General features: G+C 72.4%; 101 protein-coding genes, 1 tRNA gene, 1 pseudogene and 1 riboswitch (2 of these 104 running past the window's edge). Of the genes and pseudogenes, 86 read left to right on the top strand and 17 right to left on the bottom strand.

Annotated features, from left to right (window positions below):
- The 7 genes from ACFIF2_RS25480 to ACFIF2_RS25450 all read left to right on the top strand — a co-directional run.
- A protein-coding gene (locus ACFIF2_RS25480) for an ABC transporter substrate-binding protein (protein WP_395575565.1) crosses the window boundary here: on the top strand, positions 1–15 show its end. The gene continues 1,275 nt to the left of window position 1, outside the view; 15 of the gene's 1,290 nt are visible here — the last part of the coding sequence; its start codon lies beyond the left edge, outside the window; it ends in the stop codon at positions 13–15.
- Complete coding sequence (locus tag ACFIF2_RS25475) at positions 15–1,016, top strand: carbohydrate ABC transporter permease (protein ID WP_395575564.1); 1,002 nt, start codon at positions 15–17, stop codon at positions 1,014–1,016. The genes ACFIF2_RS25480 and ACFIF2_RS25475 overlap by 1 nt, the downstream gene beginning before the upstream one ends.
- Positions 1,013–1,903, top strand: a complete 891-nt coding sequence (locus tag ACFIF2_RS25470) for a carbohydrate ABC transporter permease (RefSeq protein WP_395575563.1) — start codon at positions 1,013–1,015, stop codon at positions 1,901–1,903. The genes ACFIF2_RS25475 and ACFIF2_RS25470 overlap by 4 nt, the downstream gene beginning before the upstream one ends.
- Positions 1,904–1,915: 12 nt before the next feature.
- The gene (locus ACFIF2_RS25465) at positions 1,916–2,524 is read left to right on the top strand and encodes a hypothetical protein (protein WP_395575562.1); all 609 of its coding nucleotides are present in this window, start codon (positions 1,916–1,918) and stop codon (positions 2,522–2,524) included.
- Positions 2,525–2,676: 152 nt separating this feature from the next.
- Positions 2,677–5,412 (top strand): Tat pathway signal sequence domain protein, encoded by a 2,736-nt coding sequence (locus ACFIF2_RS25460; RefSeq protein ID WP_395575561.1) that lies wholly within the window; start codon positions 2,677–2,679, stop codon positions 5,410–5,412.
- Positions 5,413–5,451: 39 nt separating this feature from the next.
- Positions 5,452–5,898, top strand: a complete 447-nt coding sequence (locus tag ACFIF2_RS25455) for an SRPBCC family protein (RefSeq protein WP_395575560.1) — start codon at positions 5,452–5,454, stop codon at positions 5,896–5,898.
- A gap of 39 nt (positions 5,899–5,937) precedes the next feature.
- A tRNA-Val gene (locus ACFIF2_RS25450) sits at positions 5,938–6,009 on the top strand.
- Positions 6,010–6,065: 56 nt separating this feature from the next.
- On the opposite strand, the gene ACFIF2_RS25445 is transcribed toward ACFIF2_RS25450, so the two are convergent.
- Positions 6,066–6,791: a 3'-5' exonuclease gene (locus ACFIF2_RS25445; protein WP_395575559.1), complete on the bottom strand. Its 726-nt coding sequence runs from the start codon at positions 6,789–6,791 to the stop codon at positions 6,066–6,068.
- Positions 6,792–6,962: 171 nt separating this feature from the next.
- Between ACFIF2_RS25445 and ACFIF2_RS25440 the strand changes: the two genes are divergently transcribed.
- From ACFIF2_RS25440 to ACFIF2_RS25425, 4 genes are all read left to right on the top strand, one after another.
- The gene (locus tag ACFIF2_RS25440; RefSeq protein ID WP_395575558.1) at positions 6,963–7,529 is read left to right on the top strand and encodes a DUF4365 domain-containing protein; all 567 of its coding nucleotides are present in this window, start codon (positions 6,963–6,965) and stop codon (positions 7,527–7,529) included.
- Positions 7,526–8,794, top strand: a complete 1,269-nt coding sequence (locus ACFIF2_RS25435; protein WP_395575557.1) for a hypothetical protein — start codon at positions 7,526–7,528, stop codon at positions 8,792–8,794. Before ACFIF2_RS25440 ends, ACFIF2_RS25435 begins: the two co-directional genes overlap by 4 nt.
- Positions 8,795–8,911: 117 nt before the next feature.
- Positions 8,912–10,891 carry a threonine--tRNA ligase gene (thrS, locus tag ACFIF2_RS25430; RefSeq protein ID WP_395575556.1) on the top strand — a complete coding sequence of 660 codons (1,980 nt, stop codon included), beginning with the start codon at positions 8,912–8,914 and terminating at the stop codon, positions 10,889–10,891.
- 76 nt (positions 10,892–10,967) lie between these two features.
- Positions 10,968–11,516, top strand: a complete 549-nt coding sequence (locus ACFIF2_RS25425; RefSeq protein WP_395575555.1) for an HIT family protein — start codon at positions 10,968–10,970, stop codon at positions 11,514–11,516.
- Between the two features lie 25 nt (positions 11,517–11,541).
- Here the strand turns inward: ACFIF2_RS25425 and ACFIF2_RS25420 are convergent, their stop codons facing one another.
- Together ACFIF2_RS25420 and ACFIF2_RS25415 are read right to left on the bottom strand one after the other, a co-directional pair.
- Positions 11,542–13,203: a hypothetical protein gene (locus ACFIF2_RS25420; protein WP_395575554.1), complete on the bottom strand. Its 1,662-nt coding sequence runs from the start codon at positions 13,201–13,203 to the stop codon at positions 11,542–11,544.
- A 175-nt stretch (positions 13,204–13,378) separates the two neighbouring features.
- On the bottom strand, positions 13,379–15,577 hold the full coding sequence (locus tag ACFIF2_RS25415; protein ID WP_395575553.1) for an elongation factor G-like protein EF-G2: 2,199 nt from the start codon (positions 15,575–15,577) through the stop codon (positions 13,379–13,381).
- Positions 15,578–15,784: 207 nt separating this feature from the next.
- On the opposite strand from ACFIF2_RS25415, the pseudogene pgsA reads away from it, so the two are divergent.
- The 15 genes and pseudogenes from pgsA to relA all read left to right on the top strand — a co-directional run bounded on the left by pgsA (position 15,785) and on the right by relA (position 31,061).
- A pseudogene (pgsA, locus tag ACFIF2_RS25410) lies at positions 15,785–16,508 on the top strand (phosphatidylinositol phosphate synthase).
- Positions 16,505–17,437 carry a phosphatidylinositol mannoside acyltransferase gene (locus tag ACFIF2_RS25405; protein ID WP_395575552.1) on the top strand — a complete coding sequence of 311 codons (933 nt, stop codon included), beginning with the start codon at positions 16,505–16,507 and terminating at the stop codon, positions 17,435–17,437. Before pgsA ends, ACFIF2_RS25405 begins: the two are co-directional and overlap by 4 nt.
- A complete protein-coding gene (locus ACFIF2_RS25400; RefSeq protein ID WP_395575551.1) occupies positions 17,434–18,597 on the top strand; it encodes a glycosyltransferase family 4 protein in 1,164 nt (387 codons plus the stop codon). Before ACFIF2_RS25405 ends, ACFIF2_RS25400 begins: the two co-directional genes overlap by 4 nt.
- Positions 18,598–18,664: 67 nt before the next feature.
- On the top strand, positions 18,665–19,207 hold the full coding sequence (locus ACFIF2_RS25395; protein ID WP_395575550.1) for a hypothetical protein: 543 nt from the start codon (positions 18,665–18,667) through the stop codon (positions 19,205–19,207).
- Positions 19,208–19,368: 161 nt separating this feature from the next.
- Positions 19,369–20,280 (top strand): pyridoxal 5'-phosphate synthase lyase subunit PdxS, encoded by a 912-nt coding sequence (gene pdxS, locus ACFIF2_RS25390; RefSeq protein ID WP_395575549.1) that lies wholly within the window; start codon positions 19,369–19,371, stop codon positions 20,278–20,280.
- 12 nt (positions 20,281–20,292) lie between these two features.
- Positions 20,293–20,898, top strand: a complete 606-nt coding sequence (gene pdxT, locus ACFIF2_RS25385) for a pyridoxal 5'-phosphate synthase glutaminase subunit PdxT (protein ID WP_395575548.1) — start codon at positions 20,293–20,295, stop codon at positions 20,896–20,898.
- A 50-nt stretch (positions 20,899–20,948) separates the two neighbouring features.
- Positions 20,949–21,701: a YebC/PmpR family DNA-binding transcriptional regulator gene (locus ACFIF2_RS25380; protein WP_395575547.1), complete on the top strand. Its 753-nt coding sequence runs from the start codon at positions 20,949–20,951 to the stop codon at positions 21,699–21,701.
- A gap of 120 nt (positions 21,702–21,821) precedes the next feature.
- The gene (ruvC, locus tag ACFIF2_RS25375) at positions 21,822–22,379 is read left to right on the top strand and encodes a crossover junction endodeoxyribonuclease RuvC (protein WP_395575546.1); all 558 of its coding nucleotides are present in this window, start codon (positions 21,822–21,824) and stop codon (positions 22,377–22,379) included.
- Complete coding sequence (ruvA, locus tag ACFIF2_RS25370) at positions 22,376–22,981, top strand: Holliday junction branch migration protein RuvA (protein ID WP_395575545.1); 606 nt, start codon at positions 22,376–22,378, stop codon at positions 22,979–22,981. The genes ruvC and ruvA overlap by 4 nt, the downstream gene beginning before the upstream one ends.
- A gap of 20 nt (positions 22,982–23,001) precedes the next feature.
- Positions 23,002–24,072 carry a Holliday junction branch migration DNA helicase RuvB gene (ruvB, locus tag ACFIF2_RS25365; protein ID WP_395575544.1) on the top strand — a complete coding sequence of 357 codons (1,071 nt, stop codon included), beginning with the start codon at positions 23,002–23,004 and terminating at the stop codon, positions 24,070–24,072.
- 175 nt (positions 24,073–24,247) lie between these two features.
- The gene (gene yajC / locus ACFIF2_RS25360) at positions 24,248–24,760 is read left to right on the top strand and encodes a preprotein translocase subunit YajC (protein ID WP_395575543.1); all 513 of its coding nucleotides are present in this window, start codon (positions 24,248–24,250) and stop codon (positions 24,758–24,760) included.
- A gap of 129 nt (positions 24,761–24,889) precedes the next feature.
- On the top strand, positions 24,890–26,671 hold the full coding sequence (secD, locus tag ACFIF2_RS25355; RefSeq protein ID WP_395575542.1) for a protein translocase subunit SecD: 1,782 nt from the start codon (positions 24,890–24,892) through the stop codon (positions 26,669–26,671).
- A gap of 1 nt (position 26,672) precedes the next feature.
- Entirely contained in the window at positions 26,673–27,800 is a 1,128-nt protein-coding gene (gene secF, locus ACFIF2_RS25350; RefSeq protein WP_395575541.1) for a protein translocase subunit SecF, read from the top strand.
- Positions 27,797–28,345, top strand: coding sequence for an adenine phosphoribosyltransferase (locus ACFIF2_RS25345; protein ID WP_395575540.1), 549 nt, complete (start codon positions 27,797–27,799; stop codon positions 28,343–28,345). Before secF ends, ACFIF2_RS25345 begins: the two co-directional genes overlap by 4 nt.
- A gap of 172 nt (positions 28,346–28,517) precedes the next feature.
- Positions 28,518–31,061: a GTP pyrophosphokinase gene (gene relA, locus ACFIF2_RS25340; protein WP_395575539.1), complete on the top strand. Its 2,544-nt coding sequence runs from the start codon at positions 28,518–28,520 to the stop codon at positions 31,059–31,061.
- A gap of 73 nt (positions 31,062–31,134) precedes the next feature.
- On the opposite strand, the gene ACFIF2_RS25335 is transcribed toward relA, so the two are convergent.
- The gene (locus ACFIF2_RS25335; RefSeq protein ID WP_395575538.1) at positions 31,135–32,364 is read right to left on the bottom strand and encodes a DUF349 domain-containing protein; all 1,230 of its coding nucleotides are present in this window, start codon (positions 32,362–32,364) and stop codon (positions 31,135–31,137) included.
- A gap of 135 nt (positions 32,365–32,499) precedes the next feature.
- Entirely contained in the window at positions 32,500–33,324 is an 825-nt protein-coding gene (locus tag ACFIF2_RS25330; RefSeq protein WP_395575537.1) for a peptidylprolyl isomerase, read from the bottom strand.
- A gap of 183 nt (positions 33,325–33,507) precedes the next feature.
- Here ACFIF2_RS25330 and ACFIF2_RS25325 point away from each other — a divergent pair, with 183 nt between their 5' ends.
- The 5 genes from ACFIF2_RS25325 (at position 33,508) to rpsD (ending at position 38,668) form a co-directional block, all read left to right on the top strand.
- On the top strand, positions 33,508–34,215 hold the full coding sequence (locus tag ACFIF2_RS25325; protein WP_395575536.1) for an MBL fold metallo-hydrolase: 708 nt from the start codon (positions 33,508–33,510) through the stop codon (positions 34,213–34,215).
- Positions 34,216–34,228: 13 nt separating this feature from the next.
- A complete protein-coding gene (gene hisS, locus ACFIF2_RS25320; protein WP_395575535.1) occupies positions 34,229–35,491 on the top strand; it encodes a histidine--tRNA ligase in 1,263 nt (420 codons plus the stop codon).
- Positions 35,492–35,689: 198 nt separating this feature from the next.
- Positions 35,690–36,352, top strand: a complete 663-nt coding sequence (locus ACFIF2_RS25315; protein ID WP_395575534.1) for a vitamin K epoxide reductase family protein — start codon at positions 35,690–35,692, stop codon at positions 36,350–36,352.
- 56 nt (positions 36,353–36,408) lie between these two features.
- A complete protein-coding gene (locus ACFIF2_RS25310) occupies positions 36,409–37,764 on the top strand; it encodes a replication-associated recombination protein A (RefSeq protein WP_395575533.1) in 1,356 nt (451 codons plus the stop codon).
- Positions 37,765–38,053: 289 nt separating this feature from the next.
- Entirely contained in the window at positions 38,054–38,668 is a 615-nt protein-coding gene (rpsD, locus tag ACFIF2_RS25305; RefSeq protein WP_030185023.1) for a 30S ribosomal protein S4, read from the top strand.
- Between the two features lie 47 nt (positions 38,669–38,715).
- On the opposite strand, the gene ACFIF2_RS25300 is transcribed toward rpsD, so the two are convergent.
- On the bottom strand, positions 38,716–40,902 hold the full coding sequence (locus ACFIF2_RS25300; protein ID WP_395575532.1) for an ATP-binding protein: 2,187 nt from the start codon (positions 40,900–40,902) through the stop codon (positions 38,716–38,718).
- A 172-nt stretch (positions 40,903–41,074) separates the two neighbouring features.
- Here ACFIF2_RS25300 and ACFIF2_RS25295 point away from each other — a divergent pair, with 172 nt between their 5' ends.
- From ACFIF2_RS25295 to nusB, 13 genes are all read left to right on the top strand, one after another.
- Positions 41,075–41,518 carry a DUF948 domain-containing protein gene (locus ACFIF2_RS25295; RefSeq protein ID WP_395575531.1) on the top strand — a complete coding sequence of 148 codons (444 nt, stop codon included), beginning with the start codon at positions 41,075–41,077 and terminating at the stop codon, positions 41,516–41,518.
- Positions 41,519–41,525: 7 nt separating this feature from the next.
- Positions 41,526–41,882, top strand: a complete 357-nt coding sequence (locus tag ACFIF2_RS25290) for a hypothetical protein (protein WP_395575530.1) — start codon at positions 41,526–41,528, stop codon at positions 41,880–41,882.
- Positions 41,882–44,551 carry an alanine--tRNA ligase gene (gene alaS / locus ACFIF2_RS25285; RefSeq protein ID WP_395575529.1) on the top strand — a complete coding sequence of 890 codons (2,670 nt, stop codon included), beginning with the start codon at positions 41,882–41,884 and terminating at the stop codon, positions 44,549–44,551. The genes ACFIF2_RS25290 and alaS overlap by 1 nt, the downstream gene beginning before the upstream one ends.
- 35 nt (positions 44,552–44,586) lie before the next feature.
- Positions 44,587–45,078, top strand: a complete 492-nt coding sequence (ruvX, locus tag ACFIF2_RS25280) for a Holliday junction resolvase RuvX (protein WP_395575578.1) — start codon at positions 44,587–44,589, stop codon at positions 45,076–45,078.
- A gap of 129 nt (positions 45,079–45,207) precedes the next feature.
- A complete protein-coding gene (gene mltG, locus ACFIF2_RS25275; RefSeq protein ID WP_395575528.1) occupies positions 45,208–46,905 on the top strand; it encodes an endolytic transglycosylase MltG in 1,698 nt (565 codons plus the stop codon).
- Positions 46,886–47,722, top strand: coding sequence for a shikimate dehydrogenase (locus ACFIF2_RS25270; RefSeq protein WP_395575527.1), 837 nt, complete (start codon positions 46,886–46,888; stop codon positions 47,720–47,722). The genes mltG and ACFIF2_RS25270 overlap by 20 nt, the downstream gene beginning before the upstream one ends.
- Positions 47,723–47,910: 188 nt before the next feature.
- Complete coding sequence (gene aroC / locus ACFIF2_RS25265) at positions 47,911–49,095, top strand: chorismate synthase (protein ID WP_395575526.1); 1,185 nt, start codon at positions 47,911–47,913, stop codon at positions 49,093–49,095.
- Entirely contained in the window at positions 49,092–49,610 is a 519-nt protein-coding gene (locus tag ACFIF2_RS25260) for a shikimate kinase (protein ID WP_395575525.1), read from the top strand. The genes aroC and ACFIF2_RS25260 overlap by 4 nt, the downstream gene beginning before the upstream one ends.
- On the top strand, positions 49,607–50,698 hold the full coding sequence (gene aroB, locus ACFIF2_RS25255) for a 3-dehydroquinate synthase (protein WP_395575524.1): 1,092 nt from the start codon (positions 49,607–49,609) through the stop codon (positions 50,696–50,698). Before ACFIF2_RS25260 ends, aroB begins: the two co-directional genes overlap by 4 nt.
- A 164-nt stretch (positions 50,699–50,862) precedes the next feature.
- The gene (locus ACFIF2_RS25250) at positions 50,863–51,873 is read left to right on the top strand and encodes a Pro-rich N-terminal domain-containing protein (protein WP_395575523.1); all 1,011 of its coding nucleotides are present in this window, start codon (positions 50,863–50,865) and stop codon (positions 51,871–51,873) included.
- A 179-nt stretch (positions 51,874–52,052) separates the two neighbouring features.
- Positions 52,053–53,159 (top strand): aminopeptidase P family protein, encoded by a 1,107-nt coding sequence (locus ACFIF2_RS25245; protein ID WP_395575522.1) that lies wholly within the window; start codon positions 52,053–52,055, stop codon positions 53,157–53,159.
- 67 nt (positions 53,160–53,226) lie between these two features.
- Positions 53,227–53,793 carry an elongation factor P gene (gene efp, locus ACFIF2_RS25240; protein ID WP_395575521.1) on the top strand — a complete coding sequence of 189 codons (567 nt, stop codon included), beginning with the start codon at positions 53,227–53,229 and terminating at the stop codon, positions 53,791–53,793.
- Between the two features lie 2 nt (positions 53,794–53,795).
- The gene (gene nusB, locus ACFIF2_RS25235; RefSeq protein ID WP_395575520.1) at positions 53,796–54,233 is read left to right on the top strand and encodes a transcription antitermination factor NusB; all 438 of its coding nucleotides are present in this window, start codon (positions 53,796–53,798) and stop codon (positions 54,231–54,233) included.
- 159 nt (positions 54,234–54,392) lie between these two features.
- On the opposite strand, the gene bldD is transcribed toward nusB, so the two are convergent.
- Positions 54,393–54,896, bottom strand: a complete 504-nt coding sequence (bldD, locus tag ACFIF2_RS25230; protein ID WP_395575519.1) for a transcriptional regulator BldD — start codon at positions 54,894–54,896, stop codon at positions 54,393–54,395.
- Between the two features lie 298 nt (positions 54,897–55,194).
- Here bldD and pyrR point away from each other — a divergent pair, with 298 nt between their 5' ends.
- The 14 genes from pyrR (at position 55,195) to ACFIF2_RS25160 (ending at position 72,010) form a co-directional block, all read left to right on the top strand.
- Positions 55,195–55,785, top strand: coding sequence for a bifunctional pyr operon transcriptional regulator/uracil phosphoribosyltransferase PyrR (gene pyrR, locus ACFIF2_RS25225; protein ID WP_395575518.1), 591 nt, complete (start codon positions 55,195–55,197; stop codon positions 55,783–55,785).
- Positions 55,786–55,899: 114 nt separating this feature from the next.
- Positions 55,900–56,880, top strand: coding sequence for an aspartate carbamoyltransferase catalytic subunit (locus tag ACFIF2_RS25220; RefSeq protein WP_395575517.1), 981 nt, complete (start codon positions 55,900–55,902; stop codon positions 56,878–56,880).
- A gap of 4 nt (positions 56,881–56,884) precedes the next feature.
- Complete coding sequence (locus ACFIF2_RS25215) at positions 56,885–58,171, top strand: dihydroorotase (protein WP_395575516.1); 1,287 nt, start codon at positions 56,885–56,887, stop codon at positions 58,169–58,171.
- The gene (locus ACFIF2_RS25210; protein ID WP_395575515.1) at positions 58,168–58,734 is read left to right on the top strand and encodes a hypothetical protein; all 567 of its coding nucleotides are present in this window, start codon (positions 58,168–58,170) and stop codon (positions 58,732–58,734) included. The genes ACFIF2_RS25215 and ACFIF2_RS25210 overlap by 4 nt, the downstream gene beginning before the upstream one ends.
- Positions 58,731–59,888 carry a glutamine-hydrolyzing carbamoyl-phosphate synthase small subunit gene (gene carA, locus ACFIF2_RS25205; protein WP_395575514.1) on the top strand — a complete coding sequence of 386 codons (1,158 nt, stop codon included), beginning with the start codon at positions 58,731–58,733 and terminating at the stop codon, positions 59,886–59,888. The genes ACFIF2_RS25210 and carA overlap by 4 nt, the downstream gene beginning before the upstream one ends.
- A complete protein-coding gene (gene carB / locus ACFIF2_RS25200) occupies positions 59,881–63,189 on the top strand; it encodes a carbamoyl-phosphate synthase large subunit (protein WP_395575513.1) in 3,309 nt (1,102 codons plus the stop codon). Before carA ends, carB begins: the two co-directional genes overlap by 8 nt.
- A gap of 71 nt (positions 63,190–63,260) precedes the next feature.
- On the top strand, positions 63,261–64,367 hold the full coding sequence (locus ACFIF2_RS25195) for a quinone-dependent dihydroorotate dehydrogenase (protein WP_395575512.1): 1,107 nt from the start codon (positions 63,261–63,263) through the stop codon (positions 64,365–64,367).
- Positions 64,364–65,212, top strand: a complete 849-nt coding sequence (gene pyrF / locus ACFIF2_RS25190; protein WP_395575511.1) for an orotidine-5'-phosphate decarboxylase — start codon at positions 64,364–64,366, stop codon at positions 65,210–65,212. The genes ACFIF2_RS25195 and pyrF overlap by 4 nt, the downstream gene beginning before the upstream one ends.
- Positions 65,213–65,435: 223 nt before the next feature.
- Positions 65,436–65,759 (top strand): integration host factor, encoded by a 324-nt coding sequence (locus ACFIF2_RS25185; protein ID WP_003977346.1) that lies wholly within the window; start codon positions 65,436–65,438, stop codon positions 65,757–65,759.
- Between the two features lie 37 nt (positions 65,760–65,796).
- On the top strand, positions 65,797–66,390 hold the full coding sequence (gene gmk, locus ACFIF2_RS25180) for a guanylate kinase (RefSeq protein ID WP_395575510.1): 594 nt from the start codon (positions 65,797–65,799) through the stop codon (positions 66,388–66,390).
- A gap of 62 nt (positions 66,391–66,452) precedes the next feature.
- Positions 66,453–66,725 (top strand): DNA-directed RNA polymerase subunit omega, encoded by a 273-nt coding sequence (gene rpoZ / locus ACFIF2_RS25175; protein ID WP_003977348.1) that lies wholly within the window; start codon positions 66,453–66,455, stop codon positions 66,723–66,725.
- A gap of 147 nt (positions 66,726–66,872) precedes the next feature.
- Positions 66,873–68,075, top strand: a complete 1,203-nt coding sequence (coaBC, locus tag ACFIF2_RS25170; RefSeq protein ID WP_395575509.1) for a bifunctional phosphopantothenoylcysteine decarboxylase/phosphopantothenate--cysteine ligase CoaBC — start codon at positions 66,873–66,875, stop codon at positions 68,073–68,075.
- A 240-nt stretch (positions 68,076–68,315) separates the two neighbouring features.
- Entirely contained in the window at positions 68,316–69,524 is a 1,209-nt protein-coding gene (gene metK / locus ACFIF2_RS25165) for a methionine adenosyltransferase (RefSeq protein ID WP_395575508.1), read from the top strand.
- 335 nt (positions 69,525–69,859) lie between these two features.
- Entirely contained in the window at positions 69,860–72,010 is a 2,151-nt protein-coding gene (locus tag ACFIF2_RS25160) for a primosomal protein N' (RefSeq protein WP_395575507.1), read from the top strand.
- A 185-nt stretch (positions 72,011–72,195) separates the two neighbouring features.
- Here ACFIF2_RS25160 and ACFIF2_RS25155 read toward each other — a convergent pair whose 3' ends face one another.
- A complete protein-coding gene (locus ACFIF2_RS25155; protein ID WP_395575506.1) occupies positions 72,196–72,747 on the bottom strand; it encodes a hypothetical protein in 552 nt (183 codons plus the stop codon).
- A gap of 327 nt (positions 72,748–73,074) precedes the next feature.
- Between ACFIF2_RS25155 and fmt the strand changes: the two genes are divergently transcribed.
- Both fmt and ACFIF2_RS25145 read left to right on the top strand, forming a co-directional pair.
- Complete coding sequence (gene fmt, locus ACFIF2_RS25150; RefSeq protein WP_395575505.1) at positions 73,075–74,007, top strand: methionyl-tRNA formyltransferase; 933 nt, start codon at positions 73,075–73,077, stop codon at positions 74,005–74,007.
- Between the two features lie 80 nt (positions 74,008–74,087).
- Positions 74,088–75,506 carry an RsmB/NOP family class I SAM-dependent RNA methyltransferase gene (locus ACFIF2_RS25145; RefSeq protein ID WP_395575504.1) on the top strand — a complete coding sequence of 473 codons (1,419 nt, stop codon included), beginning with the start codon at positions 74,088–74,090 and terminating at the stop codon, positions 75,504–75,506.
- Between the two features lie 64 nt (positions 75,507–75,570).
- Here the strand turns inward: ACFIF2_RS25145 and ACFIF2_RS25140 are convergent, their stop codons facing one another.
- The gene (locus ACFIF2_RS25140; RefSeq protein WP_395575503.1) at positions 75,571–75,867 is read right to left on the bottom strand and encodes a trypco2 family protein; all 297 of its coding nucleotides are present in this window, start codon (positions 75,865–75,867) and stop codon (positions 75,571–75,573) included.
- Between the two features lie 76 nt (positions 75,868–75,943).
- On the opposite strand from ACFIF2_RS25140, the gene ACFIF2_RS25135 reads away from it, so the two are divergent.
- The 14 genes from ACFIF2_RS25135 (at position 75,944) to ACFIF2_RS25070 (ending at position 94,269) form a co-directional block, all read left to right on the top strand.
- Complete coding sequence (locus ACFIF2_RS25135) at positions 75,944–77,647, top strand: serine protease (protein WP_395575502.1); 1,704 nt, start codon at positions 75,944–75,946, stop codon at positions 77,645–77,647.
- Positions 77,648–77,769: 122 nt separating this feature from the next.
- Positions 77,770–80,238: a tetratricopeptide repeat protein gene (locus ACFIF2_RS25130; protein ID WP_395575501.1), complete on the top strand. Its 2,469-nt coding sequence runs from the start codon at positions 77,770–77,772 to the stop codon at positions 80,236–80,238.
- Positions 80,239–80,312: 74 nt separating this feature from the next.
- Positions 80,313–81,770: a VWA domain-containing protein gene (locus ACFIF2_RS25125; RefSeq protein WP_395575500.1), complete on the top strand. Its 1,458-nt coding sequence runs from the start codon at positions 80,313–80,315 to the stop codon at positions 81,768–81,770.
- Positions 81,767–82,705 (top strand): hypothetical protein, encoded by a 939-nt coding sequence (locus tag ACFIF2_RS25120; protein WP_395575499.1) that lies wholly within the window; start codon positions 81,767–81,769, stop codon positions 82,703–82,705. The genes ACFIF2_RS25125 and ACFIF2_RS25120 overlap by 4 nt, the downstream gene beginning before the upstream one ends.
- Positions 82,702–83,907, top strand: a complete 1,206-nt coding sequence (locus tag ACFIF2_RS25115; RefSeq protein ID WP_395575498.1) for an extracellular solute-binding protein — start codon at positions 82,702–82,704, stop codon at positions 83,905–83,907. The genes ACFIF2_RS25120 and ACFIF2_RS25115 overlap by 4 nt, the downstream gene beginning before the upstream one ends.
- 104 nt (positions 83,908–84,011) lie before the next feature.
- The gene (rpe, locus tag ACFIF2_RS25110; protein ID WP_395575497.1) at positions 84,012–84,698 is read left to right on the top strand and encodes a ribulose-phosphate 3-epimerase; all 687 of its coding nucleotides are present in this window, start codon (positions 84,012–84,014) and stop codon (positions 84,696–84,698) included.
- A 77-nt stretch (positions 84,699–84,775) separates the two neighbouring features.
- Positions 84,776–85,819 (top strand): sugar-binding transcriptional regulator, encoded by a 1,044-nt coding sequence (locus ACFIF2_RS25105; RefSeq protein ID WP_395575496.1) that lies wholly within the window; start codon positions 84,776–84,778, stop codon positions 85,817–85,819.
- A gap of 31 nt (positions 85,820–85,850) precedes the next feature.
- Positions 85,851–86,231 carry a barstar family protein gene (locus tag ACFIF2_RS25100; protein WP_395575495.1) on the top strand — a complete coding sequence of 127 codons (381 nt, stop codon included), beginning with the start codon at positions 85,851–85,853 and terminating at the stop codon, positions 86,229–86,231.
- Between the two features lie 108 nt (positions 86,232–86,339).
- The gene (locus ACFIF2_RS25095) at positions 86,340–87,782 is read left to right on the top strand and encodes a GuaB1 family IMP dehydrogenase-related protein (RefSeq protein ID WP_395575494.1); all 1,443 of its coding nucleotides are present in this window, start codon (positions 86,340–86,342) and stop codon (positions 87,780–87,782) included.
- A gap of 412 nt (positions 87,783–88,194) precedes the next feature.
- Complete coding sequence (locus ACFIF2_RS25090) at positions 88,195–89,682, top strand: amino acid permease (protein WP_395575493.1); 1,488 nt, start codon at positions 88,195–88,197, stop codon at positions 89,680–89,682.
- 27 nt (positions 89,683–89,709) lie between these two features.
- On the top strand, positions 89,710–90,162 hold the full coding sequence (locus tag ACFIF2_RS25085) for an Lrp/AsnC family transcriptional regulator (protein WP_043375183.1): 453 nt from the start codon (positions 89,710–89,712) through the stop codon (positions 90,160–90,162).
- 139 nt (positions 90,163–90,301) lie between these two features.
- Positions 90,302–91,513 (top strand): MFS transporter, encoded by a 1,212-nt coding sequence (locus ACFIF2_RS25080; RefSeq protein ID WP_395575492.1) that lies wholly within the window; start codon positions 90,302–90,304, stop codon positions 91,511–91,513.
- Positions 91,514–91,733: 220 nt separating this feature from the next.
- Positions 91,734–92,522, top strand: a complete 789-nt coding sequence (locus ACFIF2_RS25075) for a carbon-nitrogen hydrolase family protein (protein WP_395575491.1) — start codon at positions 91,734–91,736, stop codon at positions 92,520–92,522.
- Between the two features lie 49 nt (positions 92,523–92,571).
- Positions 92,572–94,269 carry a flavin monoamine oxidase family protein gene (locus ACFIF2_RS25070; RefSeq protein WP_395575490.1) on the top strand — a complete coding sequence of 566 codons (1,698 nt, stop codon included), beginning with the start codon at positions 92,572–92,574 and terminating at the stop codon, positions 94,267–94,269.
- A 111-nt stretch (positions 94,270–94,380) separates the two neighbouring features.
- Here the strand turns inward: ACFIF2_RS25070 and ACFIF2_RS25065 are convergent, their stop codons facing one another.
- Both ACFIF2_RS25065 and ACFIF2_RS25060 read right to left on the bottom strand, forming a co-directional pair.
- On the bottom strand, positions 94,381–95,310 hold the full coding sequence (locus tag ACFIF2_RS25065) for an LLM class F420-dependent oxidoreductase (protein ID WP_395575489.1): 930 nt from the start codon (positions 95,308–95,310) through the stop codon (positions 94,381–94,383).
- A gap of 101 nt (positions 95,311–95,411) precedes the next feature.
- On the bottom strand, positions 95,412–96,107 hold the full coding sequence (locus ACFIF2_RS25060; protein ID WP_395575488.1) for a DUF5995 family protein: 696 nt from the start codon (positions 96,105–96,107) through the stop codon (positions 95,412–95,414).
- A gap of 174 nt (positions 96,108–96,281) precedes the next feature.
- Between ACFIF2_RS25060 and ACFIF2_RS25055 the strand changes: the two genes are divergently transcribed.
- Complete coding sequence (locus tag ACFIF2_RS25055; protein ID WP_395575577.1) at positions 96,282–97,430, top strand: glycoside hydrolase family 6 protein; 1,149 nt, start codon at positions 96,282–96,284, stop codon at positions 97,428–97,430.
- A 36-nt stretch (positions 97,431–97,466) separates the two neighbouring features.
- On the opposite strand, the gene ACFIF2_RS25050 is transcribed toward ACFIF2_RS25055, so the two are convergent.
- Entirely contained in the window at positions 97,467–98,879 is a 1,413-nt protein-coding gene (locus ACFIF2_RS25050; protein ID WP_395575487.1) for a uracil-xanthine permease family protein, read from the bottom strand.
- Between the two features lie 184 nt (positions 98,880–99,063).
- On the opposite strand from ACFIF2_RS25050, the gene ACFIF2_RS25045 reads away from it, so the two are divergent.
- The gene (locus tag ACFIF2_RS25045) at positions 99,064–99,522 is read left to right on the top strand and encodes an acyl-CoA thioesterase (RefSeq protein WP_395575486.1); all 459 of its coding nucleotides are present in this window, start codon (positions 99,064–99,066) and stop codon (positions 99,520–99,522) included.
- On the opposite strand, the gene ACFIF2_RS25040 is transcribed toward ACFIF2_RS25045, so the two are convergent.
- Entirely contained in the window at positions 99,482–100,693 is a 1,212-nt protein-coding gene (locus ACFIF2_RS25040) for an MFS transporter (RefSeq protein ID WP_395575485.1), read from the bottom strand. The two genes, ACFIF2_RS25045 and ACFIF2_RS25040, sit on opposite strands and share 41 nt — an antisense overlap.
- 174 nt (positions 100,694–100,867) lie before the next feature.
- Between ACFIF2_RS25040 and ACFIF2_RS25035 the strand changes: the two genes are divergently transcribed.
- Positions 100,868–102,055: an ROK family transcriptional regulator gene (locus ACFIF2_RS25035; protein WP_395575484.1), complete on the top strand. Its 1,188-nt coding sequence runs from the start codon at positions 100,868–100,870 to the stop codon at positions 102,053–102,055.
- Positions 102,056–102,076: 21 nt separating this feature from the next.
- On the opposite strand, the gene ACFIF2_RS25030 is transcribed toward ACFIF2_RS25035, so the two are convergent.
- From ACFIF2_RS25030 to ACFIF2_RS25020, 3 genes are all read right to left on the bottom strand, one after another.
- Positions 102,077–102,511, bottom strand: a complete 435-nt coding sequence (locus ACFIF2_RS25030; protein WP_395575483.1) for a hypothetical protein — start codon at positions 102,509–102,511, stop codon at positions 102,077–102,079.
- Positions 102,508–103,272 carry an SDR family oxidoreductase gene (locus ACFIF2_RS25025; protein ID WP_395575482.1) on the bottom strand — a complete coding sequence of 255 codons (765 nt, stop codon included), beginning with the start codon at positions 103,270–103,272 and terminating at the stop codon, positions 102,508–102,510. Before ACFIF2_RS25025 ends, ACFIF2_RS25030 begins: the two co-directional genes overlap by 4 nt.
- Before the next feature lie 178 nt (positions 103,273–103,450).
- The gene (locus tag ACFIF2_RS25020) at positions 103,451–105,832 is read right to left on the bottom strand and encodes a chitinase C-terminal domain-containing protein (RefSeq protein WP_395575481.1); all 2,382 of its coding nucleotides are present in this window, start codon (positions 105,830–105,832) and stop codon (positions 103,451–103,453) included.
- A 216-nt stretch (positions 105,833–106,048) separates the two neighbouring features.
- Positions 106,049–106,179: riboswitch (FMN riboswitch) on the top strand.
- Between the two features lie 150 nt (positions 106,180–106,329).
- Between ACFIF2_RS25020 and ACFIF2_RS25015 the strand changes: the two genes are divergently transcribed.
- The 9 genes from ACFIF2_RS25015 (at position 106,330) to ACFIF2_RS24975 (ending at position 113,773) form a co-directional block, all read left to right on the top strand.
- Positions 106,330–106,941: a riboflavin synthase gene (locus ACFIF2_RS25015; protein WP_395575480.1), complete on the top strand. Its 612-nt coding sequence runs from the start codon at positions 106,330–106,332 to the stop codon at positions 106,939–106,941.
- Complete coding sequence (locus ACFIF2_RS25010) at positions 106,938–107,582, top strand: nicotinamide riboside transporter PnuC (protein ID WP_395575479.1); 645 nt, start codon at positions 106,938–106,940, stop codon at positions 107,580–107,582. Before ACFIF2_RS25015 ends, ACFIF2_RS25010 begins: the two co-directional genes overlap by 4 nt.
- Positions 107,579–108,868 (top strand): bifunctional 3,4-dihydroxy-2-butanone-4-phosphate synthase/GTP cyclohydrolase II, encoded by a 1,290-nt coding sequence (locus ACFIF2_RS25005; protein WP_395575478.1) that lies wholly within the window; start codon positions 107,579–107,581, stop codon positions 108,866–108,868. Before ACFIF2_RS25010 ends, ACFIF2_RS25005 begins: the two co-directional genes overlap by 4 nt.
- Positions 108,869–108,960: 92 nt before the next feature.
- On the top strand, positions 108,961–109,446 hold the full coding sequence (gene ribH, locus ACFIF2_RS25000; RefSeq protein ID WP_395575477.1) for a 6,7-dimethyl-8-ribityllumazine synthase: 486 nt from the start codon (positions 108,961–108,963) through the stop codon (positions 109,444–109,446).
- A 34-nt stretch (positions 109,447–109,480) separates the two neighbouring features.
- Positions 109,481–109,753, top strand: coding sequence for a phosphoribosyl-ATP diphosphatase (locus ACFIF2_RS24995; protein WP_011027788.1), 273 nt, complete (start codon positions 109,481–109,483; stop codon positions 109,751–109,753).
- Positions 109,754–109,800: 47 nt separating this feature from the next.
- Positions 109,801–110,676, top strand: a complete 876-nt coding sequence (hisG, locus tag ACFIF2_RS24990; protein ID WP_395575476.1) for an ATP phosphoribosyltransferase — start codon at positions 109,801–109,803, stop codon at positions 110,674–110,676.
- Positions 110,677–110,695: 19 nt separating this feature from the next.
- Positions 110,696–111,163 (top strand): PH domain-containing protein, encoded by a 468-nt coding sequence (locus ACFIF2_RS24985; protein ID WP_395575475.1) that lies wholly within the window; start codon positions 110,696–110,698, stop codon positions 111,161–111,163.
- A gap of 244 nt (positions 111,164–111,407) precedes the next feature.
- Positions 111,408–112,739 (top strand): hemolysin family protein, encoded by a 1,332-nt coding sequence (locus ACFIF2_RS24980; protein ID WP_395575474.1) that lies wholly within the window; start codon positions 111,408–111,410, stop codon positions 112,737–112,739.
- Positions 112,736–113,773, top strand: coding sequence for a hemolysin family protein (locus ACFIF2_RS24975; RefSeq protein WP_395575473.1), 1,038 nt, complete (start codon positions 112,736–112,738; stop codon positions 113,771–113,773). The genes ACFIF2_RS24980 and ACFIF2_RS24975 overlap by 4 nt, the downstream gene beginning before the upstream one ends.
- An 8-nt stretch (positions 113,774–113,781) precedes the next feature.
- On the opposite strand, the gene ACFIF2_RS24970 is transcribed toward ACFIF2_RS24975, so the two are convergent.
- On the bottom strand, positions 113,782–115,343 hold the 3' portion of the coding sequence (locus tag ACFIF2_RS24970; protein WP_395575472.1) for an AAA family ATPase. The gene runs 304 nt beyond the window's last position; only the last 1,562 of its 1,866 coding nucleotides appear in the window; its start codon lies beyond the right edge, outside the window; the stop codon is at positions 113,782–113,784.

Genomic DNA, 115,343 nt, shown 5'->3' with positions numbered 1-115,343 from the left:
GCTCTCGCCGGCTGATGGGAAGCACCGTGACTCACGCCCCCGCGAGGGAGGACCTGACCAAGGACTCCGAGCCGCGGCACGGTCCGGTCGAGTCCCCGCGCCCCGCCGGGCTGAAGCGGCGGGGCCGCCGGGAGAACCTGGCCGGCTACCTCTTCATGTCGCCCTGGATCGCCGGTTTCCTGCTGCTCACGGCGGGCCCGATGGTCGCCTCGCTCTACTTCGCGTTCACCGACTACAACCTGTTCGACGCGCCCCAGTGGATCGGCCTGGACAACTTCTCCGAGATGTTCGGCGACCCGCGCTGGCGCCACTCGGTGGAGATCACCCTGTGGTACGTCGTCGTCGGCACGCCGATCAAGCTGCTCGCCGCGCTCGGCGTCGCGCTGCTGCTGGCGCAGAAGCGACGGGGGCAGGCCTTCTACCGGGCCGCCTTCTACGCCCCGTCGCTGATCGGCGCGAGCGTGTCCATCGCCATCGTGTGGAAGGCGATCTTCCAGGACGACGCGGTCGTCGACCGTACGCAGCAGTTCTTCGGGATCGACGCCGGCGGCTGGACCGGTGACCCGAACCTGATCATCTACAGCCTGGTGGCGCTCACCGTCTGGCAGTTCGGCGCCCCCATGGTCATCTTCCTGGCGGGCCTCAAGCAGGTGCCGCGCGAGCTGTACGAGGCGGCGAACGTCGACGGGGCGAGCAAGGCGCGGCAGTTCTGGAGCATCACCCTGCCGATGATCTCCCCGGTCCTCTTCTTCAACGTCCTGCTGGAGACCATCCACTCCTTCCAGATCTTCAGCTCCGCCTACATCGTCGGCGGCGGCGCGGGGGGCAACGCCTGCGGGCCGGCCGACGGCTCGATGGTCTACACCTGTTATCTGTACGTCCAGGGGTTCGAGAACAGCCGCATGGGCCTGGCCTCCGCCATGGCCTGGATGCTGCTGGTCGCGGTCGCCCTGGTCACCGCGGTGCTGTTCTGGTCCCAGAAGCGCTGGGTGCACTACGAGGAGGGCGGCCGATGAGCGCGCAGGCCACCGACGTCACGCCGGCCCCGTCCGCGAAGGGGGCGCGCCGGCGCGGGCTGCCGGGCTCGCTCGCCTGGCACCTGGGGTCGCTGGTGATCCTCGCGGTGATCCTCTACCCGGTGGTGTGGGTCGTCGGCGGCTCCTTCAAGGAGAGCGGGGACATCGTCGGCAGCCTGGACCTGTTCCCGGCCGACCCGATCCTCGCCAACTACCGGAGCCTCGCCGACGGCATCGCCGACATCTCGATCTCCACGTTCTTCTTCAACTCGATCTTCCTCGCGGTCGGTTCGGTGGTCGGGATCGTGGTGTCCTGCTCGCTGACGGCCTACGCCTTCGCGAAGATCAGGTTCGCGGGCCGCAACCTGCTCTTCACGCTGATGATCGGCACGCTGCTGCTGCCGTACCACGTGCTGCTGATCCCGCAGTACGTGCTGTTCCGCAACATGGACATGATCAACACGTACACCCCGCTGCTGCTGGGGAAGTACCTGGCGACGGAGGCGTTCTTCGTCTTCCTGATGGTGCAGTTCATGCGCAACCTGCCCAAGGAACTGGACGAGGCGGCCCGTCTCGACGGCTGCGGGCACTTCCGCATCTACTGGTCGATCGTGCTCCCGCTGTGCCGGCCGGCCCTGATCACCAGCGCGATCTTCACCTTCATCAACTCCTGGAACGACTTCATGGGCCCGCTGATCTACCTCAACGAGCCCGGCAAGTACACCGTCTCCCTCGGCCTGAAGATGTTCGTGGACCAGGAAGGGCTGGCCAACTACGGCGGCATGATCGCCATGTCGCTCGTCGCGCTGCTGCCCGTCCTCGCCTTCTTCCTGGCCTTCCAGCGCTATCTGATCGACGGCATGGCGACGTCCGGCCTGAAGGGCTGAGGTGAATCGACGATGACCGAGGCGCGTGCGACGGCGCGTACGGAGCCGGGGGAGCGGGGGGAGTCGCGGTTCGCCATGGGGTTCGCCCTGTTCGCGGAGTGCCTGCTCACCGGGGTGTGGATCGCGGTGGCCGCGCTGCCGCTGGTCACCTACCCCGCCGCGTTCGCCGCCGGCGCGCGGCACCTCGGGCGGCGGCTCGCCCACGAGCGGGGCGGCTGGCGGGAGTTCGCGGCCGACTTCCGGGCGGCGGCGCGCCGCGGCTGGCTCGTCGGGCTCGCCGGGTGGGCCGCCCTGGCCGCCGTGTGGGTGGACGTGCAGGCCGTACGCAGCGGTCTGCCGGGCGGGCCGTTCGTGGGCGCCGTCGGGATCCTCGCCCTGATCGGCGCGGCCGTGGCCGGGCTGCGTGCGGCGGCGGTCTGGCGGCCCGGGGACTCCTGGCGCCACCTGCTCGCGCAGGCCGGCCGCAGGACCGTGCTGGACCCCGCCGGCTCCTTCCTGATCGTCGGCGGGCTGGCCGTCGTGGTCTGCTCCGCCTGGTTCAGCGCGCCGCTGGCGGTCGCCGTCCTGGGGGCGGTCGCGGCGGCGGCCGTCGCCGTGGAGGAGCGCCACCGGCGCCGCTGACGGCGGCCTCCCCCCCGGCGGCCCCCGCGGCCCTCGCGGTCACCTGGCGCCCCCCCGGCGGCCCGGCCGGCGCTCCGGCGCCGCGCCTCTGTCTGTCATGCCCTTGACACCTTTACCACCCTCGCATCCGCACGGAACGGAAAGGAAAGGCCATGTCCCCCATCCCCCGCAGGTCCCTCCTCAAGGCGGCCGCCGTCGCCGGCGCCGCCGCCCAGTTCAGCTGGGCCCTGGGCGCGAAGAACGCGCAGGCCGCCCCCGCGGCCCAGGACGCCGACGCCGACCCCGTCACCCTGTCCTGGCTGGAGGACGGCGGCCTCGGCGCCGCCCCCGGCTCCACCGTCGGCGTCCCCTGGCCCAAGGGCACCTACCAGGAGGACCAGACCTTCGCCGTCACCGACGCCGACGGCAAGGCCGTACCCGTGCAGTCCTGGCCCCTGGCCTACTGGCCGGACGGCTCGCTGAAGTGGACCGCGCACGCCGTCGGCTCCGGCGACGGCGCGCTCACCCTGACCGCCGGCACCCCCGCCGCCCCCGCGAAGAAGGTCACCGTCGACCAGCGCGGCGGCACCATCGACATATCGACCGGCGTCATCACCGCGAGAATCGGCAAGTCGGGATCGACGCTGGTCAAATCGGTCACCAGAGGCACCACCGAGATCGCGAAGAACGGCCGCCTCGTCCTGCTGCGCCAGCCCGAGATCGAGGACGGCGACCAGGGCACGGTGAAGTACGAGCGCTTCGACGGCACCGTCGACGAGGTGAAGGTCGAGCAGGACGGCCCGGTCCGCGCGGTCGTCCGGATCGACGGCAAGCACCGCAAGGGAGGTCGCGGCTGGCTGCCCTTCTCCATCCGCCTCTACTTCTACGCGGGCGCCGACTCCTTCCGCATGGTGCACACCGTCACCTTCGACGGGAAGCAGGAGCCCGGGAAGGCGAGCGGCGACTTCGTCCGGGGCCTCGGCGTCCGCTTCACCGTCCCGATGCGCGACGCGTCCTACGACCGGCACATCCGCATCGGCGGCGAGGGCACCGGGCTGCTGCGCGAGGCCGTCAAGGGCATCACCGGACTGCGCCGCGACCCGGGCGCCGCCGTCCAGGCGGCCCAGTACGCGGGGGAGAAGCTGCCCGACCCGTCCACCTGGGACCAGCGGGTCACCACCCGCCTGAAGTACATCCCGGAATGGGGCGACTACACCCTCTCCCAGCTCTCAGCCGACGGCTTCACCCTGCGCAAGCGCACCAAGAAGGGCCACGGCTGGATCGGCGCCGGCGGCGGACGGCGCGCCTCCGGCTTCGGCTACGTCGGCGGCGCGAGCGGCGGCCTCTCCTTCGGCCTGCGCGACTTCTGGGAGAAGTACCCCGCCCAGCTCGACATCCGCGACGCCCAGACCGACGAGGCCGAGGTCACCCTCTGGCTCTGGTCACCCGAGGCCCAGCCCATGGACCTGCGCTTCTACCACGACGGCATGGGCCAGGACACCTTCCCCGAGCAGATCGAGGGCCTCAACATCACCTACGAGGACTACGAGCCCGGCTTCGGCACCCCCTACGGCATCGCCCGCACCTCCGAGCTGCTCTTCTGGGCCAACGCCGCCACCCCGAGCGCCGAGCGGCTCGCCGAACAGGTCGAGGCCGTACGCGTCCTGCCCCAGCTGGCCGCCCCGCCGGGGCAGCTCATCAAGGCCGGCGTGTTCGGAGCCGGCCTCTACGCCGAGCCCGACCGCTCCACCCCCGCCAAGGCGAAGATCGAGGACCACCTCGACTTCCTCTTCACCTACTACAAGGACCAGGTGGAGATGCGCCGTTGGTACGGCTTCTGGGACTACGGCGACATCATGCACACCTACGACACCGCCCGGCACCAGTGGCGCTACGACGTCGGCGGCTACGCCTGGGACAACTCCGAACTGTCGCCCGACCTGTGGCTCTGGTACGCCTACCTGCGCTCCGGCCGCGCCGACATCTTCCGCTTCGCCGAGGCCATGACCCGGCACACCGGCGAGGTCGACGTCTACCACCTGGGCCAGTGGGCCGGCCTCGGCACCCGCCACGGCGTCCAGCACTACGCCGACAGCGCCAAGCAGCAGCGCATCGCCAACACCACCTACCGCCGCTACTACTACTTCCTCACCGCCGACGAACGCGTCGGCGACCTCATGCACGCCAACGTCGACTCCGACGAGACGTTCCTCGTCCTCGACCCGATCCGCAAGATCCGCACCGAGCCGTACACCCCCGACCGGCACGCCCTGTCGATCGGCTTCGGCACCGACTGGAGCGGCCTGGTCTCGGCCTGGCTCACCGAGTGGGAACGCAAGGGCCCCAAGTGGGAGAAGGCCAAGGCCCGCGTCCTGTCCACCATGGAGACCATCGCCGCTCAGCCCAACGGCTTCGTCCAGGGCAGCGGCCTGTACGACCTGGACACCGGGAAGTTCGCCGTCGCCACCACCCCGAAGGTGGAGGTCTCCCACCTGTCGGCCGTCTTCGGCCTGAACGAACTGTGCGCCGAACTGATCGACCTCGTCGACATGCCCGAGTTCGACGAGGCGTACTACGACTACTGCCGCTACTTCAACGCCTCCAAGGCCGAACAGGCGGCCCGGTACGGCAGCAACTTCGGCAGCCTCATCCTCTTCCAGGGCCACTCGCGCCTCGACGCCTTCGCGGCCGTACGGACCGGGGACGACAAGCTCGCGACGCGCGCGTGGCAGAAGTTCTACGACTCCGACGGCTACAAGGAGTCCGCGCCCTGGAAGACGGAGAAGCTGAGCGGCCCCGCCACCCTCGTGCCCGGCAGCGAGGCGACCTGGGTGTCCACCAACGACACCGCGCTCTACGGCCTCGCCGCCATCGAGAACCTCGCACTCCTGGGGGACCGGATGCCGTAGCGGGCACGTGCGCGGGCCGGGTGCGGGCAGACTCCACGGGTGGACTGGAACCATTACCGATTCCGCAGCCTGTGGCCCCTGCCCGCGCCCGTCCCGGTGGTCTACCGGGAGCTGGAACGCATCGAGGACTACCCCCTGTGGTGGCCCCAGGTGCGCGAGGTCACCCGGCTCGACGACACCAGCGGGATCGTCCGGTTCCGCTCACTCCTCCCGTACGACCTGACCGCGACCCTGCGCGAGGGGCGGCGCGATCCGGCAGCGGGGGTGCTGGAGGTCGTGATGAGCGGCGACATGGAGGGCTGGGCGCGCTGGACGCTCACCGCGCGCGGTCCCGGCACCCTCGCCCGCTACGACCAGGAGGTCGACGTACGCAAGCCCCTGCTGCGCCGCCTCGCGGTGCCGGGACGGCCCCTGTTCCGGGCCAACCACCGGCTGATGATGCGGGCGGGGCGGCGCGGGCTGGGCGCCCGCCTGGAAGCGGTTTGATGGAAGCCCGCCGGTCCCTGTATTGTTCAGTGCGTTCCCGGGCGATTAGCTCAGTGGGAGAGCGCTTCGTTCACACCGAAGAGGTCACTGGTTCGAACCCAGTATCGCCCACCGGGAAAAGCCGGTCCGTCGTACGACGGACCGGCTTCTTCGTGTCCGGCGTCCGCTCACGCCGCCGCCGACAGGTCCGGTCGCAGCGGCCAGGCCGGGTCCACCGCCTCCTCCGTCCCGTTGAGCGCGAACCACGCCTGCAGTCCGCGCGCCTGACCCGCGTGCCACACCGCCTGGAGCGTGTGCAGCTCGGCGGCGGACAGGCGCTCCAGCCGCGACGGGAAGCGGCGCCCCACCGCCCGGACGACCTCCAGCGCCGCCCGCGCGTCGGCCGCCGCGTCGTGCGCGCCCTCCAGCTCGACGCCGTAGTGCGCGCACAGGTCGGTGAGGGTGCGGCGGCCCTTGCGGTACCGGTCCAGGTGCTTGTCGAGCACCCGCGGGTCCAGGACGTGCAGGGTCGTCCGCTCCACCCAGCGGCCGAGGGAGGAGGCGCGGTGCCGGCGCAACTCCCGGTCCAGCAGAGTGAGGTCGAACGGCGCGTTCATCACCACCAGCGGACGCCCGGCGCGCGCCTGTTCGCTCAGCGCCTCCGCTATCTCGTACATCACCGGCGCCGGCCAGCGGCCGTGGCGCTGCAGGTACTCCTCCGTCAGACCGTGCACCGCCGTCGCCGCCTGGGGCACCGGCACGCCCGGGTTCACCAGCCACCGCGTCACCCGCGGCCGCAGCCCCGGGGCGTCCTGGACGACGAGGGCCGCCGACACGATCCGGTCGGTCTCGACGTCCACACCCGTCGTCTCCGTGTCGAAGGCCGCCAGCGGCCCCTCGAACCAGCTCGTCATAGGGCACTCAACTCCTCCTGCGGGCACGGCCGCTGACGTGCCGTCGTCTGTCCCGGTTCGGTGATACCCGGGCTGTTTGCGCCGTACGCCGGAAGGACACAACAGGAGTGAGGGTCTTTGCAGTTCACAGGCCCGCAGCGGGGACACACCAGTTCTGGAAGGCTGTTGGTCATGGCCATAGCGCAGCCCGAACGGGGCGGGCTGCTGCCCGAGCGCACCGCGCCCACTCGCGGCTCCCTCGCCACCACCGCCTGCATGGAGACCTTGCAGGTCGGCTACCTCCACGCGGTCGCCGCGGCGGCGGGCTGCTCGCTCTCCCAGCCCTTCCCCGACAACGGCATCGACTGGCACGTCAGCCACAGCGCCCCCGGGCACACGGTCGACGACGAGGTCACCATCAAGGTGCAGCTCAAGGCGACGTACCAGATCCCGCCGAGCCCGCCCGGCCGCTCCTTCTCCTTCACCCTCGACAACGACCACCTGGCCAAGCTCGCCCGCACCCCGGTCTCGGTGCACAAGATCCTCGTCGTGATGATCGTCCCCCGGTCGCGCGACCAGTGGCTGCGCGCCGGTCACGACCGGCTCGACCTCAGGCACTGCTGCTACTGGACCAACCTCGCCGGACACCCGATCACCGGCAGGCGGCGGACCACCGTGCGCATACCGACCGCGCGGGTCTTCGACGACCGGGCGCTGTGCGAGATCATGACGCGGGTCGGAACGGGAGGGAAACCATGACGCACCGCCCGACCGGCGAGCCCCCGCGGCCCGGCCGCCCGCACCCCGCCGACACCGCCGGCGACGGAACCTGGGGCCACGGGCCCTGGGGCGACGGCCGGCCGCCCGGGACCGGCACCGTCGACCCGGCCGTACTGGCCGCGCTGCTCCACCGGCACGGCTGGCGCAGGCGCGGCGGCGCCCCGGGCCGCTACGGCCGCTGGACCCCGCCCGGCCCGGCGGCCGGCCCCACCAGTCTGCTGGTGCCCGTCAGCCGCGCCTTCCCCGACAGCGACGACCTGCTCGGCGAGGCGCTGCTCGCCCTCTCCCGCAGCGGCACCCCCTCCGCCCGCGAGATCCTCGTCTCGCTCACCGTGCCCAGCGACGAGATCCGCTGGGCCCGCGACGTACCGACCGGGCCCGGTGACACCGCCCCCTGGACGGTGGAGGAGCAGCTGCGCTCCGCCGCCCGCCGGATGCTGCTCGCCGGAGCGCTCGCCACCCGCGCGCGAGCGGGCTACTACGGGGCCCGGCACCGGCGTGCCGCCGCCGAGGTCCTGGAGGACGTCCTGGTCGGCCCCGCCCCCGGCGGCCGGCGGCTCACGGCGTTCGTGCCCGTCACCCCCGGCCGTCCCCTCGCCGTACGCCTCCACCACGCGCTCCACGCCGCCCGCGAGGCCGTCGACTACCGGCGGGCCACCGGCGGCATGGAGGCCTTCGACACGGCCGTCGCGGCGGGCGTCAGCCACGAGTTAACCGAGGCGCTCGTCGCCCTGGTCCGCGGCACGCAGGGCGCGCGGATCGCCGTCGACTGGGCGCCGGCGGCCGGTGTCCCCGAGGGCTGCGCCGGTCTCGCCGAGCCCGTCGAGTTCTCGCCCGGCGACCTGCCCGCGCTGCGCGAGGCCGCCGCCCGCTACCTGCGCGCCGAGCCGTCCGTGCCGGTGCGGGTCACGGGCACCGTCGTCCGCATGCGACGGCCCGGGCCGCGCGGCGCGGGCACCGTACGGCTGCGGGTGCTGGCCGGGGCGGACGTCCCGCACGTGCGGATCGCCCTCGACGAGGAGGCGTACCGGATCGCCGGGCACGCCCATCTCGTCGGGCTCCCGGTGCGGGTCCTCGGGCGGCTGGAGAGCCGGGGCGGATTCCGGCGGCTCACCGGTGCCTGCGAGATCGCCCCCGTCCCGGTCGACGACGCGGAGCGGGACCGGCTGCTGAAGGCGGTCCAGGAGCACGTCGAGGTGGCGGCCTTCTTCGAGGAGACCTGCGGCGGGGAGTGCGAGGACTGACCTCGGGGGACCGGCGGCGGGAATGATTTCGCGATGCACCGGCCCGGGTCGGTACGATCGCCCTCATGCGTGCGCTCCGGTATGGCGCCGCGGCCCCACTTCAGTCAGGAGAGACCGGTGTCAGACGTCCGTGTGATCATCCAACGCGATTCCGAGCGGGAAGAACGCGTGGTGACGACGGGCACTACGGCCGCCGAGCTCTTCGCCGGCCAGCGCTCGATCATCGCGGCGCGGGTGGCCGGCGAGCTGAGGGACCTCGCCTACGAGGTCCGGGACGGAGAGACCGTCGAGGGCGTCGAGATCTCCTCCGAGGACGGCCTGAACATCCTGCGCCACTCCACCGCGCACGTCATGGCGCAGGCCGTGCAGGAGCTGTTCCCCGAGGCCAAGCTGGGCATCGGCCCGCCCATCCGGGACGGCTTCTACTACGACTTCGACGTCGAGGAGCCCTTCACCCCCGAGGACCTCAAGCGCGTCGAGAAGAAGATGCAGGAGATCCAGAAGCGGGGCCAGCGCTTCTCCCGTCGCGTCACCAGCGACGACGCGGCCCGCGAGGAGCTGGCGGACGAGCCGTACAAGCTGGAGCTGATCGGCCTCAAGGGCAACGCCGCGCAGGCCGCCGACGGCGCCGACGCCGAGGTGGGCAGCGGCGAGCTGACCATCTACGACAACCTCGACGCCAAGACGGGCGAGCTGTGCTGGAAGGACCTGTGCCGTGGTCCGCACCTGCCCACCACGCGGAACATCCCGGCCTTCAAGCTGATGCGGTCGGCCGCCGCCTACTGGCGCGGCAGCGAGAAGAACCCCCAGCTCCAGCGGATCTACGGCACCGCCTGGCCGTCCAAGGACGAGCTGAAGGCCCACCTGGACTTCCTCGCCGAGGCGGAGAAGCGCGACCACCGCAAGCTCGGGTCCGAGCTGGACCTGTTCTCCTTCCCCGACGAGCTGGGCCCCGGCCTCGCGGTGTTCCACCCCAAGGGCGGCGTGATCCGCAAGGTCATGGAGGACTACTCGCGCCGCCGGCACGAGGTCTCCGGCTACGAGTTCGTGAACACCCCGCACATCTCGAAGGAGCACCTCTTCGAGATCTCCGGGCACCTCCCGCACTACGCGGAGGGCATGTTCCCGCCCATCCAGTTCGACGAGCAGAACTACCGCCTCAAGGCGATGAACTGCCCGATGCACAACCTGATCTTCAAGTCCCGCGGGCGCTCCTACCGTGAACTGCCGCTGCGGCTCTTCGAGTTCGGGACCGTGTACCGGTACGAGAAGTCGGGCGTCGTGCACGGCCTGACCCGTTCGCGCGGCTTCACCCAGGACGACTCGCACATCTACTGCACCAAGGAGCAGATGCCGCAGGAGCTGGACACGCTCCTGACGTTCGTCCTCGACCTGCTGCGCGACTACGGGCTGAACGAGTTCGAGCTGGAACTGTCCACCCGCGACGACTCCGACAAGTTCATCGGCTCGGACGAGGACTGGGCGGAGGCCACAGAGGCGTTGCGGCAGGCCGCCGAGAAGCAGAACCTGCCGCTGGTCCCGGACCCGGGTGGCGCCGCCTACTACGGCCCGAAGATCTCCGTTCAGGCGCGCGACGCCATCGGCCGGTCCTGGCAGATGTCGACGATCCAGGTCGACTTCAACCAGCCCAAGCGCTTCAACCTCGAGTACACCGCGGCAGACGGCTCGCGCCAGCAGCCCGTCATGATCCACCGGGCGCTGTTCGGCTCGATCGAGCGGTTCTTCGGCGTCCTGCTGGAGCACTACGCCGGCGCCTTCCCGGCCTGGCTGGCGCCGGTCCAGGCCCTCGGCATCCCGATCGGCGACGCGCACGTGCCGTACCTCCAGGAGTTCGCCGAAAAGGCGCGCGCCGCAGGGCTGCGGGTCGAGGTGGACGCTTCCTCCGACCGGATGCAGAAGAAGATCCGCAACGCCCAGAAGCAGAAGGTGCCCTTCATGGTCATCGCGGGCGACGAGGACATGGAGCACAGCGCCGTCTCGTTCCGCTACCGCGACGGCTCGCAGGAGAACGGCATCCCCGTCGACGAGGCCATCGCGAAGATCGCGAAGGTCGTCGAGGAGCGGGCGCAGGTCTGACCGACCGGCGCGAAGGCCCCCGGAGAGACCCGGGGGCCTTTGTCCGTCACCCCACGCCACGCCATATGCTGCACGCATGACGAGTGAACCGGAGCAGCAGCTTGGAGTGGGGGCGCCGGACGCGTTCCAGCGTCTGTGGACGCCCCACCGGATGGCCTACATCCAGGGCGAGAACAAGCCGAGCGGCCCCGGTGCCGACGACGGCTGCCCCTTCTGCTCGATCCCGGCGAAGTCCGACGAGGACGGCCTGATCGTCCGGCGCGGCGAACTGGTCTACGCGGTCCTCAATCTGTACCCCTACACCGGCGGCCACACCATGGTCGTGCCCTACCGGCACGTCGCCGACTACACGGATCTGACGGAGGCGGAGACCGCGGAGCTCGCGGCACTCACCAAGCAGGCGATGACGGCGCTGCGCGGGGCCTCCGGGGCCCACGGTTTCAACCTGGGAATGAACCAGGGCACGGTGGCCGGCGCGGGCATCGCCGCCCACCTTCACCAGCACATCGTGCCCCGGTGGGGCGGCGACTCCAATTTCATGCCCGTGGTCGGCCAGACCCGGGTGCTGCCGCAGTTGCTGGGGGACACCCGCAAGATGCTGGCGGAGGCGTGGCCCTCCGCCTAGCACCGCGGGCCCTCCGCAGCCGGAGCTACGCGTTGTAGAGGTCGGCCTTGCCCGGCGTCGGATCCTGCACCGCCGTACTGAGGAACGCCGAGCGCGAGCCGAACTTCTCCGTGTCCACGCCGTTCTCCTCCAGCACCCGGATCGCCGCCGAGTGCACCACCCGCAGCACCGGTGTGGCCGCCCGCAGCGCGTCGTCGGCCATGAAGCGGTGCCGCCAGGGCTGGTCCGCCCACGCGTGCCGGAGTCCGAACGGCTCCGGCAGGGCGATCGTGCCGCCGAGCCAGTTCAGCAGCGGGGGATACCAGGTGAGCGGGGCGCGGACGGCGAGGCGGACCACCTCGCCGGCCGTGACCAGCGGGAGCATCACCTTGCGGGTCTCCCAGGGCTTGAACGACTTGGCGACCTCCTTGGAGGGTGCCTCCGGCTTGGTGGTGAACAGGGGGTTCACCGGGCCCAGGGCGTGACCGGTGACCTCGATGCGCAGCGTCTCGTGCAGGACCGTCACCGTGATCAGCATGGTGATGACCAACTGGCCGTCCCACAGCGTCCATTGGACGCCCAGGTAGTGCCGGTCGCCGGCGCCGAACTGCTGCTTGTTGCAGATGTCCTGGATGGCGTGCGACTTGACCTGGTAGGCCTCGACGTCCGTGCCCTCCGGCCGGGACACCGCCTTGGCGTTCTCGCCGATCGGCGTCACGATCCAGTGCCGTATGGACGGCTTCGGGAAACCGCCCGTGTTCAGCGGGCCGCGCTCCAGCATGCGCAGCTGGTCGTGGATGGCCCGGACGACGTCCCAGCTGCGGAAGGGGTGGATCTCCCGGGTCGGGTCGGCGGGCACCAGGTTCTCGGCGAGCTGCCAGCTGCCCCAGCGGGTGCCCATGCCGAGTATGCCCTTGGGGCCGGCGTAGAACACGGAGTTGGACTGCTGCTCGGCGCCGAGCTTGGCCAGGGACTGGCGCAGCTGCTCGGCCGCGGTCTCGCCCGGGCTGCTGGGCACCGCCTCCGGCACCTTGGCGCCGACCCCGCTGCCGGACAGGAGCCCGTCCCAGCGCTCCCGCAGGTCCCTCGCCGTGCCCTCGCAGACGCGCTTGGCCCAGAACCAGCCGACGACGGGCATCACGACCGCGGCACGCGCGTACCAGGCCCAGAACCCGGAGAAGGGCATCTTGACGAGGAACAGCACGGCCAGCGCGGCGATCGCCACGAGCACCGCGGTGCCCAGCGCGCCCGCCTGCTTGTTCTCCGCCTTGGAGACGGTGGTGCGGATCTGGAAGCCGAGCAGCCAGACCAGCATGCCGGGCAGGAACAGGACGCCGCACAGCATGATCACGGCGGACAGCCGGGCGTCACGGGCCTTGCGGATGCCGTTGGCCGCGAGGCAGTGCTCGACGACCACCTGCGGCTCGGCCCCGAAGGACTGGATCAGGGGCTTGCGGCCGCTGCCGAGCATCCGGTCGGCCACCGCGCGGGAGAACGCCTCGCCGAGGTTCGGCCGGAGCAGGGAGGCCCAGGACCGGCCCGCGTTGACGGTCGTCTGGTGCCACTCGTTGTCGGCCTTCTTGATCTCCTCCACCGGGTTGTCCCGGTAGGCGGCGGAGGCCAGCGCGAACGTGGCCGTCTGCCCTCCGTCGTCCGTACGCGGCACCTGCGGCCCGAAGAAGTCCGCGTAACCGCCGTCAACGGTCATTCCCGCCCCCGATCGCTACCACTGTCGTTCTGCGGCCTTCCCGACTTCCCTGCCCCGCACACCTGTTGATCAGGTCATCAGCGTATCCGCAGCCGCCGACATGCGTCAGCGGACGTCCGAAGGCGCCCCCGTGCGCGCGGGTCGCCCCCGGGACGCGCCGTCGCGCGCCGGGGTGTCAGGACGCGGTCCGCTGCTCCTCCCGCAGACGTTCCGCGATCTGCTGGGGCATCGGTTCGTGCCGCGCGTAACGGCGGTGGAAGCGCGCGGTGCCGTGCGACAGGGACCGCAGGTCCACCGCGTACCGGCCGATCTCCAGCTCGGGCACCTCGGCCCGGATCAGGGTCCGCCCGCCGCTGGTCTGCTCGGTGCCCAGCACCTTGCCGCGCCGCCCCGACAGGTCGCTCATCACGGCGCCCACGTAGTCGTCGCCGACCAGGACGCTCACCTCGGCCACCGGCTCCAGCAGGTGGATCCGCGCGTCGGCGGCGGCCTCCCGCAGGGCCAGCGCGCCGGCGGTCTGGAAGGCCGCGTCGGAGGAGTCCACCGAGTGCGCCTTGCCGTCCAGCAGCGTCACCCGCACGTCGATCAGCGGGTGGCCCGCGGCGACGCCCTTGGCCGCCTGCGCGCGCACGCCCTTCTCGACGGACGGGATGAACTGCCGGGGCACCGCGCCGCCGACCACCTTGTCCACGAACTCGATGCCCGAGCCGCCCGGCAGCGGTTCGACCTCGATCTCGCAGATGGCGTACTGCCCGTGCCCGCCGGACTGCTTCACGTGCCGCCCCCGACCGGCCGCCTTGCTCCCGAACGTCTCCCGGAGCGGGACCCGGTGGGGTACGACGTCGACCTGGACGCCGTAGCGGCTGCGCAGCCGCTCCAGGGCCACGTCGGCGTGGGCCTCGCCCAGGCACCACAGCACCACCTGGTGGGTGTCCTGGTTCTGCTCCAGGCGCATCGTCGGGTCCTCGGCGACCAGCCGCGCCAGGCCCTGGGAGAGCTTGTCCTCGTCGGGTTTGCTGTGCGCCTGGATGGCGAGTGGCAGCAGCGGGTCGGGCATGTCCCACGGGGCCATCAGCAGCGGGTCGTCCTTGGCCGAGATGGTGTCCCCGGTCTCCGCGCGGCTCAGCTTGGCCACGCACGCCAGGTCGCCCGCGATCACGTGCGGGACCGGACGCTGCTGTTTGCCGAAGGGGGTCGACAGCGCGCCGATCCGCTCGTCGACGTCGTGGTCCTCATGGCCCCGGTCGGCCAGTCCGTGCCCGGAGACGTGCACGGTCTGGTCGGCGCGCAGGGTGCCGGAGAAGACGCGGACCAGCGAGATCCGGCCGACGTACGGGTCGGAGGACGTCTTGACGACCTCGGCGACCAGCGCGTCGTCGGGATCGCACCCGCGCAGCTCGCGCGGGGCGCCGTCGGGGGTGGTGACCCGGGGCGCCTCGCGCTCCAGGGGGGTCGGGAAGCCGCGGGTGATCAGCTCCAGCAGCTCGACCGTGCCGAGCCCCTGGCGGGCGCCGTCGGCGGCGGGGGCGGCGGCCAGGACGGGGAAGAACACCCCGCGCGCCACGGCCCGCTCCAGGTCCTCGATGAGCGTCTTCACGTCGACCTGCTCGCCGCCGAGGTAGCGCTCCATGAGGGTCTCGTCCTCGCTCTCCGAGATGATCCCCTCGATCAGCATGGAGCGGGCCTCGTCGAGCAGCGGCAGCTGGTCCTCACCGGGTTCCGACTCCTCGCGTTCGCCGGAGGCGTAGTCGAACAGCTTCCGCGACAGCAGGCCGACGAGCCCCGTCACGGGCGCGTGCCCGTCGGGTGCCTCGGGCCCGCGCAGCGGCAGGTACAGCGGCAGCACGGCGTCGGGATCGTCCCCGCCGAAGGCCTCCGAGCAGATCCGCGTCATCTCCTCGAAGTCCGCGCGGGCGGCCTCCAGGTGCGTGATCACGATGGCGCGGGGCATGCCGACGGCCGCGCACTCCTCCCACACCATCCGCGTCGCGCCGTCCACCCCGTCGGAGGCCGAGACGACGAAGAGGGCCGCGTCCGCCGCGCGCAGACCGGCCCTCAGCTCCCCGACGAAGTCGGCGTACCCCGGGGTGTCCAGGAGGTTGATCTTGATGCCGTCCCATTCGACCGGTACCAGGGACAGCTGTACGGAGCGGTGCTGCCGGTGCTCCATCTCGTCGTAGTCCGAGACGCAGCCGCCGTCCTCCACGCGGCCCGCCCGGTTCAGTGCTCCCGCGGTGAGCGCGAGAGCCTCCACCAGAGTCGTCTTGCCCGATCCGGAGTGGCCGACCAGCACCACGTTCCGTACGGACGTGGGACGGTCGGCCGCCGTTGCCCTTCCGGCGGCTCCGGGGTGGGTGTGTGCCTTGTCGCCCATGTCCTTGCCTCCCGTGCACGGTGAGGTCACTGTGGGCGCGGACACGCGGGACCGCGTGCACTGGCGGCTCCGGCGACGCCCGCGGTCCTTCGAGCTTTCCACTCCCGTCACGCCGCGTCCATACGAACGTCCCGATCCCGCCGTCCACCGGCCGCCCGCCCGGGGGTCAGGGTGCCCGGCCGTCACCCACGCGCGCGCGTGGCTACGATGGGCCAGCCGGTGGCCAGCAAGGGCCGCGGCCACACCGACCGTCGGGAAGGCCATGCTGAACAAGTACGCGCGTGCATTTTTTACGCGTGTCCTCACACCGTTCGCCGCGTTTCTCATCCGCCGGGGCGTCAGCCCGGACACGGTCACGCTGATCGGCACCGCCGGTGTGGTCGCCGGCGCACTGGTCTTCTACCCCCTGGGTGAGTTCTTCTGGGGCACGGTCGTGATCACGCTCTTCGTCTTCTCCGACCTGGTCGACGGCAACATGGCCCGCCAGCTCGGCCGCTCCAGCCGCTGGGGCGCCTTCCTGGACTCCACGCTGGACCGGGTCGCCGACGGCGCGGTCTTCGGCGGCTTCGCCCTCTGGTACGCGGGCGGGGGCGACGACCTCGTGCTGTGCGCCGTGTCGATCTTCTGCCTGGCCAGCGGCCAGGTGGTGTCGTACACCAAGGCGCGCGGCGAGTCGATCGGCCTGCCGGTCGCCGTCAACGGCCTGGTCGAGCGGGCCGAGCGGCTCGTCGTCTCGCTGGTCGCCGCCGGACTGGCGGGACTGCACGCGTTCGGCGTGCCCGGCATCCAGTACCTCCTGCCGGTCGCCCTGTGGATCGTCGCCGTCGGCAGCCTGGTCACGCTGGTCCAGCGCGTCGTCACGGTCCGCCGCGAGGCTGCCGAGGCCGACGCCGCCGCGCAGGAGAACCAGGGCACCGAGGCGGCCAAGTGAGCGCTCGGGACCGGCTCACCGACGGCCTGTACGGCGCCGGCTGGAGCACCGTGAAGAAGCTCCCCGAGCCGGTCGCCGTACGGCTCGGCCGCACCATCGCGGACGTCGCCTGGAAGCAGCGCGGCGCGGGCGTGCGGCGGCTGGAGAGCAACTACGCGCGCGTGCTGCCCGAGGCCGGGCCGGAGCGGCTCGCCGCGCTCTCGCGCGCGGGGATGCGCTCGTACCTGCGGTACTGGATGGAATCGTTCCGGCTCCCGGCGTGGAGCGCCGAGCGGATCAGGGCCGGCGTGACCGTCGAGGACCTGCACCACCTGACCGAGGGCATGGACGCGGGCAAGGGCGTCGTCGTCGCCCTGCCGCACCTGGCCAACTGGGACCTCGCGGGCGCCTGGCTCACCACCGAACTGGGCATCCCGTTCACCACCGTCGCCGAGCGCCTCAAGCCGGAGACCCTCTACGACCGCTTCGTCGCCTACCGCGAGGGCCTGGGCATGGAGGTCCTCCCGCACAGCGGCGGCACGGCCTTCGGCACGCTGGCCCGGCGGCTGCGCGACGGCGGCCTGGTCTGCTTGGTCGCCGACCGCGACCTGTCCGCCTCCGGTACAGAGGTCGACTTCTTCGGCGAGACGGCCCGGATGCCCGCGGGCCCGGCCCTGCTCGCCCTGCAGACCGGCGCCCGGCTGCTGCCGGTGACGCTCTGGTACGACGACTCGCCCGTCATGCGGGGCCGCGTGCACCCGCCGGTCGCGGTGCCCGGGTCAGGTACGCGGGCCGAGAAGACGTCCGTCATGACACAGGCGCTGGCCGATGCCTTCGCCACGGGGATCGCCGACCACCCGGAGGACTGGCACATGCTCCAGCGCTTGTGGCTGAAGGATCTCGACCCGGCCAAGGCTCCCGGGGCCGCCGGCGAGCGGGGCGCCTCGTGAGGATCGGCATCGTCTGCCCGTACTCGTGGGACGTGCCGGGCGGCGTCCAGTTCCACATCCGGGACCTGGCCGAGTACTTCCTCCGGCTCGGCCACGAGGTGTCCGTCCTCGCGCCCGCCGACGACGACACCCCGCTGCCCCCGTACGTCGTCTCGGCCGGCCGCGCGGTGCCGGTGCCGTACAACGGCTCGGTGGCCCGGCTGAACTTCGGTTTCCTGTCGGCGGCCCGGGTGCGGCGCTGGCTGCACGACGGCGCCTTCGACGTCATCCACATCCACGAGCCGACCTCGCCCTCCCTCGGCCTGCTCGCCTGCTGGGCGGCGCAGGGCCCGATCGTGGCGACCTTCCACACGTCCAACCCGCGCTCCCGCGCGATGATCGCCGCGTACTCGATCCTCCAGGCCGCCCTGGAGAAGATCAGCGCCCGGATCGCCGTGAGCGAGTACGCCCGCCGGACCCTGGTCGAACACCTCGGCGGCGACGCGGTCGTCATCCCCAACGGCGTCGACGTCGACTTCTTCGCCGACGCGGAGCCCAGGCCCGAGTGGCAGGGCGACACCATCGGCTTCGTCGGCCGCATCGACGAACCCCGCAAGGGCCTGCCGGTCCTGATGCGGGCGCTGCCGAGGATCCTCGCCGCCCGCCCGCAGACGCGGCTGCTGGTCGCCGGGCGCGGCGACGAGGAGGAGGCGGTGGAGAGCCTGCCGAGGGAACTGCGCTCCCGCGTGGAGTTCCTCGGCATGGTCAGCGACGAGGACAAGGCCCGCCTGCTGCGCAGCGTCGACCTGTACGTCGCGCCGAACACCGGCGGCGAGAGCTTCGGGATCATCCTCGTCGAGGCCATGTCGGCCGGCGCCCCGGTGCTCGCCTCCGACCTGGACGCCTTCGCCCAGGTCCTCGACCGGGGGGCGGCCGGCGAGCTGTTCCCCAACGAGAACGCCGACGCCCTGGCCGACGTGGCGGTGCGCCTGCTGGCGGATCCGGAACGCCGGGCCGAGTTGCGCGCGCGCGGCAGTGCGCACGTACGGCGCTTCGACTGGTCGACGGTCGGCGCGGACATCCTGTCCGTCTACGAGACGGTCACGGCGGGCGCGGCGGCGGTGGCGGCGGACGACCGGGCGACGGGGCTGCGGGCCCGCTTCGGCCTGGCGAGGGACTGAGCACCGGGCCCCCTGGACGGGTATCGGGATTCCCGGCCCGCCCCCGGGGTGACTAGGGTTGCGGCCCGTGACCGCAACTCTCATCTGGATCCTGGTCGTCCTCGTGGCCGTCGGCCTGTACCTGAGCTGGACGGCCGGCCGGCTGGACCGGCTGCACGCCCGGATCGACGCCGCCCGTGCCGCACTCGACGCGCAGTTGCTGCGCAGGGCGTCCGTGGCCCAGGAGCTGGCCACCTCGGGCGTCCTCGACCCCGCCGCGTCCATCGTCCTGTACGAGGCCGCGCACGCCGCCCGGCAGGCGGAGGAGGAGCAGCGGGAGGTCGCCGAGAGCGAGCTGAGCCAGGCGCTGCGGGCGGTGTTCGCCGACGCGCACCAGGTGGACGCCCTGCGCGAGGCGCCCGGGGGAGAGGAGGCGGCCGACGAGCTGGCCGAGGCCGTACGGCGCGTTCCGATGGCCCGGCGGTTCCACAACGACGCGGTGGGAGCCGCGCGCCGGCTGCGCGAGCACCGCAAGGTCCGCTGGTTCCGCCTGGCCGGACACGCGCCCTTCCCGCTCGCCTTCGAGATGGACGACGAGTCGCCGGCCGCCCTGGTCGAGCGGGCCGCGTAAGCCCGGCCCGGGTGCCCGGTGGCGCGCCCGGCCCGGGTGTCCGGTGGCGCGCCCCGGCACCGAAAACGATCCACCGCCTTCCCATTGGCCCTTGCTGTGGCCTGGTCCCCTCGCGTTTCCTCGGTTCTGCAGAAAGCCCCCTTTCCCTCAGCGAGGTACCCGTGTCCAGCACGTTCTCCGAAAACCAGGCCCCCGAGACCGGCACCGCCCGCGTGAAGCGCGGCATGGCCGAGCAGCTCAAGGGTGGCGTGATCATGGACGTCGTCACGCCGGAGCAGGCGAAGATCGCCGAGGACGCGGGCGCCGTCGCCGTCATGGCCCTGGAGCGCGTCCCGGCCGACATCCGCAAGGACGGCGGCGTGGCCCGGATGTCCGACCCGGACATGATCGAGGGCATCATCGAGGCCGTCTCGATCCCGGTGATGGCCAAGTCCCGCATCGGCCACTTCGTCGAGGCCCAGGTCCTGCAGTCCCTTGGCGTCGACTACATCGACGAGTCCGAGGTCCTCACCCCGGCCGACGAGGTCAATCACAGCGACAAGTTCGCCTTCACGACCCCCTTCGTCTGCGGCGCCACCAACCTCGGCGAGGCCCTGCGCCGCATCGCCGAGGGCGCCGCGATGATCCGCTCCAAGGGCGAGGCCGGCACCGGCAACGTCGTCGAGGCGGTCCGCCACCTGCGGCAGATCAAGAACGAGATCGCCCGCCTGCGCGGCTACGACAACAACGAGCTGTACGCCGCCGCCAAGGAGCTGCGCGCCCCCTACGAGCTGGTCCGCGAGGTCGCCGAGCTGGGCAAGCTCCCCGTCGTCCTCTTCTCGGCCGGCGGTGTCGCCACCCCGGCCGACGCCGCGCTGATGCGCCAGCTCGGCGCCGAGGGCGTCTTCGTCGGCTCCGGCATCTTCAAGTCCGGCGACCCGGCCAAGCGCGCCGCCGCCATCGTGAAGGCGACCACCTTCTACGACGACCCGAAGATCATCGCGGACGCGTCCCGCAACCTCGGCGAGGCCATGGTCGGCATCAACTGCGACACCCTCCCCGAGACCGAGCGCTACGCCAACCGCGGCTGGTAAGGCACCCGAACCATGAGTGACACCCCCGTCATCGGCGTCCTGGCCCTCCAGGGCGACGTACGGGAGCACCTCGTCGCCCTGGCCGCGGCCGACGCCGTGGCCAGGCCGGTGAGGCGCCCCGAAGAACTCGCCGAGGTCGACGGCCTGGTCCTGCCCGGCGGCGAGTCCACCACCATCTCCAAGCTGGCCGTCCTCTTCGGCGTGATGGAGCCCCTCCGCGCGCGCGTGCGCGACGGCATGCCCGTCTACGGCAGCTGCGCCGGCATGATCCTGCTGGCCGACAAGATCCTCGACCCGCGCTCCGGGCAGGAGACGGTCGGCGGCATCGACATGATCGTGCGCCGCAACGCCTTCGGACGGCAGAACGAGTCCTTCGAGGCGGCCGTCGCCGTCAAGGGCGTGGACGGCGGCCCCGTGGAGGGCGTCTTCATCCGCGCCCCCTGGGTCGAGTCCGTGGGCGCCGCGGCCGAGGTGCTCGCCGAGCACGACGGCCACATCGTCGCGGTCCGCCAGGGCAACGCGGTGGCCACGTCGTTCCACCCGGAGCTGACCGGCGACCACCGCGTGCACCGCCTCTTCGCCGACATGGTGCGCGCGAACGGGGCCGTGGAGTCCTAGTAGGATTCCTGCGTTCGTACAAAGACGGGTTACGCGAAGGAGACAGGCAGATGTCCGGCCACTCTAAATGGGCCACGACGAAGCACAAGAAGGCCGTCATCGATGCCAAGCGCGGCAAGCTCTTCGCGAAGCTGATCAAGAACATCGAGGTCGCGGCCCGCATGGGCGGCGCCGACATCGACGGCAACCCGACGCTGTACGACGCCATCCAGAAGGCGAAGAAGCAGTCGGTCCCGAACAAGAACATCGACTCCGCGGTCAAGCGCGGTGCCGGCCTTGAGGCCGGTGGCGCCGACTACGAGACGATCATGTACGAGGGCTACGGTCCGAACGGCGTCGCGGTGCTCATCGAGTGCCTCACCGACAACCGCAACCGCGCCGCCTCCGACGTCCGCGTCGCCATGACCCGCAACGGCGGCTCCATGGCCGACCCGGGCTCGGTGTCGTACCTGTTCAACCGCAAGGGCGTCGTCATCGTCCCCAAGGGGGAGCTGAGCGAGGACGACGTCCTCGCCGCCGTCCTGGACGCGGGCGCCGAGGAGGTCAACGACCTCGGCGAGACCTTCGAGGTCCTCAGCGAGGCCACCGACCTGGTCGCGGTCCGCACCGCCCTCCAGGACAACGGCATCGACTACGAGTCCGCCGACGCCAACTTCGTCCCGACCATGCAGGTCGAGCTGGACGAGGAGGGCGCCCGGAAGATCTTCAAGCTGATCGACGCCCTGGAGGACAGCGACGACGTACAGAACGTCTTCGCCAACTTCGACGTGAGCGACGAGATCATGGAGAAGGTCGACGCGTAACGCCGCCGCGCGCACGGCGATTTCCGGCGGGCCGGAGGGACACGTCCCCCGGCCCGCCGCCGTTGTCGGTGGCACCCGATAGCCTGCACAAACAGGTGATCGAGCAGAGGGGACCACGGCGTGCGCGTACTGGGGGTGGACCCGGGGCTGACCCGCTGCGGCGTCGGCGTCGTGGAGGGCGTCGCGGGCCGACCGCTCACCATGGTCGGCGTCGGCGTCGTCCGCACGCCCTCGGACGCGGACCTCGGCCACCGTCTCGTCGCCGTCGAGCAGGGCATCGAGCAGTGGCTCGACGAGCACCGGCCGCAGTACGTCGCGGTGGAGCGCGTCTTCAGCCAGCACAACGTCCGCACGGTGATGGGCACCGCCCAGGCCAGCGCCGTGGCGATCCTGTGCGCCTCCCGCCGCGGCATCCCCGTCGCCCTGCACACCCCCAGCGAGGTCAAGGCCGCCGTCACCGGCAGCGGCCGCGCCGACAAGGCCCAGGTGGGCGCCATGGTGACCCGCCTGCTGCGGCTCGCCGAGCCCCCGAAGCCCGCCGACGCCGCCGACGCCCTCGCGCTCGCCATCTGCCACATCTGGCGCGCCCCCGCGCAGAACCGCCTCCAGCAGGCCGTCGCCCTGCACGCAGCCCGGGCCCCCCGCTCCCCGCACGCCTCGAAAGGCCGTACGCCATGATCGCCTTCGTCAGCGGCACCGTCGCCGCCCTCGCCCCCGACGCCGCGGTGGTCGAGGTCGGCGGCGTCGGCATGGCCGTCCAGTGCACGCCGAACACGCTCTCCACGCTCCGCCTCGGCAAGCCCGCCAAGCTCGCCACCTCCCTCGTCGTCCGCGAGGACTCGCTCACGCTGTACGGCTTCGCCGACGACGACGAGCGCCAGGTCTTCGAGCTGCTCCAGACGGCCAGCGGCGTCGGCCCCCGCCTGGCCCAGGCGATGCTCGCCGTGCACAGCCCCGACGCCCTGCGCCGAGCCGTCTCCACCGGGGACGAGAAGGCGCTCACCGCCGTGCCCGGAATCGGCAAGAAGGGAGCGCAGAAACTGCTCCTGGAACTGAAGGACCGCCTCGGCGAACCGATCGGCGCCCCGGCCGTCGGCGCCCCGGTCAGCAGCGGCTGGCGCGACCAGCTGCACGCCGCCCTCATCGGACTCGGGTACGCGACCCGCGAGGCCGACGAGGCCGTCTCCGCCGTGACCCCCCAGGCGGAGGCCGCCCAGGGCACGCCCCAGGTGGGTCAGTTGCTGAAGGCGGCCCTGCAGACGCTCAACCGCGCCCGATAGCCGGCTAGGAGACTCATCAAGTGAACTGGGACGACACGACCGACACCAACGCCTCCGAGCGGCTGGTGGGCCCTGTCGCCGACGGCGAGGACCAGGCCGTGGAGGCCGCCCTGCGCCCCAAGGACCTGGGCGAGTTCATCGGCCAGGAGAAGGTGCGCGAGCAGCTCGACCTCGTGCTGCGTGCCGCCCGCGCGCGCGGGGCGACCGCCGACCACGTGTTGCTCTCCGGTGCCCCCGGCCTCGGCAAGACCACGCTCTCGATGATCATCGCGGCCGAGATGGGCGCCCCCATCCGCATCACCTCCGGCCCCGCCATCCAGCACGCCGGCGACCTCGCGGCGATCCTCTCCTCCCTCCAGGAGGGCGAGGTCCTCTTCCTCGACGAGATCCACCGCATGTCGCGGCCCGCCGAGGAGATGCTCTACATGGCGATGGAGGACTTCCGCGTCGACGTCATCGTCGGCAAGGGGCCCGGCGCCACCGCCATCCCGCTGGAGCTGCCCCCCTTCACCCTGGTCGGGGCGACCACCCGCGCGGGGCTGCTGCCGCCCCCGCTGCGCGACCGCTTCGGCTTCACCGCCCACATGGAGTTCTACGGACCGGCCGAGCTGGAACGGGTCATCCACCGCTCGGCGGGTCTGCTCGACGTCGAGATCGACACGGCCGGCGCCGCCGAGATCGCCGGCCGCTCCCGCGGCACGCCCCGCATCGCCAACCGCCTGCTGCGCCGCGTCCGGGACTACGCCCAGGTCAAGGCCGACGGCCTGATCACCCAGGAGATCGCCGCGGCGGCCCTCGCGGTCTACGAGGTCGACGCCCGGGGCCTGGACCGGCTGGACCGGGGCGTCCTGGAGGCCCTGCTCAAGCTGTTCGGCGGCGGTCCGGTCGGCCTGTCCACGCTCGCCGTCGCCGTGGGGGAGGAGCGTGAGACAGTGGAAGAGGTCGCCGAACCCTTCCTCGTCCGGGAGGGCCTCCTGGCCCGCACCCCGCGCGGACGGGTCGCGACCCCGGCAGCCTGGGCCCACCTCGGCCTCACCCCGCCGCGTTCGCAGACCTCCGGAAACGGACAACAGGACTTGTTCGGGGCGTGACCACACCGTCACGAAGAGGACATTCGCCGGAGCAGGAACCCCGGTGCCATGCTGAGCGTTGTTCCATGCGCGCGGACTCGCTTAGACTCCGCCGATGCCGCCCCTGTCGGCGGCGCACACACCCCCAACCATCAGGCCGCTCACCATCGCGGTCGTGTGAAGGAAGTACCGACCCGTGAGTCTCGTGACCCTCCTCCCGTTCATCGTGCTCATCGGGGCCATGTTCCTGATGACCCGGTCGGCGAAGAAGAAGCAGCAGCAGGCCGTCGACATGCGGAACCAGATGCAGCCCGGTTCCGGCGTCCGCACCATCGGGGGCATGTACGCCACGGTCAAGGAGGTCAACGACGACACGGTCCTCCTCGACGCCGGCCCGGGTGTGGAGCTCCTCTTCGCCAAGAACTCCATCGGTGCCGTCCTCACCGACGACGAGTACAACCGCATCGTCCACGGCATCGAGCACGACCTGAAGTCCGACGGCGACATCGTCCCGGACGACGCCTCCTCCCTCACCGAGACCGACGCCACCGCCGACGACGCTGCCGCCTCCGACGGCAAGTCCGTCGACCTCGGCAAGAAGGACGTGGACGACGAGCCGGCCGCCGAGCCGGTGGCCGACGCCGCGCCCGCCGAGGCGAAGACGGACGAGCAGGCGAAGAAGTCCGACGGCGGTCCCGAGGCGAAGTAGCCGTGCCCCGGGATGCGCGGGCGCTCCCGCGCACCCCGAGTGACGCGCGGCTCGCACGGTCCGACACCACGTGATGGCCGCCGGTGACGCCTACCCGGCGCGAAGCGGCCCGAGAGGGAGTACGCAAAGGTGGTAGCACCTAAAAAGGGAAAGAATGCGAGCGCTCAGAGTAGGCCCGGGCGCTCGCTGGCCCTGATTCTGATCGCCATCGTGGCACTCACCGGTGGCATGTTCGCCTCCGGGCACACGACTCCGCGTCTCGGCATCGACCTGGCCGGCGGCACCAGCATCACACTCCGGGCGGTGCCGGAGGCGGGCCAGGAGTCCGCGATCAACAAGACCAACATGGACACGGCCGTCCAGATCATGGAGCGCCGCGTCAACGGTCTGGGTGTTTCCGAAGCCGAGGTCCAGACCCAGGGCGACCGGAACATCATCGTCAACATCCCCAAGGGCACGAACTCGGAGGAAGCCCGGGAGCAGGTCGGCACCACCGCCAAGCTCTACTTCCGCCCGGTGCTCACCACCGAACTCTCCGGTGCGAACGCGACCGGCAGCCCCTCGCCGAGCGCCACCGGCGGCACCCCGGACGCGGCGACCGACGACGCCACGGACAAGGCCACCGACCCGGACAAGGCGAGCGACGCCCCGTCCGGCTCCGCCTCGGCGAGCGCCACCACCCAGGGCCGCGCCGCCAGCGACGCCCTGAAGGCCGACCCCAGCCCGTCCGGCTCGGCCTCCGACGGCGCCTCCGCCTCCCCGAGCGCCAGCGCCTCCGGCGACGACGCGACCGCCAAGCTCCAGGCCGCGTACGCGAAGCTGGACTGCACCGACGCGGCGGCCCGCGCCAAGGCGGGCGACGGTGCCAAGGCGGGCGACTCGATGGTCGCCTGTGGCCAGAACGCGCAGGGCCAGTGGCAGAAGTACATCCTCGGTCCGGCGGCCGTCGACGGCACGGACGTCGACAAGTCCGAAGCGGTCTTCAACACCCAGACCGCCGCCGGCTGGACCGTGACGATGAAATTCACGGACGGCGGCGCCAAGAAGTTCGCCGACATCACCGGCAAGCTGGCGCAGAACCAGTCCCCGCAGAACCAGTTCGCCATCGTCCTGGACAACGACGTCGTCTCCGACCCCTACGTCAGCCAGGCGCTCACCGGTGGCAGCGCGGAGATCTCCGGCAGCTTCGACCAGGAGGAGGCCCAGGGCCTCGCCAACATGCTGTCCTACGGCGCCCTGCCGCTGACCTTCAAGGAGGACAGCGTCAACACCGTCACCGCCGCGCTCGGCGGTGAGCAGCTCAAGGCCGGTCTGATCGCCGGCGCGATCGGCCTCGCCCTGGTCGTCCTCTACCTGCTGGTGTACTACCGGGGCCTGTCGTTCATCGCCATCGCCTCGCTGCTGGTCTCCGCCGGTCTCACGTACGTGATCATGTCGCTGCTCGGCCCGACCATCGGCTTCGCGCTGAACCTGCCGGCCGTGTGCGGTGCCATCGTCGCCATCGGCATCACGGCGGACTCGTTCATCGTGTACTTCGAACGCGTCCGCGACGAGATCCGGGAAGGACGCACGCTGCGTCCCGCCGTCGAGCGGGCCTGGCCGCGCGCCCGGCGCACCATCCTGGTCTCCGACTTCGTGTCCTTCCTCGCCGCCGCGGTGCTCTTCGTCGTCACCGTCGGCAAGGTGCAGGGCTTCGCGTTCACGCTGGGTCTGACCACGCTCCTCGACGTCGTGGTGGTGTTCCTCTTCACCAAGCCGCTGCTGACGCTGATGGCCCGGCGCAGGTTCTTCGCGAGCGGACACAAGTGGTCCGGCCTCGACCCCAAGAGCCTGGGTGCCAAGCCGCCGCTGCGCCGCACCCGCCGTCCCGCCCGTCCCGCCGCAGGCCCTGTCGACCCGAAGGAGGCGTGAGATGGGAAAGCTCGGCAACCTCGGCGCCCGACTGCACCATGGCGAGATCGGCTACGACTTCGTCAAGAACCGCAAGCTCTGGTACGGCATCTCCATCCTCATCACCATCACGGCCATCGTCGGCCTGGCGGTGCGCGGCCTCCACATGGGCATCGAGTTCCAGGGCGGCGCGGTCTTCACCACCCCGAAGAACATGAGCGTCTCGGTCTCCCAGGCCGAGTCCTACGCGGAAGAGGCCTCCGGCCACGACGCGATCGTCCAGAAGCTCGGCGACGGCAGCCTCCGCATCCAGATCGCGGGCACCGACACCGAGGCCTCGGACCAGATCAAGGAGCAGCTGTCCCAGGACCTCGACGTCCCGGCGGAGCGGATCAACGCCGATCTGGTCGGCCCGAGCTGGGGTGACCAGGTCGCGAACAAGGCGTGGCAGGGCCTCGGGATCTTCATGGTCCTGGTGGTGATCTACCTGGCCATCGCCTTCGAGTGGCGCATGGCGCTCGCCGCGTTCGTCGCCTTGGTCCACGACATCACCATCACGGTCGGCATCTACGCCCTCGTCGGCTTCGAGGTCACGCCCGGCACGGTGATCGGTCTGCTCACGATCCTCGGTTACTCGCTCTACGACACCGTCGTCGTCTTCGACAGCCTCAAGGAACAGACGAGAGACATCACCAAACAGACCCGCTGGACCTACGCCGAGATCGCCAACCGGTCGATCAACAGCACCCTGGTCCGCTCCATCAACACCACGGTGGTCGCGCTGCTGCCGGTGGGCGGTCTGCTCTTCATCGGCGGCGGTGTCCTCGGCGCGGGCATGCTCAACGACATCTCGCTGTCGCTGTTCGTCGGCCTCGCGGCCGGCGCGTACTCGTCGATCTTCATCGCCACGCCGCTCGTCGCCGACCTCAAGGAGGCCGAGCCGCAGATGAAGGCCCTCAAGAAGCGGGTCCTCGCCAAGCGGGCCCAGGCCGCGGCCAAGGGCGAGCCGGCCGAGTTCGAGACCGACCTCCACGAGGACCGGTACGACGACGAGGAGCCCGACGACGCCGCCCCCGCCGTCGTCGGTCCCCGCAACCAGCCCGCGTCCCGCACCCGGGGCCGCGGCCGACCCTCGGGGAAGCGCCGATGACCGGAACGACCGACGTCACGGAGCTGCTGCTCAGCCGCATCCGGGACGTGCCCGACTATCCGGAGGCGGGCGTGGTGTTCAAGGACATCACCCCGCTCCTGGCCGACCCGGCCGCGTTCAGCGCCCTCACCGGCGCGCTCGCCGAGGTCGCCGAGCAGACCGGCGCCACCAAGGTCGTCGGCCTGGAGGCCCGCGGCTTCATCCTCGGCGCCCCGGTGGCCCTCAAGGCCGGCCTCGGCTTCATCCCCGTACGCAAGGCGGGCAAGCTCCCCGGGGCCACCCTCAGCCAGGCCTACGACCTGGAGTACGGCTCGGCCGAGATCGAGGTGCACGCCGAGGACCTGAGCGCCGAGGACCGGGTGCTGGTCGTCGACGACGTCCTGGCCACCGGCGGCACCGCCGAGGCCTCGCTGGAGCTGATCCGCCGGGCCGGGGCGCGCGTCGCGGGCCTGGCGGTCCTGATGGAGCTGGGCTTCCTGGACGGGCGCGCCCGGCTGGAGCCCGCCCTGGCGGGGGCGCCGCTGAAGGCGCTGCTCACGGTCTGACGGCTCTCGCCGCACCGCGGAGGCGGGCCCGGAGGAATCCGGCGCCCGCCTCAGGCGTTTCTCCGCTTGACGGCCCTCACATCGGCCTGAAGGCGATCCCGGAGCGCGGGATCGCTACCATGGGGTTTCCGGAGCCTGACCGGGGGACCCGGATCGCGCACGAGGAGTCCTCTTGCCAGACGAGGCCCAGCCACTGACCGCCGCTAAGCCCGAGTCCGCCTCGGCGCCCGCGGCGAAGCCCGCGCCCAGCGCGCCGCAGGCGAAGAACGACAGCCGCGGGCCGATCCAGCACGCCTCGTCCGCGCCCGTCGACAAGCCGGCCGAGCAGCAGGCTCCTCCCAAGCCGCTCCCGCCCGAGCGCGACCGCAACGCCCCCGTGGTCCGCGCGCCCGCCGGGCAGCCCGCCCGCTCCGGCTCGTCCAACCGCGTCCGCGCCCGCCTCGCCCGCCTCGGCGTGCAGCGCGCCAACCCGTACAACCCGGTCCTGGAACCCCTGCTGCGGATCGTGCGCAGCAACGACCCCAAGATCGAGACGGCGACCCTGCGCCAGATCGAGCGCGCCTACCAGGTCGCCGAGCGCTGGCACCGCGGCCAGAAGCGCAAGAGCGGCGACCCGTACATCACGCACCCGCTCGCCGTCACCACCATCCTCGCCGAGCTGGGCATGGATCCGGCCACGCTCATGGCGGGCCTGCTGCACGACACGGTCGAGGACACCGAGTACGGCCTGGAGGACCTGCGCCGGGACTTCGGCGACGTGGTCACCCTCCTCGTCGACGGCGTCACCAAGCTCGACAAGGTCAAGTTCGGCGAGGCCGCGCAGGCCGAGACCGTGCGCAAGATGGTCGTCGCCATGGCCAAGGACCCGCGCGTCCTGGTCATCAAGCTCGCCGACCGCCTGCACAACATGCGCACCATGCGCTACCTCAAGCGCGAGAAGCAGGAGAAGAAGGCGCGCGAGACCCTGGAGATCTACGCGCCGCTCGCCCACCGGCTGGGCATGAACACCATCAAGTGGGAGCTGGAGGACCTCGCCTTCGCGATCCTCTACCCCAAGATGTACGACGAGATCGTCCGCCTGGTCGCCGAGCGCGCCCCCAAGCGCGACGAGTACCTCGCCATCGTCACCGACGAGGTCCAGCAGGACCTGCGCGCGGCCCGCATCAAGGCGACCGTCACCGGCCGCCCCAAGCACTACTACAGCGTCTACCAGAAGATGATCGTCCGCGGCCGTGACTTCGCGGAGATCTACGACCTGGTCGGCATCCGCGTCCTCGTGGACACCGTCCGCGACTGCTACGCGGCACTCGGCACCGTGCACGCGCGATGGAACCCGGTCCCCGGCCGGTTCAAGGACTACATCGCGATGCCCAAGTTCAACATGTACCAGTCGCTGCACACGACGGTCATCGGCCCCAACGGCAAGCCGGTCGAGCTGCAGATCCGCACCTTCGACATGCACCGCCGCGCGGAGTACGGCATCGCCGCGCACTGGAAGTACAAGCAGGAGGCCGTCGCGGGGGCCTCCAAGGTCCGCACCGACGCGCCCAAGTCGTCCGGCAAGGGCAAGGACGACCACCTCAACGACATGGCCTGGCTGCGGCAGCTCCTCGACTGGCAGAAGGAGACCGAGGACCCCGGCGAGTTCCTGGAGTCCCTGCGTTTCGACCTCTCCCGCAACGAGGTCTTCGTCTTCACCCCCAAGGGCGACGTCATAGCGCTGCCGGCGAGCGCCACCCCCGTCGACTTCGCCTACGCCGTCCACACCGAGGTCGGCCACCGCACCATAGGGGCGCGGGTCAACGGCCGGCTCGTCCCGCTGGAGTCCACCCTGGACAACGGTGACCTGGTGGAGGTCTTCACCTCCAAGGCGGCCGGCGCGGGCCCCTCCCGTGACTGGCTCGGCTTCGTGAAGTCGCCGCGCGCCCGCAACAAGATCCGCGCCTGGTTCTCCAAGGAGCGCCGCGACGAGGCGATCGAGCAGGGCAAGGACGCCATCGTCCGGGCCATGCGCAAGCAGAACCTGCCGATCCAGCGGATCCTGACCGGCGACTCCCTGGTCACGCTGGCGCACGAGATGCGGTACTCGGACATCTCCGCGCTGTACGCCGCGATCGGCGAGGGCCACGTCTCCGCGCAGAACATCGTGCAGAAGCTGGTCCAGGCGCTCGGCGGCGAGGAGGCCGCCACCGAGGAGATCGACGAGTCGGTCCCGCCCGCCCGCGGTCGCGGCCGCAAGCGCCGTACCAGCGCCGACCCGGGCGTCGTGGTCAAGGGCGTCGAGGACGTCTGGATCAAGCTGGCCCGCTGCTGTACGCCCGTCCCCGGCGACCCGATCATCGGCTTCGTCACCCGCGGCAGCGGCGTATCCGTTCACCGCAGCGACTGTGTGAACGTGGACTCGCTGTCCCGGGAGCCCGAGCGCATCCTCGAGGTCGAGTGGGCCCCCAGCCAGTCCTCCGTCTTCCTGGTCGCCATCCAGGTCGAGGCGCTGGACCGCTCGCGGCTGCTCTCGGACGTCACCCGGGTGCTGTCCGACCAGCACGTCAACATCCTCTCGGCGGCCGTCCAGACCTCCCGCGACCGCGTGGCCACGTCACGCTTCACGTTCGAGATGGGCGACCCCAAGCACCTCGGGCACGTCCTGAAGGCCGTACGCGGCGTCGAGGGCGTCTACGACGTGTACCGGGTGACGTCGGCGCGCAGGCCGTCGTAGCGGCCACCCACACAGGCGGAGGGGCTCCCGTACGGCGTGTACGGGAGCCCCTCCGGGTATGCGCGGGTGTGTGTCAGCCGCCGAACTCGTGCAGCCCCTTCAGCGCCTGGTCCAGCAGCGCCTGGCGGCCCTCCAGTTCACGTGCGAGCTTGTCGGCCTTGGCGTTGTTGCCCTGGGCGCGCGCCTGCTCGATCTGGGAGTGCAGCTTGTCCACGGCCGCCTGGAGCTGACCGGTCAGGCCCTCGGCACGCGCGCGTGCCTCCGGGTTCGTCCGGCGCCACTCGGCCTCCTCGGCCTCCTGGAGCGCCCGCTCGACCGCGTGCATCCGGCCCTCGACCTTCGGCCGGGCGTCGCGCGGCACGTGGCCGATGGCCTCCCACCGCTCGTTGACCGAGCGGAAGGCGGCACGGGCCGCCTTGAGGTCGGTGACCGGCAGGAGCTTCTCGGCCTCCTCGGCCAGTTCCTCCTTGAGCTTGAGGTTCTCCGACTGCTCGGCGTCCCGTTCGGCGAAGACCGAGCCGCGGGCGGCGAAGAACACGTCCTGGGCGCCGCGGAAGCGGTTCCACAGGTCGTCCTCGTGCTCGCGCTGGGCGCGACCGGCGGCCTTCCACTCGGACATCAGGTCGCGGTAGCGCGCGGCCGTCGGCCCCCAGTCCGTCGAGTTCGACAGCGACTCGGCCTCGGCGACCAGCCGTTCCTTGATCCGGCGGGCCTCCTCGCGCTGCGCGTCCAGCTGCGCGAAGTGCTGCTTGCGGCGCTTGGAGAACGCCGAGCGCGCGTGCGAGAAGCGGTGCCACAGCTCGTCGTCGGACTTGCGGTCCAGGCGCGGCAGGCCCTTCCAGGTGTCCACCAGGGAGCGCAGCCGCTCACCCGCGGCCCGCCACTGGTCGGACCGCGCCAGTTCCTCGGCCTCGGTGACCAGCGCCTCCTTGGCGGAACGCGCCTCGTCGGACTGCTTGGCCCGCTGGACCTTGCGCTCCTCGCGACGCTTGTCCACCAGCTCGACGAGCTTGTCCAGCCGGGCCCGCAGCGCGTCCAGGTCACCCACCGCGTGGTGGGCGTCGACCTGCTCCCGCAGGTGCTCGACCGCGGTCAGGGCGTCCTTCGCCGACAGGTCGGTGGTCTTCACTCGCTTCTCGAGGAGGCCGATCTCGACAACCAGGCCTTCGTACTTGCGCTCGAAGTAGGCCAGGGCCTCCTCGGGGGAGCCCGCCTGCCAGGAACCGACGACCTTCTCGCCGTCGGCGGTACGCACGTACACGGTCCCCGTCTCATCGACGCGGCCCCACGGGTCGCTGCTCACAGCGCCTCCTCCACATGATGCCTGCGGAGGGCTTCGCCGCCCCCGGGCATCGTCCACAGTTTCGTCACGGCCAACATAGGCGACCGGCGGGTGGCCTGTCCGCATCCCGCACGACCGAAATTTCGCAGATGAGGGTCAGGATTTCGTGACGGTGGCCTTGTCGATCACGACCGTCGCGTTGGGTGCTCCGTCCCCCGCGCCGGTGCTCTCACCGGCGGTGGCGATCTTCTTCAGGACGGTCATCCCCTCGTCCGAGATCGTGCCGAACGGCGTGTAGCTGGGCGGCAGCGGGCTGTCCTGGTACACGAGGAAGAACTGGCTGCCGCCCGAGCCCGGCTGGCCGGTGTTCGCCATCGCCACGGTCCCCGCCGGGTACGTGTTCTTCTTGAGGCTCTTGTCCTTCAGATTCTCGTCCGGGATGGTGTAGCCCGGACCGCCGTTGCCCTGGCCGGTCGGGTCGCCGCACTGGAGCACGAAGATCCCCTTGGTGGTCAGGCGGTGGCACGGCGTGTGGTCGAAGAAGCCCTTGCCGGCCAGGAACTCGAACGAGTTGACGGTGTGCGGCGCCGCCGACGCCTTCAGGGCGACGTCTATGTCGCCGCAGGTCGTCGCCAGGGTCATCGTGTACTTCGCCGACTTGTCGATGGTCATCGCAGGCTCCTTCTTCCAGGTCTGCGTCTTGACCTCGCCCTTGGCCGGCTTCTCGCACGGGTCCGGGGCCTTGCTGCTCGCCGATGCGCTGGGGGTGACCTCAGCGTTCGCGTTGGTCTTGCTGTCGTCGTCCCCCAGGACCACCCCGGTCGTGTACAGCGCGACGCTGCCGATCAGGATGACACCGAGCACCGACGCGATCGCGGCGTTGCGCATGCGCGCCTTGCGCCGCGCGGAGGTACGTCGCTGCTGCTGCCGCAAGAACTTCTCCCGGGCGAGCTGACGCCGCCGCTGCTCCTGGGTGACCACCGGGTTCTCTCCTCATGCGTCTTCGTGTGCCGACCGGTACGCGTGGGTGCGATGAGCCGACCGTGGGCGTGTAGCCCCGTACCGTATATGGGTTCGCTGAGGAATCGGCACCGCCGGTAGGCTCTGACCATGGGCGCGACCCGTTCGCAAGCCCACCCGAACCGACACAAACGAAGGACGATCGTGCTCATTGCCGGGTTCCCCGCCGGGGCCTGGGGGACGAACTGCTATCTCGTCGCCCCCGCCGCCGGTGAGGAGTGCGTGATCATCGACCCGGGCCACCAGGCGGCCCCCGGAGTCGAGGAAGCGATCAGGAAGCATCGGCTCAAGCCCGTCGCCGTCGTCCTCACCCACGGCCACATCGACCACGTGGCCTCGGTCGTCCCGGTCTGCGGCGCGCACGACGTGCCGGCCTGGATCCACCCCGACGACCGCTTCATGATGAGCGACCCCGAGAAGGGGATCGGCCGCACCATCGGCATGCCGCTCATGGGCGAGCTGACCGTCGGCGAGCCGGACGACGTGAGGGAACTGACCGACGGCACCAAGCTCGAACTGGCGGGCGTGGAGCTGACCGTCGCGCACGCGCCGGGCCATACCAAGGGGTCGGTGACCTTCGGTATGCCCGAGGCGGCGGACGTCCCGCCGGTCCTCTTCTCGGGCGACCTGCTGTTCGCCGGCTCCATCGGACGCACCGACTTCCCCGGTGGCTCCATGGACGACATGCTCGAGTCCCTGGCCCGCGTGGTCCTCCCGCTCGACGACTCCACCGTGGTGCTGCCCGGGCACAACGACTACACGACCATCGGCCAGGAACGCGCCACCAACCCCTACCTGCGGCAGGTGGCGGCCGGCCAGGGAGCCCCCGGGGCTCCCCGACGAGGAATGTGACGAGAGACCTCCCGTGAGCACCTTCAAGGCCCCCAAGGGCACGTACGACCTGCTGCCGCCCGACTCCGCGAAGTTCCTGGCGGTCCGCGAGGCCATCGCCGCGCCCCTGCGCAACTCCGGCTACGGCTACATCGAGACGCCCGGTTTCGAGAACGTCGAGCTGTTCGCCCGCGGTGTCGGTGAGTCGACCGACATCGTCACCAAGGAGATGTACGTCTTCGAGACCAAGGGCGGCGACCGGCTCGCCCTGCGCCCGGAGACCACCGCGCCCGTGCTGCGCGCGGTCCTGGAGGCCAACCTGCACAAGGCCGGCAACCTCCCGGTGAAGGTCTGGTACTCGGGCTCGCAGTACCGCTACGAGCGTCCCCAGAAGGGCCGTTACCGCCACTTCTCCCAGGTCGGCGCCGAGGCGATCGGCGCCGAGGACCCGGCGCTGGACGCCGAACTGATCATCCTGGCCGACCAGTCGTACCGCGCGCTGGGCCTGAGGAACTTCCGCATCCTGCTCAACTCCCTGGGCGACCAGGAGTGCCGTCCCGTGTACCGGGCCGCCCTCCAGGACTTCCTGCGCGGCCTCGACCTCGACGAGGAGACGCTGCGCCGCGCGGAGATCAACCCGCTGCGCGTCCTGGACGACAAGCGCCCGGACGTGCAGAAGCAGCTCACCGACGCCCCGCTGCTGCGCGACTACCTGTGCGACGCCTGCAAGGCGTACCACGAGGAGGTCCGCGAGCTGATCACGGCGGCCGGTGTGCTCTTCGAGGACGACCCGAAGCTGGTGCGCGGCCTGGACTACTACACGCGCACCACCTTCGAGTTCGTCCACGACGGGCTGGGCTCCCAGTCCGCGGTGGGCGGCGGCGGCCGCTACGACGGACTGTCCGAGATGATCGGCGGCCCGTCCCTGCCGTCCGTGGGCTGGGCCCTCGGCGTCGACCGCACCGTCCTCGCCCTGGAGGCGGAGGGCATCGAACTGGACATCCCGTCCGCCACCTCCGTCTTCGCGGTCCCGCTCGGGGAGGAGGCCCGCCGGGTCCTGTTCGCCAAGGTCACCGAGCTGCGCAAGAACGGCGTCGCCGCCGACTTCTCCTACGGCGGCAAGGGCCTCAAGGCCGCGATGAAGGCCGCCAACCGCTCGGGCGCCCGCTACGCCCTGGTCCTCGGCGAGCGCGACCTGGCCGAAGGGGTCGTCCAGCTCAAGGACATGGAGTCCGGCGAGCAGTCGGCGATCGGCGTCAACGAGATCGTCGCCGAGCTGGAGTCGAGGCTCGGCTAGCACATCCGTACGTCCCGTCGCCCCTGGGGGGCACGCGTTCGCTCGCGCGTGCCCCGGGGGCGACGGACATCGGCCGGAACACGTCGCTCCGGGGCGGTCACCCGTGCGTTCTTATGTTCATCGAACAGTGCCCACACAGGTCCGTGCGGCACAATGGCCCTGCCCGAAGCAGGCCCGACCCGAGACGGAATCGGCGTGATGAGCAAGACGACAGTGAAGGACGCCTCCACCGTGGCAGAGCCCGCGCCGCAGCCCACCGCCGGAACACCGCGCGCCGAGGGCGGCAGCCGCGCCCTCGCCCTGCTGCTGGTGATCACGGGCGCGGCCGGAGTGCTCGCCGCCTGGGTCATCACGCTCGACAAGTTCAAGCTGCTCGAGGCCAAGGTCGCGGGCACGACGTTCACGCCCGGGTGCAGCCTCAACCCCGTGGTCTCCTGCGGCAGCGTCATGGAGAGCGACCAGGCGGCCGTCTTCGGCTTCCCCAATCCGATGCTCGGCCTGGTGACCTACGGCATCGTCGTCTGCGCCGGCATGAGCCTGCTCGCCGGAGCCCGCTTCCCGCGCTGGTACTGGCTCACCTTCAACGCGGGCACGCTCTTCGGCGTGGGGTTCTGCACGTGGCTGCAGTTCCAGTCCCTGTACCGGATCAACGCCCTGTGCCTGTGGTGCTGCCTGGCCTGGGTCGCCACGATCATCATGTTCTGGTACGTGACGTCCTTCAACGTCCGCAAGGGCTTCCTGCCCGCGCCGGCCTGGCTCAGGAGCTTCTTCGGCGAGTTCACCTGGGTCCTGCCGGTGCTGCACATCGGCATCATCGGCATGATGATCCTGACCCGCTGGTGGGACTTCTGGACCAGCTGAGCGGCTGCTCCACCGCGCCCGCCGCGTTGTCAGTACGGTGATTTAGGGTTCATGACGTGGAGCCCGACCTGTTCACCGCCGCAGCCGAAGAACGCCAGGAGAAGGACCCGACCGGCAGCCCCCTCGCCGTGCGGATGCGTCCGCGCACCCTCGACGAGGTCGTCGGCCAGCAGCACCTGCTCAAGCCCGGCTCGCCGCTGCGCCGACTGGTCGGTGAGGGCGCCTCCGGTCCCGCCGGGCCCTCCTCGGTCATCCTCTGGGGGCCGCCCGGCACCGGCAAGACCACCCTGGCATACGTCGTCTCCAAGGCCACCAACAAGCGCTTCGTCGAGCTGTCGGCGATCACCGCGGGCGTCAAGGAGGTGCGCGCGGTCATCGACGGCGCCCGCCGCGCGGTCGGCGGGTACGGCAAGGAGACCGTCCTCTTCCTCGACGAGATCCACCGCTTCAGCAAGGCCCAGCAGGACTCCCTGCTCCCGGCCGTCGAGAACCGCTGGGTCACCCTCATCGCCGCCACCACGGAGAACCCGTACTTCTCGGTGATCTCCCCGCTCCTGTCCCGCTCCCTGCTGCTCACCCTCGAGCCCCTCACCGACGACGACATCCGCGCCCTGCTGAAGCGCGCGCTCACCGACGAGCGCGGTCTGAAGGACGCCGTCGCCCTCCCCGAGGACACCGAGGCACACCTCCTGCGCATCGCCGGCGGCGACGCCCGCCGCGCGCTGACCGCCCTGGAGGCCGCGGCGGGGGCCGCGCTCGACAAGGGTGAGGCCGAGGTCACCCTGGCGACGCTGGAGGAGACGGTCGACCGCGCCGCGGTGAAGTACGACCGCGACGGCGACCAGCACTACGACGTCGCCAGCGCCCTGATCAAGTCCATCCGCGGCTCCGACGTCGACGCCGCCCTGCACTACCTGGCCCGGATGATCGAGGCCGGCGAGGACCCCCGGTTCATCGCCCGGCGCCTGATGATCTCCGCCAGCGAGGACATCGGCCTCGCCGACCCGAACGCGCTGCCGATCGCCGTCGCCGCCGCCCAGGCCGTCGCCATGATCGGCTTCCCGGAGGCCGCCCTCACCCTCAGCCACGCCACCATCGCCCTGGCCCTCGCCCCCAAGTCCAACGCCGCCACCACCGCCATCGGCGCCGCCCTGGACGACGTACGCAAGGGGCACGCCGGGCCGGTCCCCGCGCACCTGCGCGACAGCCACTACAAGGGCGCGGGCAAGCTCGGGCACGGGCAGGGATACGTGTACCCGCACGACCTGCCGGAGGGCATCGCCGCCCAGCAGTACGCGCCGGACGAGTTGAAGGACCGCACGTACTACACCCCGACCCGGCACGGCGCCGAGGCCCGGTACGCGGACGCGGTCGAGTGGACCCGCGGGCACCTCGGTCGCAAGCGGCCCTGAGCAGCCTGTAGAATCGCCCGAAGTGCCGAGTCCCGTGCAGTCAGAACGGGACAACCGGCCGGAACCCCTCGGGGTTCCAGGAGCGTCGCGCACCGTCGATGGTGTCGCGGGCAGCCCACCACCACCCGGAGTCCCGGGAGAGGTCGGTGGGCCACTCGCGTGCTGCACGTATGTGCCCAGACCAGGGGAGCGGCTGCCCGGCGGGTCCCACGCGGACCAGGCGGGTTTCCCCGGCTGCGGATTGCGACCTCCCTCAACCCTGACAAGCCGTAACTAGGAAAGAGACACAGTGGCGAACCAGTCCCGCCCCAAGGTCAAGAAGTCGCGTGCCCTCGGCATCGCGCTGACGCCGAAGGCCGTCAAGTACTTCGAGGCCCGCCCCTACCCGCCGGGTGAGCACGGCCGCGGCCGCAAGCAGAACTCGGACTACAAGGTCCGTCTGCTCGAGAAGCAGCGTCTGCGCGCGCAGTACGACCTCAGCGAGCGTCAGCTCGTCCGCGCCTACGAGCGCGCCTCCAAGACCAACATGAAGACCGGCGAGGCCCTGGTCATCGAGCTCGAGCGCCGTCTCGACGCGCTGGTCCTGCGTTCGGGCATCGCCCGCACGATCTACCAGGCCCGCCAGATGGTCGTCCACGGCCACATCCAGGTCAACGGCCAGAAGGTCGACAAGCCGTCCTTCCGTGTCCGTCCGGACGACGTCGTGCAGGTGCGCGAGCGCTCCAAGGAGAAGACCCTCTTCACGATCGCCCGTGAGGGTGGCTTCGCCCCCGACGGCGAGACCCCGCGCTACCTCCAGGTGAACCTCAAGGCCCTGGCGTTCCGCCTGGACCGCGAGCCGAACCGCAAGGAGATCCCGGTGATCTGCGACGAGCAGCTCGTCGTCGAGTACTACGCCCGCTGATCCAGCCCCCAGGCTGACCGAGCAGGCCGCAGTACACCCGCGGTACCTCAGCCCGCCGTCTCCCCGCCCTTCCGGGTGGGCGAGGCGGCGGGCTTCGCCGTCCGCGCGCCGGACCCGCCACGCCGCCCGGACGCGCGCGGCGGCGGCGTCGTGACCCGGACCCCGGGCCGCCGCAGCGCCCGCGACACCGCCTCCCGGCGGCCGAGCCGCGCCCCGTGCCGTACGCACTCCTCGTACCGCTCGTCGCCCAGCTGCTCCCGGGCCGCCGCCTCGCACAGCTCGTGCGGCGCGTTGTAGTGCGCCGAGCCGAACAGGGGCAGCCCCACCGACGGCCACATCCGCCCCGCCGCACCCTGCAGCACCGCCGCCTCGGCGGCATCGCCCTCCGCCACCGTGACCAGGGCCAGCAACTCCACCGCCAGCACCGAGCCCAGCTGGTCGCGGAAGCGGTGGGCGCCGCTCAGGCAGTCGGCCAGCAGTGCCCGGGCGCGCACCGGATCGCCGTCGCTCCAGGCCGCGTAGGCCAGCACGTACAGGGCGTAGCCCCGGGCCCAGCGCTCGCCGTGGTCCTCGCACACCTGGCGGACGTCCTCGCACAGCCGCACCGCGTCCGGCAGATCGCCCTGGAACGCCCGCGTCATCGCCAGCTCCACCTGGCCCATCAGCACGTTGCTGTTGAGCTCGCCGATCTCCCGGTAGCGGCGCAGCGCGGAGCGCAGGAGCGATTCAGCGCGCGGCATGTCGTCCGTGACCAGCGCCAGACAGCCGGTGCGGTGCTCCGCATACGCCACCGCCGTCGGGTTCGCCGACCGCTCGGCCTCCTCCCGGCACTCCTGGAGGGCCGCCAGCGCCGGCACCGTGTCGCCCTGGAGGATCGCCACGTAGCCGAGCACCCACAGCGCCTTCAGCCGGGACTGCTCGCCCGCCGTCCCGTCCGCGTCCAGCCGCACCGCCTGCTCCAGCCAGCGCCGCCCCTCCGACAGCCGCCCGCAGCCGACCCAGTGGAACCACAGGGCGCCCGCCAGGTACTGGCCCAGGTGCGCCTCGTCCGGCTCGGTGAGGCAGTGCTCCAGGGCGCCGCGCAGGTTCGGCAGCTCGGCGTCCACCCGCGCGGCGACCTCGCGCTGGCGCGGCGAGAACCACTCCAGCTCGCACCACGTCGCCAGGCCCACGTACCAGTCCCGGTGCCGGCGCCGCATGCGCGCCGCGTCCCCCGTCGCCTCCAGCCAGTCGGCGCCGTAGGCCCGCACCGTGTCCAGCATGCGGTAGCGCACCCCCGCCGGGGACTCCTCACGGGTCAGCACGGACTGGTTGAGCAGCGCGGAGAGCACGTCGAGCACCTCGTCGGCGGGCAGTCCCTCGCCGCTGCACACGTACTCGGCCGCCTCCAGGTCGAACGGACCGGAGAAGACCGACAGCCGTGCCCACAGCAGCCGTTCCCCGGGCGTGCACAGCTCGTGGCTCCAGCCGATCGCCGTCCGCAGTGTCCGGTGCCGGGACAGCGCCGTGCGGTCCCCGCCGGTCAGCAGGCGGAAGCGGTCGTCCAGCCGTTGCAGCACCTGGGCCGGTGACAGCGCGCCCAGCCGTCCCGCCGCCAGCTCGATCGCCAGCGGGATCCCGTCCAGGCGCCGGCACAGCTCCCGCAGCAGCCCGTCGCCCTCATCCGGCTCGGTGCCGTACCCGGGCGCCGTGTGCCGCTGCCCCGCCCGGACCGTCAGCAGTTCCACCGCCTCCTCCGGGTGCAGCGGCGCCAGCGGGAGCAGTCGCTCGCCGGCCACCTCCAGCGGCCTGCGGCCCACCGCCAGGATCCGCAGCCCGGGCGCACGGCCCAGCAGATCGGCCGCCAGCGCGGCACAGGCGTCCACCAGGTGCTCGATCCCGTCGAGGACCAGCAGCAGATCCCGCTCGGCGAGGTGCGCGACCAGCGTCTCGCGCGGCAGCCGGGTCGTGTGGTCGGTCAGCCCCAGCGCCTCCACGACCGCGTAGTCGACGAACTCCTCGTCGCGCACCGGCGCCAGCTCCACCCGCCACACCCCGTCCCGGGGCGTGCACCGCGCGGCCGCCCGCGCCGCCAGGCGCGACTTCCCGACCCCGCCGGCCCCGGTCACGGTCACCAGCCGCCCGTCCTCCAGCGCCCGGCCCAGCTCCGCGAGCTCTCTCGCTCTGCCCACGAAGGTGTCGAGCTCCAGCGGAAGGTTGCCGTGCGGGGTGCCGTCGCGCCGATGGTCTCGCATGAAACACGGAGCGTACTGAACCGTATTCACTCCGTACAATCGCTTCACGCAACTCGACCACGGTCCCCCCGACGCGGACGGTAAACCGGTACGGAGCCCCGTGCCCGGCGCGATAGGCTCGGTGCACGACTTTCCCGATGTTCAGGCACGTCTTTCAGGGAGCGGGTGCGCGGTGTCCGGTGGCGAGGTGGCCGGGATCCTGGTGGCCGTCTTCTGGGCGATCCTGGTCTCCTTCCTCGCCGTGGCACTGGCGAGGCTGGCCCAGACGCTCAGGGCGACCACCAAGCTGGTGGCGGACGTGACCGACCAGGCCGTCCCGTTGCTGGCCGACGCGTCCTCGGCGGTGCGCTCCGCGCAGACCCAGATCGACCGGGTCGACGCGATCGCCTCCGACGTCCAGGAGGTCACGTCCAACGCCTCCGCGCTGTCCACCACCGTGGCCTCCACCTTCGGCGGCCCCCTGGTCAAGGTCGCCGCGTTCGGGTACGGCGTCCGCCGGGCACTCGGCGGTCGCAAGGAGGACGTGCCCACGGGCCCGGCCAAGGAGACGCGGCGCACCGTGATCGTCGGCCGTACGATCCCGGTGGCGCGGCGGACGAAGCGGAAGAAGGACTGAGCCAGCGATGTTCCGCCGTACGTTCTGGTTCGGCACCGGCGTGGCCGCCGGTGTCTGGGCCACCACCAAGGTCAACCGGAAGCTCAAGCAGCTGACCCCCGACAGCCTCGCCGCGACCGCGGCGAACAAGGCGTTGGACGCGGGCACCCGGCTCAGGGACCGCGCGGTGGGCTTCGCGCTCGACGTCCGCGAGAACATGGCCCAGAGGGAGGCCGAACTCGACGACGCGCTCGGGCTGAAGGCCCCCGTCGACGGTGAACTCCCCGCACCCCGGCGGTACACCGCCATCGAGAACCGCAGCAACCCGAAGTCCGTCGTCACCGACAGGACGACGTACTCGTACAACCGGAATGAGGACCACTGATGGAGTCGGCCGAGATTCGTCGCCGCTGGTTGAGCTTCTTCGAGGAGCGCGGGCACACCGTCGTCCCTTCGGCGTCGCTCATCGCGGACGACCCGACTCTGCTGCTGGTCCCGGCCGGCATGGTGCCCTTCAAGCCGTACTTCCTGGGCGAGGTCAAGCCGCCCTTCGACCGCGCCACCAGCGTGCAGAAGTGCGTGCGCACGCCGGACATCGAAGAGGTCGGCAAGACCACGCGGCACGGCACGTTCTTCCAGATGTGCGGCAACTTCTCCTTCGGCGACTACTTCAAGGAAGGCGCCATCAAGCTCGCCTGGGAGCTGCTCACCAGCCCCCAGGACAAGGGCGGTTACGGCCTCGACCCCGAGCGCCTGTGGATCACCGTCTACAAGGACGACGACGAGGCCGAGCGCATCTGGCACGACGTGGTCGGGGTCCCGTCCGAGCGCATCCAGCGGCTGGGCAAGAAGGACAACTACTGGGACATGGGCGTCCCCGGCCCCTGCGGCCCCTGCTCCGAGATCAACTACGACCGCGGCCCCGAGTTCGGCGTCGAAGGCGGCCCGGCCGTCAACGACGAGCGGTACGTGGAGATCTGGAACCTCGTCTTCATGCAGTACGAGCGGGGCGAGGGCCCGGGCAAGGACTACCCGATCCTCGGTGACCTGCCGAGCCAGAACATCGACACGGGCCTCGGCCTGGAGCGCCTCGCCATGATTCTGCAGGGCGTGCAGAACATGTACGAGATCGACACCTCCATGGCCGTCATCAAGAAGGCCACCGAGCTGACCGGCGTGGCCTACGGCGACGCCCACGCCTCGGACGTCTCACTGCGCGTGGTCACCGACCACATGCGCACCTCCGTGATGCTCATCGGCGACGGCGTCACCCCCGGCAACGAGGGCCGCGGCTACGTGCTGCGCCGCATCATGCGCCGCGCCATCCGCAACATGCGCCTGCTGGGCGCCACCGGCCCGGTCGTCAAGGACCTGGTCGACGTGGTGATCGGGATGATGGGGCAGCAGTACCCCGAGCTGGTCACCGACCGCGAGCGGATCGAGAAGGTCGCCCTCGCCGAGGAGAACGCCTTCCTCAAGACGCTGAAGGCCGGCACCAACATCCTCGACACCGCGGTCAGCGACACCAAGGCCGCCGGCGGCTCGGTCCTCGCCGGGGACAAGGCCTTCCTGCTCCACGACACGTGGGGCTTCCCGATCGACCTCACCCTGGAGATGGCCGCCGAGCAGGGCCTGTCCGTGGACGAGGACGGGTTCCGCCGCCTGATGAAGGAGCAGCGGGAGCGCGCCAAGGCCGACGCCCAGGCCAAGAAGACCGGCCACGCCGGCGTCGGCGCCTACCGCGAGATCGCCGACCAGGCCGGTGCCACCGAGTTCATCGGGTACACCGACACCGACGGCGAGTCCACCATCGTCGGCATCCTCGTCGACGGCGCCTCCTCACCGGCCGCCACCGAGGGCGACGAGGTCGAGATCGTGCTCGACCGCACCCCGTTCTACGCCGAGGGCGGCGGCCAGATCGGCGACACCGGCCGGATCAAGGTCGACACCGGCGCCGTCATCGAGATCCGCGACTGCCAGAAGCCGGTTCCGGGCGTGTACGTCCACAAGGGCGTCGTCCAGGTCGGCGAGGTCACGGTCGGCGCCAAGGCCCACGCCTCCATCGACGACCGGCGCCGCAAGGCCATCGCCCGCGCCCACTCGGCCACCCACCTCACCCACCAGGCGCTGCGCGACGCCCTCGGCCCGACGGCCGCCCAGGCCGGTTCCGAGAACCAGCCCGGCCGCTTCCGCTTCGACTTCGGTTCGCCCTCCGCCGTCCCGACGGCCGTGATGACCGACGTCGAGCAGAAGATCAACGAGGTGCTCGCCCGCGACCTGGACGTGCGGGCCGACGTCATGGGCATCGACGAGGCCAAGAAGCAGGGCGCCATCGCCGAGTTCGGCGAGAAGTACGGCGAGCGCGTGCGCGTCGTGACCATCGGCGACTTCTCCAAGGAGCTGTGCGGCGGCACCCACGTGCACAACACCGCCCAGCTAGGCCTGGTCAAGCTGCTCGGCGAGTCGTCGATCGGCTCGGGCGTGCGCCGGATCGAGGCCCTGGTGGGCGTCGACGCCTACAACTTCCTCGCCCGGGAGCACACGGTCGTGGCCCAGCTCCAGGAGCTGATCAAGGGCCGTCCGGAGGAGCTCCCGGAGAAGGTCTCCGCCATGCTCGGCAAGCTGAAGGACGCCGAGAAGGAGATCGAGAAGTTCCGCGCCGAGAAGGTGCTCCAGGCCGCCGCCGGCCTCGCCGACTCCGCCAAGGACGTGCGCGGCGTGGCCCTGGTGACCGGCCAGGTCCCGGACGGCACCACCGCCGACGACCTGCGCAAGCTGGTCCTCGACGTGCGCGGCCGCATCCAGGGCGGCCGGGCCGCCGTCGTGGCCCTGTTCACGACGGTCAACGGCAAGCCTCTGACGGTCATCGCCACCAACGAGGCCGCCCGCGAGCGCGGTCTCAAGGCCGGCGAGCTGGTGCGCACCGCCGCCAAGACCCTCGGCGGCGGCGGTGGTGGCAAGCCCGACGTCGCCCAGGGCGGCGGCCAGAACCCGGCCGCCATCGGTGACGCCGTCGACGCCGTCGAGCGCCTCGTGGCGGACACCGCCAAGTGAGCGACTCGGCGAACGGCCGTACGGACGACGGCCGGATGGACGAGCGGACGGACGGCCCGGCCATGCGCCGCGGCCGCCGTCTGGCGATCGACGTCGGGGACGCCCGGATCGGGGTCGCGTCCTGCGACCCCGACGGGATCCTCGCCACCCCGGTGGAGACCGTCCCCGGCCGCGACGTCCCCGGGGCGCACCGCAGGCTGCGGCTGCTGGTCGAGGAGTACGAGCCGATCGAGGTCGTCGTCGGCCTTCCCCGCTCCCTCAAGGGGGGCGAGGGGCCGGCCGCGGTGAAGGTCAGGGCCTTCGCGCGGGAACTGGCCCGCGGCATCGCGCCTGTCCCCGTCCGGCTCGTCGACGAGCGGATGACGACGGTCACCGCGAGTCAGGGACTGCGCGCCTCCGGGGTGAAGTCCAAGAAGGGCCGGTCCGTCATCGACCAGGCCGCCGCTGTGATCATCCTCCAGCAGGCACTGGAATCCGAACGGGTGTCAGGCAGTCCGCCCGGCGAGGGCGTCGAAGTGGTCATCTGATCGCGATACGGTAACGTTCCGCGCGATGCGGAGGCATTCGAACAGCCACCGCACAGCAAGAGGCGGAACGGAAGCCGGTCCCACGTGCGAGGCCGGGTACCCCCGTCGCCTCGCGGCTCTAGGGGATCGATGACTGAGTATGGCCGGGGCCAAGGCTCCGAACCGTGGCATCCGGAGGACCCGTTGTACGGGGACGGCGGATGGGGCGGACAGCAGGCCCAGGCGGGTCAGCAGTCCCCCTACGGCGGCCAGCCGCAGCAGTATCCGGAGCAGCAGCAGTCGCAGCAGCAGTACGGCGACTGGGGTGACGGCGGCCAGTCCGCCTACGGTCAGCAGCCGCAGTACGACCAGTACGGCCGGCAGCAGCCCGAGCCGCGGTACGACCAGTACGGTCAGCAGCAGTACGACCAGCAGTACGCCCCCCAGGAGCAGCAGCACCAGCAGGGTTACGACAACGGCGGCTGGGACACCGGCGCGCATCCCCACGCGCAGTACCCCGCCGACCCCTCGGACCCCTACGGCCAGCAGGCTGCCTACGGCACGGAGGGGCCCGACTACTACGGCACCCCGGAGGCGTACCCGCCGCCGGAACCCCCCGCCCGCCGACGCGCCGAGCCCGAGCCGGCCGACACCGACTGGGACCCGGGCCCCGACGAGGGCGAGCACGCCTTCTTCGCGGGCGGGGACGGGGACGGCGGCGACGGCCCCGGGCGCGGCGACCGCCGCAGCCGGGGAGGCAAGCCCAAGAAGGGGCGCAACGGGGTCGCGTGCCTCGTGGTCTGCCTGGTGCTCGGCGGCGGCGTCGCGGGAGTCGGCTACTTCGGTTACCAGTTCTACCAGGACCGTTTCGGCGCGGCCCCGGACTACGCGGGCGACGGCAACGGCGAACAGGTGACCGTCACCATCCCCAGGGGCGCGGGCGGCTCGACGATCGGCCAGGAGCTCAAGCGGCAGGGCGTGGTGAAGAGCGTCGACGCCTTCGTCGCGGCCCAGCAGAGCAATCCGCAGGGCAAGAGCATCCAGGACGGCGTCTACACGCTCCAGAAGGAGATGTCGGCCGAGAGCGCGGTCGCACTCCTGCTCGACCCCAAGAGCCGCAGCAACCTGATCATCGCCGAGGGCAAGCGCAACGCCGACGTCTACAAGATGGTCGACAAACAGCTCGGGGTGAAGGCGGGCACCACGGCCGAGGTCGCCAAGACCGAGTGGAAGAGCCTCGGCCTGCCCGACTGGGCGATGAACCACAAGAACGTGAAGGATCCGCTGGAAGGATTCCTCTACCCCTCCAGCTACTCGGCGGCCAAGGGACAGAAGCCCGAGGACGTGCTGAAGCAGATGGTGGCGCGGGCGAGCGAGCAGTACGACAAGATCGGGCTGCAGGAGAAGGCGGAGGGCCTCGGCCTCAAGAACCCGTGGGAGCTGCTCACCGTGGCGAGCCTGGTGCAGGCCGAGGGCAAGACCCACGACGACTTCCGCAAGATGGCCGAGGTCGTCTACAACCGGCTCAAGCCCACCAACACCCAGACCAACCAGGAACTCGAGTTCGACTCGTCCTTCAACTATCTGTTGGGCCAGAGCGAGATCCACATCAGCGAGTCCGAGATCAACAGCAACCCGGACCCGTACAACACCTACACCAACAAGGGGCTGCCGCCCGGACCCATCGGCAACCCCGGCGAAGAGGCCCTGCAGGCGGCGCTGAACCCCACGTCGGACGGCTGGATGTTCTTCGTGGCCACCGACGGCGTGAGCAAGACCGAGTTCGCCAAGACGTACGACGAGTTCCTGAAGTTGAAGGACAAGTTCAATGCCAGCTCCGGAAACTGACCGGCGCCGGGCCGCCGTTCTCGGCTCCCCGATCGGTCACTCCCTCTCCCCGGTCCTGCACCGCGCCGCCTACGCGGGGCTGGGCCTGGACGGCTGGACGTACGACCGCTTCGACGTCGACGAGGCGGCCCTGCCGGGCTTCTTCGAGAAGCTCGGCCCCGAGTGGGCGGGTCTGTCGCTGACCATGCCGCTCAAGCGGGCGGTCATCCCGCTGCTCGACGAGATCAGCGCCACGGCCTCCTCCGTGGACGCGGTGAACACCGTGGTCCTCACCGAGGACGGCCGCAAGGTCGGCGACAACACCGACATCCCGGGCATGGTCGCCGCCCTGCGCGAGCACGGCGTGGAGAAGGTCGAGACCGCCGCGATCCTCGGCGCCGGCGCCACCGCGTCGTCCGCGCTGGCCGCGCTGACCCGGATCTGCACCGGCGAGGTCGCCGTCTACGTGCGCAGCCGGGCGCGGGCCGACGAGATGCGGGCCTGGGCCGAGCGGCTGGACGCCGACGTACGCGTCGAGGACTGGGCGGACGCCGCTGGGGCGCTGCGTGCGCCGCTGGTCGTCGCCACCACGCCGGCCGGCGCCACCGACGCCCTCGCCGCCTCCGTCCCGGAGATGCCCGCCACCCTCTTCGACGTGCTCTACGACCCCTGGCCCACCGCGCTCGCCGCCCGCTGGTCGGCGTACGGCGGTGCCGTCGTCGGCGGGCTCGACCTGCTGCTGCACCAGGCGGTGCTCCAGGTGGAGCAGATGACCGGCCGGTCGCCCGTTCCCCTCGGGGCGATGCGGACCGCAGGCGAGCGCGCGCTCGCCGGCTGACGCGCCGCGCGGCGTGTCGGGCCCGCGCACGCCCTGTCCGGCACACGGACCGATTCCGGTGCGTACCTCCGGACGTGGGAGGATCGGAGGTGGCGGGCCGGGGCCGCGCACCCGGTCGGGCCGTTGCCGTACGCGGACAGGACGCGTGCGCGCGAGGCATACCGGGGCGCGAGCACTGAGGAGCACCGTTGAGCAGGTTGCGCTGGCTGACCGCGGGGGAGTCCCACGGTCCCGCACTCGTCGCGACGCTGGAGGGTCTGCCCGCCGGCGTGCCGATCACCACGGACATGGTGGCGGATCATCTGGCGAGGCGGCGGCTCGGCTACGGTCGCGGCGCGCGGATGAAGTTCGAGCGGGACGAGGTCACCTTCCTCGGCGGCGTCCGGCACGGCCTCTCCCTCGGTTCCCCGGTCGCGGTCATGGTGGGCAACACCGAGTGGCCGAAGTGGGAGCAGGTCATGGCCGCCGACCCGGTCGATCCCGAGGTGCTCGCCGGTCTGGCCCGCAACGCCCCGCTGACCCGCCCCCGGCCCGGTCACGCCGACCTCGCCGGTATGCAGAAGTACGGCTTCGACGAGGCCCGTCCGGTGCTGGAGCGCGCCTCCGCCCGTGAGACGGCGGCCCGTGTCGCCCTGGGCGCGGTCGCCCGGTCGTACCTGAAGGAGACGACCGGCGTAGAGATCGTCAGCCATGTCGTCGAGCTGTGCTCCGTGAAGGCTCCGCGGGGTGTGTACCCCACCCCCGCCGACGTCGGGAAGCTCGACGCCGACCCGCTGCGCTGCCTGGACGCGGACGCCTCGAAGGCGATGGTCGCCGAGGTCGACCAGGCGCACAAGGACGGCGACACGCTCGGCGGCGTGGTCGAGGTGCTCGCCTACGGCGTCCCCGTGGGCCTCGGCTCGCACGTGCACTGGGACCGCCGGCTGGACGCCCGCCTCGCCGCCGCGCTGATGGGCATCCAGGCGATCAAGGGCGTCGAGGTCGGCGACGGCTTCGAGCTGGCCCGGGTGCCCGGGTCCAAGGCGCACGACGAGATCGTCAACACGCCCGAGGGCATCAGGCGGGTCTCCGGCCGCTCCGGCGGCACCGAGGGCGGTCTGACCACCGGCGAGCTGCTGCGGGTGCGGGCCGCGATGAAGCCCATCGCCACCGTCCCCCGTGCCCTGAAGACCGTCGACGTCACCACCGGCGAGGAGGCCGCCGCCCACCACCAGCGCTCCGACGTCTCCGCCGTCCCGGCCGCCGGCATCGTCGCCGAGGCCATGGTCGCCCTCGTCCTGGCGGACGCGGTGGCCGAGAAGTTCGGCGGCGACAGCGTCGCCGAGACCCGGCGCAACGTCACCTCGTACCTCGACCACCTGGCCATCCGATGAGCGCCGCCCCGCTGCTCGTCCTCGTCGGCCCGATGGGCGTCGGCAAATCGACCGTGGGACAGCTCCTCGCGGAGCGGCTCGGCGCCGGCTACCGGGACACGGACGAGGACATCGTCACCGGGCAGGGGCGCACCATCGCCGACATCTTCGTCGACGAGGGCGAGGCGGCCTTCCGGGCCCTGGAGAAGCGGACCGTGCACCGGGCGCTCGCCGAGCACGACGGCGTCCTCGCCCTCGGCGGCGGCGCGATCCTGGACGCGGACACCCGCGGCCTGCTCGCCGGGCAGCGTGTCGTCTACCTCTCGATGGACGTCGAGGAGGCCGTCAGACGGACCGGTCTGAACGCCGCCCGCCCCCTGCTGGCGGTCAACCCGCGCAAGCAGTGGCGCGAGCTGATGGAGGCCCGCCGCCACCTCTACGAGGAGGTCGCCACGGTCGTCGTGGCCACGGACGGCCGTACGCCCGAGGAAGTCACCCGAGCCGCCCTGGACGCACTGGAGTTGAAGGAAGCATGAGCGAGGCAGTCACCCGGATCCAGGTCGGCGGAACCGCGGGGTCCGACCCCTACGAGGTCCTGGTGGGCCGGCAGCTCCTCGGCGAGCTCGGCGGCCTGATCGGAGCGGGCGCCAAGCGGGTCGCGGTGATCCACCCCGAGGCCCTCGCCGAGACCGGTGACGCGCTGCGCGCCGACCTCGCCGACCAGGGCTACGAGGCGATCGCCATCCAGGTGCCGAACGCCGAGGAGGCCAAGACCGCCGAGGTCGCCGCCTACTGCTGGAAGGCGCTCGGCCAGTCCGGCTTCACCCGCACCGACGTGATCGTCGGCGTGGGCGGCGGCGCCAGCACCGACCTGGCCGGCTTCGTGGCCGCGACCTGGCTGCGCGGCGTGCGCTGGATCGCCGTCCCCACCACCGTGCTGGCCATGGTGGACGCGGCCGTCGGCGGCAAGACCGGCATCAACACCGCCGAGGGCAAGAACCTCGTCGGCGCCTTCCACCCGCCGGCCGGCGTCCTGTGCGACCTGGCCGCGCTGGACTCCCTGCCGGTCAACGACTACGTCTCCGGACTCGCCGAGGTCATCAAGGCCGGGTTCATCGCCGACCCCGCGATCCTCGACCTGATCGAGTCCGACCCCCAGGCCGCGCGCACCCCGGCCGGGCCGCACACCGCCGAGCTGATCGTGCGCTCCATCGAGGTCAAGGCCCAGGTCGTCTCCTCCGACCTGAAGGAAGCGGGCCTGAGGGAGATCCTCAACTACGGCCACACCCTCGGCCACGCCATCGAGAAGAACGAGCGCTACAAGTGGCGCCACGGCGCCGCGGTCTCCGTCGGCATGCACTTCGCCGCCGAACTGGGCCGGCTCGCGGGCCGCCTGGACGACGCCACCGCCGACCGCCACCGCAGCATCCTCGAAGCCGTCGGCCTGCCGCTGCACTACCGCTACGACCAGTGGCCCAAGCTCGTCGAGAACATGAAGGTCGACAAGAAGTCCCGCGGCGACCGGCTGCGCTTCATCGTGCTGGACGGCCTCGCCAAGCCCACCGTGCTGGAGGCGCCCGACCCGGCCGTCCTCCTCGCCGCCTACGGCGAGGTGGGCGAGTAGTACCCCGGCGCACCTTCCGTCCGATTCACCTCGCCGGACGGGCACTTCGGACCGCCCCCGGCCGTTCACCAAACGACGGCCGGGGGCGGTACCGTTCGGTAGCAGCGGGCGGGCCCCCTCCCGCTGTCAGCGCCCATCGCCTGTACGAGACGGAGTGGCACCGGATGCAGCACGCAGTGGGTTCTCCGCTGCCGCCGCCCCATCAGCCGGGGCACGGACCGGCCGTCGGCTGGTCCCCGGCCGCACACCACCCGGCCCCGCACCAGGGGCCCGCGCCCGTCCCGCCGCCCGCGGCGCCGGGATACCCCGTGCAGCCCTCACCTCCCGCGCAGGCCCCGCCTCCCGCGGCGCCCCGGCACATGTCGGGGCCGCCCCGGGCCGCGGGGCCGCACCCGGTATCGAGTCCGCACGCGCCTCAGGGCCCGGGCCCCCATCCGGCGCCCGGCCCGCACCCGGCCACCGGCCCGCACCCGGCCCCCCATCCGGCCCCGGGCCCCCACCGGGCGGCCCCCGCCCCGCCGGTGCCGGACAGCACCGGTCACGTACCGCTGCCGCCCGGTGGCCCCGTGGCCGTGCCCAGCGTCCCCCCGGCGACGGCCGCCGCGCCCGACCCCGCCACGACCACCTTGGCGGTGCTGCTCATCGGCCCCGCGGGCGCCGGCAAGACCAGCGTCGCCAAGTACTGGGCCGACCACCGCCGGGTCCCCACGGCGCACATCAGCCTCGACGACGTCCGCGAATGGGTCCGCTCCGGCTTCGCCGACCCCCAGACCGGGTGGAACGAAAACTCCGAGGCCCAGTACCGCCTTGCCCGCCGCACCTGCGGCTTCTCCGCGCGCAACTTCCTCGCCAACGGCATCTCCTGCATCCTCGACGACGCGGTCTTCCCGGACCGGCCGGTCGTCGGCCTCGGCGGCTGGAAGCGGCACGTCGGACCCGGCCTGCTCCCGGTCGTCCTCCTGCCGGGCCTGGACGTCGTCCTGGAGCGCAACGCCGAACGCAGCGGCAACCGGCGCCTCACCGACGAGGAGGTCGCCCGCATCCACGGCCGCATGGCCGGCTGGTACGGCTCGGGGCTCCCGATCATCGACAACTCCACCCTCGACGTACCGGAGACGGCCCGAGTCCTGGACGAGGTCCTGACCCGCTCCATAGCGAGCCCGCCGAACTGGTGACAGAGTGCACGGTGAGCGCCCCTCGAGGGGCGCGGGGAACCGCGCGACCAGCCCCCACCGGCCGTCAGCCGCGGAACAACCTCCACCCCCGCCCCGGCCGCGCACCGGCGTAGCCCACCGCACCGCCCACTCGGCCCTCCCGAGCGGCGCCCCCCGAGCGGAGCTCTTACGCTCGGCTCATGTCAGAGGTGTACGCGGCCCGCCGGACGCGCCTACGAGAACGCTGCAACGCGGGCGGCAGCGCGGCGGCGCTGGTCTCCCGGCCCGCCAACGTGCGCTATCTCGCGGGCGCGGCCCCGCACGGCGCCGTGCTGCTGCTGGGCGAGACGGAGGACCTGCTGGTCTGTGCCGGCCCGCCGGACGACCGGCCGGCCCAGGGCCGTCCCGACGAGTCGCTGCCCGTGCGCGCGCTGCCCGGCCCCGGCGCCGACCCGGCCGTCGCGGCCACCGGCCTCGCCGCCGCCCAGGGCACCGAGTCCCTCGCGACGGAGGACCACCACCTCACCGTGGTCCGGCACCGCGCCATGCGCTCGGTCGCGCCCCGGCTGCGCCTGACCGACCTCGGCCAGGCGGTCGAGCAGCTCCGGGTGGTCAAGGACGAGGAGGAGATCTCCTGCCTGCGCATCGGTGCCGAGATCGCCGACCAGGCCCTCGGTGAACTGCTGGAGTCCATCCTGGTCGGCCGCACCGAGCGGCACCTCGCGCTGGAACTGGAGCGCCGCCTCGTCGACCACGGCGCCGACGGCCCCGCCTTCCCCACCTCCGTCGGCACCGGCCCGAACTCGGGGCGCCGCGGTCACCGGCCCACCGACCGGCGCGTGGAGGAGGGCGACTTCCTCTCCGTCTGCCTGGGCGCGACCTACCGCGGCTACCGCTGCGAGATCGGCCGCACGTTCGTCATCGGCACCTCGCCGGCCGACTGGCAGATCGAGCTGTACGACCTCGTCTTCTCCGCCCAGCGGGCCGGCCGGGAGGCCCTCGTACCCGGCGCCGCCTGCCGTGATGTGGACCGCGCGGCCCGGCAGGCCCTGGACTCGGCCGGGTACGCGGAGAACCTCCCGAGCCTCACCGGGCACGGTGTCGGACTCGAAATCGAAGAGGACCCGCAGTTGGCCCCCGCGGCCATGGGTAAACTGGACGCTTGTGTGCCGGTCACCGTCGAACCGGGGGTCCACCTCCCGGGCCGGGGCGGGGTCCGGATCGATGACACGCTCGTCGTGCGCCCCGAGGCGGACGGCGGACCCGAGCTACTCACCATCACGACCAAGGAGCTGCTCGCGCTCTAGCCTCGCGCTGTGCGCATGCCTGCACCGGGGTCGTCCACGTCAGTCCAGTCCAGGAGATTCCGCAACCGTGGCTTCCACGAACGACCTCAAGAACGGCATGGTGCTCAAGCTCGAAGGCGGCCAGCTCTGGTCCGTCGTCGAGTTCCAGCACGTCAAGCCCGGCAAGGGCCCGGCCTTCGTGCGCACCAAGCTCAAGAACGTGCTCTCCGGCAAGGTCGTCGACAAGACCTTCAACGCCGGCGTCAAGGTCGAGACGGCCACTGTCGACAAGCGCGACATGCAGTTCTCGTACATGGACGGCGACTACTTCGTCTTCATGGACATGGAGACCTACGACCAGCTCCACATCGACCGCAAGGTCGTCGGCGACGCCGCCAACTTCCTGATCGAGGGCTTTGAGGCCACCGTCGCGCAGCACGAGGGCGAGGTGCTCTTCGTCGAGCTGCCGGCCGCCGTCGAGCTGACCATCCAGGAGACCGAGCCGGGCGTCCAGGGCGACCGCTCCACCGGCGGCACCAAGCCCGCGATCCTGGAGACCGGTCACCAGATCAACGTCCCGCTCTTCATCACCACCGGTGAGAAGATCAAGGTCGACACCCGCGACAGCAGCTACCTCGGCCGGGTGAACAGCTAACCGTGGCTGCCCGCAACACGGCCCGCAAGCGCGCCTTCCAGATCCTCTTCGAGGGCGATCAGCGCGGCGCCGACGTCCTGACGGTCCTCGCCGACTGGGTCCGGCACTCCCGGTCCGACACCCGGCAGCCGCCGGTGAGCGAGTTCACGATGGAGCTGGTCGAGGGCTACGCCGAGCGTGCCAAGCGCATCGACGAACTCCTCGCCCAGTACTCGGTCGGCTGGACGCTCGACCGCATGCCGGTCGTCGACCGCAACATCCTGCGCCTGGGCGCGTACGAGCTGATCTGGGTCGACGCGACCCCGGACGCCGTCGTCCTGGACGAGATGGTGCAGCTGGCGAAGGAGTTCTCCACCGACGAGTCGCCCGCGTTCGTCAACGGCCTGCTGGGCCGGCTGAAGGACCTCAAGCCCTCGCTGCGCCGCGACGAGGAGAGCTGAGCAAGGCTCGAGAGACCCACCACGCCGAAGGGCCCGCAGCGCGTACGCTGCGGGCCCTTCGGCGTGCCTGCCCGAACCGCACGAAAAACCGCCGGGGTGGCACGGGACGAACGGTCCCGTGCCACCCCGGCGGCACGTTTCTGCTGAGGCGGCCGCGGCTCAGATCTCGTCGTGGGACGCCACCGCGCGGCGGGCGTCCGCGTCCAGGACGCCCCAGCTGATCAGCTGCTCGGTGAGGACCGAGGGGGACTGGTCGTAGATGACGGCGAGGGTGCGCAGGTCGTCCTGGCGGATCGAGAGCACCTTGCCGTTGTAGTCACCGCGCTGCGACTGGATCGTGGCCGCGTAACGCTGGAGCGGGCCCGCCTTCTCGGCCGGCACGGTGGCCAGCCGCTCCAGGTCCAGGACCAGCTTCGGCGGCGGCTCGGCGGCACCGCCCGGGGTGGTGCCCGGCAGCAGCTCCTGAACGGGAACGCCGTAGAAGTCCGCCAGCTCGGCGAGGCGCTGCACGGTCACGGCACGGTCGCCGCGCTCGTACGAACCGACCACGACGGCCTTCCAGCGGCCCTGGGACTTCTCCTCGACACCGTGGAGGGAAAGGCCCTGCTGGGTGCGGATGGCCCGGAGCTTGGCCCCGAGCTGTTTGGCGTATTCGCTGGACATATGGCTCCCCGGACAAGGTGTCGACGCGGCCTGCAGTGTTGCGTACCGCGCGGCTGGTAACTCACTGTGAGGTTACGCAGCGTTACTCTCCTGCGTCAAGCCGAATGGTCCGCACCGGCTCTTCCGTGGTAACCGCCATCCGTACCTCCGTACGGGTGACGTGAGTGCGGCAGAAGAGTGAAGGGAGGGTGTCCGGGGGGTCTCGGAGGCGGGTCCGTGAGCCTGATACCGTGGGTGACGCACATCCCGACGTCCTTTAAGGTCCGTCCCGTGAGGCGGAGAAGGAGGTCCGTTTCGTATGGACAAGCACGACTCGCACGCCGACGCGCCGTCCGATGCGCGGCCCGTGCTCGAAGGCCCCGACATCGCGCGGGTCCTGACCCGCATCGCCCACGAGATCGTCGAACGCGCCAAGGGCGCCGACGACGTGGTGCTCCTCGGCATCCCGACCCGCGGTGTCTTCCTCGCCCGCCGGCTCGCCGCCAAGCTCGAGCAGATCACCGAGCGCACGATGCCGGTCGGCTCGCTCGACATCACCATGTACCGCGACGACCTGCGCATGCATCCGCCGCGTGCGCTGGCCCGCACCGAGATCCCCGGTGACGGCATCGACGGCCGCCTGGTCGTCCTCGTCGACGACGTGCTCTTCTCCGGCCGCACCATCCGCGCCGCCCTCGACGCGCTGGGCGACATCGGCCGCCCGCGCGCGGTGCAGCTGGCGGTCCTCGTCGACCGGGGCCACCGCGAACTGCCCATCCGCGCCGACTACGTCGGCAAGAACCTCCCGACGTCACTGCGGGAGACGGTCAAGGTCCAGCTCGCCGAGGAGGACGGTCGCGACACCGTGCTGCTCGGCGCCAAGCCGGCCGCCCCGGGCGCCCACCCCTAGCACCTCGCGTACGCGCCCACCCGTGCCGTACGCCCGCTCGGCGCGCCCGCACGCGCGCCAGGCCGCCCGAATTGTCCCGCTCTTCCGCATGAATCGCCTAACGGAGCCTGTCAGATGCAGCGTCATCTCATCTCGGCCGCCGACCTCACCCGCGACGACGCCGTCCTGATCCTCGACACCGCCGAGGAGATGGCCCGGGTCGCCGACCGGCCGATCAAGAAACTGCCGACCCTGCGCGGCCGGACCGTCGTCAACCTCTTCTTCGAGGACTCGACACGGACCCGGATCTCCTTCGAGGCCGCCGAGAAGCGCCTGTCCGCGGACGTCATCAACTTCACCGCCAAGGGCTCCAGCGTCTCCAAGGGCGAGTCCCTCAAGGACACCGCCCAGACCCTGGAGGCCATGGGCGTCGACGCCGTCGTCATCCGGCACGGCGCCTCCGGGGCCCCGTACCGCCTGGCCACCTCCGGGTGGATCGACGCCCACGTGATCAACGCGGGTGACGGCACCCACCAGCACCCCACCCAGGCCCTGCTGGACGCCTTCACCATGCGCCGCCGCCTGGTCGGCCCCGACACCGGTCTCGGCAAGGACCTCGACGGCCGCCGCGTCACCCTGGTCGGCGACATCCTGCACAGCCGCGTCGCCCGTTCCAACGTCGACCTGCTGCACACCCTCGGCGCCGAGGTCACCCTCGTCGCCCCGCCCACCCTGCTGCCGGTCGGCGTCGAGACCTGGCCCTGCGAGGTCTCCTACGACCTCGACTCCACCCTGACGAAGTCCGACGCGGTGATGCTGCTGCGCGTGCAGCGCGAGCGCATGAACGCCGCGTTCTTCCCGACCGAGCGCGAGTACTCCCGCCGCTACGGCCTCGACGGCGACCGCATGGCGAAGATGCCCGACCACGCCATCGTGATGCACCCCGGCCCGATGGTCCGCGGCATGGAGATCACCGCCGAGGTCGCCGACTCCGACCGCTGCACCGTCGTCGAGCAGGTCACCAACGGCGTCTCCGTCCGGATGGCCGTCCTCTACCTGCTGCTCGGCGGCGCCGAGCCCGCCGTCACCCACGCCCGCACCACCGAGGAGAAGTAAGAGCATGAGCAAGATCCTGATCCGCGGTGCGAAGGTGCTCGGCGGCGAGCCGCAGGACGTGCTGATCGACGGCGCGACGATCGCCGGGGTCGGAACCGGGCTGAGCGCCGAGGGCGCCGAGGTCGTCGAGGCCGGCGGCAAGGTGCTGCTGCCGGGCCTGGTCGACCTGCACACCCACCTGCGCGAGCCCGGCCGCGAGGACTCCGAGACCGTGCTGACCGGCACCCGCGCGGCGGCGAGCGGCGGCTACACCAACGTGTTCGCCATGGCCAACACCTTCCCGGTCGCCGACACCGCCGGCGTCGTCGAGCAGGTCTGGCGGCTCGGCCAGGAGTCCGGCTACTGCGACGTGCAGCCCATCGGCGCCGTCACCGTCGGCCTGGAGGGCGCCAAGCTGGCCGAGCTGGGCGCCATGCACGAGTCCGCGGCCGGCGTCACCGTCTTCTCCGACGACGGCAAGTGCGTCCACGACGCGGTGATCATGCGCCGGGCGCTGGAGTACGTGAAGGCCTTCGACGGCGTCATCGCCCAGCACGCCCAGGAGCCCCGGCTCACCGAGGGCGCCCAGATGAACGAGGGCGTCGTCTCCGCCGAGCTGGGCCTCGGCGGCTGGCCGGCGGTCGCCGAGGAGTCGATCATCGCGCGGGACGTGCTGCTCGCCGAGCACGTCGGCTCCCGCGTCCACATCTGCCACCTGTCCACGGCCGGCAGCGTCGAGATCGTCCGCTGGGCCAAGTCCCGCGGCATCGACGTCACCGCCGAGGTCACCCCGCACCACCTGCTGCTCACCGACGAGCTGGTCCGGTCGTACAACCCGGTCTACAAGGTCAACCCGCCGCTGCGCACCGAGCGCGACGTCATGGCCCTGCGCGAGGCGCTCGCCGACGGCACGATCGACATCGTCGCCACCGACCACGCCCCGCACCCGCACGAGGACAAGGACTGCGAGTGGGCCGCCGCCGCCATGGGCATGGTGGGCCTGGAGACCGCGCTGTCGGTGGTCCAGGAGACCATGGTGGACACGGGCCTGCTGGACTGGGCCGGCGTCGCCGACCGGATGTCCGTCAAGCCCGCGCAGATCGGACAGGCCACCGGACACGGCCGTCCCGTCTCGGCCGGTGAGCCCGCCAACCTCACCCTGGTCGACACGGAATACCGTGGGCAGGTGGACCCCGCGGGCTTCGCCTCGCGCAGCCGCAACACCCCCTACGAGGGGCGCGAGCTGCCGGGCCGTGTGACGCACACGTGGCTGCGGGGCAAGGCCACGCTCGTCGACGGGAAGCTCACGTGACACCTGTAATCCTGCTGGCCGCCGAGAAGGAATCGGCGGAAGTGACCGACTGGGCCGCCCGCGTCGGCTGGGTCGTCGGCCTCGGCCTGTTCGTCGCGCTCGTCTACTGGCTGATGCGCGAGGGCTGGAAGTGGCGCGGCACCCTCCAGGGCGACCTCCCGGAGCTGCCCAGCGCGCCGGACGCCCCCGGCCCGGCGAGACTGAGCATGAGCGGCCGCTACCACGGCTCCACCACCGCCGGGCAGTGGCTGGACCGCATCGTGGCGCACGGCCTGGGCACCCGCAGCCGGGTCGAGCTGACCCTGACGGACGCGGGACTGGACGTCGTACGCCCCGGCGCGGACGACTTCTTCGTCCCCGTCGCCGCGCTGCGCGAGGCCCGGCTCGACAAGGGCATCGCCGGCAAGGTGCTCACCGAGGGCGGCCTGCTGGTCGTCACCTGGGCGCACGGCGACAAACTGATCGACTCCGGCTTCCGCTCCGACCACGCGGCCGAGCACAACGAGTGGGTCGAGGCACTGAACGACATGATCAACAAGACGGAAACGGAAGGCGCACGATGACGACCTCCACCAGGGGAGTTGCCAAGACTCCCGCCGTACTCGTCCTGGAGGACGGCCGGGTCTTCCGCGGCCGCGCCTACGGGGCCGTGGGGGCCACGTTCGGCGAAGCCGTGTTCTCCACCGGCATGACCGGCTACCAGGAGACCCTCACCGACCCGTCGTACCACCGCCAGGTGGTCGTGATGACCGCCCCGCACGTGGGCAACACCGGGATCAACGACGAGGACATGGAGTCCAGGAAGATCTGGGTCTCCGGCTACGTCGTGCGCGACCCCGCGCGCGTGCCCTCCAACTGGCGCTCCACGCGCACGCTGGACGAGGAACTGGACGCCCAGGGCGTCGTCGGCATCTCCGGCATCGACACCCGCGCCCTCACCCGCCACCTGCGCGAGCGCGGCGCCATGCGCGTCGGCATCTTCAGCGGCGACGCCATCCAGGACGACGCCGCGCTGCTGGCCCGCGTCCAGGAAGCCCCCGAGATGGCCGGCGCCGACCTCTCCGCGGAGGTCGCCACCACCGAGGCGTACGTCGTCCCGGCGATCGGCGAGAAGAAGTTCACCGTCGCCGCCGTCGACCTCGGCATCAAGGGCATGACCCCGCACCGCATGGCCGAGCGCGGTATCGAGGTGCACGTCCTGCCGGCCACCGCGAGCGTCGAGGACGTGTACGCGGTCGGCCCGGACGGCGTGTTCTTCTCCAACGGCCCCGGCGACCCCGCCACCGCCGACCATCCGGTCGCCCTGATGCAGGCGGTCCTGGAGCGCGGCACCCCGCTGTTCGGCATCTGCTTCGGCAACCAGATCCTGGGCCGCGCCCTCGGCTTCGGCACGTACAAGCTGAAGTACGGCCACCGCGGCATCAACCAGCCGGTGCAGGACCGTACGACCGGCAAGGTCGAGGTCACCGCGCACAACCACGGCTTCGCCGTCGACGCTCCGCTCGACAAGGTCGCCGAGACCCCCTACGGCCGCGCCGAGGTCTCCCACGTGTGCCTCAACGACAACGTCGTGGAGGGCCTCCAGCTGCTCGACAAGCCGGCCTTCAGCGTCCAGTACCACCCCGAGGCGGCGGCCGGTCCGCACGACGCCGCCTACCTGTTCGACCGCTTCACGTCTTTGATGAGCACAGCTTCGATGGAGGGCCAGCGTGCCTAAGCGCTCCGATATCCAGTCCGTCCTGGTCATCGGCTCCGGCCCGATCGTCATCGGCCAGGCCGCCGAGTTCGACTACTCCGGCACCCAGGCGTGCCGGGTCCTGAAGTCCGAGGGCCTGCGGGTCATCCTCGTGAACTCCAACCCGGCGACGATCATGACCGACCCGGAGATCGCCGACGCCACCTACGTCGAGCCGATCACCCCCGAGTTCGTCGAGAAGATCATCGCCAAGGAGCGGCCCGACGCCCTGCTGCCCACCCTGGGCGGCCAGACGGCCCTCAACACCGCCATCTCGCTGCACGGCAACGGCGTCCTGGAGAAGTACGGCGTCGAGCTGATCGGCGCCAATGTGGAGGCCATCAACAAGGGCGAGGACCGCGACCTGTTCAAGGAGGTCGTCGAGGAGGTCCGCAAGAAGATCGGGCACGGCGAGTCCGCCCGGTCCTACATCTGCCACTCCATGGACGACGTCCTCAAGGGCGTCGAGGAGCTCGGCGGCTACCCGGTCGTCGTCCGCCCCTCCTTCACCATGGGCGGCGCCGGCTCCGGCTTCGCGCACGACGAGGAGGAGCTGCGCCGCATCGCCGGGCAGGGCCTCACCCTCTCGCCGACCACCGAGGTGCTCCTGGAGGAGTCCATCCTCGGCTGGAAGGAGTACGAGCTGGAGCTGATGCGCGACAAGAACGACAACGTCGTGGTCGTCTGCTCCATCGAGAACTTCGACCCCATGGGCGTGCACACCGGCGACTCGATCACCGTCGCGCCCGCGATGACGCTGACCGACCGCGAGTACCAGGTGCTGCGCGACGTCGGCATCGCGATCATCCGCGAGGTCGGCGTCGACACCGGCGGCTGCAACATCCAGTTCGCGGTGAACCCCGAGGACGGTCGCGTGATCGTCATCGAGATGAACCCGCGCGTGTCGCGTTCCTCGGCGCTCGCCTCCAAGGCGACCGGCTTCCCGATCGCGAAGATCGCCGCGAAGCTCGCCGTCGGCTACACGCTGGACGAGATCCCGAACGACATCACGCAGGAGACCCCGGCCTCCTTCGAGCCGACGCTCGACTACGTGGTCGTCAAGGCTCCGCGGTTCGCCTTCGAGAAGTTCCCGAGCGCCGACTCCACGCTGACGACCACCATGAAGTCGGTCGGCGAGGCCATGGCCATCGGCCGCAACTTCACCGAGGCCTTCCAGAAGGCGCTGCGCTCGCTGGAGAAGAAGGGCAGCCAGTTCACCTTCGTCGGCGAGGCGGGCGACAAGAAGGCGCTGCTGGAGGAGGCCGTCCGGCCCACCGACGGCCGGGTCAACACCGTCATGCAGGCCATCCGCGCCGGCGCCACCCCCGAGGAGGTCTTCGACCACACGAAGATCGACCCCTGGTTCGTCGACCAGCTCTTCCTGATCAAGGAGACCGCGGACGAGCTGGCCGAGGCGCCCGAGCTGACCGCCGGCCTGCTCGCCGAGGCCAAGCGCCACGGCTTCTCCGACCAGCAGATCGGCGAGATCCGGGGCCTGCGCGAGGACGTCGTCCGCGAGGTGCGGCACGCCCTCGGCATCCGCCCGGTCTACAAGACGGTCGACACCTGCGCCGCCGAGTTCGCCGCCAGGACGCCGTACTTCTACTCCTCCTACGACGAGGAGACCGAGGTCGCGCCGCGCGAGAAGCCCGCGGTGATCATCCTGGGCTCCGGTCCGAACCGCATCGGCCAGGGCATCGAGTTCGACTACTCCTGTGTCCACGCCTCCTTCGCGCTGAGCGACGCCGGGTACGAGACCGTGATGGTCAACTGCAACCCGGAGACCGTCTCCACCGACTACGACACCTCCGACCGGCTGTACTTCGAGCCGCTCACCCTGGAGGACGTCCTGGAGATCGTCCACGCCGAGCAGCAGGCCGGCCCGGTCGCGGGCGTCATCGTCCAGCTCGGCGGGCAGACGCCGCTGGGCCTGTCCCAGGCGCTCAAGGACAACGGCGTGCCGATCGTCGGCACCTCCCCGGAGGCCATCCACGCCGCCGAGGACCGCGGCGCCTTCGGGCGCGTGCTGGCGCAGGCCGGGCTCCCCGCCCCCAAGCACGGCACCGCCACCACCTTCGCCGAGGCCAAGGCCATCGCCGACGAGATCGGCTACCCGGTCCTGGTGCGCCCGTCGTACGTGCTCGGCGGACGCGGCATGGAGATCGTCTACGACGAGACCCGGCTGGAGTCCTACATCGCCGAGTCCACCGAGATCAGCCCCTCCCGGCCGGTCCTGGTCGACCGCTTCCTGGACGACGCGATCGAGATCGACGTCGACGCCCTGTACGACGGTGAGGAGCTGTACCTCGGCGGCGTCATGGAGCACATCGAGGAGGCCGGCATCCACTCCGGCGACTCGGCGTGCGCCCTGCCCCCGATCACGCTGGGCGGCTTCGACATCAAGCGGCTGCGCGCCTCCACCGAGGGCATCGCCAAGGGCGTCGGCGTGCGCGGCCTGATCAACATCCAGTTCGCGCTGGCCGGGGACATCCTCTACGTCCTGGAGGCCAACCCGCGCGCCTCGCGCACCGTCCCCTTCACCTCGAAGGCGACCGCGGTGCCGCTGGCCAAGGCCGCCGCCCGCATCTCGCTGGGCGCCACCATCGCCGAGCTGCGCGCCGAGGGACTGCTCCCCGCGCAGGGCGACGGCGGCGAGCTGCCGCTGGACGCGCCGATCTCCGTCAAGGAGGCCGTCATGCCGTGGTCCCGCTTCCGGGACATCCACGGCCGCGGCGTCGACACCGTCCTCGGCCCGGAGATGCGCTCCACCGGCGAGGTCATGGGCATCGACTCCGTCTTCGGCACGGCGTACGCCAAGTCGCAGGCCGGCGCCTACGGCCCGCTGCCCACCAAGGGCCGGGCGTTCATCTCGGTCGCCAACCGCGACAAGCGCTCGATGATCTTCCCGGCCCGCGAGCTGGTCGCCCACGGCTTCGAGCTGATGGCCACCTCCGGCACCGCCGAGGTCCTGCGCCGCAACGGCATCAACGCCACCGTCGTGCGCAAGCAGTCCGAGGGCACCGGCCCGAACGGCGAGAAGACCATCGTCCAGCTCATCCACGACGGCGAGGTCGACCTCATCGTCAACACCCCGTACGGCACCGGCGGCCGCCTCGACGGCTACGACATCCGCACGGCGGCCGTGGCCCGCTCCGTGCCCTGTCTGACGACGGTCCAGGCGCTGGCGGCGGCGGTCCAGGGCATCGACGCCCTCAACCACGGCGACGTGGGAGTGCGCTCACTCCAGGAACACGCCGAGTTCCTGACCGCGGCCCGCGACTGACCGCCCCGAGGGGGACACCGGAAACGGTGTCCCCCTCTTCATGAGCCCCTCATGAGGCCCTACGAGGACACATGTACAAGATCTTCTTCAAGCTCTTCTTCTCCCGCATGGACCCGGAGCAGGCCCACCACCTGGCCTTCCGCTGGATCCGCCTCGCCGTCCGCGTCCCCGTGCTGCGCACCTTCGCCGCCGCCGCGCTCGCGCCGCGCCACAAGGAGCTGCGTACCGAGGCCCTCGGGCTGCGGATGCACGGGCCCTTCGGGCTCGCCGCCGGCTTCGACAAGAACGCGGTCGCCATCGACGGCATGGCGATGCTCGGCTTCGACCACGTCGAGATCGGCACCGTCACCGGGGAGCCGCAGCCCGGCAACCCCAAGAAGCGGCTGTTCCGCCTGGTGAGCGACCGGGCGCTGATCAACCGCATGGGCTTCAACAACGACGGCTCGCTGGCCGTCGCCGCCCGCCTGGCCTCTCGTACGCCCGTCTTCAGGACCGTCGTCGGCGTCAACATCGGCAAGACGAAGGTCGTCCCGGAGGAGGAGGCCGTCGGCGACTACGTGAAGTCCGCCGAGCGGCTCGCCCCGTACGCCGACTACCTGGTCGTCAACGTCTCCTCCCCGAACACGCCCGGCCTGCGCAACCTCCAGGCCACCGAGGCCCTGCGTCCGCTGCTGACCGCCGTCCGGGAGGCCGCCGACCGAGCGGTCACCGCGCGGCGCGTCCCGCTCCTGGTCAAGATCGCGCCGGACCTCGCCGACGAGGACGTGGACGCGGTCGCCGACCTGGCCGTGGAACTGGGCCTGGACGGCATCATCGCCACCAACACCACCATCGCGCGCGAGGGCCTCGGCCTGACCTCCTCGCCCGTCCTCGTCCGGGAGACCGGCGGCCTGTCCGGCGCGCCCCTCAAGGCGCGCTCCCTGGAGGTGCTGCGCCGCCTCTACGCGCGCGTGGGCGACCGGATCACCCTGGTGGGCGTCGGCGGCATCGAGACCGCCGAGGACGCCTGGCAGCGCATCCTGGCCGGGGCCACGCTGGTCCAGGGCTACAGCGCGTTCATCTACCAGGGGCCGTTCTACGCCCGCGCCCTCCACAAGGGACTCGCCGCGCGCCTGCGGCAGAGCCCGTACGCCACCCTCGCCGACGCGGTCGGCGCCGATGTGAGGAAGCCCCGATGACCGGTACGACCGAGCCCTTCGGCGCGCGCCTGCGCCGCGCGATGGACGAGCGCGGCCCGCTGTGCGTCGGCATCGACCCGCACGCCTCCCTGCTCGCCGAGTGGGGCCTGAACGACGACGTGGCGGGCCTGGAGCGCTTCAGCCGCACCGTCGTGGAGGCCGTGGCCGACCGGGTGGCCGTGCTCAAGCCGCAGAGCGCCTTCTTCGAGCGGTTCGGCTCGCGCGGAGTCGCCGTGCTGGAGAAGTGCGTCCAGGAGGCGCGGGCGGCGGGCGCGCTGGTCGTCATGGACGCCAAGCGCGGCGACATCGGCTCCACCATGGCCGCGTACGCCGAGTCCTTCCTGCGCGAGGGCGCGCCGCTGTTCTCGGACGCCCTGACCGTCTCGCCGTACCTCGGCTACGGCTCGCTGAAGCCGGCCGTCGACCTGGCGCGCGAGAGCGGCGCGGGTCTGTTCGTGCTCGCGCTGACCTCCAACCCGGAGGGTGCCGAGGTGCAGCACGCGGTCCGCGCCGACGGGCGGAGCGTCGGGGCGACGATGCTGGCGCACCTGGCCGCGGAGAACGCCGGTCAGGCGCCCCTCGGCTCCTTCGGCGCCGTGGTCGGCGCCACCCTCGGCGACCTGTCGTCGTACGACCTGGGCATCAACGGGCCGCTCCTGGCGCCCGGCATCGGCGCCCAGGGAGCCGCTCCGGCGGACCTGCCGAGGGTCTTCGGCGCCGCGGTGCGCGACGTGGTGCCGAACGTCAGCCGGGGTGTGCTTCGTCACGGTCCGGACGTGCCCGCGCTGCGGAAGGCCGCAGACCGCTTCGCGGCGGAGATCCGGAGCGCGGTCATGGAGGCCTGAGCCTGGATACATCCTCAAATCAGAGGCAGTATGTCCTAAATGTCCGGCCTGACTGAGGCTGACCAGGACTTTTCCGCTGTTCTCGCTGACTCTTGAGGACTTGGGCGCTAGTCTCCGGGAAGAGTCAACGGGCAAGCGTGTTGCTCGTAGCTCCCCAGGTGTGGGGCGACTAGGTTCCTCACCGGTCCGTATCCGACAGTTCGACATCCGAGGTGACGTAGGCGTGGCTCTTCCGCCCCTTACCCCTGAACAGCGCGCAGCCGCGCTCGAAAAGGCCGCCGCGGCTCGCCGGGAGCGGGCCGAGGTCAAGAATCGACTCAAGCACTCCGGCGCCTCCCTCCACGAGGTCATCAAGCAGGGCCAGGAGAACGACGTCATCGGCAAGATGAAGGTCTCCGCCCTCCTGGAGTCCCTGCCGGGCGTGGGCAAGGTCCGCGCCAAGCAGATCATGGAGCGGCTGGGCATCTCCGAGAGCCGCCGCGTGCGCGGCCTCGGTTCCAACCAGATCGCCTCCCTGGAGCGTGAGTTCGGCAGCACCGGCAGCTGAGTCCGGACCACTCCGGGTTTGCTGGAATAATCGCTGCATGGCTGCAACACCCCGGGGGACGTCCCCCGTACCCCCGGACGCACGTCCGCGGCTGACCGTGCTCTCCGGCCCCTCGGGGGTCGGCAAGAGCACGGTCGTCGCCCATATGCGCAACGAACATCCCGAGGTATGGCTGTCGGTCTCGGCGACGACCCGCAGGCCCCGCCCCGGCGAGCAGCACGGTGTCCACTACTTCTTCGTCACCGACGAGGAGATGGACAAGCTGATCGCCAACGGCGAGCTGCTGGAGTGGGCCGAGTTCGCCGGCAACCGCTACGGCACGCCGCGCGCGGCCGTACTGGAGCGCCTGGAGGCCGGTGAGCCGGTGCTCCTGGAGATCGACCTCCAGGGCGCGCGGCAGGTCCGGGAGTCCATGCCGGAGGCCCAGCTGGTGTTCCTGGCCCCGCCCTCCTGGGAGGAGCTGGTGCGCCGGCTCACCGGCCGGGGCACCGAGCCGCCGGAGGTGATCGAGCGGCGCCTCGCCGCCGCCAAGGTCGAGCTGGCGGCCGAGCCGGAGTTCGACCAGACCCTGGTGAACACCTCCGTCGAGGACGTGGCGCGCGAGCTGCTAGCCTTGACGAACGTCGTGTGATCGCCACTGGTCACCCTGCGATCATCCTGACTGAATCTTTCCCATCCATCGGAAGGTAGAGCGTGTCCTCTTCCATCTCCGCGCCCGAGGGCATCATCAACCCGCCGATCGACGAGCTCCTCGAGGCCACGGACTCGAAGTACAGCCTCGTGATCTACGCGGCCAAGCGGGCCCGCCAGATCAACGCGTACTACTCGCAGCTCGGCGAGGGCCTCCTCGAGTACGTCGGTCCGCTCGTCGACACCCACGTCCACGAGAAGCCGCTCTCGATCGCCCTGCGCGAGATCAACGCGGGGCTGCTGACCTCCGAGGCCATCGAGGGCCCGGCGCAGTAGTGCCGACCCTATCGGCGGTAGTATTTTCAGCCTGAAGCTGACTTTTCCACAGGCCCGGCAGCCCGACTGCCGGGCCTGTGGTGTGTGATGGGTCGTACGCGACATCCGAGCCGGGGAGAAACGGCCGGGAGGAAACGGGGAGAGACGGTGGACAAGCCCAAGGTCGTTCTGGGGGTCAGCGGCGGCATCGCCGCGTACAAGGCGTGTGAGCTGCTGCGCAGGCTCACGGAGTCGGGGCACGAGGTCCGGGTCGTCCCCACCGCCTCCGCCCTGCACTTCGTCGGCGCCGCCACCTGGTCCGCCCTCTCGGGCAACCCGGTGTCCACCGAGGTGTGGGACGACGTCCACCAGGTCCCGCACGTGCGCATCGGCCAGCACGCCGACCTGGTCGTCGTCGCCCCGGCCACCGCCGACATGCTCGCCAAGGCGGCCCACGGCCTCGCCGACGACCTCCTCACCAACACCCTGCTCACCGCCCGCTGCCCGGTCGTCTTCGCCCCCGCCATGCACACCGAGATGTGGGAGCACCCGGCCACCCAGGAGAACGTGGCGACACTGCGCCGCCGGGGCGCCGTCGTCATCGAGCCCGCCGTCGGCCGCCTCACCGGCGTCGACACCGGCAAGGGGCGGCTGCCCGACCCGGGCGAGATCTTCGAGGTCTGCCGGCGCGTGCTCGCCCGTGGCGTGCGGGAGCCGGACCTCGCCGGACGGCACGTCGTCGTCAGCGCCGGCGGCACCCGGGAGCCCCTCGACCCCGTCCGCTTCCTCGGCAACCGCTCCTCCGGCAAGCAGGGCTACGCCCTCGCCCGCACCGCCGCCGCCCGGGGCGCCCGCGTCACACTGGTCGCGGCGAACGCGTCGCTTCCGGACCCGGCCGGTGTGGACGTCGTGCCGGTGGGCACGGCCGTCGAACTGCGCGAGGCCGTGCTGCGCGCCGCCGCGGACGCCGACGCCGTCGTCATGGCCGCCGCGGTCGCGGACTTCCGCCCGGCGACGTACGCCACCGGGAAGATCAAGAAGAAGGACGACCAGGAACCCGCCCCGATCGCCCTGGTGCGCAACCCCGACATCCTCGCGGAGGTCTCCGCCGACCGTGCCCGCCCCGGCCAGGTGGTGGTCGGCTTCGCCGCCGAGACCGACGACGTGCTCGTCAACGGACGCGCCAAGCTCAAGCGCAAGGGCTGCGACCTGCTCGTGGTGAACGAGGTGGGGGAGCGCAAGACCTTCGGCTCCGAGGAGAACGAGGCGGTGGTCCTCGGCGCCGACGGCAGTGAGACCCCGGTCGCCCACGGCCCCAAGGAAGCGCTGGCCGAAACCGTGTGGGACCTCGTGGCCGAACGGCTCGGCTGAATGACCCATACGCTTCGCGCTCCTCGCGAACCCCTCGTATTCGAGCGTGGCGGCCCTGGCCAAGGGCGCTCCGTTCTGGGCAGAATGCCCGTGCCGCAGGTCACAGCCCTTCCGACAGCCGAGACGGGTGGGTCGGCGGCGGAGTGCGACCGATAAACTGTTCTCGGACGTCGCCGGGTGCAGCTCCCCGTGCCGTCCACCAATGATCAGCCAGCAGCCGCTGCAAACCCAGGGAGCGTTGTGTCCCGTCGCCTGTTCACCTCGGAGTCCGTGACCGAAGGTCACCCCGACAAGATCGCTGACCAGATCAGCGACACCATTCTCGACGCGCTCCTGCGCGAGGACCCGACCTCTCGGGTCGCCGTCGAAACCCTGATCACCACCGGCCTGGTGCACGTGGCCGGAGAGGTGACGACCAAGGCCTACGCGGACATCGCCACGCTGGTCCGCGGCAAGATCCTGGAGATCGGCTACGACTCCTCGAAGAAGGGCTTCGACGGCGCCTCCTGCGGCGTCTCGGTCTCGATCGGCGCCCAGTCCCCGGACATCGCGCAGGGCGTCGACACGGCGTACGAGAACCGCGTCGAGGGCGACGAGGACGAGCTGGACCGCCAGGGCGCCGGTGACCAGGGCCTGATGTTCGGCTACGCGTCCGACGAGACGCCGACCCTGATGCCGCTCCCGGTCTTCCTCGCGCACCGCCTGTCCAAGCGCCTGTCCGAGGTCCGCAAGAACGGCACGATCCCCTACCTGCGCCCGGACGGCAAGACGCAGGTCACCATCGAGTACGACGGCGACAAGGCCGTCCGCCTCGACACGGTCGTCGTCTCCTCGCAGCACGCGAGCGACATCGACCTGGAGTCGCTGCTCGCCCCCGACATCAAGGAGTTCGTCGTCGAGCCCGAGCTGAAGGCGCTGCTCGACGACGGCATCAAGCTCGACACGGAGAACTACCGCCTCCTGGTCAACCCGACCGGCCGCTTCGAGATCGGCGGCCCGATGGGCGACGCCGGACTGACCGGCCGCAAGATCATCATCGACACCTACGGCGGCATGGCCCGCCACGGCGGCGGCGCCTTCTCGGGCAAGGACCCGTCCAAGGTCGACCGCTCCGCCGCGTACGCCATGCGCTGGGTCGCCAAGAACGTGGTCGCCGCGGGCCTCGCCTCCCGCTGCGAGGTCCAGGTCGCCTACGCGATCGGCAAGGCCGAGCCCGTCGGTCTCTTCGTGGAGACCTTCGGCACCGCCAAGATCGACGCGGAGAAGATCGAGAAGGCGATCGACGAGGTCTTCGACCTCCGTCCGGCCGCCATCATCCGCGACCTCGACCTGCTCCGCCCGATCTACGCCCAGACCGCGGCGTACGGCCACTTCGGCCGTGAGCTTCCCGACTTCACCTGGGAGCGCACGGACCGCGTGGACGCGCTGCGGCAGGCGGCGGGGCTGTAGGACGCCTCGCCCGACGGCATCGGTGAGGCCCGGCGTTCCCACGGGGACGCCGGGCCTCACCGCGTCCGGCGTCCGGCGCGTCCGCCGTCCGGCGCGGCGGGAGCCGCGCTCGCGGGGCCGGTCCGCGTCCGCCCACGCCGGTGCTCCTCCCGGTGCGCAGGCGACGGGAACTTCGGGGCGGTGAGTCCCCGCGGGTTCGCATCCCGTCGTCGGCCGGCCGGAGCGGTCGGCCGACGTGGCCGTGGGACCGACGAGGGAGCCGGGCCGTCGCCGGTGGAGAACGGTGAGACGGCGGGCACCGTCGCTTGTCAGTGGTCTTTGGTAAGAATGCAGGCGTGAGCAGCGAGAACGAACCGGCGGGCGGCGGCGCCCAGGACGCGCCGCCGGAGCAGCTCGCGCTCATCCGGGAGAGTGTGCGCCAGGCGAAGGCACCACGGGCCAAGCCGCGGACCTGGCGCGGAGCCGCGCTCGCCAAGGAGCTGCCCGTCGCCCGGGTCCTCGTCGACAAGGGCGTACTCCACCTGGACCGGTACTTCGACTACGCCGTGCCCGAGGAACTCGACGCGGACGCCCAGCCCGGGGTGCGGGTGCGGGTCCGGTTCGGCGCCGGGCGGCACCGGGTGCGGGACGGCCGGCGCGAGGGCGGGGGGCTCATCGACGGCTTCCTGATCGAGCGGCTCCCCGAGTCCGACTACGCGGGGCCCCTGGCCGCGCTGGCCCAGGTCGTCTCGCCCGAGCGGATCCTCGACCAGGAGCTGCTGGGGCTCGCGCGGGCGGTCGCCGACCGGTACGCGGGCAGTCTCGCCGACGTGCTCCAGCTGGCGGTGCCACCGCGCAACGCGCGCGCGGAGAAGCGGACGTCACCTGAGCCGCTGCCCCCGCCGCCGGTGCCCGAGCCGGGGACCTGGGCGCGGTACGAGCAGGGGGCCGCGTTCGTGGCGTCCCTCGCCTCGGGGAGCGCGCCGCGCGCGGTGTGGAACGCGCTGCCCGGCCCGCAGTGGAGCGAGGAACTGGCGCGGGCCGTGGCGGCGACGCTGGCGTCCGGCCGGGGCGCGCTGGTCGTCGTGCCGGACGGCCGGGCGGTCGCCCGCGTCGACGCCGCCCTGACCGCCCTGCTGGGTGCGGGACGGCACGCGGTGCTCACCGCCGACGCCGGTCCCGAGAAGCGGTACGCGCAGTGGCTCGCGGTGCGCAGGGGCGCCGTACGGGCCGTCGTCGGCACCCGCGCCGCGATGTTCGCGCCGGTGCGGGACCTCGGTCTGGTCGCCCTCTGGGACGACGGCGACGACAGCCACAGCGAGCCGCACGCCCCGCAGCCGCACGCGCGCGAGGTGCTGCTGCTGCGCGCCGCCCAGGACCGGTGCGCCTTCCTGCTGGGCGGCTGGAGCTGCACCGTGGAGGCCGCCCAGCTCGTGGAGACCGGCTGGGCCCGGCCGCTGATCGCCTCCCGGGAGCAGGTCCGGGCCGCCGCTCCGCTGGTCCGGACCGTGGGGGACCAGGACCTGGCCAGGGACGAGGCCGCCCGGGCCGCGCGGCTGCCGACCCTCGCCTGGCAGGTCGTCCGGGACGGCCTGCGGCACGGACCGGTGCTCGTGCAGGTGCCCCGGCGGGGTTACGTACCCCGCATGGCGTGTGCCGCCTGCCGGACGCCCGCGCGGTGCCGGCACTGCTCCGGGCCGCTGGAGGGCCAGGAGTCCGGGGCGGCGCTGCGGTGCGGGTGGTGCGGACGCGAGGAGGGCGCCTGGCACTGCCCCGAGTGCGGGGCCTTCCGGTTGCGCGCCCAGGTCGTGGGGGCGCGGCGCACCGCCGAGGAGCTGGGGCGGGCCTTCCCGGCGGTGCCCGTGCGCACCTCGGGGCGCGAGCATGTGCTGGACACGGTGTCCGAGGCCCCCGCGCTGGTCGTCAGCACCCCGGGTGCCGAACCGGTCGCCGAGGGCGGTTACGCGGCGGCCCTGCTGCTCGACGGCTGGGCGATGCTCGGGCGGCCGGACCTGCGCGCCGGTGAGGACGCGCTGCGCCGCTGGCTGGCCGCCGCGGCCCTGGTGCGTCCGCAGGGCGTGGGCGGCACCGTCGTCGCGGTCGCCGAGCCGACCCTGCGGCCGGTGCAGGCGCTGGTGCGCTGGGACCCGGTGGGGCACGCGGTGCGGGAGCTGGGTGAGCGGGCCGAGCTGGGCTTCCCGCCGGTCTCCCGGATGGCGGCCGTGTCGGGGCCGGCGGAGGCGGTGGCCGGCTTCCTCGGCGCGGTCGAGCTGCCGGGCGAGGCCGAGGTACTGGGCCCCGTGCCGCTGCCGGTCACGGCGGCGGGGCGTCCGCGGCGGGTGGGGGCACCACCGCCGGGGGAGCACTGGGAGCGGGCACTGATCCGGGTGCCGCCGGGCCGGGGGGCGGCGCTGGCCGGTGCGCTGAAGGCCGCTCAGGCGGCGCGGACGGCGCGGGGGAGCGACACGGCGGTGTGGGTGCGGATCGATCCCCCCGACATCGGGTGAGGAGCGGGGCCGGCCATCGGGTGAGGAGCGGGGCCGGGGGAGCCCGCCGTACCCCCGGGGGGAAGCGGGAGCGCGGCGGGCCGGTGAGGTGTCGCGGGCGGCGGTTCCGGCGGGCTGTCGCGGGCTGTCGCGGTCAGCCGTGGCCGGGCGCTGCGGGTGGTGTCGGGTGGTTCGGCCGGTGCGGGTCAGCCGTTGCGCGGGCTGGGGAAGGACGTGGGCCGGACGTCGTCGCGCAGGGCCGGACTGCCCGCCGTCGGCTGGGTCGGCATGGAACGGGCCGCGGGGACCGTGGGGACGGTGGGCAGGCCGGGGCCCACGTTGACCGGGCGGGCGGCCGTCGGCTCCGGTGCGTGCTCGGGGGCCTCGGTGGCGGGGGCGGCCTGGGCCGTGGCGCGGCGGGAGCCGTAGCGACGGTGCACGGCCTGCTTGGTGACACCGAGCGCGGAGCCCACGGCGTCCCACGAGAAGCCGAGCGAACGGTCGAAGTCCACGGCGGCCGTGACCAGGGTCTCGACACTGTCCCGCAGTTCCTGGGCGAGACGGACCGTCGGGGCGGGAGCCCGTCCGTAGACGACGAAGCCCGTGGACGGGCCGGAGCGGCGCGGGCGGTAGACGTTGCCCAGCTGGGCGGTGAGGGTGCGCAGTGCGTCCACCTGCCGGCGGACCCGCTCGATGTCCCGCACCAGCAAGTGCAGGCTGGCCCGAGCCTGGGCGTCGTGGGTTGCGTGGTCGGCCATGAACAAGCCTCTCGAACCGGCGTTGAAAGGAATCGGGCCGCGCGGGCGGCCCGGTGGTCAACTCTTCCTTGACCAACGCGTGGGCGCTCCGCTGGTCACGGGGTGGGGGCGTGGAGGCATATGCGTGCGCCTGGTTCCGGGGGTGTGCGCCTCGGCCCGCGGCCTTCGGCGTGCTTCCCTCCCATCCGCGCACCACCCGTTTCCGGTCGGTCGAGAGGCTCGGGTCTGCCGCAGGGGTGCGGCGCCATCGGCGGCATCCCGTCGTGTCCGGGCTCGTAGACTGGTGCGTCGCCCCCAATCGCCCCGACCGAGAGGCCCGTCCCACCCATGAAGCTGGTCTTCGCCGGTACCCCCGAGGTCGCCGTGCCCGCCCTGGACGCCCTGATCGCCTCCGGGCGCCACGAGGTGGCCGCCGTCGTCACGCGGCCCGACGCCCCGGCCGGACGCGGGCGCCGGCTGGTCGCCTCTCCGGTGGCCGAGCGGGCGGTGGAGGCCGGGATCGAGGTGCTCAAGCCCGCCAAGCCGCGCGACCCGGAGTTCCTGGAGCGGCTGCGCGAGATCGCGCCCGACTGCTGCCCCGTCGTCGCCTACGGGGCCCTGCTGCCCCGCGTCGCCCTCGACGTGCCCGCCCGCGGCTGGGTCAACCTGCACTTCTCGCTGCTGCCCGCCTGGCGCGGTGCCGCGCCCGTGCAGCACGCGCTGATGGCGGGCGACGAGATCACCGGCGCCTCCACCTTCCTGATCGAGGAGGGCCTCGACTCCGGCCCCGTCTACGGGACGGTCACCGAGACCGTCCGTCCCACCGACACCAGCGGCGACCTGCTGACCCGGCTCGCCTTCGCCGGCGCCGGGCTGCTCGCCGCCACCATGGACGGCATCGAGGACGGCAGCCTGAAGGCCGTACCGCAGCCGGCCGACGGCGTCACCCTCGCACCGAAGATCACCGTCGAGGACGCCCGGGTGGACTGGGCCGCCCCGGCGCTGCGCGTGGACCGGGTGGTGCGCGGCTGCACCCCGGCCCCCGGCGCCTGGACCACGTTCCGGGGTGAGCGGCTCAAGCTGGTGCAGGCCGTGCCCGTGCCGGACCGGACGGACCTCGCCCCGGGGCAGCTCGCCGCCGGCAAGAACAACGTGTACGTCGGCACCGGCTCCCACGCCGTCGAGCTGCTGTGGGTGCAGGCCCAGGGCAAGAAGCCGATGCGGGCGGCGGACTGGGCGCGCGGGGCGCGGATCGCCGAGGGCGAGTCGGTCGGCGGCTGACCCGCGCCCGCGCGCCACCGCTCACCGGCCCGGCGTACGCTGGTGAGCGCACTTCACCCCACACCCGGAGCACCTTTTTCGTGAGTGATCAGCCCCGCCGTCCCCGTAAGCCCGGCAAGCCGTACCGCAGGCCCCAGAAGGACCCCGTCCGCATCCTCGCCTTCGAGGCGCTCAGGGCCGTGGACGAGCGGGACGCGTACGCCAACCTCGTCCTGCCGCCGCTGCTGCGCAAGGCCCGCGAGAAGGGCGACTTCGACGCGCGGGACGCGGCGCTCGCGACCGAGCTGGTGTACGGGACGCTGCGCCGCCAGGGAACGTACGACGCGATCATCGCCGACTGCGTCGACCGGCCGCTGCGGGAGGTCGACCCGCCGGTGCTGGACGTGCTCGGTCTCGGTGTCCACCAGCTGCTCGGCACCCGGATCCCGAGCCACGCGGCCGTGTCCGCCACCGTGGAGCTGGCGCGGGTCGTGCTCGGCGACGGACGGGCGAAGTTCGTCAACGCGGTGCTGCGCAAGGTCGCGCGCGACGATCTGGACGGGTGGCTGGCGCGGGTCGCCCCGCCCTACGACGAGGACCCGGAGGACCACCTCGCCGTCGTGCACTCGCACCCGCGGTGGGTCGTCTCCGCGCTGTGGGACTCGCTCGGCGGCGGCCGGTCCGGCATCGAGGAACTCCTCGCCGCCGACAACGAGCGGCCCGAGGTCACGCTGGTCGCCCGGCCCGGACGGTCGACGACCGGCGAACTGCTCGGCGAGGAGGCCGCCGTACCGGGCCGCTGGTCGCCGTACGCCGTGCGGCTGAGCGAGGGCGGCGAGCCCGGTGCCGTGGAGGCCGTGCGGGAGAACCGGGCCGGTGTGCAGGACGAGGGCAGCCAGCTCGTGGCCCTCGCGCTGGCGAACGCGCCCCTCGACGGGCCGGACCGGCGCTGGCTGGACGGGTGCGCCGGACCGGGCGGCAAGGCCGCGCTGCTGGGCGCCCTGGCCGCCGAGCGCGGTGCCTTCCTGCTCGCGTCCGAGAAGCAGCCGCACCGGGCGGGTCTGGTCGCCAAGGCACTGGACGGCAACCCCGGGCCCTACCAGGTGATCGCGGCCGACGGGACGCGGCCGGCCTGGCGCCCCGGTGGCTTCGACCGCGTCCTGGTCGACGTGCCGTGCACCGGGCTCGGTGCCCTGCGCCGCCGCCCCGAGGCGCGCTGGCGGCGCCGTCCCGAGGACCTCGACGGGTTCGCCCCGCTCCAGCGCGGGCTGCTGCGCAGCGCCCTGGACGCCGTACGGGTGGGCGGCGTCGTCGGCTACGCGACCTGCTCGCCCCACCTCGCGGAGACCCGCGCGGTCGTCGACGACGTCCTCAAGCAGGTCCCCGGCACCGAGCTGCTCGACGCCCGGCCCCTGCTGCCCGGCGTACCGGAGCTGGGCGAGGGCCCCGACGTACAGCTGTGGCCGCACCTGCACGGGACCGACGCCATGTACCTGGCGCTGATCCGGCGCACCGCCTGACGGACCGCCCGCGGAGCCGGGGTCGGCCCAGCCGGGGGCGGCCCACTCGGGGTCGGCCCAGCTCCTAGCCCCGGCTCACCCGCACCCGTTCCCCGCCCACGAGTTCCGGTGTCAGGTCGACCTGGACCTGATGGGTGGTCTGGTGGTCGACGCTGCCGCCGAGTTCGGCCGTCACCACGCCGATGCGGACACCGCCGCGGCCACTGCCGGAGCGGTGGACCTGCACGGTGAAGGTCAGACTCACGTTCTCCACGGCGAAGCCGAGGGCCTGGCCCGCCGCCTCGGCCCGGGCCTCCTCCAGCTCGCCCCTGACCTGGCGGATCACCTCGGCCAGTCCCACGAACCCCGGTTCGTTCGTCAAGTCCCCTCCACAACAGTCCAGTTCACCTCTCGTCGCAGCAGTATGCGGCAGGAGCACACGCCCGTATAGTTCGAATATGGCTGCTGGCGGGGGAGTTCCGGCCGCCGCGTCGACCGGCACGCCGACCTGGGCGGTGCGGATCCGGGGGGCGGACGGCGAGATCGCGGGGGCGGGCATTCTGCTCACCCCCTTCTGGGTGCTCACCTGCGCGCACGTGGTGGACCGTGCGGCGCCCCGGATCACGGCGGAGTTCGTCGGCGCGGCCGACCACAGCGTGCCCGCCGTCCCCGCCCGGGTGGACGGTGACGCCTACGTGCCGGAGACGCGGGACGGCGACGACGACCCCAGCGGGGACGTGGCGCTGCTGCGGCTGGAGCGGCCCCGGCCCGTCGAGGAAACGGTTCGGCTCCACCGGCTGTCCACGCCCGGCCGCCTGGTGCGGATGTACGGATTCCCGTACGACCACAACGGCGGCATCTGGTTCCGCGCCACCGTCGTCGGCCCCTGCGGACGCGACGGGCAGGTACAGCTCAGCCCGGCCAGCGCGGGCGAACTGGCCAGCCCCGGGTGCAGCGGCGCCGGCGTGGTCGACAACGCGACCGGCCAGGTCATCGGCATGGTGCTCACCGGTCAGCGGGACCAGCACGGCAACCGGTTCTCCTTCATGAGTCCCGCCGAGACCATCGTCCGCCACCTGCCCCGGCTCCGGTCCCTCACGGAGGGGCCCAGCGCCGTCGACCACCGGCTGCGCTCCACCGACGACGACGCCGCCCAGGCCCTGCTCGACGAGCCGTTCGCCCAGCGCCTCGCCGCCTGGCTGCGCGACGACGGCAGCCAGGTGAAGATCAGCGTCGTCCGGCACGACGACGACGCGCGCGGGGCCACCCTGCGCCGCGCCATCACCCTCGCCGACCGGGAGTTACGGACCGCGGTCTCCGTCGACCGCGCCTCGCTCGATCCGCCCGGCACCGTCCCGTCGGCCGGCGGACACGACCTCGCCGTGCACGCGGGCGGGCTGACCACCGCCCGGATCGCCGAGCGGATCGTCGCACGCATGGGGCTGTGGCAGCACCCGGAGATCTCCCCGCTCGACCGCATCCGCGCCGCGGAGGTCACCCTCACCCTCGTCGTCGTCGGCGTCGACGAGGCGGCCGACCCGGCCGCCCTGCTGGACCTGCTGGAGGTGCTGCGCGCCGGGGGCAACCGGCTGCTGCTGATCTTCCGTGCGACCGGCGACTGCCACCGCCGTGCCCGGGACCTGCTGCTGACCCGGCCCGCGCGGGAGCGCCGCGACCGGCTCGTGGAGCGGCTGAGGGAGATCACCGGGCCGCTCGCCAAGGCCGTGCAGGAGCGCCGCGCGGCCGTGGTGCCGCAGGACGCGCGGCGCCTCGACTCGGACCTGGTGGCCGCGCACGCCGCACTCGCCGACCTGCTGCGGGCGCGGGACCGCGACCCCGGCCACGCCCCCGACCCGGGGAGGTACGAGCGGCTGGCCGACCGGGTCGCCGCCCGGCTGGCGGCGAGCGTCGACCGGCTCGACCGGTTGTCCGACCGGCGCGACGAACTCACCGGCCGCCTGCTCAGCTACCACGTCCTGCACCAGCACGCCACGCAGGGCGAGGAGGACCCGGCGGTGGACGCCCTCTACCTCCGGGCCCACGACCTGCTCCGGACCAGGCCGTGCGACGTGCCCGCGGCGGAAGCGGCGGTGGACGCCTACACGCGACGCGTGGACGACCACGGCGGGGAGAGACGTGACGTGGGCGAAGGAGAGACGTGACGTGGTCGGGAGACACGTGATGCGGCGGAGAGACACGTGATGCGGCGGGGGAGGCGTGACGTGGCAGTGGAGAGAGGCGCCGCACCACCGCACGGCCCCACGGTCGGGCCGGGGAGCCCGGCATGAGTGAGACGGCCTGCGTCAGACCCGGCTGCCAGGGCGGCCGCATCATGGTCACCGGCTTCTGTGACACCTGCTCGCGCCGCCCCCTCGACCCCGGCCCCACCCCGGCACGGCCCGCCGCCGCCCCGGGCGGTTCCGCCGCACCGGCCCCGCCCCCGCGGGGCTTGGCCGAGGCGCCGGTCCCGCCGGCGCCGCCCGGCCCCGAGCTGGACCGCGACGGGCTGCTGGTGCTGCCCCGCCTGCCCTCCCCGGACCCCTCCGAGACCGCCGACACCACCGCCCGGCCCCCCACCGGCGGCCGGCGCTGCGGCGTCGACAACTGCGCCGGCACCATCGGGGTCGCCTACGACGGCGGTCCCGCGCCCGACCACGGGTACTGCCCGGTGTGCGGCGCGGAGTACTCGTTCCGGCCGAAACTGCGCCCCGGTGACCGGGTCGGCGGCCACTACGAGGTGCTCGGCTATCTCGCGGTCGGCGGCCATGGCTGGGTCTACCTGGCCGAGGACACCCGGGTGCCCGGTCTGCACGTCGTCCTCAAAGGGCTGATCAACACGGGGGACGCCATGGCCCGGCGGGCGGCCGTCGAGGAGCGCCGCTCGCTCACCACGCTCCACCACCGGGACATCGTCCGCATCGTCACCCACGTCCAGCACCGGGCGCCCGGCGACGCCGAACCGACCGGTTACATCGTGATGGAGTACGTCGGCGGCCGTTCCCTCGCCTGGATCCGGTTCGCCCCCGAGGAGGAGCTGACGCGGCTGTTCGGTGCCGGCGGCTTCGAGTTCGGGCACGTCATCACGTACGGCTGCAAGATCCTCGGCGCCCTGGAGTACCTGCACGACCAGGGCCTGCTCTACTGCGACATGAAGCCCGAGAACGTCATCCACTACGGCCGCGAGATCAAGGTCATAGACCTGGGCGCGATCCGCCGGGTCGACGACCGCACCTCCGGGCTCGTCCACACCCACGGGTACGCCCCGCCCAAGAAGGAACGCGACGAACGCGGCCTCGGCGTCGACAGCGACCTCTACACCGTCGGCCGCACCCTGAAGGTGCTCGCCGAGCGGGCGTCCCCGCCCGCCGGGCTCGCCGCCCGCTCCTTCGAGGCGCTGATCCGCCGCGCCACCCACCCGGAGCCCGCCGCCCGGTTCCACTCCGCGGCGGAGATGTCCCGCCAGCTGTGGGAGGTGCTGCGCGAGCACCAGGCCCTCGGCGGGCACGAGCCGTACCCGGAGCGCTCCACCCGGTTCGAGCCGACCGCGGCGGTCTTCGGCGCCGCCCTCGGCACGGTCCCGGGGCTAGAGCGGTGGGCGCGGCGCTTCGGCACCGAGGCGCCGGAGCTGCCCGCCGGGGCCCCGGACCCGCGGGCGGTGGCCCGTGCGCTGCCGGTCCCCCTCCCCGACGCCTCCGACGAGGCGGCCGTACTGCTCGGCGGGCTGGCCGCCGACACCCCCGACCGCATCGCCGAGCGGGCCCAGGCCGACCCGGCGCTGCGCACCGTGGAGACCGCGCTGTGGCTGTGCCGCGCCTACCTGGACGCCGGGGACGCCGCACGGGGCGAGGCGTGGGTGGCCCGGGCCAAGGGGTGGAGCGGTGACTACGACTGGCGGATCCTCTGGCACCAGGGCCTGGTGCGTCTGGTGCGCGGCGCGGTGGAGCAGGCGGAGGACGAGTTCGCCGCCACCTACGCCGCGCTGCCCGGGGAGGCGGCGCCGAAACTGGCCCTCGGGTACTGCGCCGAGTACCTGGCCGAGCGGCTGCGCGCACCCGCCGTACGCGAGCCGGACGTACGGGGGCCGGACGTACAGGGGCCCGCCGCGCGCGAGGCCGCCGCACGGGAGCGCGCCGGGCGGGAGGCCGGGCCGGCGCCGGGGCGTGCCGGGCAGCAGCGGGCCGATCAGGCACAGGACCGCGAGCTGCGGGCCGAGGAGTACTACGAGGCCGTCCGGCGGCGCGACCCCACCCAGGGCAGCGCCGCCTTCGGACTGGCCCGCATCCGGCTGCGCCGCGACGGCCGCCGGCAGGCCGTCGCCGTGCTGGACGAGGTGCCGACCACCTCCCGGCACTACGACGCGGCGCGCGTCGCCGCGGTGCGGGTGCTGGCGGGGCGGCTGCCCGGCGGGGGCGCGCCCCGCGCCGCCGACCTGCGCGAGGCCGCCGGCCGGCTGGCCGGGCTCCACCTGGACGGCAGCGGGGCCTGGGACCGGCTGGTGACGGAACTGCGGGAGCAGGCGCTCGCCTGCCGCCCGCCGGACGGCTGGGGGAGCGGCTTCCCCGCGGGGGAGCTGTTCGGACCGCGGGACAGCGAGGAGACACTGCGCCGGCTGCTCTCCCGGTCGCTGAGGCGGCTCGCCGACCAGGCGGGCAGCGCCGGCGAGCGCGGCGACCTGCTGGACCGGGCGTACGCGGTGCTCCCGGCTCCGGCCGGGCTGCGCGAGGTGCTGCGGGGGTGGCGGCGTACGGCGTGAGTGTGCGGCGGTGCCGGGGGCCTGGCGGACGGGTCCCGGGGAGTGACGACGAGGCCGAGGGGGGCACGGACAGCGTGGAGACGGGAACGCCCCGGGCGGGCGAGGCGGCCGGGCGGATCACCGCCGGGCTGGAGATCAGCCAGTGGAAGTACCTGTCCACCGGGACGGCGGACCCGCGGATGCACGCCATCCTCAGCGTGACCGTGGACGGCACCGGGGGCGCCGGCCGCCCGGACGGCCCGGTGCTGGCGCAGGTCCTCGCGGTGGACTGCTCCAGCTCGATGACCTGGCCGGTAGAGAAGCTGCACGCCGCCCAGCAGGCGGCGGTCGCGGCGATCCGGAAACTGCCCGACGGCACCCCGTTCGCGGTGGTCCGGGGGAACGAGCACGCGGCCATGGCGTACCCGGACACCCCGCGCATGGTCCGGGCCTCCGCCCGTACCCGGGCACGGGCGGAACGGGCCGTGCACGGGCTGGTCGCGGGCGGCGGCACCTGCATCGGCGCCTGGCTCGACCTGGGCAGGCGCCTGCTGACGGAACAGGACGCGCCCATCGGACACGTTCTGCTGCTCACCGACGGCAAGAACCAGCACGACGAGGAGATGCCGCTCGCCCAGGTCCTGGAGGAGTGCGCGGGCCGGTTCGTCTGTGACGCCTGGGGCATCGGCGACGGCTGGGACGGCCAGGAACTGCTGCGGATCACCCGCCGGCTGCACGGCAGCGCCTCCTCGGTGCGCGAGGAGGGGGACCTGCCTGCGGAGTACGAGCAGCTGGTGAACCGGCTCCTCACCAAGACCGTTCCCGAACTGGCGCTCTCGGTCACCGCGATGCCCGGGGCCGCCGTGCGCTATCTCAAGCAGGTCTTCCCCACCGAGGCCGAGCTGACCGCCGAGGAGGGCACCGGCCGGTTCGTCACCCGGGCCTGGGGCGACGAGACCCGCCGCTACCAGCTGTGCCTGTCCGCGGACCCCTCAGGCCGCCCGCACCGGGAGGACCTCCAGCTGGCCGTGGTCACCCTCGACGTACCCGGCGGCGAGGTGCGGCTGCCGCCGCCGCAGCCCTGCCTGGTGCACTGGACCGACAACCCGGCCCTGTCCCAGCACACCGACGCCCAGGTCGACCACTTCGAGCGGCACCAGCGGCTCGGCGAGGCCGTCGCCGCCGCCACCGACGCCCACCGGCGCGGACAGCGCGAACTCGCCGAGCACCAGCTCGGCCGGGCCGCGCAGCTCGCCCACGAGATGGGCGCCGACGAGCAGCTCGCCCGGCTGTCCCGGCTGGTGCGTGTCGACGACGCTCGGGAGGGGCGGGTCACCCTGCGTCCCGACGTGGCGGCCGTCGACTTCGAGCACCTGATCACCGCGAGCAGCCGCAGCACCTACGGCCCCGCGTCCGGCACCGGCGGCGCCGACGCGGCGGGCGCCGAGCCGGGGGGCGGGGTCACCGTGCCCTGCCCGGCCTGCTCGAGCAGCGCGCCGGTGGGCGCCCGCTTCTGCCCGTCCTGCGGCCACCGCTTCGAGGAGCGGCGGTGAGCACGACCGGCCGGGACCTGGCCCGGAGACTCAGGCTGCTGCTGGCCCTCGGGACCGCCGCCACCCTGGTGCTGTTCCTCGCCTACCGGGGCGTGCACGACGACACCGTGCCCCTGTCCACCGCGAGCGCGCCCGGCATCCTCGCCGTCGACACCGCGCGGAGTGCGATGCGCGACGCGCACCAGGTGGTCGAGGACAGCGGCCCCGAGGGCGACATCAGCGGCGAGTTCCACACCCGGGTCTCGGTCGCCCAGCAGAGCCTCGCCCTGGCCGCGTCCGAGAACGTCACCGGGCTGGCGGGGCGCCACGACCTCCAGACCGTCACCGGGCTGATCGCCGTCTACTCGGCCTGGGTGGACCGCCGGGGCCGCGAGCCGGACGGCTCACCGCTGCGCGCCGCCTACCTCCACTACGCCGAGAAGGTCCTCGGACTGGAGGCCGAACCGGGCACGGACGGCGACATCATGAGCCGCCTGGAGGCCCTGCGCGCCGAACAGCTGCGGGAGGCCGGACGGCAGGCCGCCTTCCCCTGGCAGCTGTGGCTCGGCTGGGGCACGGTCGCGGTGCTGTACGCGGCCCTGTGCGGGGCGCTGCTGGAGACCCAGCGGTTCCTGCGGCGCCGCTTCCGGCGGCCCGTGCACCTGCGGCTGCTGGCGGCCACCGCGGTGTGCGCGCTCGGCGTGCCGGTACTGGCCTGGTACACGTTCTCGGCGCACCGCGCGATGACCGGTTCCCTCGCCGACGTACGGGTGCCGCGCGAGGACCCGGACACCATCCCCGACGTGGCCGACGAGGTGCAGCACGCGCTCGCGGACGCCGGGTTCTGGGCCTCGCTGTCCGACTGGGTGCTGCTGGGAGGAGCCGTGGTGGTGGCGTTGACGGTGTGGGGACTGTGGCCGCGGATCGCCGAGTACCGGTTCCGGGGGCCGCGATGAGCCGCCCCGGGGCCCGCACCCTCGCCGTCCTCGGTCTCTGTCTGGTCCTGCTCGGCGCCGGCGTGCTCGCCGGCGTGCGCTGGGCGCGCGACTGGGAGGGCTCCGTCACCCTGCTCGCCAACTGGAGCGGAGCGGAGCGCGAGCAGTTCGAGCGGCAGGTCGTCGAACCGTTCGAGGAGAAGTACCGGATCGACGTCGTCTACCAGGGCAGCTCCGCGCTCAGCCAGGTGCTGGCCGCCGACATGGCGGCCGGCAACCCGCCCGACGTGGTCGTGCTGCCCGGGCCCGGGGAACTGCTCGCCTACGCCGTCGAGGAGCGGCTCCATCCGCTGGACGGCCTGTTCGACACCCGGCACTACGACCGCTTCTGGGCGCCCGAGGTGACCGTGCCGGGGCAGGGCACCCACACCTACTGGCTGCCGGTGAAGACCGGTCTGAAGAGCATGGTCTGGTACGCCGGACGACCGCCCACGGGCCCAGGGGCGGTCCCCGACGGCCGGTGGTGCCTCGGCATGGAGTCCGGCGCGACCTCCGGCTGGCCCGGCACCGACTGGGTGGAGGACATCCTGCTCCAGCAGGCGGGACCGCGGGTGTACGAGGCGTGGGCCAACGGCCGGCTGCCGTGGACCGACGCCGCCGTGCGCAAGGCCTGGACGACCTGGGCCGACATGGTCGGCGCGGGCACCGGCGCCCGGGCCGGAAAGGCGCTGACCACCGCGTTCGACGCGGACTGCGCGCCGGACCGCCTGGAGCACCTGGGATCGTTCCGCGCCGGACACTGGGGCCCGGAGGGCGGCGACTACGTCCACTTCTCCGAGGTCGTCCCCGAAGCCGGGCCGGACGCCGGTACCTGGGAGGTCTCCGGCGACCTCGCGGCCCTGGTGAACCCGACCCCGCAGGCCGAGCAGCTGATCCGCTACCTGGCCGACCCCGGCACCGCGCTGCCGGAGTACTCGGCGAACCGGGCGGCGACGGCGGACGAAGAACGGAACGCGACCGAACGCGAGATCGGCGCCGTCCTGCGCGAGCCCGGCCGGGCCCGCTGCTGGGACGCCTCCGACGCGATGCCCCGTACCACCCGGGACGCCTTCCACCAGGCGGTCCTGCGCCATCTCGCCGCCCCCGAGGAACTGGACGACCGGCTGGCGGAACTGAACGACCTGCGCGAGCCGCAGGACCTGCCGGTGTGCGGCGCCGACTGACGCACCCGGAAGTACTCCGCGGTGGACGCGGGAGCGGGGGAGGAGCACCGCGTCCACCCGGGACCGATGCCGCTCACCCCCACGGGGCATGGCAGTCTTGGGGCATGGCCGCGCAGATCAACCCCAGCATCCTGTCCGCCGACTTCGCCCGCCTCGCGGACGAGGCCGAGGCGGTCGAGGGAGCCGACTGGCTTCACGTCGACGTCATGGACAACCATTTCGTCCCGAACCTCACGCTCGGCGTGCCGGTCGTCGAGTCCCTGGCCCGCGCGACGGACACCCCGCTGGACTGCCACCTGATGATCGAGGCGCCCGACCGCTGGGCCCCGCAGTACGTGGAGGCCGGCGCCGGGTCGGTCACCTTCCACGTCGAGGCCGCCGCCGCGCCGGTGCGGCTCGCCCGGGAGATCCGCGCCAAGGGCGCCCGCGCGTCCATGGCGCTCAAGCCCGCGACGCCGATCGAGCCGTACGAGGACCTGCTCCCGGAACTCGACATGCTGCTGGTCATGACGGTTGAGCCGGGCTTCGGCGGGCAGGCGTTCCTCGACATCATGCTGCCGAAGATCCGGCGCACCCGTGAGCTGATCAAGAAGCACGGTCTGGAGCTGTGGCTCCAGGTGGACGGCGGGGTGTCGGCGTCGACGATCGAGCGGTGCGCCGACGCGGGAGCCGACGTGTTCGTCGCGGGATCGGCCGTGTACGGGGCGTCCGACCCGGCCGAGGCGGTACGTGCACTGCGCACGCGGGCCGAGTCGGCGACCGCCAAGGCGTCCTGGGCGTGCGACCACTGAGGAACAGAACGTGAACGGCTCCCATCAGGGCTGATCAAGTGCGCCGAATCTGCAAGGATGAACGGCGTATCCAGAGTGTGAACAGCAGTGAGGAGATCGCCGTGTCGGGTATGTCGGCGGGCCGTTCAGCCATGCGGATGGGACCCGCTGAGCTGGTCCAGGCGGCGGCCATGGCCCGCCGCTTCTACCTCGAGGGAAAGTCCAAGATCCAGATCGCGGAGGAGTTCGGCGTCAGCCGCTTCAAGGTGGCCCGGGTCCTCGAGACCGCCCTCGAGCGGGACCTTGTACGAATCGAGATCCGGGTGCCGGCCGAGCTGGACGCCGAGCGCTCGGACGCCCTGCGGGCCCGCTACGGCCTCAGGCACGCCGTCGTGGTGGAGTCCCCGGCCGACGCCGAGGAGACGCCCGACCCGGAGAACCTGGGCGAGGTGGCCGCCGACCTGCTCGGCGAGCTGGTCGACGAGGGCGATGTACTGGGCCTGGCCTGGGGCCGGTCCACGATCCATATGGCGGCGGCGCTCGACCGGCTGCCGCCGTGCACGGTGGTGCAGCTGACGGGCGTGTACGACGCCGGGACCGCCGAGCGCGGCTCCGTCGAGGCCGTCCGCCGCGCCGCCCAGGTGTCGGGCGGCGACGCCCACCCCATCTACGCGCCCATGCTGCTGCCGGACGCGGCCACCGCCGAGGCGCTGCGCCACCAGACCGGGATCGCCCGGGCCTTCGAGTACTTCGACAAGGTCACGGTCGCCTGCGTCTCCATCGGCTCCTGGGAGCCGGGCATCTCGACGGTGCACGACATGCTCAGCGACGAGGAGCGCGCGCACTACGCCTCGCTCGGTGTCGCCGCCGAGATGTCCGCGCACCTCTTCGACGCCGAGGGGCGCCGGGTCGGGCGGGACCTGGGGGAGCGGTGCATCACGGTCAAGGCCGACCAGCTCCGCCGTATCCCCGAGGTCGTCGCGATCGCGGGCGGGCAGCGCAAGGCGGCGGCCATCGACGCGGTGCTGCGCTCCGGGCTGGTGACCAGCCTGGTGACGGACACGTCGGCCGCGGACTACCTGATGACGGCCGGCTCGGCACCGAAGTCGACGCTCAACCGGACCGACCCCGACGGGGTCTGACGGACGATCAGGACGGTGAGGAGGGCCGCGCATGGGGTCGCCCATGGAAGGGCCGCACACGACCGGGGACCCCGCGGGGCGGCTCGTGGTCACGCTGGACCTCGACGGGGTCACGGACAAGGCGGGTCTCATGGACCGCTGCGCCCGTGACCTGGCGCTGCCCGACTGGTTCGGGCGGAACTGGGACGCGCTCGCCGACTCCCTCGCCGACCCGTCCGTCTGGCCCGAGGGCGCCGCGGACCGAGGACTGGTCCTCGTCGTACGGGGCTGGCGGGCGTACGCCGAGGCGCGGCCGGACGAGTGGACCGTCGCCGAGGAGGTCTTCGCCGAGGCGACCGACCGCGGTCCGGGACTCTTCGTGACCCTGGGTCCTGGAGGATCCTCCAAGGAGGTCGCTGACCAGCCTGGATGATCTGCCCGGGGATATTCGGCCACCGGTCATGGGAGAATGAAGTACGTGCTCTTTCCCCCTGGCTGACCTGTCCGGGGGCCACCTCTGATCGACTGGGATGTGCAGCACGTGCGTTTCCTCAATGACATCCAGCCCTCGTACGACCTGACGTACGACGACGTCTTCATGGTGCCGAGCCGCAGCGCCGTCGGCTCCCGGCAGGGCGTGGACCTCGGCTCCCCGGACGGCACGGGCACCACGATCCCGCTGGTCGTCGCCAACATGACCGCCATCGCCGGGCGCCGCATGGCCGAGACGGTGGCCCGGCGCGGCGGCCTGGTGGTCATCCCGCAGGACATCCCGATCGAGGTCGTCACCGACGTCGTCACCTGGGTGAAGAGCCGTCACCTCGTGCTGGACACCCCGATCGTGCTCGCCCCGCACCAGACCGTCGCCGACGCGCTGTCCCTGCTGCCCAAGCGCGCGCACAACGCCGGCGTCGTCGTCGACGAGGACCACAAGCCGGTCGGCGTGGTCACCGACACCGACCTGACCGGGGTCGACCGCTTCACCCAGCTCGAAGAGGTCATGTCCAAGGACCTGATCCTCATCGACGCGGACATGGACCCGCGCGAGGCCTTCAACACCCTCGACGCCGCCAACCGCCGCTACGCGCCCGCCGTGGACAAGGACGGCCGCCTGGCCGGCATCCTCACCCGCAAGGGCGCCCTGCGCGCCACCCTCTACACCCCGGCCGTCGACGCCAACGGCAGGCTGCGCATCGCCGCCGCCGTCGGTATCAACGGCGACGTGGCGGGCAAGGCCAAGCAGCTCCTGGACGCGGGTGTGGACACCCTCGTCATCGACACCGCGCACGGCCACCAGGAGTCGATGATCAGCGCGGTCAAGCTGGTGCGCGACCTCGACCCCCGGGTGCCGATCGTCGCGGGCAACATCGTCTCCGCCGAGGGCGTGCGCGACCTGATCGAGGCGGGCGCCGACATCATCAAGGTCGGCGTGGGCCCCGGCGCCATGTGCACCACCCGCATGATGACCGGCGTCGGCCGGCCGCAGTTCTCGGCGGTCCTGGAGTGCGCCGCCGAGGCGAAGAAGTACGGCAAGCACGTGTGGGCCGACGGCGGCATCCGCCACCCGCGCGACGTCGCGATGGCCCTCGCGGCCGGCGCGTCCAACGTGATGGTCGGCTCCTGGTTCGCGGGCACCTACGAGTCCCCGGGCGACCTCCAGCACGACGCCAACGGCCGCGCCTACAAGGAGTCGTTCGGCATGGCCTCCGCGCGCGCGGTGCGCAACCGCACCTCGGAGGAGTCGGCGTACGACCGGGCCCGCAAGGCGCTGTTCGAGGAGGGCATCTCCACCTCCCGCATGTTCCTCGACCCGGCCCGCCCCGGCGTCGAGGACCTGATCGACTCGATCATCGCGGGCGTCCGCTCCTCCTGCACCTACGCCGGTGCCGCCTCCCTCGAGGAGTTCGCCGAGAAGGCCATCGTCGGCATCCAGAGCGCCGCCGGCTACGCCGAGGGCAAGCCGCTGCACGCCAGCTGGAGCTGACCGCCGGCCCGAGCCCGTGACCCGGCCCCCCGCCTCCCGCACACCGGGAGGCGGGGGGCCGTGCCGTTGGCCCGCCGCCCGGCTCGCGGGCCCGTCCGACCGCCGCTGACCAGGGGCGATCGACCGCCTCCCGACGCCCCGGCGCAACGCTTCGCGGCCCGCGCGCAACGAACACGCGTCCTGCCCCGGCGAACGCAACGATCGTGCTCACACGCGCAAGGTTGCTGCATTACCGGGGCACCGCCCCCCTCGTAGTGTTCTGCGCTGTACGTGGCGTGGCGGGGACCCCGCTCGGTGGGTTCCCGCACTTTCGCGTGGGCGCCCGCCGTGTCCCCGCCGCTCCAGAGGCCCGCCGGGGCCCGTCCGCTCACCCCCCGGCGGGCGCGACCGGCAGCGACAAAGGAGTCAACGCGTGCTCGACCAAGGCGCACCCCCGCACCACGACACACCGGCCGGCCCTCCGTCCCCGGGCCTGGCCGCGCGCCTCATGCGCCGCAAGCCCGTGGAGACGCTGGTCGCCGAGGGCGGCCAGGGCGAGGGCGGCACACTGCGCCGCTCCCTCGGCCTGTGGCAGCTCACGATGATCAGCATCGGCGCCACCCTCGGCACCGGCATCTTCGTCGTCCTCGGCGAGGCCGTCCCCAAGGCCGGACCGGCCGTCACCCTCTCCTTCGTCATCGCCGGCCTCACGGCGCTCTTCTCGGCCCTGTCCTACGCCGAACTGGCCGGCACCATCCCGGTCTCCGGCTCCTCGTACTCGTACGCCTACGCGACCATGGGCGAGCTGGTCGCCTGGATCTGCGGCTGGTGCCTGGTCCTGGAGTACGGCGTGTCCGTCGCCGCCGTCGCCGTCGGCTGGGGCGAGTACCTCAACGAACTCCTCGACGGCACCATCGGCGTCACCATCCCGGCCGCCCTGTCCGCCCCGCCCGGCGACGGCGGCGTCTTCAACCTGCCCGCGCTGATCGTCGTGCTCCTCGCCATGACCTTCCTGCTGGGCGGCGCCCGCGAGTCCGCCCGTGCCAACACCGTCATGGTCGTCGTCAAGATCGCCGCGCTGGTGCTGTTCTGCGCGATCGGCGTCCAGGGCTTCCGCTCCGGCAACTACGAGAACTTCATGCCGCTCGGCATGGCCGGCGTCAGCGCGGCCGGCGCGACGCTCTTCTTCTCGTACATCGGCTTCGACGCCGCCTCCACCGCCGGCGAGGAGGCCAAGAACGCCCAGCGCGACCTGCCCCGTGCGATCATGCTGTCCCTGGTCGTCGTCACGGTGCTGTACGTCCTCGTCGCGGCCGTCGCCGTCGGCGCCAGGCCCTGGCGGACCTTCACCGACTCCGAGGCGTCCCTCGCCCAGATCATGAGCGACGTCACCGGCCAGGACTTCTGGGGCACCCTGCTCGCGTTCTGCGCGGTCGTCGCCATCGCCAGCGTCGTCCTGACCGTGCTCTACGGCCAGACCCGCGTGCTGTTCGCCATGTCCCGCGACGGGCTCGTCCCGAAGGTGTTCTCCCGCGTCCACCCGAAGACCGGCGCGCCCCGCGCCAACACGCTGATCGTCTCCCTGTTCTGCGGCGTCCTGGCCGCCGCCATTCCGCTCGGGCAGCTCGCCGACGCCACCAGCATCGGCACCCTCTTCGCCTTCGCGCTGGTCAACGTGGCCGTCGTGGTGCTGCGCCGGACCCGCCCCGGCATGCCCCGCACCTTCCGGGTGCCGCTGTCGCCGGTCCTGCCGGCGCTGGGCTTCGCCTTCTGCGTCTGGATGATGGGCAGCCTGTCCACCGTCACCTGGGTGGTCTTCGGTGTCTGGATGGCCGTCGGGCTCGTGTTCTACTTCGTGTACGGCCACCGCCGGTCCCGGCTCGCCACGCCGGGCACCCCAGGAACCCAGCAGCTCCCGTAGCTCCAGAGACGAAGTGAACCACCCGCAGTGCTGAACGATCTCGACGAACGCATCGTGCACGCCCTCGCCGAGGACGCCCGCCGCTCCTACGCGGACATCGGGCAGTCGGTCGGCCTGTCCGCGCCCGCCGTGAAACGGCGCGTGGACCGGCTGCGCGCCACCGGAGCCATCACCGGCTTCACCGTACGGGTCGACCCCGCCGCGCTCGGCTGGGAGACCGAGGGGTTCGTCGAGATCTTCTGCCGCCGCAACACCTCGCCGGAGACCATCCAGCGGGGCCTGGAGCGCTACCAGGAGGTCGTGGCCGCGTCCACCGTCACCGGGGACGCGGACGCGGTCGCCCAGGTCTTCGCCTCCGACATGCGGCACTTCGAACGGGTCCTGGAGCGCATCGCCGGGGAACCGTTCGTGGAGCGGACCAAGTCCGTGCTGGTCCTGTCGCCGCTGCTGCGGCGCTACTCGTCGGGATCACCGACGTAATCCCAGGACCGGAGCCGGGCCGACCGACTACCATCTGTGCCATGACCTGGCGACATTGATCCACCCGCCGTGCCTCCTCCCGAGGGCCGCCTCGGACGCCGTACCCACGGTGTCCGATCCGCCCCCTCGGGAAGGCCTCATGACTCTCTCCTCCGAGCGTGCCCCCACGACCGCCGGTGTCCGGCGGCTGACGCGCACGCTGTACGCCTCGGCGTTCTGCGACGATTTCGTCCTGCTCTACCCGGTGTACGCGCTGCTGTTCAGCGACACCGGTCTGTCCGTCTGGCAGATGTCGTCCCTGTTCGCCCTGTGGTCGCTGACCGGCGTCCTGCTGGAGGTGCCCTCCGGCGCCTGGGCCGACGCCGTCTCGCGGCGGGCGCTCCTGGTGCTCGGACCGCTGCTCACCGCCGCCGGGTTCGCCCTGTGGGTGCTGGTGCCCTCCTACGGCGCCTTCGCGCTCGGCTTCGTGCTGTGGGGCGCCGGCGGCGCGCTCGGCTCCGGCGCCTTGGAGGCGCTGGTCTACGACGAACTGGACCGGGCCGGCGCGGCCGACCGGTACGCCCGGGTCATGGGCCGGGCGCGGGCGATCGGCATCGCCGCGACGATGGCCGCGATGGGCCTGGCCGGCCCGGTCTTCGCCCGGGGCGGGTACGAGGCGGTGGGCGCGGCGAGCGTGCTGGTCTGCCTGGCCGGGGCGGCCGTGGCGAGCCGGTTCCCCGAGCACCGCACGCCGTCCGCCGGCGGGGACCGCTGGACGGCGGCCCTGCGCGCCGGGCTCGCCGAGGCCCGCACCGACCGCTCGGTGCGGGGAGCGCTCCTGCTCGTCCCGGCCGTCACCGCCGTGTGGGGCGCGCTGGACGAGTACACCCCGCTGCTGGCGCACGACACCGGCGTGGCGCCGGAGACCGTTCCCTGGCTGCTGCTGGTGATCTGGGCCGGCGCCACGGCCGGGAGCCTGCTGGCCGGGGTCGCCGAACGCCTGAGCACCGCCGGGTTCGCCGCCCTGCTCGCCGGTTCCGCGCTGGCCCTGGCGGCGGGGGCCGTGGCGGGCACCCCGGTGGCCCTGCTGCTCGTGGCCGTCGCCTTCGGCGGTTTCCAGCTGGCGACCGTGCTGGCCGACGCCCGCCTCCAGCGCCGTATCGACGCCACCGGCCGGGCCACGCTCACCTCCGTCGCCGGCCTGGGCACCGAGGTGGGCACCCTCGCCACCTACGGCGCCTACGCGGCGACGGCCACGGTGACGGGGCACGGCACCGCGTTCGCAGCGCTCGCGGTGCCGTACCTGCTGACGGCGCTGCTCCTGGCCGGGGCCGCCCGCACCGCGACCCCGGCGGGCAGGTCAGGAGCCTGACGGCGTCCCGCCTCCGGCGCCCTCCGCGAAGGGCGCCGGACCGTCGCCGGGGGGTGGCCGCCCCCCGGTGAGCGGGGTGCGCAACGAATCGCCGTGGGCCGCCCGATCGACGCAACGTTTCGCTCACCGGCGCGCAACGGGTCCCGCTTGTCCGGCCGAGTCCGCCGACCGTACCGTCTATCTGGCCCCCCGACCCCCCTCCCACCGGTGAGGAACACGCATGCGCACCGCCCTGCTCCAGAGCTCCGGCAGGCCCGGCTCCACCGTCGAGAACCTGTCGGTCCTCGACGAGGCCGCGGGCCGGGCCGCCGCCGCGGGTGCCGGTCTGCTCGTCACCTCGGAGCTGTTCCTGACCGGCTACGCGATCGGCGACGACATCGCCCGCCTCGCCGAGCCCGCCGACGGCGACGCGGCCGACGCCGTCGCGGAGATCGCCGGGCGGCACGGTCTGGCCGTCGCCTACGGCTACCCGGAGCGGGACGGCGAGCGCGTCTTCAACTCCGTCCAGCTGATCTCCGCCGACGGCACCCGTCTCGCGGGCTACCGCAAGACCCACCTCTTCGGCTGCTTCGAGCGCGAGCACTTCACGCCCGGCGAGCAGCCCGTGGTCCAGGCCGAGGTCGGCGGACTCACCGTCGGGCTGATGATCTGCTACGACGTGGAGTTCCCGGAGAACGTCCGCGCCCACGCCCTGGCCGGCACCGACCTGCTGCTCGTCCCGACGGCGCAGATGCACCCGTTCCAGTTCGTCGCCGAGTCCGTCGTCCCGGTGCGGGCCTTCGAGAACCAGATGTACGTGGCGTACGTCAACCGCGTCGGCCGGGAGGGGGAGTTCGAGTTCATCGGGCTCTCCGTCCTCGCCGGTCCCGACGGCACCGCCCGCGCCCGCGCCGGGCGCGCCGGGGAACTCCTCCTCGCCGACGCCGACCCCGTCTTCCTCGCCGCCTCCCGCGAGGCCAACCCGTACCTCGGGGACCGCCGCCCCGGCCTCTACGGGTCCCTGGCCTGACCCTCCCCGCCGCCGCCCCCGTACCCCCTGTGCAAGGAGTCCGTACCCCATGACGTCCACCGTGCCCAACGCGATCGAGCACGCAGACGAGCAGCAGCCGCCGATCACCATGTTCGGTCCGGACTTCCCGTACGCGTACGACGACTTCCTCGCCCACCCGGCGGGCCTCGGCCAGATACCGGCCACCGAGCACGGCACCGAGGTCGCGGTCATCGGCGGTGGCCTGTCCGGCATCGTCGCCGCCTACGAGCTGATGAAGATGGGCCTCAAGCCCGTCGTCTACGAGGCCGACCGGATAGGTGGCCGACTGCGCACCGTGGGCTTCGAGGGCTGCGACGCGTCGCTGACCGCCGAGATGGGCGCGATGCGCTTCCCGCCCTCCTCCACCGCCCTCCAGCACTACATCGACCTGGTGGGCCTGCACACCCGCCCCTTCCCCAACCCCCTCGCCGAGGCCACGCCGTCCACGGTCGTCGACCTCAAGGGCGAGTCGCACTACGCCGAGACGCTCGCCGACCTGCCGCAGGTCTACCGCGACGTGGCCGACGCCTGGGCCCGCTGCCTCGAAGAGGGCGCCGACTTCACCGACATGAACCGCGCCCTGCGCGAGCGCGACGTCCCGCGCATCCGGGAGATCTGGGGCAAGCTCGTCGAGAAGCTCGACAACCAGACCTTCTACGGCTTCCTCTGCGACTCCGAGGCGTTCAAGTCCTTCCGGCACCGCGAGATCTTCGGCCAGGTCGGCTTCGGCACCGGCGGCTGGGACACCGACTTCCCCAACTCCATCCTGGAGATCCTCCGCGTCGTCTACACCGAGGCCGACGACCACCACCGGGGCATCGTCGGCGGCTCGCAGCAGCTGCCGCTCAGGCTCTGGGAGCGCGAGCCGGAGAAGATCGTCCACTGGCCGTACGGCACCTCGCTGAAGTCCCTGCACGTGGACGGCGAACCCCGCCCGGCCGTGACCCGGCTGAACCGCACCGCCGGCAACCGGATCACCGTCACCGACGCCGACGGCGACATCCGCACCTACCAGGCGGCGATCTTCACGGCCCAGTCCTGGATGCTGCTGTCGAAGATCGCCTGCGACGACTCGCTCTTCCCGATCGACCACTGGACCGCGATCGAGCGGACCCACTACATGGAGTCCAGCAAGCTCTTCGTGCCCGTCGACCGGCCGTTCTGGCTGGACAAGGACGAGGACACCGGGCGGGACGTCATGTCGATGACGCTCACCGACCGCATGACCCGGGGCACCTACCTGCTGGACGACGGCCCCGGCAAGCCCGCCGTCATCTGCCTTTCGTACACCTGGTGCGACGACAGCCTCAAGTGGCTGCCGCTGTCCGCGAACGAGCGGATGGAGGTCATGCTGAAGTCGCTCGGCGAGATCTACCCGAAGGTCGACATCAGGAAGCACATCATCGGCAACCCGGTGACCGTCTCCTGGGAGAACGAGCCCTACTTCATGGGCGCGTTCAAGGCCAACCTGCCCGGCCACTACCGCTACCAGCGGCGCCTGTTCACCCACTTCATGCAGGAGCAGCTGCCCGAGGACAAGCGGGGCATCTTCCTCGCCGGCGACGACATCTCCTGGACGGCCGGCTGGGCCGAGGGAGCCGTCCAGACCGCGCTGAACGCGGTCTGGGGCGTCATGCACCACTTCGGCGGGCAGACCGACCCGACCAACCCCGGCCCGGGCGACCTGTACGAGGAGATCGCGCCCGTGCAGCTCCCGGACGACTGACCCGTCCCACGCGCCGGCACGGCTAGGGGGTGTCGTTTGGATCAGGCCGGCTCCGGGCCGCAGATGCGCGTGCCAGACCCCGCGACCCCGGAGTGATCCAAACGACACCGCCTAGACCCCGGCCGCCCTGGCCTTCTCGTAGACCTCGGCGGCCACGTCCTTCAGCTCCCGCGCGTCCCGCGCGGAGCCCTGCAGGTCGACGAGGATCTCGTCGAGGCCGATCTCGGCGTGGGCGGCGAGGTCCTCGACGATCTGGTCGACGCTGCCGTGGAACGGGCGGCGGCCGGCGCCTGCGTGGGCGGCCGGGGTGTAGCGGGTGTTGACCCGCAGCACCGTCCGGATCGGCGCCGTACGGCCCCGCTCGGCGGCCAGGTCCTGGAGCTGCCGCCACTGTCCGGCCACCGCCTCGACGCCGACGCCGTTCGGCAGCCAGCCGTCGGCGTGGTCGACCAGCCGGCGCCGGGCCTTCCCGCTCCCCGCCGCCAGCATGACCGGGATCGGCCGGGCGGGCTTGGGGCCCACCACGGCGGACGCGATCTTCGTGACGACGCCGTCGTACACCACCGGGTCGGGGCCCCAGACCGCGCGGCACACCCCGATCAGCTCGTCCAGGGCCTGCCCGCGCTCCGCGAACGGGCGCACCGACGCCGCCGCGTACTCGTCGTGCGACCAGCCCGTGCCGAAGCCGGCCACCACCCGGCCGCCGCTCGCCGCGTCCAGCGAGGCCAGCGCCCTGGCGAGCTGGAACGGCACGTGCAGCGGGGCGACCAGGACGCTGGTGCCCAGCCGGGCGCGTTCGGTGGCCGCGGCGGCGAGGGTGAGGGTGACCAGGGGTTCCGCCACGTTCCGGTACTCGTCCGGCCAGGGCCGGCCCTCGATGCCGTACAGACCCTGGGTGGCGGGTTCGGGGAACAGGGCCCGCTCGAAGACCCACAGGCTCTCGTAGCCGATCCGTTCGGCCGCGCGGGCCACGTCCGGGACGTCCTTGCCGAGGTCGTACTGGCGCATCTGGGGGAGGCCGAGTCCGAGCGGGGTCGTCATGCCTGGGTACTCCTTCGCAGTCGGGGTGCGATGTCGCCCAAGGTTTCAACGTACAACGACCGCCGGGGACTTCGGGGCGCGCGCGGCCGGGAGCGGCCGGATCAGTCGGGCAACGGCGTGAGCAGCATGCGGCCCGCGAAGCCCACCGCCGCGTCCAGCCGCTCGGTGAACTCCCCGGCGACGTCGGGCAGCCGGCGCAGCGCCCACAGCGCGCGGGCCGCCGCCCAGGTGGCGTCCCGGGCGCGCTCCAGGCTCCAGGAGCCGAGCAGATGCGCCAGCGGGTCGGTGACCTGGAGGCAGTCGGGGCCCGGCATCAGCTCGTCGCGGACGCGTTCCTCCAGCGACACGAGGAGATCGCCCACCCGGTCGAACTCGTCCTCCAGGTCGACGGGTTCGCAGCCGAGCGTACGACAGGTGTCCACCACGGCCAGCGCGAGGTCGTGGCCGATGTGCGCGTTGATGCCCGCCAGGGCGAACTGCAGCGGACGTACGCCGGGATGGCGGCGGAACTGGAACAGGGGCCGCCAGCACGCGGGCGGCCGGTGCCCGTGCTCCAGCGTGTCGACGGCGGCCAGATAACGCTCCGCGAACCGCACGTCCAGCGCGATCGCGGCCCGGGAGTCGGGGAAACGGCCGTCGTCGATGTGGCGGTCGACCGCCTCGGTGACGGTCAGGTAGACGCGGTTGAAGACGGCCACTCCGTCCCGGCCGGGGAGCGCCGAGTCGAGGTCGCGCATCCGGGCCAGGACCGTGTCCACCGTCCGGACCGCCGACGGGACTTGTTCACAGTGCGCCATGGCGGCAGGGTCGCAGCTTTACGCTGACGGGAGTGCCGGCGGGCCCGGCGCTTCCCCAGAACGGGGGAACACGCCCGCCGTGCGGGGGAGGGGGAACCGTACGTGTCAGGCCTTCGTGCCCGGCGCCTGGCCGCTCGCCGGGCGGAGCGCAGGCGAGCCGTCCGTCGCGGCGCGATGGTCGCGGCGGCCTCCGTCGTCGTCGCGGTCGGCACCGCGACCGGCATGCTGTCCGCGCTCGGCGACGACAGGGGCGGGGCGGACGAGGCCCGGCCGGAGGTGAGGCGGTCGCCGCGGCCGGAGACCGCCCCGCCCGTCGTGCCGTCCCCGTCCCCGTCCGCCTTCGCGTCGGCGACGCCCTCGCCCTCCGCCTCGGTGAAGAAGACGGCCCCGAGCCCCTCGCCGAAGCCCCGGAAGCCGTCGGGGGAGTCCGGTCGGGAGGCGCCCCGGACCACCCCGGCCGCCACCCGGCTCTACCTGCACCCGCGGTCCCAGGTCCTCGACTGGGTCCGGGCCCACCCCGACGACCCGCGCCAGGACGTCATCGCGTCGCGGATAGCCGGCCGTCCGGCCGCCGTGTGGTTCGCCGACCACACGCCCGCGACCATCACCTCCCGGGTCCGCGCCGTGACGTCGGGCGGCGCCGCCGAGGGGCGGGTGCCGGTCGTCGTGCCGTACGCGATACCCGACCGCGACTGCGGCGGTCACTCCCAGGGCGGCGCGCCCGACCTCGACGCCTACGACGACTGGATCGACCGCTTCGCCGCCGGGCTCGGCTCCGGTGACGTCATCGTCGTGCTGGAGCCCGACTCGGTCTCCCAGGCCGACTGCCTCTCGGCCGGTGAGCGCGCCGACCGCTTCGCCTCGCTGTCCCGCGCCGGGCGGGTGCTGAAGGACGCCAACCCGAACGCCCGGGTCTACTTCGACGCGGGGCACTCCGGCTGGCACGCGCCCGCCAAGCAGGCGGGCTGGCTGAAGCAGGCGGGCGCCGCCTCGGCCGCCTCCTCCGACGGCATCTTCAGCAACGTCTCCAACTTCCACGCCACGGCCGACGAGGTCGCCTACGACCGGGCGGTCCTCGACGCCCTCGGCGGCCCCGCGAGCCTGGGCGCCGTCATCGACACCAGCCGCAACGGCAACGGCGCCCCCTCCGACGGCGAGTGGTGCGACCCGGACGGCCGCAGACTGGGCCGCGCACCGACCCTGAGCACCGGCTTGGGACGCGTGGACGCCTACCTGTGGGTCAAGCTGCCGGGGGAGTCGGACGGCTGCAAGGGGAAGCCGGGCACCTTCACGCCGTCCTACGCCTACGACCTGGCGCGCTGAGGGCCCCGTCAGGGCCGGGCCTGCCGAGGACGACCGTCAGGACTCGGCGTGCCGGGTCCCGTCGTCGCCGCCCCGGGTCCGCTCGTCGTACGACGACGTGCCCTCGTCCAGCAGCGGCCGCTGCGTCTTGAGGTGGGCCGGGGCGAAGGCCCGCAGCGCGTGGTAGCCGGTGATGACGACCACGGTGCCGAGCGCGATGCCGCTGAGGGAGAAGGTGTCGGTGAACTCCATGCTGACGTTGCCGACGCCGATGATGATGCCCGCGGCGGCCGGCACCAGGTTCAGCGGGTTGCGCAGGTCCACCCCGGCGTTGATCCAGATCTGCGCGCCGAGCAGGCCGATCATGCCGTACAGGATCACCGTGATGCCGCCGAGCACGCCGCCGGGGATCGCGGCCACGACCGCGCCGAACTTCGGGCAGAGGCCGAAGAGCAGCGCGAAGCCCGCGGCGGCCCAGTACGCGGCCGTCGAGTAGACCCGGGTCGCGGCCATCACGCCGATGTTCTCGGAGTACGTGGTGTTGGGCGGGCCGCCGACCGCGGTGGACAGCACCGAGCCCACGCCGTCCGCGGAGATCGCCGTGCCCAGCTTGTCGTCGAGCGGGTCGCCGGTCATCTCGCCGACCGCCTTGACGTGCCCGGCGTTCTCCGCGACCAGCGCGATGACGACGGGCAGGGCCACCAGGATCGCCGACCACTCGAAGTTCGGCCCGTGGAAGGACGGCAGGCCGATCCAGTCGGCCCGGCCCACGGCGGAGAGGTCCAGGCGCCAGTGGTCGGTGAGCTTGCCGCTGCCGTCCACCGAGTGGATCTTGCCGAAGACCAGGTCGAGGACCCAGGAGAGGAGGTAGCCGAAGACCAGCCCCAGGAAGATCGCGATCCGGGACCAGAAACCGCGCAGGCAGACCACGGCCAGACCGGTGAACAGCATCACCAGCAGGGCCGTCCACTGGTCCTGCGGCCAGTACGTCGAGGCGGTGACCGGGGCCAGGTTGAAGCCGATCAGCATCACCACCGCGCCGGTGACGATCGGCGGCATCGCGGCGTGGATGATCCGCGCCCCGAACCGCTGCACGGCGAGGCCCACCAGGAACAGCGCGACGCCGACGACGAGCACCGCGCCGGTCACCGTGGCGCTGGTGCCGCCCTGCGCCCGGATCACCGCGGCGACACCGACGAAGGAGAGCGAGCAGCCGAGGTAGCTGGGGACCCGGCCGCGGGTGGCGAGCAGGAAGATGGCGGTCGCCACGCCCGACATCATGATCGCGAGGTTGGGGTCCAGGCCCATCAGGACCGGGGCCACGAACGACGCCCCGAACATGGCCACCACGTGCTGGGCGCCGAGCCCGACCGTGCGGGGCCACGAGAGCCGTTCGTCGGGGCGGACCACCGCTCCGGGGGCGGGTACCTTTCCGTCCCCGTGCAGCTTCCAGCGCACGCCGAGGTCCATGGTGAGGTTTCGCTTTCTCTGTACGTGAGGACTGTCCGCACCATTGTCAGGGGTACCGGACGGTCCCACGTCCCGCGCCCCCCGCTGACCAGCGGCTACCCGCCGACCACTGCTGAGCGTCCGCTTAGGATGGAGGGGATCCGCCGTACGTGAGCACAGCCGAGCAAGACCAGGAGCCCCGCCCGTGACCGCCGAAGCCCCCGCCGCGCCCCTTCTGTCCTACGGCCGGCTCGTCCCCGTCACCGTCCACTTCGACGACCTGGACGCGCTCGGCCTGCTGCACAACGCCCGCTACCCGGTGATGGTCGAGCGGGCCTGGGCCGAGCTGTGGACCGAGCACGGCTTCCGGTTCGAGGGCGACTGGGCGGCGGCCGGCGACGCCTGCAACGCCGTCAAGGAACTGACGGTCACCTACGAGGCGCCGGTCACCCGGCCGGGCGGTTACGCCGTCCACCTCTGGCTGGACCGGCTCGGCACGACCGGGCTGACGTACGGCTTCCGTTTCTGCTCGGCGGACGGCGCCACCACCTACGCCCGCGGCACCCGGGTGCTGGTCCGGCTGGACCCGGCGACGCTGCGTCCGGCGCCGTGGAGCGACACCTTCAGGACCGCCGGTCGGGCACTGCTGCGTTCGGCGGACTGATCTTCGGGCGCTCCCGGTCCCCGGCGCGCAGCACCTTCGCGAACACCACAAGGCAGCAGGCCAGCGCGGTCACCAGGCCGAACGACACAACCAGGCTGGTCAGCTCGGCCAGCCCGCCGATCGCGCTCGGCGCGACCAGGCCCGAGGTGTACGTGATGGTGGCGACGCCCGCGATGGCCAGGCTCGGATTGGAGCCGGCCCGGCCGGCCGCGGCGAAGCACAGCGGGACGACGACGGCGATGCCGAGGCCCATCAGCGCGAAGCCCGTCATCGCCACCGCCGGATGGCCCCCGACGACGACGAGCAGCCCGCCGAGGGTGGCCAGCACCCCGCTCACCCGGACCGTGCGCACCGCGCCGAACCGGTCCACCACCTTGTCGCCGGCGAAGCGGGCCAGCGCCATGGTGAGGGTGAAGCCGGTCGTGCAGGCCGCCGCCAGACCGGCCGACGCCTCCAACTGGTCCCGCAGGTAGACCGCCGACCAGTCCAGGCTCGCGCCCTCCGCGAACACCGCGCAGAAGCCGACCGCGCCGATCAGCACCGCCGACCTGGGCGGCAGCGCGAACCTCGGCGGCGGATCCTCGTCCTCGGCGGGCTGCAGGTCCAGCACCCAGGTGCAGGCGATGAGGCCCGCCACGGTCAGCACCGCGGCGGCCAGGACGTGGTGCAGCCGGGCGTCCGAGCCCAGGTGGGCGGCGAGCGTGCCGGCCGCCGAACCGATCAGGGCGCCCGCGCTCCACATGCCGTGCAGGCCGGACATGATCGACTTGTCGAGCCGGTTCTCGACCTCGACGCCGAGCGCGTTCATCGCCACGTCCGACATGCCCGCCGTGGCGCCGTAGACGAACAGGGCCAGGCACAGGGTGAGCAGGTTCGGGGCGAGGGAGGGCAGGACCAGCGCCAGCGTCCACAGGGCCAGCAGGCCGCGCAGGGCGGTGCGGGCGCCGAAGCGGTGGCTGACACTGCCGGCCAGCGGCATGGCGAGCGAGGCGCCGAGCGCCGGGAACGCGAGCGCCAGCCCCAACTGGCCCGCGCTCACCCCGGCGTGGTCCTGGATCCACGGCACCCGGGTCGCGAACGAGCCGGTGACGGCGCCGTGCACGGCGAACACGGCCGCCACCGCGTACCGGGCGCGCCTCACCTCGCGCTGCTCGTAGATCACTGCGCTCATCCCCGTCCCCCTCCATCGGGTCCGCACCGGCTCGGCCGCCTGGTGTCACCACGTGCGCCGCGCCCCCTCGCGTCTGCCGGGCCCGCCGCGCCGCGTAAACTATCAGGAACCCTGCCTGATAGATAGGGGATATCGGCGTGGTCCGCCACGCCGCCGATCTGGGAGGATCCCGGCATGCCCGCATCCCCGAGCACCGCCCGGGCCATCAACGACCGGCTCGCCCTGCGCCTGCTCCAGCAGGAAGGCCCGTTGACGGCAGGGCAGTTGAAGACGCTGACCGGCCTGTCCCGGCCCACCGTGGCCGACCTCGTCGAACGCCTCACCGCCTCCGGCCTGGTCGAGGTGGCCGGGGAGTCCGGCGAGCAGCGCCGGGGGCCGAACGCCAAGCTGTACGGCATCGTCGCCGGCCGCGCCCACCTCGCCGCCCTCGACGTACGCACCGAGGGCGTCGCCGTGCTGGTCTCCGACCTGGTCGGCCGGGTGCTCGCCGAGGACTCCGTGCCGATCGGCGACGACACCGGCACCGGGCCCGCGGTGGAGCAGGCGGTGACCCTGGTCGAGCGGGCGGCGAAGGAGGCCGGGGCCGGCCGGCTGCACACCGTCGCCATCGGCGCGCCCGGCCTGATCGACCCGGCGAGCGGTGAACTCCGTGACTCCACCGGCCTGCCCGCCTGGCACCGCCGGCTGGTGGCCGCGCTGCAGGAGAGGTTCCCCGACGCGCGGATCGGCGTCGAGAACGAGACCAACCTCGCCGCCCTGGCCGAGCAGCGCGACGGGGCGGCCCGGGACCGGGACACGTTCGTGCTGCTCTGGCTCGGCCTCGGCATCGGCGCCGCCGTCGTCCTCGACGGGACGCTGCGGCGGGGCGTCTCCGGCGGCGCGGGCGAGATCGGCTTCCTGCCGGTGCCGGGCACCTCGGGCCTGCCGTCGGCCACCGACTGCGACGGCGGTTTCCACTCCGTGGCCGGAGCGGCGGCGGTGACCGCCCTCGCGGCGGAGCACGGCGTCACGGCCACCCCGGAGGGCCCCGAGCCGCACGCCGCCGCACTGGTCCGGGCGGCGGTACGCGCGTCGGCCACCGACCCGGAGGCCGCCCGCTTCCTGGACGCCCTCGCCGACCGGATCGCCCTGGGCGCGGCCGCCGTCGTCTCCGTCCTGGACCCCGGCTGTCTGGTGCTGGCCGGCGAGACCGGCCGGGCCGGCGCCGACGCGCTCGCCGCGCGCGTCCAGCACCGCCTCACCCGGATGTCGCCGCTCGCCACCGAGGTACGGCCCAGCGCGCTGGGCGGCGGCGCCGTCCTGAGGGGCGCCCTGCTGACCGCCCGCGACCGCGCCCAGGACGACCTGTTCGCGCCCCCGTAGGCGTCCCGCGACGGGCCGCGCTCAGGGCGCGGGCCGCCGCACCGGGCGTTCGGGCTCCCGGAGGGCCGCCCCGCCCGCCGCCAGCCACAGCAGCGCCGCCGGCAGCAGCACCGCCACGCCGAGCAGCGCCATGAAACCGGCGCCGCTCGCCGCCGACAAGGGCTCCAGGTGCTGGGCGTGGAAGAGGAGATGGGCGACGGAGGACACCAGGTAGGCCACCAGGGCGGTGATGACCAGCCGCCGCTCCAGCGCCGCGGCGGCCGAGCACAGCACCACGGCGAGGGCGGCGCTCGCCCCGCCGAAGTCCCGCAGCAGGTGCTCGTTGTAGGGCGGCAGGTGCGAGACCCACGGCCACTTCCAGAACAGCTCGGGCAGCAGCAGGATCCACAGCGCCGGCACCACCTGGGTACCGGCGAGCAGCCCCAGCCCCGCCCGCAGCAACGCGCGTCCGCTCATCCGCGCCGCCCGTCCGTCCCGCCGCCGAATCGCATCGCCAGGTACTCCTCGAACGTCCGCTTGCCGACCGCCCGCCCGGGCGCGAGGTGCCCGCCCGTGCGGAACCCGCGGTAGGCCTTCCCGGCGAGCGGCACCTTCACCACGGCCCGGCGGCGTCCCGTCGCGTCCAGATAGGCGCGGGCCAGCGACTCGAAGGTGCGTACCTCGGGCCCGCCCAGGTCCGCCACCCGGCCGGCGGGGGCGCCGGTGGCCAGTTCGGCGAGCCGGTCCGCGACCTCCGCCACCTCGACCGGCTGGTCGCGGACATGGGCGGGCACCAGCACGACCGGCGCCTTGGCCAGCGCCCGGCACGCCTGCGCCACCAGGTCGTGGAACTGGGTCGCCCGCAGCACGGTCCAGCCGAGCCCCGACTCCTCCACCAGCCGCTCGACGGCGAGCTTGGACCGGTAGTACCCGAACGGCACCCGGTCGACGCCGACGATCGAGATGTAGACCAGGTGGGCCACTTCGGCCCGCCGCGCCGCCGCGATCAGGTGCGTGGCCGCCCGCTCGTCGCCGCCGCGCGGGCTGGTCGCGCAGTGCACGACCGTGTCCACCCCGTCCAGGGCCGCGTCCAGGCCCCCGCCGCCCTCGCGCAGGTCGACGGCGTACGGCTGGGCGTGCCGGCTGAGCACCCGCACCTCGTGCCCGTCCCGGCGCAGCCGCTCGGTGACGAGCCGGCCGAGGGTTCCGGTACCTCCGGTCACCAGGATCGTGGTCATGCTGCTCAGCCCCTTCGGACCCGGGGCGCTCCCGGACGGAACGCCCTCTCGTCGGCTGGGACGGCGCGGCACCCCCGGAACGTGACATCCCCGGAACCCGACATCCCAGCGGGTGGGGTGGAGAGACCCGGCGGCGGGCAAGGGCCGTCGTCACCGCCGCCGGGCCGGTCTCGCGGGGTCAGCAGGCGCCCAGGTTCTGCCAGACGCCCCACTCACCCGTGGTGCCGGGCTCCTCGCCCTTCGTCCACCACTTGGACTTCCACGAGTGCCCCCCGTGGGCCACGGTGATGCCACCGCCGTAGGCCGTGGCCGCGTCCCAGGCTGGAGCCGCGCACGGCCCGGTGCCGCCCGTGGGACTCGGGCTCGGGCTCGGCGCCCCGGTGCCCGTGGGCGTCGGGGTGGGTGTCGGAGAGGGCGTGCCCGCCCCCGGGTCCACCACGGTCGTCCCCCGGGCGAGGTCACCGGCCAGCGCGTACGTCCTCCCGCCGAACGTCACCGTCCAGTTCGACGGCGTCGACACCGGCAGGTAGTACACGAAGTCCACGGTGGCGGACGCGCCCGGCGCCAGCGACTGCCAGGCCGGCAGCTTCAGCGAGACCCGGTGGTGGTCGCCCTTCAGGCCGCCCACGTTGCCGCCCGTGTGGTCGCTGCGGATCACCGAGGTGCCCCAGCCGGACTGGTCCTTGGCGTTGCCGGGCGCGGAGGTGGCGTAGTCGAACCGGAACTCCGTACCGCCGGGCAGCGTCGTCCTCGTGTTGTTGGTGATCTTCAGCTTGGGGCTGATCGGGTAGTTCGAGTCACCCAGCGGGAACTGCCCGAACTCCACGCCGATGTCCAGCGCCTCGGCCGGCAGATCGGTCGTGGCGCGCCGCGCACCGTACGGGGAGGCGGTCCTGAAGGTGTCGTACATCGTGTCCGTCAGGGTCGAACCCGGCACGTACTGGCCCTTGCCCGCGTCCCACGCGTAGTCGCCCGCCAGCTCCCACACCATCGTGCCGCCGATGCCGCGGTCGACGACGTAGTCCGCCTTGGCCTTGACCGACTGCTCGTCCTCGGTGGACAGGAAGACCTTCTTCTCGGCGTTCCACAGCCAGGGCGCGACCAGCGTGGCGTCGTACTTGCGGGCGTAGGTCCCGGTCAGCTTCGTGCCGGCCGGGAAGCCGTAGTCGGTGAGGTAGTCGCCGACGACGCCCTTCTCCAGGTTCTTGGCGTGCCACATCGGGTTGGAGCCGGCGGGCGACTCCTTGCCGTTCGTGTCCAGGTCGTGCCAGAGGTTGTCGACGCCGACGGCGCCGTCACCGCACTTGGTCAGGCCGGAGCCCGCCGGGCAGTTCGTGGCGGGAGCCTTCCCCCAGAGCCCGTCGGTGCCGCCGGTGACGTTCTTGAAGCCGCGCGTGTAGTACGGCAGCCCGATGTTGATCCGCCCGGCCGGCATCGAGCCGCGGAAGTAGTGGTACGCCCAGTCGGTGTTGAGGTAGCCGATGCCGCCGTACTGGGAGGTGGAGTACACGCCCGCGGCGGCCAGCTCGGAGTCCCTGCCGTCGTCGAAGAGGGAGGCGTTCGGGCCGACGTGCTCGTTCCAGGCGCCGTGCAGGTCGTACGACATGATGTTGACGTAGTCCAGGTACTTCTGGACCTGGAAGGTCTCCATGCCGCGCAGCAGGTACCCGGAGGACGGCGCGGCGACGGAGAGGAGGTAGTGCCTGCCGTCGGCGGCGCCCGCCCGGTCCAGCTTCTCGCGCAGCGTCTTCATCAGCGCCGCGTAGCCCTCGACCAGCCCGGCCCGGCGGCCGTTGGCGAAGGACCAGTCGAGGGGGTTGCCCGCGTCCTTCATCGTCGTCGGGTACTCGTAGTCGATGTCGACGCCGTTGAAGCCGTACTTCCGGACGAAGTCGACCGCCGAGTCGGCGAAGGTCTCGATGCCGGCCCGGTTGACCGAGCCGTCCGCGTTGGTGGCCATCGAGTAGAAGCCGCCCGAGTCCACGCGCGAGCCGTCGTCGGCGAAGTAGCCGCCGGTCTCGGCCCAGCCGCCCACCGAGATCATCGTCCGGACGTCCGGGTGCTGCTTCTTGAACTTGTTCAGCAGGTTGAAGTGGCCCTTGTAGGGGAGGGCCGGGTCCATCTCGGCGCCCGCGACCCCCGGCCACGTCATGCCGGTCGCCGGGTTCTTCGCGCCGTCCGGGCCGACGGAGAGCTTGTTCTGGCCGTCCACGTGCGCGAAGGCGTAGTTGATGTGGGTGATCTTGTCCCACGGGATGTCCGAGGCGAGGTACGCCGGCTTGCCGTCCTTGCCGGTCCGCCAGCCCGTGAAGTAGCCGATCACCCGGCGCGGATGGTCGGCGCCCATCTTCTCCCGGCCCGCCGAGTCGTAGACCGAGCAGTAGGGGACGTCGACGCCGGGGGTCCGATAGAGCCCGTCGGGGCGGCAGCTCTCCTGGCCGGCGGCCTGGGAGGCGGTCGCGGGGAGGCCGGCGAGCACCAGGCCGGCGACGGCGGCGGCCGCCGCGAACAGGGCCGGCCCGGTTCTGCGGCGGATTCTGGAGCGTGAGGGGGAAGGCACAGTCGGTTCCTCTCCACGGAAGTTGCGCAGACCCTAGATAGGACTAGACCAGTGCGTCAATAGGTATGGACCAATCTCAAGGCTGGGTGGTGGCAGGCCGGTTGGGATGGTCGTGGCGCGATCGAGCCCTTGTGGAGAAGCGCTCTGTGAGGCACTCCACACACTCCGTCCGCATGGACGGCGATCAGGCGTGGCACACTGGCCCTGTACCAGAAGCAGCGCACTCCGGGGTCGGTGAAAGTCCGAACCGGCGGTTACAGTCCGCGACCCGGTCGCTTCCAGCGGCCGGTTGACCAGGTGAAATTCCTGGACCGACGGTTAAAGTCCGGATGGGAGGCAGTGCGCGGCGAGCGGGCATGCGTGCGCGCCGTCGATCTCTGGGCTCGTCCGTCGCGGACGGGCCCCGTCCGGCGTCGTGCCCGGTGTTCCCGTTCGCTCTCTCTGTCGTTCTCGACAGCCCCGGAGTCCGTGCCCGAAGAGGCAGGAGGACCCGGGAAGTGTTCACCGGAATCGTCGAAGAGCTGGGCGAGATCACCGCCGTCGAGACCCTCGACGACGCCTGTCGCTTCCGCGTACGCGGTCCCGCGGTCACCGAAGGGGCACGGCACGGCGACTCCATCGCCGTCAACGGCGTCTGCCTCACCGTCGTCGACCACGAGGGCGACGAGTTCACCGCCGACGTGATGGCCGAGACCCTCAGCCGCTCCAGCCTGGGCGTCCTCACCACCGGCTCGCGCGTCAACCTGGAGCGCCCCACCGCCGTCGGCGCCCGCCTCGGCGGGCACATCGTGCAGGGCCACGTCGACGGCACCGGCGCGATCCTGGAGCGCGAGCCGTCCGAGCACTGGGAGATCGTGAAGATCTCCCTGCCCGCGGACCTCGCCCGCTACGTCGTGGAGAAGGGCTCCATCACCGTCGACGGCATCAGCCTCACCGTCGTCGACGCCGGCCCCGACTTCTTCACCGTCAGCCTCATCCCCACCACCCTCGCCCTGACCACGCTCGGCCTCAAGCAGCCCGGGGACCCGGTCAACCTCGAGGTGGACGTCATCGCCAAGTACGTGGAGCGCCTGCTCGGCGCCCGGGCCGCGCAGGGAGGCACCGAGTGAACTGGCTCAACTCCGAGGCGTTCACGCTCTTCGACCAGCACATCAAGTGGTCGGACATGATCGGCAACGTGATCGGTCTGCTCGGCCTCGCGCTCGGCTGGCGGCGCTCGATATGGACCTGGCCCGTGCAGTTCCTCTCCGGGCTCATCCTCTTCACCGCGTTCGCCACCGCCCACCTCTCCGGCAGCGCGGGCAAGCAGATCGTCGTCATGGTCGTCGCCGCCTGGGGCTTCTGGCAGTGGAACCGCGGCCGGCAGCAGACCCAGGACGGCTCGATCGCCGTCCGGTTCGCCACCTGGCGCGAGCGCGGTGCCCTGCTCGGCGCCGCCGCCGTCGGCACCCTCGCGGTCGGCGGCCTGTTCACCGCCTTCCCGACCCTGTCCTGGGACCCCTGGCCGGACGCGTACATCTTCGTCGGCACCGTCGTCGCCATGTACGCCCAGGCACGCGGCATGGTCGAGTTCTGGTTCGCCTGGCTGCTCGTCGACCTGGTCGGCGTCCCGCTGAACTTCGCCAACGGCTTCGCCTTCTCCGGCTTCGTCTACGTCATCTACGGCGCGCTCGTCCTGTGGGGCCTGCGCGACTGGTGGCTGCGCTCCCGCACCGCGGCGCGGCCCGTCCCGGAAGGAGCGCCCGCATGAGCCCGGCACCCGTCCTCTACAGCCCCGAAGGCCCCGAGGACTTGCTCCTCGACCCCGTCGAGCAGGCCGTCGCCGACATCGCCGCCGGCCGCCCGGTCGTCGTCGTCGACGACGAGAACCGCGAGAACGAGGGCGACCTCGTCATCGCCGCCGAGAAGGCGACCGAGGAGATCGTCGCCTTCATGATGAGCGAGTGCCGCGGCCTGATCTGCGCCCCCATGGAGGGCGACGAACTGGACCGGCTGCGCCTGCCGCAGATGGTCGACGACAACACCGAGTCGATGAAGACCGCGTTCACCGTCTCCGTCGACGCCACCGCCGCACACGGCGTCAGCACCGGCATCTCCGCCTCCGACCGCGCCACCACCCTCCAGCTCCTGGCGAGCGGCACCGCCGAGCCCACCGACCTGGTCCGTCCCGGCCACATCTTCCCGCTGCGGGCCCGCCCGGGCGGCGTCCTCGCCCGCAACGGCCACACCGAGGCCGCCGTCGACCTCGCCCGCCTCGCGGGACTGCGCCCGGCCGGCGCCATCGTGGAGATCGCCGGCGAGGACGGGCGCATGCTGCGGCTGACCGAGCTGATCCCCTTCGCCCGCAAGCACGGCCTGACGATCATCTCCATCGAGGACCTCATCGCCTACCGCCGCAGCGAGGAGCCCACCGTCCGCCGCGAGGCCGAGGTCCACCTCCCCACCCGGCACGGCGAGTTCACGGCGTACGGCTACCGCTCCACCGTGGACGGCGTCGAGCACGTCGCCCTCGTGCACGGCGACCTCGGCGACGGCACGGACGTCGTCGTCCGCGTCCACTCCGAGTGCCTCACCGGCGACGTCTTCGGCTCCCAGCGCTGCGACTGCGGCCCCCAGCTCGACGCCTCCCTGGACCGCATCCAGGCCGAGGGCAGGGGAGTGGTCGTCTACCTGCGCGGCCACGAGGGACGCGGCATCGGCCTGATGTCCAAGCTGCGCGCCTACGAACTCCAGGAGCGCGGCCGGGACACCCTCGACGCCAACCTCGAACTCGGCCTGCCCGCCGACGCCCGCGACTACGGCGCCGGTGCCCAGATCCTCAAGGACCTCGGCGTGCGCACCGTCCGCCTGATGACCAACAACCCGGACAAGAGCGACGCCCTGGTCCGGCACGGCATCGAGGTCACCGGCCGCGAGCCGATGCCCGTCCAGGCCGGCGAGCACAACCTCCGCTACCTGCGCACCAAGCGCGACCGGATGGGCCACGACCTGCCCTGGCTGGACACGACACCCGTGTCCACCTGCGGAAACCAGTAGATCCAGCAAGACCAGCAACAGCAGTGGCACCAGCAAGACCAGCAACGCCAGCAACACCAGCGACACCGGCAAGTAAGGACTCCAGGAGAGACATGAGCGGCAAGGGTGCACCGGAGCTGTCCGTACGCAACGTGGGAGACCTGCGGGTCGCCGTCGTCGCGGCGCAGTGGCACGACAAGGTGATGGACGGACTGGTGGACGGCGCCCTGCGCGCCCTGCACGACCTGGGGATCAGCGAGCCGACGCTCCTGAGGGTCCCCGGCAGCTGGGAGCTGCCCGTCGTCGCCAAGGTCCTCGCCGGCCGCGGCTACGACGCGATCGTCGCCCTCGGCGTCGTCATCCGCGGCGGCACCCCCCACTTCGAGTACGTCTGCCAGGGCGTCACCCAGGGCCTCACCCAGGTCTCCGTCGACACCGGCGTCCCGGTCGGCTTCGGCGTCCTCACCTGCGACACCGAGGAGCAGGCCCTGGACCGGGCCGGCCTCGCCGGCTCCAGCGAGGACAAGGGCCACGAGGCGGTGACCGCGGCCGTCGCCACCGCGGCCACGCTCCGCTCAGTATCCGAACCGTGGCGCTAGGCGGGCCGGCACTACGCGTAAAGTGGGCGCCACCATGTCCAAGAAGACTTTCGAGGAGCTCTTCACCGAGCTCCAGCACAAGGCCGCGAACGGCGACCCCGCCACCTCCCGCACCGCCGAACTGGTGGACAAGGGGGTCCATGCCATCGGCAAGAAGGTCGTCGAGGAGGCCGCAGAGGTCTGGATGGCCGCCGAGTACGAGGGCAAGGACGCGGCGGCCGAGGAGATCTCCCAGCTGCTGTACCACGTCCAGGTGATGATGGTCGCCCGCGGCATCTCCCTGGACGACGTCTACGCCCACCTGTAAGCCCGCCCCCTCTTTCCCCACCCCTCCACGCAAAGGAAGCCGACCTCATGCTGCGCATCGCCGTCCCCAACAAGGGTTCCCTCTCCGGCCCTGCGGCGGACATGCTGCATGAGGCCGGCTACCAGCAGCGCCGCGAGTCCAAGGAACTGCGCATCGTCGACCCGACGAACGAGGTGGAGTTCTTCTACCTGCGCCCCCGCGACATCGCGATCTACGTCTCCTCCGGCAAGCTCGACATCGGCATCACCGGCCGCGACCTGCTGGTCGACTCCGGCGCCGACGCCGAGGAGATCCTCCCGCTCGGCTTCGCCCGCTCCACCTTCCGCTTCGCCGGCCGGCCGGGCACCGCGAACGGCGTCGAGGACCTCAAGGGCCGCACCGTCGCCACCTCCTACGAGGGCATCGTCGCCGCGCACCTGGCCGACCGGGGCGTCGACGCCTCCGTCGTCCACCTCGACGGCGCCGTGGAGACGGCCATCGAACTCGGAGTCGCCGAGGTCATCGCGGACGTCGTCGAGACCGGCACCTCGCTGCGCAACGCGGGCCTGGAGGTCTTCGGCGAGCCCATCATGAAGTCCGAGGCCGTCGTCATCCTCCCCCAGACTTCGTCCGGGGGTGCCCCCAGCTCCGGCGCGGACGCCGACGAGCCCAAGGTGCAGCAGTTCCTGCGCCGCCTCCAGGGCGTCCTGGTGGCCCGGACGTACGTGATGATGGACTACGACTGCCGCGTGGAGCAGTTGGAGAAGGCCGTCGCGCTCACCCCCGGCCTGGAGTCCCCGACCGTCTCCCCGCTGCACAACGAGGGCTGGGTCGCCGTCCGCGCGATGGTCCCCGCCAAGGAGGCCCAGCGGATCATGGACGACCTCTACGAGATCGGCGCCCGGGCCATCCTGACCACGGCCATCCACGCCTGCCGTCTCTGAGCGCCACCGGAGCCACGCCATGCCCGACACCACCCCGGACCTGCCCGCGCTGCCCGTGACTTTCCGGCCCGGCCGCACCCGCGCCGTCCTGGTCGTCATCGCCGCCGTGACCCTCGTGACCGTCTCGGCGGTCGGCCTGCTGCTCGCCGGCCTCGGCCCGGGGGAGCGGCTCAGCTTCGTGCTGACCGCCTTCGTCCTGGCCGGCGTGCTGCTCGTGCTGGCCCGCCCCAAGGTGGTCGCCGACGAATCGGGCGTCACCGTCGTCAACCTGACGAACAAGCGGCGCCTGGAGTGGCCGGAGATCCTCCGGGTCAACCTCCGGCCCGGCGACCCCTGGGTCTTCCTCGACCTCAGCGACGGCACCAGCCTGCCCGCGCTCGGCATCCAGCCGGGCATCGCCAGGCAGCGCGCCATCGCCGACGCCCGGGCCCTGCGCGCCCTGGCCGAGGCTCGTTCCGGCGCCGGACCCGAGGTGCCCCGGGGCTGACCCGAGGTGTCCCGAACCGGACCCGAGGGCCCCGGACCGGAACCGCGGTGTCGACCCTGCCGCGGTCGCCCTTTTCGTGATTAATCTGGGAACGAGGACGCGGCCGTCGCGTCCTCGCCCCTGTCGCTCCGCCCGGTGCGCGGGGGTTCCCGCTACCCGAGGAGTGACTCCCTCCGGCGATGGACGGACCGTCCTGCAGTACCCGCGCCGCCCCCTGCTGTGACCTCCCACAGGCGGCGGCCTCATGACCACCCCCCTGCTGCTCCTGGCAGCCGCGTTCCTGCTCATCCTCGCCAACGGCTTCTTCGTCGCGGCCGAGTTCGGCCTCGTGACCGTCGAACGGCCGGACGCCGAGCGGGCCGCCGCCGACGGCGACCGGCGCGCCCGCCGGGTCGTCGAGTCCCTCAAGGAGCTGTCCTTCCAGCTCTCCGGCACCCAGCTAGGCATCACCCTCACCTCCCTCGTCGTCGGCATGCTCGCCCAACCGGCGCTCGCCCGGCTCCTGGACGGCCCCGTCACGGCGACGGGCCTTCCCGCGGGGGCCGTGCCGGGCGTCTGCGTCGTCGTCGGCATGCTGCTGGCCTCCGCCGTGCAGATGGTGATCGGCGAGCTGGTGCCCAAGAACTGGGCGGTCTCCCGGCCCCTGGCGGTCGCCCGCTTCGTCGCGGGCCCCCAGCACGCCTTCGCCCGGCTCTTCCACCCGGTGATCGCCGCGCTGAACGCCGTCGCCAACCGCCTGGTGCGCGCGCTCGGCTTCGAACCCGCCGAGGAACTGGCCTCCGCCCGCACCCCCGAGGAACTGGTCTCCCTGGCCCGGCACTCCGCCCGGGCCGGCGCGCTGGAACAGGACACCGCCGACCTGTTCGTACGCACCCTGTCGCTGGGCGAACTGACCGCTCAGCACGTCATGACCCCGCGCGTGAAGGTCAGCGCCCTGCACTCCTCGGCCACCGCCGAGGACGTGGTGAACCTGACCCGCGCCACCGGCCTGTCCCGCTTCCCCGTGTACCGGGAGAAGATCGACGAGGTGATCGGCATGGTCCACCTCAAGGACGCCCTCGCGGTCCCCGCGCCCGACCGGCTGCGCACCCCCGCCGGCCGGATCGCCCGCCCGGCGCTCCTCGTCCCCGAAACCCTCCCCGTACGGCCGCTGCTCACCCGGCTGCGCGGCGAGCAGCCCATCGCGGTCGTCGTCGACGAGTACGGCGGCACGGCCGGCGTCGTCACCCTGGAGGACATCGTCGAGGAACTCGTCGGCGAGGTCCGCGACGAGCACGACGGCCTCGACGTCCCCGAACTCGCCCCCGCTCCGCCCGAGGAGGGCCGCCCCGCCTGGGACGTCGACGGCAGCTGCCGCGTCGACGCCCTGCGCCGCATCGGCCTCCAGGCCCCCGAGGGACCGTACGAGACCGTGGCCGGGCTCGTCGCCGACCTGCTCGGCCGCATCCCGGCCGTCGGCGACCGGGCGGAACTGCCCGGCTGGCGGCTGTCCGTCCGCCGGGTCGGCCACTACCGCGCCGAGCGGATACGCCTGGTGCGCACCGTGCCGGCGTCCGTCCTGGAGGCCGCCCGGTGAGCGTTCTGCAACTCCTGTTCGCCGCGCTGCTCGTGCTCGCCAACGGCTTCTTCGTCGGCGCCGAGTTCGCGCTGGTCTCGGTGCGCCGCAGCCAGATCGAACCACTCGGCACCGCCCGGGCCCGGCAGGTGCTGTACGGCCTGGAGCGGCTGCCGCAGATGATGGCCGCGGCCCAGTTCGGTATCACCGTGTGCTCGCTCACGCTCGGCGCCGTCGCCGAGCCGACGGTCGCGCACCTCCTGGAGCCGGTCTTCGCGTGGATCCACCTGCCGCACGGCATGATCCACCCGCTCGGCTACGTGATCGCGCTGGCCGTCGTGGTCTTCTGCCACCTCGTCATCGGCGAGATGGTCCCGAAGAACCTCGCGATGGCGGCCCCCGAGAAGGCCGCGCTGTGGCTGAGCCCCGGCCTGGTCGCCTTCGCCCGCCTCTGCCGGCCGGTCACCGCCGGTCTCGGGGCCTGCGCCCGGGGAGTCCTGCGCCTGTTCGGCGTCGAGCCCAAGGACGAGGTCGAGGCCGTCTTCACCAGCGAGCAGCTCAACCGGCTGGTGGAGGACGCCGGTCAGGCGGGCCTGCTCGACCCGGAGGAGCAGGAGCGCCTGGAGGACGCCCTGGAGCTGGGCTCCCGGCCGGTGACGGACGTGCTGCTCGGGCGCGAGTCGCTGGTGACGGTCGGCCCGTCGGTCACCCCGGGCGAGATCGTCGCCCTCACCGCCCGCACCGGCTACTCGCGCTTCCCCGTCGCGGCGGGCAAGGGTGCCTTCATGGGATACCTCCACGTCAAGGACGTCCTCGACCTGGAGGAGTCCGACCGGGCCGTCCCGCAGCACCTCTGGCGCCCGATGACGACCCTCCGCCCGGAGCTGCCCCTCGACGACGCCCTCACCGTCATGCGCCGCGCCGCGACCCACCTGGCGCAGGTGACGGACGCGTCCGGGAGAGTACTGGGTCTGGTCGCCCTGGAGGACGTACTGGAGCTGCTGGTCGGTGAGGTACGGGACCCGGCCCACCGGGAGGTGACGCTGGCCACGTAGCCCTGCTCTCACAGGCCCGGCGGATCCTGCGGACTCCTGCCCGACAGCACCTCCCCGTACGCCTGCATGAGATCCGGCAGCCGCAACGTCGCCAGGTCGTCCCGGGTCAGCACCCCGGGGCACATGGACAGCCGCAGGTCCCGGTACGCGCAGCTCTTCTCGTACAGCGTCCGCAGGAACCGCCCGTTCCCCAGCTCGTCGATCCACCCCTGGTCCACCACGTGCCCGGCGATCGACCGCAGTTCGTCGAGGGCCTCCTCGTCCCACACGTCCCCGTTCTCGGCCGCGAGCACCTCGCCGATCGACGTCAGCTCCAGCGGCCGGTAGGACGGGAAGTCGACGCGTGTGGTGAACCGGGAGGACAGCCCCGGGTTGGCGGCCAGCAGCCGGTCCATGCCCTCCGGGTAGCCGGCCAGGATCACCACCAGGTGGTCCCGGTTGTCCTCGGCCCGCTTCAGCAGCACCTGCAGCGCCTCGTCGCCGTACGCGTCGCCCTTGCCGTAGCCGGAGTTGGACAGGGAGTACGCCTCGTCGACGAAGAGGACGCCGCCCAGCGCGGAGTCGATCAGCTCGTTGGCCTTCACGGCGGTCTGGCCGAGGTACTCACCGACGAGGTCCGCCCGCTGCGCCTCCACGAGGTGGTCGCCGCCGAGCAGACCGAGGGCGTAGAAGACGCGGCCCAGGATGCGGGCCACGGTGGTCTTGCCGGTGCCGGAGGGGCCGGAGAAGACGAAATGGCGTTTGGGCGGCTGGACCGGAAGCCCCTGGCCGGCCCGCAGCCGGGCCATGTTCAGCTGCGCGGACAGGGCCTTGACCTGGCGCTTCACCGGCTCGAGCCCCACCATGCGCTCCAGCTCCGCGAGCGCCTCCTCCAGTAACCGGGGGTCGGTGGGCCCGGCGGGCAGCGAGGGGTCCGCTCCGGCGGTCCTCTCACGCACCGACGGTCCGGTCAGCGTGGGCAGCGGTGCCGGGACCGGGGGCTCGGGCGCGGAGAGCTTGAGGTCGCGTTCCTCCGCGCCGAAGAGCGGGTCGAGTCCGTCGGCGCCGTCCAGGCCGTCCATTCCCACTCCGGCCTGCGCGAGCCCCGCCAGGTCGGCGGAGTCGTCGTAGCCGTCGCTCTCGGCGATGGCCGCCAGCCGGGCCGAGGTGTCCATGAACGCGGGGTCGACGCGGTGCACGGCCCGGTACAACGGCAGGGCGGCGGCGCTGCGGCCCGTGCCCTCGTGGGCCCGGGCCAGCCAGTACCGCAGCTCCTTGCGCTGCGGCTGCTCGCTGCGGCACCGCATGAGGGCCGCCGACAGCAACGGCTCGGCCTGCCCGTACATCTCCAGGCGCACCCGGGCCATGCCGCTGAACAGACCGGCCTCGATGCCCAGCAGGGGATCGCCGAGCAGCGGGTCGGTGTGCCGGACCAGCTGTTCCCAGTCCTTGACCAGGTAGGCGCGGCAGGCGTGCAGGAAGCGCACCTGGGGGTCGGCGTCCACCGGCGGCAGCCCGGCCAGCGCGCGGTCCAGCTCCGGGACGTGGCGGCCGTCCAGCCAGTGCGAGGCGTGCGCCAGCAGCAGGTCGC

This window comes from Streptomyces sp. BK79 (genome assembly GCF_044142145.1).
In the GTDB taxonomy this organism is placed as follows: domain Bacteria; phylum Actinomycetota; class Actinomycetes; order Streptomycetales; family Streptomycetaceae; genus Streptomyces.
Note: the sequence above shows the minus strand (reverse complement) of the source record. Positions and strands in the feature narration are given on the sequence as shown.

Bases quoted from the DNA above. Each gene is read 5' to 3' on its own strand.
- carA (WP_395575514.1), top strand. From the start codon at position 58,731: ATGACGACCTCCACCAGGGGAGTTGCCAAGACTCCCGCCGTACTCGTC.
- ACFIF2_RS25435 (WP_395575557.1), top strand. From the start codon at position 7,526: ATGACGCACCGCCCGACCGGCGAGCCCCCGCGGCCCGGCCGCCCGCAC.
- mltG (WP_395575528.1), top strand. From the start codon at position 45,208: ATGACTGAGTATGGCCGGGGCCAAGGCTCCGAACCGTGGCATCCGGAG.
- ACFIF2_RS25220 (WP_395575517.1), top strand. From the start codon at position 55,900: ATGCAGCGTCATCTCATCTCGGCCGCCGACCTCACCCGCGACGACGCC.
- ACFIF2_RS25315 (WP_395575534.1), top strand. From the start codon at position 35,690: ATGAGCAAGACGACAGTGAAGGACGCCTCCACCGTGGCAGAGCCCGCG.
- fmt (WP_395575505.1), top strand. From the start codon at position 73,075: ATGAAGCTGGTCTTCGCCGGTACCCCCGAGGTCGCCGTGCCCGCCCTG.
- ACFIF2_RS25195 (WP_395575512.1), top strand. From the start codon at position 63,261: ATGTACAAGATCTTCTTCAAGCTCTTCTTCTCCCGCATGGACCCGGAG.
- gmk (WP_395575510.1), top strand. From the start codon at position 65,797: ATGGCTGCAACACCCCGGGGGACGTCCCCCGTACCCCCGGACGCACGT.
- ACFIF2_RS25475 (WP_395575564.1), top strand. From the start codon at position 15: ATGGGAAGCACCGTGACTCACGCCCCCGCGAGGGAGGACCTGACCAAG.
- ACFIF2_RS25425 (WP_395575555.1), top strand. From the start codon at position 10,968: ATGACGAGTGAACCGGAGCAGCAGCTTGGAGTGGGGGCGCCGGACGCG.
- bldD (WP_395575519.1), bottom strand. From the start codon at position 54,896: ATGTCCAGCGAATACGCCAAACAGCTCGGGGCCAAGCTCCGGGCCATC.
- ACFIF2_RS25245 (WP_395575522.1), top strand. From the start codon at position 52,053: ATGTCAGAGGTGTACGCGGCCCGCCGGACGCGCCTACGAGAACGCTGC.
- ACFIF2_RS24985 (WP_395575475.1), top strand. From the start codon at position 110,696: ATGCCCGACACCACCCCGGACCTGCCCGCGCTGCCCGTGACTTTCCGG.
- ACFIF2_RS25460 (WP_395575561.1), top strand. From the start codon at position 2,677: ATGTCCCCCATCCCCCGCAGGTCCCTCCTCAAGGCGGCCGCCGTCGCC.
- ACFIF2_RS25070 (WP_395575490.1), top strand. From the start codon at position 92,572: ATGACGTCCACCGTGCCCAACGCGATCGAGCACGCAGACGAGCAGCAG.
- ACFIF2_RS25100 (WP_395575495.1), top strand. From the start codon at position 85,851: ATGGGGTCGCCCATGGAAGGGCCGCACACGACCGGGGACCCCGCGGGG.
- ACFIF2_RS25420 (WP_395575554.1), bottom strand. From the start codon at position 13,203: ATGACCGTTGACGGCGGTTACGCGGACTTCTTCGGGCCGCAGGTGCCG.
- ruvA (WP_395575545.1), top strand. From the start codon at position 22,376: ATGATCGCCTTCGTCAGCGGCACCGTCGCCGCCCTCGCCCCCGACGCC.
- alaS (WP_395575529.1), top strand. From the start codon at position 41,882: ATGGAGTCGGCCGAGATTCGTCGCCGCTGGTTGAGCTTCTTCGAGGAG.
- ACFIF2_RS25080 (WP_395575492.1), top strand. From the start codon at position 90,302: ATGACTCTCTCCTCCGAGCGTGCCCCCACGACCGCCGGTGTCCGGCGG.
- ACFIF2_RS25005 (WP_395575478.1), top strand. From the start codon at position 107,579: ATGAGCCCGGCACCCGTCCTCTACAGCCCCGAAGGCCCCGAGGACTTG.
- ACFIF2_RS25465 (WP_395575562.1), top strand. From the start codon at position 1,916: ATGACCGAGGCGCGTGCGACGGCGCGTACGGAGCCGGGGGAGCGGGGG.
- ACFIF2_RS25250 (WP_395575523.1), top strand. From the start codon at position 50,863: ATGCAGCACGCAGTGGGTTCTCCGCTGCCGCCGCCCCATCAGCCGGGG.
- ACFIF2_RS25040 (WP_395575485.1), bottom strand. From the start codon at position 100,693: ATGAGCGCAGTGATCTACGAGCAGCGCGAGGTGAGGCGCGCCCGGTAC.
- ACFIF2_RS25030 (WP_395575483.1), bottom strand. From the start codon at position 102,511: ATGAGCGGACGCGCGTTGCTGCGGGCGGGGCTGGGGCTGCTCGCCGGT.
- pyrR (WP_395575518.1), top strand. From the start codon at position 55,195: ATGGACAAGCACGACTCGCACGCCGACGCGCCGTCCGATGCGCGGCCC.
- ACFIF2_RS25060 (WP_395575488.1), bottom strand. From the start codon at position 96,107: ATGGCGCACTGTGAACAAGTCCCGTCGGCGGTCCGGACGGTGGACACG.
- pdxT (WP_395575548.1), top strand. From the start codon at position 20,293: ATGAGTGACACCCCCGTCATCGGCGTCCTGGCCCTCCAGGGCGACGTA.
- ACFIF2_RS25300 (WP_395575532.1), bottom strand. From the start codon at position 40,902: ATGCGAGACCATCGGCGCGACGGCACCCCGCACGGCAACCTTCCGCTG.
- ACFIF2_RS24980 (WP_395575474.1), top strand. From the start codon at position 111,408: ATGACCACCCCCCTGCTGCTCCTGGCAGCCGCGTTCCTGCTCATCCTC.
- hisG (WP_395575476.1), top strand. From the start codon at position 109,801: ATGCTGCGCATCGCCGTCCCCAACAAGGGTTCCCTCTCCGGCCCTGCG.
- ACFIF2_RS25035 (WP_395575484.1), top strand. From the start codon at position 100,868: ATGCCCGCATCCCCGAGCACCGCCCGGGCCATCAACGACCGGCTCGCC.
- ACFIF2_RS25345 (WP_395575540.1), top strand. From the start codon at position 27,797: ATGACCGGAACGACCGACGTCACGGAGCTGCTGCTCAGCCGCATCCGG.
- ACFIF2_RS25440 (WP_395575558.1), top strand. From the start codon at position 6,963: ATGGCCATAGCGCAGCCCGAACGGGGCGGGCTGCTGCCCGAGCGCACC.
- ACFIF2_RS25270 (WP_395575527.1), top strand. From the start codon at position 46,886: ATGCCAGCTCCGGAAACTGACCGGCGCCGGGCCGCCGTTCTCGGCTCC.
- ACFIF2_RS25445 (WP_395575559.1), bottom strand. From the start codon at position 6,791: ATGACGAGCTGGTTCGAGGGGCCGCTGGCGGCCTTCGACACGGAGACG.
- ACFIF2_RS25380 (WP_395575547.1), top strand. From the start codon at position 20,949: ATGTCCGGCCACTCTAAATGGGCCACGACGAAGCACAAGAAGGCCGTC.
- ACFIF2_RS25470 (WP_395575563.1), top strand. From the start codon at position 1,013: ATGAGCGCGCAGGCCACCGACGTCACGCCGGCCCCGTCCGCGAAGGGG.
- ACFIF2_RS25155 (WP_395575506.1), bottom strand. From the start codon at position 72,747: ATGGCCGACCACGCAACCCACGACGCCCAGGCTCGGGCCAGCCTGCAC.
- ACFIF2_RS25075 (WP_395575491.1), top strand. From the start codon at position 91,734: ATGCGCACCGCCCTGCTCCAGAGCTCCGGCAGGCCCGGCTCCACCGTC.
- ACFIF2_RS25065 (WP_395575489.1), bottom strand. From the start codon at position 95,310: ATGACGACCCCGCTCGGACTCGGCCTCCCCCAGATGCGCCAGTACGAC.
- ACFIF2_RS25135 (WP_395575502.1), top strand. From the start codon at position 75,944: ATGGCTGCTGGCGGGGGAGTTCCGGCCGCCGCGTCGACCGGCACGCCG.
- ACFIF2_RS25290 (WP_395575530.1), top strand. From the start codon at position 41,526: ATGTTCCGCCGTACGTTCTGGTTCGGCACCGGCGTGGCCGCCGGTGTC.
- ACFIF2_RS25415 (WP_395575553.1), bottom strand. From the start codon at position 15,577: ATGGGCGACAAGGCACACACCCACCCCGGAGCCGCCGGAAGGGCAACG.
- ACFIF2_RS25260 (WP_395575525.1), top strand. From the start codon at position 49,092: ATGAGCGCCGCCCCGCTGCTCGTCCTCGTCGGCCCGATGGGCGTCGGC.
- ACFIF2_RS25025 (WP_395575482.1), bottom strand. From the start codon at position 103,272: ATGACCACGATCCTGGTGACCGGAGGTACCGGAACCCTCGGCCGGCTC.
- ruvX (WP_395575578.1), top strand. From the start codon at position 44,587: ATGGACGAGCGGACGGACGGCCCGGCCATGCGCCGCGGCCGCCGTCTG.
- ribH (WP_395575477.1), top strand. From the start codon at position 108,961: ATGAGCGGCAAGGGTGCACCGGAGCTGTCCGTACGCAACGTGGGAGAC.
- secF (WP_395575541.1), top strand. From the start codon at position 26,673: ATGGGAAAGCTCGGCAACCTCGGCGCCCGACTGCACCATGGCGAGATC.
- rpe (WP_395575497.1), top strand. From the start codon at position 84,012: ATGGCCGCGCAGATCAACCCCAGCATCCTGTCCGCCGACTTCGCCCGC.
- ACFIF2_RS24995 (WP_011027788.1), top strand. From the start codon at position 109,481: ATGTCCAAGAAGACTTTCGAGGAGCTCTTCACCGAGCTCCAGCACAAG.
- ACFIF2_RS25115 (WP_395575498.1), top strand. From the start codon at position 82,702: ATGAGCCGCCCCGGGGCCCGCACCCTCGCCGTCCTCGGTCTCTGTCTG.
- ACFIF2_RS25130 (WP_395575501.1), top strand. From the start codon at position 77,770: ATGAGTGAGACGGCCTGCGTCAGACCCGGCTGCCAGGGCGGCCGCATC.
- ACFIF2_RS25215 (WP_395575516.1), top strand. From the start codon at position 56,885: ATGAGCAAGATCCTGATCCGCGGTGCGAAGGTGCTCGGCGGCGAGCCG.
- ACFIF2_RS25050 (WP_395575487.1), bottom strand. From the start codon at position 98,879: ATGGACCTCGGCGTGCGCTGGAAGCTGCACGGGGACGGAAAGGTACCC.
- pyrF (WP_395575511.1), top strand. From the start codon at position 64,364: ATGACCGGTACGACCGAGCCCTTCGGCGCGCGCCTGCGCCGCGCGATG.
- aroB (WP_395575524.1), top strand. From the start codon at position 49,607: ATGAGCGAGGCAGTCACCCGGATCCAGGTCGGCGGAACCGCGGGGTCC.
- ACFIF2_RS25055 (WP_395575577.1), top strand. From the start codon at position 96,282: ATGGTCGCGGCGGCCTCCGTCGTCGTCGCGGTCGGCACCGCGACCGGC.